This window comes from Bradyrhizobium sp. USDA 372, from assembly GCF_053629095.1.
In genome coordinates this window covers 5995570-6108730 of sequence record NZ_JBRJHR010000001.1, presented here as the reverse complement: position 1 = coordinate 6108730, position 113161 = coordinate 5995570, and the positions used below count along the sequence as shown (strand labels likewise).

Genomic DNA, 113161 nt, shown 5'->3' with positions numbered 1-113161 from the left:
GGAGCACCGGAATGCAAACCATTGGCCTGATCGGAGGCATGAGCTGGGAGAGCACCGCGCTTTACTACAAGCTCATCAACGAGCGGGTCCGCGACCGCATCGGCAAGCTGCATTCGGCCCCGCTCCTGATGTATTCCTATGATTTCGAGGAGATCAAGCAGATGCAGTATGCCGGCCGCTGGCAGGAGGCGGCGACGAGCCTCGCTGAAGTCGCGCGGCTCCTCGAAAGTGCCGGCGCGCGGGCGATCGTGCTGTGCACGAACACGATGCACAAACTGGCGCCCGAGATCATCTCGAGCGTCACCATTCCGTTCATCCACATCGGCGACGCGACGGCCGAGCGGATCCGGACCAAGGGATATCGGCGGGTCGGGTTGCTCGGCACCAAGTTCGCGATGGAGGAAGACTTCTACATCGATCGATTGCGCGCGCATGATCTCGACGTCATGGTCCCTCCCGCGGACGAGCGCGCGGAGGTGAACCGCATCATCTACGACGAGCTGTGCCTCGGGAACGTCGCCGCGCCCTCGCGCCGCCGCTACCAGGAGGTGATGGCGGCCCTCGTCGCCGGCGGAGCCGAGTGCATCATTCTCGGCTGCACCGAGATCACCATGCTGGTCGGCCCGGACGACACGTCTGTCGAGACGTTCGACACCACGGCCATTCACGCGGAAACGGCCGCCGATTTCGCGATCGGGTGAATTTGATCCCTCAGCTTCAGCCCCGTTCCGGGATCGAGGTCCCTGGAAGGTGGGCTATCCTCACCCGCTCCGCTTCTGCCGCGCGCTCGCCAGCAGCACCAGCATGAACGAGGCCGCCGTCATCAAGGTCGAGATCGCGGCGATGGTCGGATCGATCTCGTCGCGCAGCGCGGTGAACATGCGCTTGGTCAGCGGCTGATACTGGCCGCCGGAGATGAACAGCGCGACGATGGTCTCGTCCATCGCCGAGATGAAGGCGAAGATTCCGCCGGCGACCACGCTGGACTTGATCTGCGGCAGCGTCACCGCGAAGAAGCTGCGCAGGCGGTTCATGCCGAGGCTGCGCGCCACCATCTCCTGCGCGGGATCGAAGCTCTGCAGACCCGCGAGCACCGAGATCACGACATAGGGCAGGCCCAACATCACGTTCGCCAGCACGAGGCCGGGCATGGTCGCAACCAGACCGACCTTGGCATAGACGAAGAAGATGCCGACGGCGGTGATGATGATCGGCACCACGAGCGGCAACAACAGCGCCATGTGGATGAGACGCATGATCCGTAGCTTCGACTGGCTGATGGCGTAGGCGGCGGCCACCCCGAACGGGGTCGCGATCACGACGGTGAGGAGCGCAACCGTCAGCGTCACCCGCGTCGCCTGCATCCAGGCGGGATTTGAGAAATATTGCTGGTACCAGCGCAGCGAGAAGGATGGCGGCGGAAAGGTCAGGAAGCGCGCGCTGGAGAACGAGATCGGGGCGATGATCAGAACGGGAAGGATCAGATAGACCAGCACCAGCACGCTGATCACGTACAGGGCAATCCGTGCGGGCGAGGCGCGCATCATTTCTGCCCCAACACGCGGTCGAGCGAGACGAAGCGGCTTACAATGAAGAAGATCGCGACCACACTGATTAGCAGCACGACGGCGACCGCGCTGGCCGCGCCGAATTGGTTGTAGAGCTCGACATTGCGGCTCACCAGCATCGACACCATCACGGTGCGGCCGCCGCCGAGCAGTTCCGGCGTGATGTAGAAGCCGAGGCAGAGCACGAACACCATGGTGCAGCCGGCAAGCACACCCGGCAGCGACAGCGGCAGGAACACGCGCATGAAAGTGAGCGACGGGCTCGCGCCCAGGCTGGCGCCGGCCTGCATCAAATCGTTCGGGATCTTCTGCATGGTGGCATAGAGCGGCAGCACCATGAACGGCAGCAGGATGTGCACGGTCGCGACAACCGTGCCGAACGTGTTGTGGACCAGCGCGAGCGGCTCGGAGATCACATCGAGATAGCGCAGGAACTGGTTGATCACGCCGCTGCGCTGGAGCAGCGCCAGCCAGGCATAGGCGCGCACCAGCACGCTGGTCCAGAACGGCAGCACGACCAGCGACAGGATCAGGATGCTCCACCCTTTCGGCACCGAATTGGCGAGGTAGGCCACTGGATAGCCCAGCAGCAGCGCGATTGCCGTGACCGCGAGGCTGATCTCGAACGTCAGTGCAAAGCTGCGCCAGTAGACATCTTCGGTGAAGACGCGGCGATAGTTCTCCAGCGTGAAGCCGTCATGATAGATCGACTGCCAGGCGAGCCAACCGACTGGCAGCACGATCAGGGCAAGGATCACCAGCAGCGCCGGCGACACCAATGCCAGCATCAGGCCGTGCTCGCGGCGCTGATGCTTTTGGGAGGGATCTGGCACGGATGTCGTCAACGCTGGCCTCGCCTACTTTTGCATGAAGGACGCCCAGCGCTTCTCGGCGGCCTCTCCGGCGGACGAGGACCACCAGGCGTAGGACATCAGCGCCTGCTTGGCCGCATTCGCCGGCTCGCTCGGCAATTGCGCAGCGCGCTCCGCCTTGATCACGCCCGTCTCGAACGCCTTGGGATTGCCCGGGCCATAATCGATGTGCAGCGGCAGATTGGCCTGGTGCACGGGATCGACCGCCGCGTTGAGGAACTTCACCGCGGTTTCCAGATTCGGCGCGCCCTTGAGGATGCAGAGCGAGGTGCTCTGCAAAACGCCCTGATTGTAGGTGAAGGTGACCTTCGCGCCCTCCTTGGCCACCGCGCTGACGCGACCGTTCCAGGCCATCTCCATGTCGACCTCGCCGTCATTGAGCAACTGCGCTGACTGCGCGCCCGAGGTCCACCACACCGTGATGTGCGGCTTGATCTCTTCCAGCTTCTTGAAGGCGCGGTCGACATCGAGCGGGTAGAGCTTGTCGGGCGCGACGCCATCGGCCATCAGCGCCGCCTCGAGCGTCGCGAACGGGTGGTTGCGCAGCGCGCGGCGGCCGGGGAATTTCTTGACGTCCCAGAAATCGGCCCAGCTGTTCGGCGCGTCCTTCGGGAAGGCCTTCTGGCTGTAGGCCAGCACGCTGGAATAGAACTCGTAGGACACCGAATAGGGACTGCGATAGGCCTCCGGCATCGCCGCGCCGTTTGGAATCTTCGAAAAGTCGAGCTTCTCGATCAGCCCCTGCTCGCCGCCGCGAAGGCAGTTGCCGGTCGGGGTGTCGACGACGTCCCAGATCGGCTTGCCGCTGCCGACTTGCGTCTTGATCGCGGGCCAGGCGTCGGGAATGGAGTCCTGGTTGATGGTGATGCCGAGCTTCTTGGCGGAGGGATCGAGGATCGCCACCGTCTGTGCCTGCTGATAGGCGCCGCCTTGCGAGACGAAGGTGATCTGCTCGGCGGCATCAGCCGCACTGGTCAACCCGATTGCGCCCAGCAGCGCGCAGCCCAATCCGAATTTCTGCTTCATCGTCATCCTCACCTCCTCCAAATAGAGCTCACTGGCCGATCGCGTCGAGAAACTGGTACCAGCCGGCGACCATACGCACGGCGGGCTCGCGCAGCGGATAGAACGGGATCGCCTTCATGCGCCTGATATCGAGCAGGCCGACGTCGGGCGTCTCGCCGCGCACGAAGGCGGCGAGATAGCGGCCCATCAGGCTCGACATCGCAACGCCGGCGCCGTTGTAACCCACCGCGAACAGCGTGCGATCGTCGAGCCGACCGATATGCGGCACCGAGTCCAGCGTCATCGCGACCAGCCCCGACCATTTGTATGCGAGCGGGACATCGGCGAGATCGGGGAAGATGCCGACCATCGCCTTGCGCAAGGCGTCGAACGCGGCTTGCGAGTCCTGCTTGCCGAAGGCGCCGCGGCCGCCGAAGATGACACGGTTGTCGACCATGCGGAACCAGCGCATCATGCGCTTGGTCTCGGTGTAGGTGCGCCCGGTCGGCATCAATTTTCCCGCGAGATTGCCGGGGAGGCGCTCGGTTGCGACTATGGCGCTGCGGAAGGGAATCAGCGTGCGCTGCAGATGCGCGGTGGCACTGGTCAGGTCCGAATAGCTGTTGGTGGCAATGATCGCCTGCTTGGCGCGCACCGCGCCTTGCGGGGTCTCGGCGACGATGCCGTCGCCTTCCCGCCGAAGCGTTGTGACCGGCGATCCCTGGAAGATTGCAACGCCGCGGCGCGCGACGCCATCGGCGAGGCCGCGCAAATAGTTGAGCGGATGAATGCCGCCCGAGCCGGGATTGAGCACGCCGCCGACGAAGATGTCGGAGCCGGTCTCCTCGCGCACCTGGCCTTTGTCGAGGATGCGAGCCGCGGCCGAGCCCATCTCGCGCGTCATCCAGTTGGCTTCGTCAATCGCGGCCCGGAGCGTCGTCTCGTTGTGCGCCGCCTTGACCTGGCCGGTACGCACAAGGTTCGCGCTGGTGATGCCGAATTCGGAGACGAGCTCCTCGACCATGTCGGTCGATTCATGCGCGATCTCGTACATGCGCCGCGCCATGGCGCGGCCATGCACGGCATCGATCTCGCGGAACGAGAGGCGGAACTTTGCCGTGATCACGCCGCCATTGCGCCCGCTCGCGCCCCAGCCGGGACGGTTGGCCTCGAGCACGACGGGGCTGAGCCCACTCTTGGCAATGTGGTGCGCGGCGGAGAGGCCGGTGTAGCCGGCGCCGATGATCACCACATCGGCTTGGCTCTCGCCCGACAGCACGGGATAATCGCGCGCCGGATCCGCCGTGGCTTCCCACAGCGAATTGACCGATGGCAGCGCGCGCCAGTCCCGTGTCATGCCACAGCTCTCCGTTACGCCGCCGGGCCGATCGCGGCGTCGGCGAGCGCCTTCAGCGTCGGGAAATGGAAGTCCGGCTTGGTCAGCGTCTCCACCGCCGGCGTGCCGCCGAAGCCGGCAATGCCCTGGCGGCGCTCGATCCAGCACACCTTGTAGCCGAGCTTCCGCGCGATCCCGATGTCGTGATACTGGCTCTGCGCGACGTGCAGGATATCGGACTGCTTGTAGCCGAACGCCGATTGGCGGCCCTTGTTGTAGGCGAAGAATTCCGGATTGGGCTTGGCAACACCGGTGTCGTCGGCACAGACCGTGTCATCGAAGGGATTTCCGAGCGCATGCGCGTAGCATGACAGCGCGACGCGGTCGGCATTGGTCATCGCGACCAGGCGGAACTTCGTGCGCAGCCGCTTGAGCGCTTCCACCGAATCCGGGAACGGCCTCCAGCGCAGCACCGAAAGCTGGAACACGTCGCAGGATGCGTCGTCAGAGGGCAAACCTAGCTCGGTGGCAAGATGGCGATAGACGTGGAACATCACTTCGCTGGAGCGCTCGTAGTGCTTGTCGCGGCCCCGCTTGTAGGGCTCGAAAATCTGCTCGTCGCTGAGCTCGGCTGCCTTCCTGCCTCCGATCTTGCGCACGGCTTCGAGCACGCCGGTTTCGAAATCAATCAAGGTGCCGACGACATCGAAGGTGAGAACCTTGAAATTGCTGAACGCGGCTTGGGTCGACATGGTCTTGTTCTCTCAGGTTGCCCGGGGCACGACGATCGTGTCCTCGGGGTGGAGCGTGACGGTGAGATTGCCGCCGAGGGGCGGAATGCGGTGATAGGCCTGGTGATAGCTCGGCTGGCGCAGGCTGAGCGCGATGCCGTCGGCGAGCGCGAGGAAAATGCGCAAGCTCTCGCCCTGATAGACGATGTCGGTGACCGTTCCGGTCAGCCGGTTGCATTCCTCATCCTGCGCGCCGTCGTCGATCAGCAGCTTCTCGCTGTGCACGGCCAGCATCAGGGCATCGCCATCGGGAATGGCGCGCGCGCTGCGCAGCAAGGCGTTGCCGAGCGCGACGCTGGAAGCATCGACGCGGCGGACCGGCAGCATCGTGGCTTCGCCGATAAAGCTGGCGACGAAGGAATCGGCGGGATGATCGTGCAGCCGCGCCGGCGCGTCGATCTGAACCAACCGGCCGTCCTTCATGACGGCGACGCGGTCGCTCATGGTCAGCGCCTCGCGCTGGTCATGGGTGACGTAGATGATGGTCGCCTGGATGCGCTTGTGCAACGCGCGCAGCTCGATCTGCATGGATTCGCGCAGCTGCTTGTCGAGCGCCGAGAGCGGCTCATCCATCAGGATCAGGCGCGGCTCGAAGATCATGGCGCGTGCGAGGGCCACGCGCTGACGCTGACCGCCGGAGAGCTGCGCGATGCCGCGCTCTTCATAGCCGGCAAGGCCGACCATGCTGAGCGCTGCGCGCACCTTGTCCGGCCAGACGGATTTCGGCAGGCGTCGCGCGCGCAAGGGAAAGGCGACGTTCTCGCCGACGCTCATATGCGGAAACAGCGCATAGTTCTGGAACACCACGCCGATGTCGCGCTTGTGCGGCGGCATATAGGTGACGTCACGGCCCCCGAACAGAATCGTGCCTGAGGTCGGCAGGATAAAGCCGCCCAAAATGCCGAGCAGCGTGGTCTTGCCGGAGCCGGAGGGGCCGAGCAGCGAGACGAATTCACCGGCGCTGACATTGAGCGAAACGTCGTCGAGGGCGCGAACGGCGCCATAGGCCTTGCTGGCGGACCTGATCTCGACGCTTTCCGCTCGCTTGTCCAATGATCGACCTCGCGATGTCCCTGCGCTGGCGTGCCTCACTGCGCGCCATAAGGCTGCTTTATAGACAGGGCTTTGGAGCACTCACGGCCGAAGCGTGCGCTGCACCAAATCTTCTCCCGAAGCCCCTGTGTTTAGGCTGTCATGCTCATGACACCAGACTTGCCAAAACTCGGCAATTGCCAAATTCTCACCGCGCTCATAACATGACGTTATGCCAGAGCTCCGCCGCATGCTGCCGTCCAGTAACGCCCTGTTCGTGTTCGACGCGGCGGCGCGCAACGGCAGTTTCACCGCGGCGGCGGCCGAATTGAACGTGACGCAGCCGGCGGTGAGCCGGATGCTCGGCCAGTTCGAGGAGCATCTCGGCGTCCGCCTGTTCGATCGCAAGGCGGGCCGCGCGGTGCTCACCGAGGAAGGCGAGTTGCTCTATCGCCGCGTGCTCGAAGGCTTTCGCAGCATCGAGAGCGGGCTCGTCGAGATCGAGCGGCGCCGCAAGGGCACCGAGACGGTGACGCTGTCGGTCTCCTCCGCCTTCACCACGCACTGGCTGATGCCGCGCATCGACAAGCTGCAGAAGCAGTTTCCGCAAGTGGATCTGCGCTTCCAGCTGATCTCCGGCGCGCTGCGCGGGCCGGTGGAGAATGTCGATCTCGGCATGCGCTTCCGTGACCGCGACGAGCCGTCATCCGGCGGCACGCTGGTGATGAAGGAAGTGATGCTGCCGATGTGCAGCCCCGGCTATCTCGGCGAGACTGATCCCGCCGAGGGCAACACCATCATCCGCCTCGCCGAGACGCCGGGCGACTGGGCCGCGGATTACGCTTCGCTCCTCACCGGGCGCCGCGGCGCGGCCAAGGCGCTGAGCTTCACCGACTATGCAGTCGTGGTGCAGGCCGCGCTGCTCGGCCAGGGCATCGCGCTCGGCTGGCTGACGGTCGCCTCGCACTGGCTGCTCACCGGCGCGCTGGTGCCGGCCTCCGACACGCTGACCACCACGCGCCGCATCTGCGAATTCCTGCCACCGCGCAACCGGATCATGCGGCCCATCGCCGCCGAGATCCGCGACTGGATCATCGCGCAGATGAAAAGCGAGATCGCCGCGATCGACCGGCTCTATCCGAAGCTCGGCGCCATGGCGGCGTGTTATTGAGCAGGTGGCGTCGCGGTGAAGCCCCGCTCTCTCCGACGTCATTGCGAGCGCAGCGAAGCAATCCAGAGTCTTTCCGCGGAGGGATTCTGGATTGCTTCGCTGCGCTCGCAATGACGATGTGGATAGAGCTGCGCTCGAATTCCGCCCCTACCGATGCTCGATCGCCCTGATCGCACCACGTAGTTCGGCGAGGCCGCGCAGGCGGCCGATGGCGGTGTAGCCGGGATTGGTGCGCTTGGTGGCGGCGAGATCGTCGAGCATGCGGTGGCCGTGATCGGGCCGGAACACGATTTGATTGTCGGGTGCGCGCCGTGCGTTCTCCTTCAACAGCGCCTTGAGCACCGCGATCATGTCGACGTCGCCGTCGAGATGGTCGGACTCGTAGAACGACAACCCGTCCGCCTCGCGCTTGGTCGCGCGCAGATGGGCGAACGCGACGCGTGGGCCGAAGCGCTCGGCCATTTCTGGCAAATTGTTCTCCGCGCGCACGCCGAGCGAGCCGGTGCAGAAACAGATGCCGTTCGCCTTGGATGGCACGGCGTCGAACAGCGCCTGATAGTCGTCGGCGCTGGAAGCAATGCGCGGCAGGCCGAACAGCGGTCGCGGCGGATCGTCCGGGTGCAGCGTCAGCGACACGCCGAGCTGCTCGGCCACCGGCGTCACGCGCGCAAGGAATTCCGCAAGGTGCTGCCGCAGGATCTCAGGCGTGATGTCGCGGTAGGTGTCCAGCCGATCGCGGAATTGCGGGATGGTCATCGGCTCGGTGGTCGAGCCCGGCAGCGCGCTGGCGATGACCATGACGAGATAGTCGATATCCGCCTGGCTCATCTGCTCGAACAGTTTCTTCGCGCGCGCCTGTTGTTCCGGCGTATATTCCTGTACGGCGGCCGGGCGCTTCAGGATGTGCAGCTCGAACGCGGCAAAGCGGTCCTGGTCGAAGCGCATGGCACGGGCGCCGTTCGGCAGCTCCCATTCCAGATCGGTGCGGCACCAGTCCACCACGGGCATGAAATTGTAGCAGATGATCTTGATGCCGCTGGCCGCCACCGCCTCCAGGCTCGCGATCCAGGCCTCGATCGACTTCGTCGCTTTTCCGCCAAGGCGCTTGACGTCGTCGGGGATCGGAATCGATTCCACCACCGACCAAGTCAATTGAGAACGGCCGGGCTGGCCGTTCTCGATGAAGTTCTTGCGCTCCTCGACCGCCTTGCGCGTCCAGGCCTCGCCGATCGGCACCTGGTGCAGCGCCGAGACGATATCGCTCGCGCCGGCCTGCCTGACGTCGTCGAGCGAGACCGGATCATCGGGCCCGTACCAGCGCCATCCCTCCAGCATCATAGGCTGCCTCCCATCAGTTCGCGGTCAGCACGACCTTGACGCTCTGCGAGCGGTCGAGCGCCAGCCGCAGCGCATCGGGCGCGGTCGAGAGCGGCCGCTCGGCGGTGACCAGCGACAGCACATCGACGCTGCCGTTGCCGATCAGTTCCACCGCATTCATGAACTCGAAGCCGAAGCGGAACGAGCCGCGCAGGTCGATCTCCTTGGCCATCACGGCATTCGACGGTGTCGGGATCTGGCCTCCCGGCAGATTGCCGATCTGCACCACGACGCCGCCGCGCCTGACGATCTGAATCGCGCTGGCAAGGCCCGCAGCCGTGCCCGAGACCTCGAAGGCGACGTCGTAAGGACGCGCGGCAGCCTGTGCCTTCAGGCCCTCTTCACCGCCCGACACGTTCTCGACGTGGGAGGCGCCGAGCTTGGTCGCAAAGGCCAGCGGCGCCGGCGCGATGTCGGCGACCGTGATGTCAGCCATGCCGGCGCGGTGCGCGGCGAGCATGGTCAAAAGCCCGATCGGGCCGGCGCCGAAGATGATGCCGCGCTTGCCCTCGATCTTGCCGGCGCGCGCGACCGCGTGCAGGCAGACCGCGAGCGGCTCGGCCAGCGCCGCGGCCTGGTAGGACACGTGATCCGGGATCTTCACGCACTGCGCGGGGATCGCGTCGAAATAATTGGCGAAGCCGCCCTGCATGTGCGGCGTCTTTGAGGCCGAGCCCATGAAATAGATGTTCTCGCACAGGTTCGGCCGGCCCTCGCGACAGGCGACGCAATGGCCGCACCAGCGTGACGGATTGACGGCAACGCGGTCGCCGACCTTCAGATTGGCGGCGGTACCGGAGATCTCCACGACCTCGCCCGAGATCTCATGTCCCAGCACCAGCGGCGACTTCACCACGAAGTCGCCGGTGCGGGCATGGCGGAAATAGTGCATGTCCGAGCCGCAGATGCCGCCGGCACCGAAGCGGATGCGCACCATGCCCTGGCTAAGCTTGTCGAGCGGATGCTCGATCATGCGCAGGTCTTCGGGGCCGAACAGGGTCGCGGCGAGAGCGGTCGAGGTCATTTGGAAAGTCCCATGTATTTAGGCAGCCAGAGGGTCAGGTCGGGAATATAGGTGATCGCGATCAGCGCGAGCAGCAGCGGCACCAGCCAGGGCAGGATCGCCACCGTCGTGCGCTCGACCGAGAGCTTTGCGACGCGGGCGAGCACGAACAGCACCATGCCGAGCGGCGGATGCAACAGACCGATCATCAGGTTCAGCGTCATGATCAGGCCGAAATGGATCGGGTCGATGCCGAGCTTGAGCACGATCGGCAGCAGGATCGGCACCAGGATGGTGATCGCCGCCGTGGTGTCGATGAAGCATCCGACGAACAGGATCAGCACATTGGCGAGCGCCAGGAACACCCATTTGTTGTGGGTGATGCTGAGCATCCAGTCCGAGAGCATCTGCGCCGCCTGCGACACCGTCAGCAGCCAGGCGAAGATCGAGGCGGCGGTGACGATGAACAGCACCGAAGCCGTGGTCTCGATGGTGTCGAAGGTCGCCTTGGCGACGGTCTTCAGCGTCATGGTGCGGTAGCGGATGAGGCCGAGGAACAGCGACCAGATCACGGCCGCGACCGCGGCTTCCGTCGGCGTGAACCAGCCGAGCGTCATGCCGCCGATCAGGATCACGGGCGCCATCAGCGCCATCACCGCGGAGAAGTCGAAATACCAGTCGATCAGGAGCAGCGTGCCGAGGCCGATGACGACCGCCATGTTCACCGACATGCCGGCAACGACCATCAGCCAGATTGCGAGCGGGAAAGCGAGTACGATGGCGATCTCGAGGCCGGCCGAACCGAGCTGCGGCCAGGAGAACGGCGTATCACTGCCCCATTTGTTCTTGTGCGCGAAATAGGTGACGGTCGCCATCATCAGCAGCGTCATGACGATGCCGGGGATGACGCCGCCGAGGAACAGCGCGCCGATCGAGACGTTCGCCATCATGCCGTAGATCACGAAGGGCAGTGACGGCGGAATGATCGGCCCGAGCGTCGCCGAGGCCGCGGTGACGCCGACCGAGAACTCGGTGGAGTAGCCGTGGTCCTTCATCGCCTTGATCTCGATGGTGCCGAGGCCGGCAGCATCCGCGATCGCGGTGCCGGACATGCCGGAGAAGATCACCGAGCCGATGATGTTGACGTGGCCGAGGCCGCCGCGCATCCACCCGACCAGCGCGACGGCGAATTTGTAGATGCGCCCGGTCACGCCCGCGATGTTCATGAGATTGCCGGCCAGGATGAAGAACGGCACGGCGAGCAAAGGAAAACTCTCCACGCCGGCGATCATGCGCTGCGCCAGCGTGACGTCGGGCGTCACGCCACTGACCAGGATGTAGAGCAGCGACGACGCGGCCATGGCGATCGCCACGGGAACGCCGAGCAGCATCAGAAGGAGAAAGCCTCCGAGCAACAGCAGCATGGTCTTATCCTTCCGATCCGTCGTAGGCACCGGGACGTTCGAGGACCGAGTAGCCCTGCCGCCAGTTCTGGAGTGCCACCTGCACGGAGCGTGCGAACATCAGCACGAAGCCGAGCAGCACGGCGTAATAGACGTAGTCCTTGGGAAGATTGATCGTGGTCATCTGCTCGTCGCCGATGATCTTGATGTAGACCCAGACCAGCTTGATGGCGTAGCCGAAGAAGGCGATCCGGATCAGGTCGATCGCCGTCGACAGCACGCGCCCTACGGCATGCGGCAGGTAGCGATAGACGAGGTCGACCTGGATGTGCCGCGACAGCCGCACGCACATCGACGAGCCGATGAAGACCACGCCGATCAGGCAATAGGTCGCGATCTCCTCGGTCCAGGCATAGCTGTCGTTGAGGACGTAGCGGGTGAAGAATTGCAGGAAGACGGCAAGCGCCATCACCCAGAAGATCGCCAGCGCGACCCAGTCCTCGAACGCGTAGACGCCGAGATCGACCTTCGGCGTCGCCTCCTCCTCGAAGGTATGGGCGATCTCGTCCGCGGTGATCTGCCGGTGGATTTCGGCGGTGGACATGGGTACCTCTCAAACCTCTCTCACGTCGTTCCGGGGCGACGCGTCAGCGTCGAACCCGGAACCTCGAACGAGTTCTGCTGCGTAACCTCGCTCCGCTCCTCATCCTGAGGAGCTTGCGAAGCAAGCGTCTCGAAGGATGGCCCCAGGCGACACCTAGGTGGCACCGGGGCCTTCATGGTTCGCCCGGCGATGCGAAGCATCGTCCGGAGCGCGCTTCGCGCTCCTCACCATGAGGGTCTGGCTTATTTCACCGCCCTGGATCTTCTCCCAATCCGCCTTGCGGTAACCGAAGGTCTCGAACGCGACGTTCTTCAGCACGGTGTCGCGGAACTCGTTTTTGTCGACTTCGGTCACGGTCAGGCCCTTGTCCTTGAAGAAGGCGACCAGCTTGGTTTCGTTTTGCTTGATCTCACCCGTGGCCTTGGCTGCCGCCTCCTGCGCCACGTCGGTGAAGATCTTCTTGTCCTCGTCGGAGAGCTTCTTCCACAGCGCGCCGGCGATCACGGTATTGAGGTGGTCGACGATGTGGCCGGTCAGCACGATGTGCTTCTGCACCTCGTAGAACTTCTTGGCCTCGATGGTGGTCAGCGGATTCTCCTGCGCCTCGACGGTGCCGTTCTGGAGCGCGAGATAGACTTCGGCGAACGCGATCGGCGCGGTGTTGGCGCCGCAGGCGCGCGGCATGGCGAGATAGGCGGGCACATCGGGCACGCGCATCTTCAGACCCTTCATGTCGGCGCAGGTCTTGATCGGCTTGTTCGACGACGTCTGGCGCACGCCGTAATAGGTCACCGCGACGATGTGGTGGCCGCTCTTGTCCTCATAGCCCTTGGCGAGCTCCTTGAAGATGTCGCTCTTGGTGTAGGCGAGCAGGTGATCGGCATCGCGGAAGGTGTAGGGATAATAGGTCACGCCGATCGGCGCAAAACTCTTGGCGGCGAAGCTGGAGCCGGAGATGATGATGTCGACCGAGCCGAGCGACAGGCCCTGGTTGATGTCGGCTTCCTTGCCGAGCTGCGAGGCGGGATAGACCTCGATCTGGTAGCGCCCGTTGGTGCGCTTGGCGATCTCCTGGGCGGCCCAGACCGACGCCGTGTGGAACGGCTCCGAGGTCTCGTAGACGTGGGCCCATTTGAGCTTGGTCTGCGCCAGGCTCGGGCTGGTCGCCGCCAACAGCGTGGCGGCGGAAATCACTGCTGCAATCGTCATCTTCTTCAACATCGACTTTTCCTCCATCGTTCAAGTCTGCTTCTTGTTGGCTCGCCCCGGCATGGATGCGAGCCGCCCAATCTCACCGCCGCCGCGAGCTGCCGCTCTTGGCCTGTTTCTTCGGCGGTCGTTTTGATTTCGCCGGCTGAACCGCGGACGGCGCCGCCTGCTTCCGTGCAGCCGCTGCTTCTGCTGATGTCTCGGCACCAAAATTCTGTGCAAAGCGCTCCTGCGAATGCGCGAGGTGATCGCGCATGGCGTCATAGGCCGTCAGCGGCCGGCGCGCAGCGATCGCGTCGCGCACGGCCCGGTGCTCGTCGAGCGCGGTTCGCCACGTGGTGGGGTTCTCGAAATAATGCGCTAGCTGCGCGAAATATGGATTGAGGCGCTGGTCGAACAACTCGCCGACAACCCGCACCAGCACGGCGTTGCCGAGACATCCCGCAATGGCGATATGGAAGGCGCGGTCATGAACCATCGAGGCTTCGCCAGGATGGTCGACATTCTCCATCGCGACGAGCGCGGCGTCGATGCGGTCGATGTCGTCTTTGGTCGCCACGCGCGCGGCTTGCTCTGCGATGGCGCTTTCGAGGAATTCGCGGGCACGCAGCAGCTCGAACGGGCCTTCGATGATCGCTGATGGCGCCGGCACGGCGTCGGCGGGCTCGGTCACATAGATGCCGGAACCGACGCGGATGCGGACGCGGCCCTCGACCTCGAGCGCGATCAGGGCTTCGCGCACGGTGGGCCTCGACACCTTGAGCTGTTCGGCGAGCTCGCGCTCGGTCGGCAAGCGGCTGCCGACCGCGTACTCGCCGCTGTCGATCAGGCTTCGCAATTGATCGGCGACCTGGCGATAGAGCCGTCTCGCCTCCACAGCTTCCAGCGGCACGCTGGTCCTCCCGAAAGGGTCTCGCGCCGCCTCCCGGCGCCCGCGGCCCGCCAATTTTGGAAAATTGGTCTTACCAATTGACCAGAGCATTGACCTGATACGGGCGCCGTGTCAAGCAGCGGCAAAGCAAAGGGGAGACGTCCATGCGCCAGAGCTCGATGCGCCTTGGTCGCGCCAATCTCGACCGGTTGGCACCTGCCATCCGCCGTCCGGCCTATGACCGATCGCGCCTCACGCCTGGCATCGTGCATCTCGGCCTGGGGGCATTTCATCGCGCGCACCAAGCGGTTGTCATCGACGATTGCCTTGCTGCAGGAGCGACGTCCTGGGGCATCGTCGGCGCCAGCCTGCGCAGCCCGGATACGCGCGACGCGCTCGCCCCGCAGGACCACCTCTACACAGTCGCCGTGCGTGCCGCCGAAGGTACCGAGCACCGGGTCATCGGCGCACTGCTCGACAGTGTCGTCGCGCGCGAGAAGCCGGCAGCCCTGGTCGAACGGATGACCGATCCTTCCACCCGCATCGTTTCGCTCACCGTCACCGAGAAGGGCTATTGCCACACGCCGCAGACCGGCGATCTCGACGAGCGGCATCCCGACATCGTGCATGATCTGAACAATTTCGACGCGCCGCGCTCGGCGCCGGGCTTCATCGTCGCCGCGCTGGCACGGCGGCGGGCGCAGGGTCTTTCGCCCTTCACCGTGCTGTGCTGCGACAACCTCGCCGCCAACGGCCACACCGTGCAGCGGATCGTGACGCAGTTCGCCGCGCTGCGCTCGAAAGATCTCGGCAAGTGGATCGCCGAGACGGTCGCTTTCCCCTCGACCATGGTCGACCGCATCGTGCCGGAAACCACGGATGCCGATCGCGATGCGGTCGCATCCGCGCTAGGCATGCGCGACGCCTGGCCCGTCATGACCGAGCCGTTCACGCAATGGGTGGTCGAGGACCGCTTCACCGCGGGCCGGCCGGACCTTGCCGCAGCGGGGGTCGAGCTCGTCGGCGACGTCAAGCCGTTCGAACTGATGAAGCTGCGGCTGCTCAACGCCAGCCATTCCGCGCTCGCCTATCTCGGCTATCTCTCCGGCTACGAGACCATCGCCGACACCATGCAGGATCCTCACTTCGCACGCCTCGCCGCACGGGTGATGGAAGAGGCCGCGGTGACGCTGACGATGCCCGTGGGCACCGACCTTGGCGCCTATCGCGCCTCGCTGCTCAAGCGCTTCGCCAATCCGGCGCTGCATCACCGCACCTGGCAGATTGCCATGGATGGCTCGCAAAAGCTGCCGCAGCGGTTGCTCGGCGCGATGCAGGATCGCCTTGCCAGGGGCCTGCCGATCGCAACGCATGCGCTCGCGGTCGCCGGCTGGATGCGCTATGTCAGCGGCGTCGATGAGCAGGGCCGCGCCATCGACGTGCGCGATCCGCTCGCCGGGGAGTTCGCCGCGCTGGCGCGCGAGGCGGGGCCCGTTGCCGAGCGCCTGGCCCCCGCACTGCTGGGGGTGGCGAAGGTGTTCGGGCCGCTCGGCGCCGAGCCGCGCCTGCGCGAGGCCATCACCGTGGCGCTCGGCCGCCTCTATGCCGACGGCGCACGGCGGGCCGTGGCGACGCACGTTTCGGCGTGACCACGACGCCGGCAGCATCTTGAATGCTGCACTGCGGCCAAAATCGACGGAAGTCGCGCTTGATTTTTGCCCGTCGTTGCCCCACCCGAGAGCGATGGGAAACGACACCAAGGTCATCGCCGCCAACGCGGCCTTCTACGCCGCTTTTTCAACGGGCGACTTCGCCGGCATGGAACGGATGTGGGCGGACGACGACGGCATCTCCTGCATCCATCCCGGCTGGCCGGCGATCATCGGACGCGCCACCGTGATCGGAAGCTGGCGCGACATCCTGCAAAACCCGCAGCGGCCGCAGATCGTCTGCGCCGAGCCGCAGGCCATCATCGACGGCGACAGCGCCCGCGTGCTCTGCATCGAGATCGTGGATGGCACTGCGTTGGCTGCCGCCAACCATTTTCGCCGCGTCGGCAACGACTGGCGCCTGGTGCACCATCAGTCCAGCCCGATCGCGCAGATTGTCGAGCAGGCTGAGGACGATAGGGCCAGTCATCGCGTCCACTGAGCACGGCGATCACGCGAGCGTGATCTACTGTGCATGGGGTTGTTTTTCAGTTTTTTGTTGGACGGTCCGAAAGTTCCGACAGATCGTCCAGCACGACATGCGCCCCGGTGAAGTCATTGTCGCCAAAGAACATGCTGCGGGTGATCAGAACCGGGATGCCGGCACGCGAGGCCGCGACCAGACCGTTGGCGGAATCCTCGATCGCAACGCAATCGGATGCCTCGAGCTTCAGCCGCGCCAGGATCTCGCAATAGACGTCCGGCGCCGGCTTCTTGTGCCTGACGTCATCGCCGGCGACGATCGCGTCGAAATCCGCAGCCCAGCGTTTGCCCAGCGCCTGCGACAGCAGCGCATCGATATTGCCGTGCGAGGTGGTGGTCGCGATCGCAAGCCTCTGGCCCCTCGCCTTCGCGGTCGTGAGCAGATCCGTCACGCCCGGCCGCAAGGGGCAACGACCAGTCTCGACCAGCTCGGCATAGTGCGCGGTCTTGATGCGGTGAAGCTCTGCGATGTCCATATCCGACAACGGCGCAGCGGTCTTGAGCCTCTTGTGGTAGGCGCGCATGCGTTCCTTGCCGCCCGTCACCCGCAGCAGGTCCTTGTAGACCTCGCGCTCCCACTGCCAGTCGAGACCATAGCGGGCAAAGGCAAGGTTGAAGGCCTGCCGATGCAGCTCCTCGGTTTCGGCCAGGGTGCCGTCAACGTCGAAGATCAGCGCGGCCGCGCGGCGGATCAATTCGGCGGCGCCTGCTGGCGACTGAACCAACGCTTCGGCCTGCATGATCGATCCCTCCCTTCCGATGCTGCGAGAAGCGAGCATCGACCGAGCCTGTGGGGGAGACAAATCGCAATATCTTTTGTCGGACCCAAAAATCTCTTATGAGCGAACTGCGCATGACGGCGCGAACGGGAACTTTCGACCTGCACAGGAGGCGCATGCGGCTCTTCATTCTCGGCCTCGGCTACAGTGCCCGGCACTTCGTCCGCAAGCACGGCGACAGCTTCTCGCATGTCGCCGGCACCGTGCGCGATCCCGCGCAGCGGAACGATCTCGCCGGCATCGAGGTGCATCCGTTTTCCGGTAGCGATCCGTCGCCCGAGACGGTTGAACGGGTTCGCGACGCCGACGTCCTCCTGGTGTCGATCCCGCCCGGCAGCACCGGCGATCCCGCGATCGCGGCGTTCGGCGGCGTGCTCAAGGGAAACCGCTGCAAGGTCGTCTATCTCTCGACTATCGGCGTGTATGGCGATCACGCGGGCAGCTGGGTCGACGAGAGCACGCCGCCGCAGGCCGTCCTCGACCGCACACGGATGCGGATCGCGGCAGAGCAGGCCTGGACGGATGCGACGGGCGGCGATGCGGCGATCCTGCGGCTTGCCGGCATCTACGGTCCCGGCCGCAACGCGCTTACGATGCTGCGCGCGGGAACGGCGAGGCGCATCATCAAGCCGGGACAGGTCTTCAACCGCATCCACGTCCACGACATCGCGGGCACCCTCATGGCCGCCATCCAGCACGGGCGCGGCGGCACCTGGAACATCTGCGACGACGAGCCCGCGCCGCCGCAGGACGTGATCGCCTATGCCGCGCAATTGATCGGCGTGGCGCCGCCGCCGGAAGAAGCGTTCGCCACCGCCGAGATGTCGGCGATGGCCCGCAGCTTCTATGCCAGCAGCGCGCGGGTCTCCAATGCGAAATTGAAGCGCGAGCTCGGCGTCACGCTTGTCCATCCCACCTATCGGCACGGCCTCGACTCGCTCTGGCGCGCGGGCGAAGGACGATAGGGTTCCTACGCTCCGATGCCTGCCAGACATGCCTTACCCGCGCTTGACTCCGTGCCTGCGCGGTCATGATCTAGGCGTCGAGCGAGCCACCACACAACGAGCTCGCCCCTTGGGAGGATGCATGAACAAGACGATCGCCATGATCGCGGCGACGATTGCCGTCGTCACGCTCAGCGCCGCGCGCGCCGCGCCGCTGCCCGAAGCCAATCCCGACGATGTCGGATTTTCGAAACAGGGCCTTGCACGCCTCGATGATTTCTTCGCGCGCGAGATCGCGGCCAAGCGCGTGCCCGGCGCAGTGGTCGCCATCGCCCGTGACGGCAAGCTCGTCCATTACAAGGCCTATGGCCAGCTCGACCCGGCCAAGGGCACGCCGATGCCGATCGATGCGATCTTCGCGCTGGCTTCGATGACCAAGCCGATGGCAGCGGTCGCCGGCCTGACGCTGATGGAGCAGGGACGGCTGCCGCTCCAGGCCAAGCTGTCCGATTACTACCCGGGCTTCGCCGACATGAAGGTCGCCGTTCTCCAGGCCGACGGTTCGCTCAAGCTCGAGCCGCAGGCCTCGCCGATCTTCATCCACGATCTCTACCGGCATACGTCGGGGTTGATGTATGGCGGCCGTCCGGACTCGTCGAGCCCGGTGGCGCGGCAGTATCCCGATGGCACAGCGCCGGCGATCGAAGGCGACACCCAGGCCTTCATCGATCGCCTCACCAAGCTGCCGCTGGCGCACCAGCCCTCGACCGAGTTCGAATACGGCTTTTCGATCGACGTGCTCGGCGCCGTCGTCGAGAAGGTCAGCGAGCAGAAGCTCAGCGACTATCTCGCCGCCAATGTCTGGCAGCCGCTCGGCATGAAGGATGCGACCTTCCATCCGACCGACGCGCAGCGCCCGCGCCTCGCCCGCCCCTTCGCGAACGATCCGCTGACGGGCAAGCCGCAGGCCATCAAGCTCCTGGACACCCCGACCAAGTTCGAGTGCGGCGGCGCCTGCTCGTTCGCAACGGTCGGCGACTACATCCGCTTCGGACAGATGCTGCTCAACGGCGGCGAGCTCGACGGTCAGCGCATCCTCGGTCCGAAGACGGTCCGTCACATGACGACGAACCATCTCGGCCCCGAGATCAAGAACAACGTCGCCAATGTCGAGCCGCATCGCGGTGGCTTCGGCTTCGGCCTTTCGGTCGCGGTCCGGACGGCCGAAGGATTATCGTCGGTCCCCGGCAATCCCGGCGAATTCACCTGGAACGGAGCTTACGGGACGCAGTTCTTCTGCGATCCCAAGGAACGTCTCGTCGTCGTGGTAGGGACGGCGGCGCCCGGTGAGCTCAGGAAATATTATCGCGAGCAGGTCCAGGACATCGTCTACGGGGCGATGACGAAGTGAGATCGTCACGCCCTGAAGAGAAAGGGCGGCCGCTCTGGCCGCCCTCTTGATTGAGCGTCAGCTCAACACGCCGTATTTCTTGAACCAGGCCTCTGCCTGCTTCCAGGCATCCTCCGCGGCGTCCCTGCGATAGCTGCCGCGATAATCGGCATGGAAGCCGTGCGGCGCATCGGGGTAGATCTTGAAGTCGGCCGGCTTCTTGCTCTGCTCAAGCGCTGCCTTCATCTGCTCGACCTGGGCGACGGGAATGCCGGTATCGGCGCCGCCATAGAGGCCGAGCACCGGCGCCTTCATCTCGGGCGCGAGCTGCAGCGGGCTCCTCGGCCACAACGGGTTGGCGGGATCGACCAGGGTCCCATAGAAGGCAACGCCCGCCTTGAGCACACCGCTGTGGGCGGCATATTCCCAGACCGTGCGGCCGCCCCGGCAGAAGCCGATGGTGCCGAGCCGCGTTGCGTCACCGCCTTGCGATCCTGCCCAGGCGACCACAGCATCCAGATCCGACAATAGCTCCGTGTCCGGCTTCGCATTCACCACCGGCAGCAGCTCCTTGACGTCCGCGACCTTGGTCAGGTCGACGCCCTTGCGGAAATAATAGTCGGGCGCGACCGCGAATGCGCCGAGCTTGGCGAGGCGCCGCGTCACGTCCCTGATGTATTCGTGCAGGCCGAAGATCTCCATCGCCACGATGATCACCGGCGCCTTGGTATTGCCGGCCGGGCGGGCGAAATAGGCGGGCATTTCCTCGGAGCCGACCTTGATCTTGGCATCACCGGCCTGGAGGCCGCTGGTATCCGTCGTGACGATATCGGCCCGGACCGGACCGGCCGCGAGCGTGTAGCCAGCGGCGACGGCTGCGGTGGCGCTCATGAATCCGCGGCGCGAGAGCGGGGCGACTTTCGTCAGTCCAATGACGTCGGATGTGATGGTGGTTTCAAAGCTCATCGATCTTCCCATTCCTGATTCCCATGCTGATGCCCCTCGGGCGCCGCATTCGCCAATAATTGCGGGACAAAGGCAACTCACCAGCCTGCGAGGACACGGCTCACCGCCTCACCCCTTCGTTGGCGAGCACCGGTCCGCCGGCCGCCGGAGCCCGATCGTGTGCCGGACTTAACCGTCTAGCTGCACTGCATCGCAGCATCCATTAACCGAAAGAAGCGGTTCTTTCCCTGCCGCCAGGCCTCCTGGCGCTGCAGAGAATGCTCCTATTCGCGCACCCGACAGGCTCTGCGGCAACAAATTGCAATCCCGGCGACGATAGTGAAACATCATGTTGTTCGTGCACCGTGCGTCATCACCAATTCACGTGCGAACCGCCGTCATTTGATTGAAATTTTCGGAAGATCTGGGCCGCGCGATTTACTCGGTCTTTCTTTGTGACACCCTAGTTCCACGGCCGGAAGTTCCATCTTCGGAAACGCAGAGGCTTCTTCCCGCGACGCGCGACGCTCGCCGGCAACGGACGACGAAGCGCAAGCGGGTCCATTCCCGTCCGCCCGATTGCGCTACCCAAGGCTCAATTGAATAAAGTTTATCCGACCTGGAACTGAAATGAATTTGGCGCGCGAATCGATAGAACTGTTGGAGCAGGCCGCACGCATCCTGTGGTTCGAAGGCACCAAGCATGGTTTGCGCGACCGCGAATGGATGGCGCTGCGCTTCCTCTCCCGCGCCAACCGGTTTTCCCGAACCCCCTCGGCGCTGGCGAGCTACGTCGGCACCACGCGCGGCACCGCCTCGTTCATCATCGGCGAGCTCGAGCGGCTCGGCTATCTCGAGCGGAAGCGCTCGGCCACCGACAAGCGGTCGGTGACGTTGAGCGTGACCCAGCAGGGCAAGAAGTTTCTGGTGCGCGACCCCGTCAACGTCCTCGTCGAAGCGATTGCCGTTCTCGGTGACGAGGTCAAGATCCGCTTCCGTGACACGTTCCGGCACGTGCTTGACCACTCCGATTCCGCCGAGCAGCGGCACCACACCGACGTCTGCAAGCGGTGCATCTTCCTGCGGGAGGATCGCGCCGGTACCGACAGCAAGACGGCGGCCGAGTTCAGCTGCCGCCTGTTTCGCGCGCCGATTGCCGAGGCGGAGGTCGATCTGCTGTGCACCAGCTTCGAACATCACCGCCAATAGTAGGCCGCTCGATCAGGGCGTTGCCTTGCGCGACGAGTAGATGACGCCGCCGCCGGCTTCCACCACCAGGCGCCCGTTATCGTTCCTGATCTCTTCGATGCGTCCAAGACCGGGCACCTGCTGTCCCAGCACGGCTTCGATGACGCCGTTCGGGCCTTGCAGGATCGCGATCCCCTCATAGGCCTGACGGACCGACCAGCCCTTGATTGCCTTGCGCGGCGCCGACGCCCGCTCGAGTGCAGGCACCGATCCCGTGAATTCGGGCGCGGCGACTGCGGCCACCATCGGCCCTTGCGGCGACACCGGCTGCGTTTGCACCGTCGCCGGCGCAGGAGCCTGGGCCTGCACCTGAGCGAGCCTGTCGAGCTTTGCCGTCGAGGACGAGCTCACCCGCTCGATCCGGTCCAGATTCTCCGCAAACCTGCCGAAGCGATCGTTCGTGACCTTGCTGGATTGATCGACCGCGGTGCGCAAGCCGTCGAGATTTTCAGACACGCCCGACACCTGCTTGCGCAGCTGCGCGACGGTCTCGCGCAGATTCCTGATCTCCGCATTGGCCGCAACGTTGTTCGGCGCCGGCTGGGTGGTGAGATAGGCGATCACGCCGGTGCAGGCGCAGACCACCAACATGGCAGCGACCGCCAGCGTTGCGAGCGGCACGACCCATGTCGGACGAGGCGGCGGCGGCTTCGCCACGATCACGGCCGGCTTGATCGCGACCGGCGCAGGTTTCGGGATTGCCATCTTGTCGAGCCGTGCCTTGGCACGAATGCGCTTCAAGCCCTCGAGTGCCTCCTTTGCGAGAGCTTCGTCGCTCGCCGCGGCCGATACACGCTTTGCGCTCGCGGCAGGCTTGGGCGTTCGCGCCGCGTTGTCCATTGTATCGCTCGCCTCCGGCGCCGGCTTCGCCGCCGCGAAAACATCCGCGGTCGCGTTGGGACGAGCTTGTCCATCGGACAACATATGCAAATGCTCCGTTCGGTTCGGTCTGTCGAGCGGTGACGCTATTTGCCGAAGCTTGCCTGAAACGTGCGTGTCGAAAGCTTTTCATCATGCGCGATGAGACGTCGCATGAGTCGATCGCGTCATACACGTGGCGAGAGTGCGACTCGAAAGACACATACTCGCCAAGATTTCACCAAGCTGGAGTCGCGGCGCAGACGTGAGTCGAATTGTCGCACGCGGTAAAGCGGGTTCCAGTGTCAATCCGGGGTTGAAAACCCCACAATTTGCATGACTCGGAGCACCACCCAAAACGGCTGTAATTGTACGGGGATGCGGAACCATACAACCACGACGGTGCAAAACCAGTTTAGGATTCAAATCAACTGATACGATTGGATACATCAAGAAACAACCAGAAACGAATCAACAGCATCAAGCACACGTAGCAATCGCTTTCTTACGCACGCTTGATCGGGAATCGGCAATTGTTACGGTCCTACTCAAGTGATTCTCGCCAGTTGGCGAGGAGATCGACACAGTTCAGCAGTGTTCGGACGCGATGAGCAACTTGGCGCAACTGTTCTAGGTCGTTTCTCAATCTGCTCCGCGAGGTGATCCGTAAGACGCCCGCCGAGCCTCACGCAGTAAGCGTTTCAGTATCGAGTTGAAGTAACAGGCCCGCGAGACGCAGGCACTGAACGCGTAGGGCTGCCCGCGAATATCGAAACCATAACAACGGTTCGCGGGATGGAATGTCGTCAAACAGCATCGTTGCCGAGCCGGGGCATCACAACAACCCAACCGGCCGCAACAAGTGCGAAACAGGGGCGAAAGACTGATGTATATTATCGTTGATGATCGCGAGAGCGTCGCGAACAGCTACGTCGGAGGGCTCGTTCGCGAAGGCGTATCGTCGATCGGCTTCTCCTCCGGAGAATTCTGGGACTGGTTGCAATCTGCGAGCGAATCCGATCTGGCGGCGGTGGACGCCTTTCTCCTCGGGGATTGCGATGCCCGCGGAAGCCTGCCGCGGGCGATGCGCAAGCGCTCATCGGCTCCCATCATCGCCATGAGCGGCCAGAGGATGCTCAAGAACACGCTGGAGCTGTTCGAATCGGGCGTGGACGATGTCGTGCACGTGCCTATACACCTGCGCGAGATCCTCGCCCGAACGGCCGCGATCGCGCGCCGCCGGGTGGGCGAGCTGCCGAGACCCTGCGAGAGCAGGATCCAGGTCTTCTTCAACGGCCGTGACCCCGAAATCGCGGGCCACGCCCTCACCCTGCCCCGCCGCGAACTGCGCATTCTCGAATATATGGTGGCCAACCACGGCAAGTGGATCACCAAGACGCAGATCTTCAACGCGGTCTACGGCATCTTCGAGTCCACCTTCGACGAGAGCGTGATCGAGAGCCACGTCAGCAAGCTGCGCAAGAAGCTCCGCGACCGCCTCGGCTTCGACGCGATCGTGGCCCGGCGCTACGTCGGATACCGCCTCAACATCCCGGCGGGCGAAACCCTCGACGAGCCGGTGCAGGAGCTCGACGACGTCGGCATCCTCCTGAACCGGGCGCAGGCCGCCCCGGCCGCATACCCGGCCAGCAACTGACGCGGCAGGACATCGCCACCAAACCGGTAACGGCCTCTGCGAGCAGCAGAGGCCGTTGCGCTTTCAGCGGCAGAGACGGCAGCACGCGGGCTTGCCGTGGCGGCGCAAGCGCCGCGCTATTCCGAACAGCATCCCCTACGGCTTCTGCTGGAATTCTTCCTTGGAGACGTAGTTGAAGTCCTCGACCAGGACGTCCTGGACGATGTCACCCTGCATCCGTTCGTTGACGCGTTGCTTGATGGCCGTGGTCAGGACGGCGAGGTCGTAGCGGGCGAGCTTCCTGAAGTCGAGACGATCGTCGGCATAGATCCTGCGGAAGGCCTCGTCGACGACGAACGGCTCCGGCGGAACGTTCAGCTGGTGCATGGTCCGCCCCTCCATGGTGTAGACGAAGCGCGCGACGATGTAGCCCTGCACATTGCCGTTCTCGACCATCGGCACGCTCAGCGCCCGCGTCTTGTGATATTGCAGCCCTTCGAGATATTCGTCCTTCGCCGGCAGCAGGCTGCCCTTCTCCTTCCAATAGGCGACGGCATAGCTCGTGCCCGCCGTCAGGATGCATACCCAGAGCCCGGCCAGCACCAGTCTGATCATTTTCCGTCCTGCGCTGTGCGACCGGTATAGGTGCCGTCCGACTCGGCGTCCTTGACCGCCTTGACGATGATGCTCGCGACCTCGCGGACCGCGTCGTAGTGCATTTCCAGAATGGAACGATTCCGTTCGAGCTTCTCCCGCAGCCGCTGAATCTCCTCGGTGATCTCGACCTCGCCGCCGAGGTGCATCCGCGCCCGCATCAGGCGGACGAACTCGAGCATGCTCCGGCTCTTCCGCGCGCTGAAGTCGTCGAAATCGATCTTCTGGCCCGTCGCGAGTGCGGTCGTCTCCTCCTCGACGATACTCGCTAGCCGGCGGATTGCGGCCAGCAGGCCACGCATCTCGTCCGATCTCACCGCATCCGCGGCGTCGACCATCGCCTCGCCACCCCCGATCGGCAGCAGCACCGGCAGCAGCGCATCGCTTGCTGCGGCTCCCGTCGTCATCATCTCGGTGTCCGCGACCGCCTGGTCCATCGCCGCCACGGCCACCGCGCCTTCTTGTGCCTGCATTGGAAATTCACCTCTCAACTTCTGTCACCCGTTCGCCGATCACGATCCGGCCTTCCCCGCAGCGTCCGGTCCGGCCGGATGTGCGGCGGCGAGCTGCCGGGCGATGCCGACGCCCTTGCCCTTTGCCAGCTGATTGCCGAGCTGCTCTGCAAGCATCGACTTCCAGACGCCGCCAGCCGTGCCCTTGCCGAAGACCTCCTCCGAGTCCTTCGGCAACATCGTCTCGACGAAGGTCTGGAGGATGAAGGCTTCGAACTTGCGATAAACCTCGCCGGATGCCGGCGCCTTGATCACCTGCACCGGTGCACCGTTCACTGCCCCCGACTGCGCTTCGGCGACTTTCGCCGCGACTTGGTCGGCAGTCGCCGCTTCGGCCTTGCCGACTTCCGCCTCCATCGTGGCGGCGAAATCGGCGTCCGATGATTTCAGCGCATCGAGCTTCGCGGTCGCGGCACGCTGCGCCACGGGGTCGGCGGCTTCGAGGACGTCGAGGACGAGGTCGGGCGTCGCTGTCACGATCATGTCTTGTTCCGGTTGGCTGGCAGTGGCGTCCACGCGCGCACGGTAAGGCTCGTTCCCGTCATGTCCTCGAGCGAGCGCTTCTCGGCATCGCGGAGCTTGTCGGCGAGCGCGGCCTTGGCGACCTCCTCGAGCTGTTTCACGCGGCGGGTCTCGCGGCGAACCTGGTCGAGCTGCTGCGCGGCCTGCGCCTGCACCGCGCGGGCGCCGACGCTCGTCCTGTTGAGCCGCCGGGCGATCGATTCGTTCGACGATCCCGCCGGCGGCTTTCCATCGTTCAAGGCTCCGACCAACCATTCCTGCTCTTCTTGCAGGCTGCGCTCCTGCTGCCGCAATTGTGCGAGCTGCCATTCGGAGAGCCGGAGCTGAAGCTTCACCAGCGAGACCATCCGGCCGAGCTTGTCCGCGCGCGACGTCATGACATCACTCCGCCAGCCACGACGACACGCCCAGCATGAACTGCGTCAGCAGCTCGTCGCTGGTGAGGTAGAGCAGCAGGAAGCCGCCGAACAGCACGAAGGGCACCGAGATGAAATAGACCGGAATGGCCGGCGTCAGCTTGTTGATCAGGCCGACCGCCAGGTTGACGATGACCGAATAGACGATGAAGGGACTCGAGATCCGCAGCGTCAGCACGAACGCTTCCGAAAGGCGGCCGACGAGCAGGTCGAGCGCCACGCCGCCTCCCAGCCTGTTGCCGGGCTTCCAGACGTCGTAGGAGTTCATCAGCCCCCGCAGCACCTGCCAGTGCTGGTCGGTCATGAAGAACAAAGTGGTGACGGCCGCCATGATCAGCGGCACCAGGGCCGGTGCCGGATCGGTGTCGGCGACCGGCGTGCCCGGGATGTTGCTCAGGCCGATCGCGCCCGCCATCATGGTCGCCATGGTCTGGAGGGCGAGGAAGAACACGCGTCCGCCGAGCCCGATGACGCTGCCGACCACGAGCTCGGAGCAGATCAGGAGCGCCAGCGTCAGCGGCGCCGCGTTGTCCGTGAGCGGCTTCAGGATGGCGATCAGGATCGGCGTCAGCGCAAACGTCGTGACCAGGGCGACGAACAGGCGCACCTGGGGCGGCACGTTGACGCTGGAATAGCCGGGCACCAGCATCAGGCAGGCACCGATGCGGCAGAACACGATGAACGTCACCAGCACGCTGTCGGCGAGACCGGAGATCACGATATGGCTCCGAGTGCCCTGATCTCGGCGCTGCGTGCGACTTCGACATGCGACAGGATCGGCAATGTCGGGAACACCCGCTCCAGGATCATCCGGACATAGGGGCGCGCTTCCGGCGTCACGGCCAGCACCACGCTGGTGCCGCTCTCGGTGAATTTCCGGATCGCGGCGCTGGCTTCGGTCGCGAACTGCTCGATCAGGCGCGGGTCGGCGTCGAACTCGACGACGTCACCCTTGGCATCGCGCTTCAGGCTCTGGTGGAAGGCGAGGTCCCAGCGGTTGCCGAGACGGACCACGTTGAGCACGCCATTGTCGGAGAGATCGCCGCAGATCTGCTGGGCGAGCCGCGTCCGCACGTGCTCTGCGACCAGCTCGGAGCGCCGCACATGCGGCGCGATCTCGGCGATCGCCTCGAGGATCAGATGGAGGTTGCGGATCGACACGCGCTCGGCCAGCAGGATCTTCAGGATCGCCAGCAGGCCCGAATAGGAGATCTGTGACGGGCAGAGATCCTCGACCAGGCGCTTGTATTCGGGATCGAGCCGGTCGAGCAGGGCACGCATGTCCTTGTAGGACAGCAGCTGGGCGAGGTTCGCCCTGATCACTTCGCTCAAATGCGTGAGCAGCACCGACAGATTGTCGACCGGCTTGCAGCCCTGCCGCTTGACTTCGTCGGTGAAGGCTTCCGTCACCCACAGCGCCTTCATGCCGAACGCAGGCTCGATCACCTCGTCGCCTGGCACGTCGGGCTTGCCGTCCTTGTCGACCAGTACCAGCACCTCGCCGAGCCTGAGCTCGCCATGGGCAACGCGCGTGTCGTGAATCCGGATCTGATAGCTCTTGGGATCGATCGACAGATTGTCGGTGAGCTTGATCTCGGGAATGACGAAGCCGTACTGCTTTGCGAATTTCTTGCGGATCTTGGCCACGCGGTGGGCAAGCTCGTTGCGCGAGCCCAACAGATGGACCGAAAGGTGGCCGCCGAGCGCGAGCTCGATCTCGGCGGTCTTGAGCTGCTCCTTGACGGATTCCTTGGCCTCGGCCTGGGCGCGCTCGTCGGCCTTCGAGGCCGCCTCCTTGCGCTCCCGCGCGGCTTGGCGCTTCGGCAGCGAGTAGCCGACGAAGGCCATGACGCCCCCGAGCAGCACGAACGGCGCCATCGGCAGCCCCGGCATCAGAGCGAGCACGAACATCATCAGCGCGGCCGCCGACACCGCGCGCGGATAGCCGCCGAGCTGCCGCAGCACCGCCTGCTCCGCCGAGCCCCTGGTACCGCCCTTGGAGACCAGGAGGCCCGCCGACAGCGAGACGATCAGCGCCGGCATCTGCGACACCAGACCGTCGCCGACGGAAAGCTTGGTGTAGACGTCGGCGGCGCGGGACAGAGTCAATCCGTGATGAGTGACGCCGATGACGATGCCGCCGAAGATGTTGATCGCGGTAATGATGAGGGCGGCAATGGCGTCGCCGCGGACGAATTTCGAGGCGCCGTCCATGGCGCCGAAGAACGCGCTCTCCTCTTCGAGCTCGCGGCGCCGGCGCTGGGCCTCCTTGTCGTCGATCAAGCCGGCGGACAGGTCCGCGTCGATCGCCATCTGCTTGCCGGGAATGGCGTCCAAGGTGAAGCGGGCGCCGACCTCGGCGATACGCGTCGCGCCCTTGGTGATCACGACGAAATTCACCGTCACCAGGATCGCGAAGATGATGAGGCCGATGACGAAGTCGCCGCCCATGACGAACTTCGAGAAGCCGGCAACGACATGGCCTGCCGCCTGTTCGCCCTCCCCACCCCGCGACAGGATCAGGCGCGTCGTCGCGATGTTCAGCGCCAGGCGCAGGATCGTCGCGATCAGCAGCACGGTCGGGAAGGCCGAGAAGTCGAGCGGCCGCTGAATCCACAGCGCGACCATCAGGATCAGCGCCGACAGCGCGATCGAGAACGCGAGGCCGAGGTCGATCAGGATCGGGGGAATCGGCAGGAACAGGATCGTGAGCATGGTCACGATGCCGCCGGCGAAGAAGGCATCCGTTCCGAGGCGGCGCGGATTGGGCAGGCTAGCAGCTAACGTATCGGCCATGGGTCACCGGCAGAGGGGTCCGGTTCGCAATCTGCCGCGCAAAGCTTACGCGGGGATGGTGCCGGGGCCGTCCGGATCAGAAGCCGCGTTCGATCCGCGAATAGACCATCTCGGTGAAGGTCGACAGATGCGCGCCGATGAAGGAGCCGGAGACGGCTACGACCAGGAGAATGACGATGATCTTCGGAACGAAGGTCAGCGTCACCTCCTGGATCTGGGTCAGCGCCTGGATCAGCGCGATGACGGTGCCGACCAGCATGGCTGCACCGACTGCCGGCCCGGAGGCGACGATGATGGTCCAGATCGCCGCCTGGACGATATCGAGGGCGTCCCGCTCGTTCATGACTGGCTGATCGTGAGCCCCGGTCCGACCGCGACCTTCGTGCCGTCCTGAAGGGTCGCGATGGAGCCGTCGCTGTTGATGGAGACCGAGACGACCTTGCCGCTGAAGGTGGCGCCGGTCGAGTCGGTGAAGCTGACCGTCTTCCCGATCAACCCGTTGGCCTGCGACAAGGACTGCGAGGACAGCAGCGCGTCGAGCTTCGAATTCGTCTGCATCGCCTGCTCGACGGTCGAGAGCTGGGCGAACTGGCTCATATATTGCGAGGTATCCATTGGATTCGTCGGATCCTGATTCTTCATCTCGGCAATGAGGAGCTGGAGAAACGTGTTGTAGTCCACGCTGTTGCTCGACGTCGGCGAGTTGATCGCGTTCGAGCTGGACGACTTGCCGGTCGTGTCGGTCGCGCTGTTGACGTTCATCTTGTCTCTCCGCTGTCAGGCAGCTTCGACTGGGGAAACATTGGCGGCGCCAGCCAGGATGGCCTGCTCCACCGGAAACAGCGCCCGAATCCGCTTGAGCGCCTCGAAATAGCGGGTCGCCCCCACCAGCTCGTGGATCGCGCCGAGCCCGTCGAGCATCTCGCGGCTCTCGCAAACGGCACACAGGGCCGCGTAATGCTGCGCGTAGAGCGCGGCGGCGTCGCGGACGTCGGTCGGGTTCATCAGCATGAGCTGGACGATGAAGTAGAGCTGTCGCAGCGCCGTGGTGGCGTCGGGCGCCTGCATGACCTGCCCTTCGAGCAGGAACATCACGTCGTTGACGAGCTCGACGGAGACCTTGCGGTCGACGCGGAGCACCGCGCCGTTGATGTAGATCCGTTCGCCCGCGCGCAAGGAGATCTTCATTAAAGCGCGTCTCGGATCAGGCGGTTGATTTCGATGAGCTGCACCACGTCGCTCGACCTCTGCTCGCGGAGGCGGTCGGCTTCCTTGACCACCCACAGCCCGATCGAGATGATGTCGGCGCGCAGCTTGTCCGGCAGCCCGTTCTCGGGGTGTGCGAGATCCTCGATGAAGATCGTCCACAGCCGCCGCACATAGAGCAGGCTCTCGACCTGGTCCTCGAGGCTGAAACGCCCCTTCTGGATCCGCTCGAGCCGATCGATGCCGAGGCTGAGCGCCTGCCGCTCGCGGCTGCGCGCCTCATAGCCACTTTCGTCGACGACCGCTTCATAGGCTTCAAACGTCATCAGGACCACTCTTCGCAGGAGACCGAACAACTGGACAAAGGTTACGAGCCCCTATTCAGAGATAATTGATGAGGCTGATCTTCTGGAGCTGCGAAGTGAGCGCCAGCGCCGTCTGGATCTGTGTCTGCAGCGTGTTGACCCGGACCGAGGCTTCGGTCGGGTCGACCTTCTCCATGCCGACGATCTGATTGTTCAGGATGTCCTGCTGCGTCTTGAGCTTGGTGGTTGCTGTGGTGATCCGCTGCTGGACCGTGCCGACGCTGCCGCCGAGCGCAGCGAGGTCGTTGATGGCGTTGCCGACGAGCCCGATGGCCTTGTCCACCACGACCTGGAACGTCTCCTGGCTCAGCTTCACGTTCCCGAGGTCGGCCATCATGGTGTAGGCCTCGGCGAGCTTGCGGAAGCCGGTCTGGTTGGCGCTCACGGACGTATCTGCGATCTCGGTGGTGGAGATCCGGCTTTGCATGGTCTGGTCGGTCGCCGACGACCAGTTGGTGTTCCAGGCCGGGCTGGCAAACTCGGCATCGAAGGTGGTGTCGAGGAAGGTCTGCATCTGGGCCGGGGTAATGGTGGCGACGCTGGCTGAGGATTGCGAGAAGCCGAAGGCCGCGAGAAAATCCGCATCGACCTGGTTCTTGCTGGCCGAGCCCGCGACGTAAGGCGTGATCGGCGCGTTCTGCGTGTTGATGCCCGAGAACAGATAGGAGCCGTTATAGGAGACGTTTAGCGCCCCGATCAGATCCTGGAGATTGGAGGATGCAGGCGGCAGGATGACCCGCCCGCCGCCGTCGGTGCTGCGGGCCGCGATCAGGTCCTTGAGGAAATCCGTCGCGGTCTTGCTGAGCTGGGTGATCCGGTTCTGCGTCACGTCCAGGCGCCCCGAGACGAGCCCGTTGGTGTCGACGAGCTGATCGGCGAAGCTGAAGTCCGCCCGCAGCGTGAGGTCGCTTCCCGTCGTTGCACCGAGCTCGAGGCCGATATCGGCGAAGCGGCCGGTGGTCGCCTCGGTCGAGGCCTTGCTCAGCGCCGCCTGGTTGTTCGTGATCGAATACCTCAACGAGGAGGACAACATCAGGGTGGAAATGTAGTTCGCGCTCATCATGACTTAGTTCCCCACGGCAGCGAGCAAGCTCTGCAGCATTTCATCGACGGTCGAGATGATCTTCGACGAGGCCGAATAGGTGCGCTCGACCTGGAGCATCAAGGCCATCTCGTCGTCCATGTTGACGCCGTTGACGTTGGACAACGCCGTGATGCTGCGGTTGAGCAACGTGCTCTGGTACTCGGAGTTGTCGTTGGCGGCCTTGCGCTGGTTTTCGATCCAGCTTGCCGAGGACGATGCGAAGTCGATCAGGCTGCCGCTCGGCTTGCCTTGCGTCGTTGCATCGAACGGCTGCGAGGCATCCATGCCACCGATGAGCTGCTGCAGCCGGGTCGAATAGCCGCCGTTGCCGGCGGTGTTGTATTGATAGGCGGGGTTGCCGCTGATCGCACCGTCGCGCAGCAGATTCGGGTTGCCGCCCAGGGCCGGATCGACCGATGCGGCGACCGAGATCGTGCCGGCGAGGCCCACCGAGACGGTTGCGCTCGCCGGCATCGCCGGCGCGCCCGGATAGGTGAAGAGACCGGGAACGTCGGGCAGTGCCGCGGCGGTCTGATCGCTTTCCCTGAACGTATTGATCAGGCCGCGCGCGATTTCGTCGAGCTGGCTCTGATAGGTGACGGTGTCCTGGTCGCGCAGCTGAGCCAGCCCTGCGAGCTTGCCCGACTTCAGCGGCATCACCGAATTGGCCCCGGTCACGGGGACCCCGTCGATGTAGACGGCATTGCCCGTGGTGCCGGCGGTGTAGGCGGTCGTCGGCGCAAAGCTCACCGTCCGCGCCGTCTTGTCGAACAGCACGACGCCGCTGTCGGCGTAGAGCGCCGCGTCGCCGTTGGGGCGGATCGACATGGTGACGCCGACCTCCTGCGACAGCTGCGAGACGATGCTGTCGCGCTGGTCGAGGTAGTCGGTAATGTCGTCGCCGGAGATCGTGCCCTTCACGATCGCCGTGTTCACGGTCTCGAACTGGGAGAGCAGCTGGTTGATGTTCTGAACCGACGTCTTCATGTCGGCATCGGCGCTCTCGCGGACCGACTGCACGGTTCGGGTCGCCTGGTTGAGCGCGGTCGCCATGTCCTTGGCGGACGCGACCGCCGCCTGTGCCAGCGTGGTGTTGTCCGGGGCGTTGGCGTATTTCTGCAACGCCTGCTTCAGCGCATTGAGCTGCGCCGTCGGCGACTGGTCGAGCTCGGGATCGTCCACCGTCGCGGTGGCGATCTTCTGCAGGCCGTCATAGAGCGCGGTTTGCTTGGCCGACGACGAGGTCGCGATCAGGACGTTGTTGTAGAGGCCCGAGCTGGCGGCGCGCTGGATCGCCGCGACATAGACGCCGGTGCCGGGCAGATTGTCCAGCACGGTGAGCTTGCGCGAATAGCCGGTGGCGCTGGCACCGGCGATGTTGCGCGAGATGACCGACGACTGGATGCTCGACGCCATGAGCGAGGAGCGAGCCGAGTTGAGAGCGGCGGTAAGCGACATGGCGTGCTCTTGCCCGAAACGAGCGCCGAAGAATTCAGCGCTTCAGGTTGACGACGACGTCCAGCAGATCCGCGCCGGTCTGGAACGATTTCGAGTTCGCCGTGAAGCCGCGCTGGGCTTCGATCATCGAGGTCAGTTCGTCCGCGAGATCGACGTTGGAATCTTCCAGCGCGCCGGATTTGACGGTGCCGAGACCGCCCTGGCCGGCGAGGCCAACCTGCACGTTTCCGGACTCCAGGTTCGGCGAATAGACGTTGCCGACTTCGGGCGTCAGATGGTCCGGGCTCGGCACCGTGGCGAGCGCGATCTGGAAGCTCGGTAGCGTGGTGCCGTTCTTGAGGACGGCGGTTACGATGCCCTTGTCGTCGATGTTCACCTTCTCCACGGCGGACGGAGCGTTGCCATCGACCGTCGCCTTGAAGTCGAAGGCAGCAGCGACCTGGGTCATGGCCGACATATCGATATTGAAGGCGGCGGAACCGCCCGGGATCGCGACCGAGAGCGCCGTCGGGCTCGCCGCGGCCAATTTGCCCTTGCCGGTCGCGGTGACGTCGAAGGTGAACGTGGTTGCGGGGCCTGGCGTCGTCAACGCAGTGGCGCCGTTGTAGACCTGGATATCCCAGGTATTGGCGCCCGTCTTGGCAGCATAGACGTCGAGCGTCACGGCATTGCCGATATTATCGTAGGTCACCATCGACGTCTTCGACGTGTAGTTGGCGGGCCCTGCCGGCGCTGCGATCGCGGTTGCGCTCGGATCGAGATTGGCGGCCACGGTCGCCTTGGTGGACGGCGCGGCCTGCAGCGCCATCTGGTTGACGTTGATGACCTGAAGGCCGCCGAAACCGTTGGCGGCGACGTTGGGGACGGCGCCGTTCGCGATGTTGTACCCCATCAGCTGGAAGCCGGCTGTGTTGACGAGGTTGCCGGTTTCGTCGGGCACGAACGCGCCCGCACGGGTGAGGAAGTTGTTTCCGTTCGCGTCCTGCACGACGAAGAATCCGTTGCCCTGGACCGCAAGATCCGTCGTCGATGTCGTGAAGTGATAGTTGCCGGCGTCGGAGATGGCATAACGGACGGTGGTTTCGACCGCGCCGGAATCATAATTGCCGGAGCCGCTCTTCAGGATCAGCGAGGAGAACTCCGTCGAAGCCCGCTTGTAGCCCGTCGTGTTGACGTTGGCGATGTTGTCCGAGACCGTCGACAGCTTGTTGGACTGCGCGTTCATCCCGGAAACGCCGGTGCGCATAACACCATACAGGCTCATGAATTGGACTCCTTGGTCAGGTTGCAGCTACAATGCGGGGTCTTGCTTGCGCGGGGCTGATGATTGGGCGCGATGCACAACTTCATGTTGTCAGGTCGTTTTCGGCTGACAGAAGGAGCGAGCCTTGTCGGTCCATGCGCCGAAGCCGCTCGAGACGAGGTGCGCGACGATGTGACAGACGTAGCGCTTCTGCGCCGGCTGATTGTTGGGACCTGCGTTGTAGCGGGCGACGGCCATGGTCCAGCTGCCTTCGCGCTGCTTCAACTCCTTGAGGAAGCGCGCGGCGTATTGGACGTTCCTGGCGGGATCGAACATCGCCTGCACCGAAGCGAACTTGTCGCCGTGGTAATAGTGATTGATCTGCATGCATCCGAGGTCGATCAATTTGATCCCCTTGCTGCGCATGGTCTCGAAATTCGCGATTGCATCATCCATGTCCTTGGCGAACACGGTCTGGCCGTCGGCACCGAGCGCATAGGGATGGAGCGCGCCGCGCCGTCCGGTCTCGGTGAGCCCGACCGCATAGAGAATGCCGAGCGGAATCCCGTGCTGCTGCGCCGCGCGCGCCATCTCGCGCTCGCAGGGGCGCGCAGTTTCGGCGGCCGCCTGGGCCGCGCTCGCACTAGAGATAAACAGGGCCGCGACGATGATGCGGCGCCACGTCCTGATCATGACGCGTCTCCTGGCTGAACGGGCGCTCCTGGCGGGCCTGCCTCGCGCCGCCGTCGGACTGCCCCGACGACGTGCCCCCACCGCCGAACGCGTCTTGCGACTGCGGCGAGGATTGTTGCTGGCCCGAGAGCTGCGGCTGCGACTGGCCCGAGCCGCTCTGAAATCCATCCAGCGAACCGTGCTGGACCGGCGCGACGTCCGCGACATAGCCCGCCGACTGCATGAGATCGCGGATCTGGTCGCGCTGCCGGTCGAGCATCTGGCTCGTGTCCTTGCGCTCGGCCGCGAGCTGGACGGACACTTCGGTGCCGACGAGGCGCAGGCGCACCGTGACGTTGCCGAGCGCGGGCGGTTCGAGATTGACGGTCAGGATCCTGAGCGGCTGATCCGGTGCGTTGGTCTGGGCTGCCGCGAGATCGGGCGCCGCGGATGCCGCTGCGGCCGACGGTTCCTTCAGCTCGGCCACGACTGCGTTGGCGACCTGCTGCGGGGCGCTGAACTGCGCCGGCGGCAGATGGGTTTCCTGCTGGACCACGGTGACCTTGGTCGTCTCGGGCAGCGCCGCGCGCGCCGAAGCCTTGGCAGCGCGCTCGACATCGGCCGTAACAGCCTCGAAGCCAGGTGATGCCGGCATTGCACTCGAAGACTCCGCACCTTGCGTCGGTGCCGGCTGCGACTCGGCCATCGCTTGCGACGCCGTAGCCTGCGAGCGTGCGCCGGCTTGGGCAGCACCGGATGGGACGGTATCGGCGGTCACCGCCTTCACGGCGCTTGGCGCCTCGTGCTTCGCCGAGGGGGGCCGCTCGTCGCGCGCGGGCGCGTCCTTGTCTGCGGACGGCAATTGCATCTGCGGCTTCGCAGCAGGCGCGGCAGCGATCTCCTGGCCGACCATGACAGCGATGCCGGATTGGTCCTGGCGATCCGTCCCGGCGACATCATCGACCGGACGTGGTTTCTCCGCCAGCTTGTCGGACTTGGTGTCGGAGGCCTCGTCCATGGACTTTGGATGTGCGGTGGCCGCCACGCGTTCGCGCAGCGTCGCCTCCTTCGGCTTCTCCTGTTCGGTCGGATGGATCAGACGCGTGCGCAGCGTTCCAGTCTTCGCGGCCGTCTCGCTGCCGTCTTCGCTCAGTGCCTGCTTGGCGAGGTTCGAGACGGTGTGGAGCAGATCGTTGAACGACGAATTCGCCTGCGGTTTGGTCCCGGCGCCCTTTGCCGAGCGCGACCCGCGCACGTTGAGACTCTCGGCGAGACCGGAGAAGAGCTGTCCGGAGGTTCCATTGAGCTTGGTCATGGACGGCGGTCCTTGGTCAGGAGTTCGAGTTCGCCGAGCTGCTTCTGCGCGCGTGCGAGCGTCGCGGTCGATGACGCCAGATCGAGCCGCGCCGGCGTTGCCGGAGGCTTGTCCGCTGCTGCGGCGGATCCGCCCGCGAACGGCTTGCGGACGTCGAGCGCGAGCTGCACGGCGGCATTGAGAAGGGGGACGTCGCGCTCGGGCAGCTTCGACCGGTCGAGCGCCTTCAGTTCGGCGAGACCGCCGTCATATTCGTCGGTGAGCACCCGCGAGGCGCCGCGGAAGAAATGGGCGCGCTCGCGTTCCGCTGATGCGTCCGCGCTGAGCGTCAATGCCCGCTCGCCCGCAAGTCGGGTCATGGCCAGCCGTCCGCGCACCATCGCGGCGCGCGCGATCACGAGATAGAGCTTGAGGCGGCTGGCGCGATCGATCTGCTCCAGCAGGGCGGAGATCCGCGCAAAGCGGCGATCGTCGAGTGCCAGGCTCGACTGCGTCAGCCCCGCGGAGAAGCGCTGCCAGAAATCGCCGGCATAGATCGAATTGCGGTAATGGCGGATATAGGCCAGCGTCAGGAACTCGAACTTCTCGAAATCCTCCGCCTGCCCCACCAGCAGGATCTCGCGCCGCAGCGCCGCCTCCTCGACCAGCGTGCCCGGCAACAGCAGGCGCGCATCGTCCAGACGCTCGATCGCGAGCGAGGCCTCGGCGCGCGCGAACAGCGCGCCCTGAACCAGCGCGACCTGTCCGCCCAGTCCTGAGGGAATGGTCCGCGGCTTGATCTCCTTGAGCAGCTCCCGCGCTTCCTCCTGACGACCCTCGACATAGGCGAGCGCACCATTGAACAGCCGCTCGTCGACGTTCATCTTGTCCCGCGGCAGCTTGCGGACGATTTGCGGCGCACCGCCGCTGAGCAGGTAGATGACGACCGCCTGGCCGTTCTGCGGATTGCTCCACACGGCGGGATCGGCCGCGAGAAACTTCTCCCCGATCTGCCGGATCAGCGCGATATGGCTGCCATGTGCAGCAGTGTCGCCGTTGGCGATGCCGTCCTGCACCGCTTGCAGCGCGCGGACGAGCTCATAGGGTTCCCCGCCCTGGGGCGCAGGCTGGGCAAGCGCATTTGCCGCCATGAAGGGCAGCAGCAGCCAAGCGGCGCGGCGCAGCAGCCTGATCAAGGGCGCTTCTCCCGGATCAGGATCTCGATCCGGCGGTTCTGGGCGGCCGCCGGGTCGTTCGGAAGCTTCGGCCGCCGATCGGCGTAACCTTCGATATGCTCGATCCGCCGCACATCGACGCCAGAGCGAACCAGCATGTAGTAGGCCATCTGCGCACGCGCGGTCGACAGTCGCCAATTGTCGTAGGTCTCCGACCGATACGGCCGATTGTCGGTATGGCCGCGGACGATGATCATGCCCGGGCGCTTCATCAGCAGCGGCCCGATCTTGTCGATCGCGCGGATCAGCTCGGGACGCGGCTCCGCCGAGCCGACCGCGAACATTCCGAAGCTCGCATCGTCGGTCAGGCTGATCAGGAGCCCCTCCTCGACTTGACGCACCTCGGCCGCCGGTCCCGCCCCTGCCTTGATGTCCGACAGCGCCTCTGCGATCGCGGACTGAAGCTGCTTGAGGGTCGGCTGCTGCGTTTGCGCCACCTCGCGCGCATCCGGCTCCTTCGCCGTATCGCCAGGACGCGCCTGCGGGGCGGCGTTGGCCTGAACGCCGGCTTGGACGGTGCCCTCGCGTGCCGACTGCGTCGGTGCGGAGCCCGGCGGTAGCAGAGGCGACAGGCTTGCGTACGGGCTCTCCGGGTTCGGAGCCACGCTGCCGCCGGCATCATCCGTCCTGGTCCGGCGCGCCTGCGGCTCGCCCGGATTCGCGCCGGCTGCGCCGTCCCGCGCGGAGGCATTCGGCTTCGGCTCGTTCTCGATGAAGCGATCGGCGTCCTTGGACGCCTGCGGCGCCAGCTTCCAATAGCCGGGATCGAAGGGATCGCGATAGGCATCGCCCCCCTTGAGGCCGTCCTCTTCGGCGGAGGTCAGAGCGCCGGCGCGCCGCTGGCCACTAGACTGGTTCGCGCTATTGGCGATCTCGGCGAGCGTCGCATAGGGATCGCGGAACAGGACCTTCTCCTCGAAGGAGGCCGGCTTCTCGGCGGTCGGAGAGTCACCACGACGTTCTTCGTTCGTGCCAGCCGGCTGGCGCTTGCCGTCCTGACCTTCGAACGAGGTCGGCTCCTTCTTGGAGAGATTCTTCAGGCCCTTCGGCGCGGGGGCATTTTCCGCGAGCTGGATCGGGTTGAAATAACTCGCGACCACCTGCTTCTGGTCCTGGTTGAGCGCGTTGAGCAGCCACATGACCAGGAAGAACGCCATCATCGCGGTCATGAAGTCCGCATAGGCGATCTTCCAGACGCCGCCGTGATGCGCCTCCTCGGCGAAGGCGCTGCGCCGGCGAACGATCACGATCTCATGCTTGACCTCCTCCATGACGGACTACCGGCGCGCTTCCTTGAGGCGTTCGCTCCAGGCCGTGATCTGCGTCTCGATCACGGTCTGGTCGGCCACGACGCGAACCTCGAGCGTCTCGGCGGCCTCGTATGCGATGCCCGTTCGCCTGGATGCCTCGAGCTGCGTCTTCACGAGATCCAGCAGCTCGCTCGGGCCGGTGACCTTGAAGGCCGGCACCGACGAGTTGCCGGTCAGCGCCGCGATCTGCTCGACCAGCGATCCGATCGCCTTGTCGCGCACCGCATCGGTGAGGAACGGCAGCAGGATCCGCGCCACCGAGCTTGCGATGTTGGTTTCGATCTCGCGGCACGCCGCCTCGAAGCCGCTGACGATCGCGACCGCCTGCTGGTCGGACCATTTGGCCCGCTCCTCGCCGAGCCGGATCGCACTGCGGACGCGCTCCTCGGCCAGCTTGGCGTCGGCTTCCGCGACGCCCGCGGCATGGCCGCGTCGATAGGCATCGTCCAGCAGATTGACCGGCGGCGCTTCCGTCGCAGGCACCGGAGACGGCGCCTGAAGCTGCGTCTGGGCCTGCGGCTGCGCTTGAGGCTGCGGATCGCGCCTCGCCTCCTTCGGCCTGGTCAGCACGTCCTGGATTTTCGGCGGCGGAGGCGGCGGCGACTTGACCCGGCCATTCGCGTCGAACTGCGTCAGGAGTTTTCCGATTGCCGCGTTCATGCCGCCTCCTCGCGTCGCATCCAGTCTTTAAGGATCGCCGCCGCCTGCATCTGATCGAGCCGGACGATCTGCTCCAGCCGCTTCTGCGGCGTTCGCTGCATCTTGCCTTCGAGGTCTTCGACGAGGTTGAGCTCGGCCTCCTCGCTGTCGGCCAGCGCAAGGGCCGCCGAAGCTTCGAGCTGGGCGGCCTCGGTCGCCTCGACCTGCTCCTGCTGCGCGCGATGGGTCAGAATGCCGTTGACCGCCGGCCGCAGCCCGAACCAGACCAGCATCGAGGCCACGGCCAGGATCGTGATCGCGTTGATGACGCTGCCGAGCTGCTTGTTGATCATCTCGACGAAGCTGATCGGCGGCACCGGCGCCAGCTCACGCGAACCTTCGATGAAGTCGACGGCCGTCACCTGGATCTGATCGCCACGCGCCTTGTCCAGCCCGCCCGCCGTCGCCGCAAGCTGGCTGATCTCGGCGAGCTTGCTGTCGATGATGGCCTGGTTGCTCTTGTCGCCGAGATCGGCAACCAGCCGCGCGCGGTTCACCAGCACGGCGATGAACAGCTTCTTGACCGAATAGCCGTCGCTCACCGTCGTCGTGGTCTTGGACGAGACCTCGAAATTGGTGACGTCCTCGCGGCGGGTCTTGTCCTCGCTGGAGTTCTTGCCGCCGCCCGCATTCACCTGCTGGTCGGGGAGGTTCTGCTGCACCGTGGTCGGCGACGAACGGTCGGCGTTCTGCGAGGATTCCTTCTCGCGCACGGCCCGCACCGAGCGCTCGGCGCGGCTCTCGGGATCGTAGACCGTCTCGTTGATCTGCCGCTTGTCGGTCGACAGTTGCGGAGCGACGCTCACCTCGAAATTGTCGAGGCCGAGATACGGCGTCAGCGCCTTGCGGATGTTCTCCTGCACCATGCCGCTGACCGTCTTCTGCAGGCTCGCCATCTTGGTCGGCGCGGCGCTGGCCTCGTCCTCTTCAGCGAGCAGCATCGAGCCGTCGGCATCGAGCACCGTCACCTTGTCGCGGCTCATGCCGGGAATGGCGGCGGCGACGAGATGCCGGATCGACTGCGCCGTGCGCGCCTCGATCGCGCCGTCGGTGCGCAGCACGACCGAGGCCGAAGGCGGCTGCTGCGTCGCGCGGAACGATCCGCGCACCGGCAGCACGATATGCACGCGCGCCGCCTTCACGCCCTTCATCAGCTGGACGGTGCGGGCGATCTCGCCCTCGAGCGCGCGCAGCTTGGTGACCTCCTGCATGAACGAGGTCAGCCCGAGCGAGCCGATCTTGTCGAACAGCTCGTAACCGGAATTGGCGCTGGTCGGCAGCCCCTTTTCGGCGAGCAGCATCCGCGCCTGCATGGTCTGGCTCGGACGCACCGAGACCGCATCGCCGGCGGAATTGACGTCGAAGGTGATGTTCTGCTCGCGCAGCGCCGCGCCGATGCGCGTCACGTCTTCGCGGGTGAGGCCGGTGTAGAGCGTTTCGAACTCGGGGCGGCTGAGATAATAGGCGCCGCCGACGACGGTGACGAGAACCGCAAAGCCGATCAGTCCCAAGGCCATCAGGCGTCGCGGCCCAAGCTCCAGCAGATTGTTGAGCAGTTGCTGTACCTGCGCACGACTGAGCATATGACCTCGTACCAATGCGAATGGTGAGGACACTCAGCTGCCAACCTTGTCTGAAGGTTGCGCGATGCGCGAATGTGCGGGTTCGCTGGCGCGGCGTTGCAATTTTACAAGGCTGGACGACGCAATCGGTCTGGCAGCCACGAGCGAGCGATCGGGCGTACGGCAGCCCCGACCGGCTGCAGCGTGTCGCAAGAAGTCTGGCGTCGGGAGGTCGATTGCCGGCACGTCGCGCGTCGGCGCGCCCACCATCACGGCGGGGACCGTGCTCCCTGAGGGAGCACGGTCGTTTTCGAAAGCGCCGCTTAGCCGCGGAACAGCGACAGGATGCTCTGGCTGTTCTGGTTGGCGATCGAGAGCGCCTGAACGCCGAGCTGCTGCTGGGTCTGCAGCGCCTGGAGGCGGGTCGATTCCGCGTTCATGTCGGCGTCGACGAGCTGGCCGACACCGCGATCCACGGAGTCCATCAGCGTCTTGACGAATTCCGTATTGGTCGAGATGCGGTTCTTGACCGCACCGAGATCGGCAGCGGCCGAGGCCACCGAGTTGATCGCAGCGGTGACCTTCGAGATGTAGCCATCGAGCGTGGTCTGGTCGGCCGCCGAGTCGGTCAGCGCGGAGATGTTGATCGTGTCGACCGAGGCGCTGGCGGCCACGGTGTCCAGAATGCCGGTCTGCGTGGTGGAGTAGAGCGTGTAGTTGGCGGTCGTGATGGTGATCGAACCGATCGTCGGGGTGCCGCCGACACGCGAGTAGGACGAGACGAGGTTGAAGCTCGTCGGGGTGGTACCCGTCGTGGTGCTCAGCCAGTTGATGCCGTTGAAGGTGGCTGAATTGGCCTTGAGCTTCATGTCCTGCTGGATCTGGGTGATGTCCGCCTGGATCTTGGTGCGGTCGATACCCGCGGTCTTGGCTTCGACCAGCAGCGCCTGGAGCTTGGTCAGGCCGGATTCCTTGTCGCCGATCACCGAGGTCAGAGCGGTGTATTCGGTGTCGACGGTCGCAGCCGACAGACCGAGCGAGTCGGAGACGGCGGAGAGCGCGGCATTGTCGGAGCGCATCGAGGTCGCGATCGACCAGTAGGCGGCGTTGTCCGAAGCGGTGGACACGCGCTGACCGGTGGAGATCCGGTTCTGCGTGGTGGCGAGTTGCGCGCTGACAGACCGCAGGGTCTGGAGCGCGGTCATGGCGGAGGAGTTGGTGAGAAGGCTAGAACCCATTTTGATGTCCCTTTGAAGATTGAAACGAGCTTAGGGGACATACCGGGCTTGCACCGGTACGACAGAGCGGCGTCATGCCTTTGGGCGTGCCGCAAACGCGGGTTCAAGGCCCAATCTGTCGTAGCGGGGAGGTTAACGAGCGAAGCTTGTGCGGGGCTTGTGGCTCTGTGCTCTGCCTGCAACTGGCAGCCGAAATGACGGCGTGGGCAGCGTGACGCCAAACGAAAGGGGCCGCGCTTCGCGAGAAGCGCGGCCCTCCCCCGATGATCCAAGCCTTAGCGGAACAGCGACAGGATGCTCTGGCTGCTGTTGTTGGCGATCGAAAGCGCCTGAACGCCGAGCTGCTGCTGAACCTGAAGCGCGGCAAGGCGGGTGGATTCCGCATTCATGTCCGCGTCGACGAGCTGGCCGACACCGCGGTCAACCGAGTCCATCAGCGACTTCACGAACTCCGTGTTGGTCGAAATACGGTTCTTGACGGCACCGAGATTGGCGGCGGACGCGGCCACCGAGTTGATGGCGGTCGTCACCTGCGCGATGTAGCCATCGAGCGTGGTCTGGTCGGCTGCCGAGTCCGTCAGCGCGGAGATGTTGATCGTGTCGACCGAGGCGCTGCCGGCCACGGTGTCCAGAATGCCGGTCTGGGTGGTCGAGTAGAGCGTGTAGTTGGCAGTCGTGACGGTGATCGAGCCGATGGTGGGCGTGCCGCCGACGCGAGAATACGACGACACCAGGCTGAAGCTCGTCGGCGTGGTGCCGGTCGTCGTGCTCAGCCAGTTGATGCCGTTGAAGGTCGCGGCATTGGCCGTGCTCTTCATCTGCTGCTGGATCTGGGTGACGTCCGCCTGGATCTTGGTGCGGTCGATACCCGCGGTCTTGGCTTGCACCAGCAGCGACTGGAGCTTGGTCAGACCGGAGTCCTTGTCACCGATGACCGTGGTCAGAGCGGTATATTCGGTGTCGACGGTCGCAGCCGACAGACCGAGCGAGTCGGAGACGGCGGAGAGCGCGGCATTGTCGGCGCGCATCGAGGTGGCGATCGACCAATAGGCGGCGTTGTCCGAAGCGGTGGCCACGCGCTGACCAGTGGAGATCCGGTTCTGCGTGGTGGAGAGTTGCGAACCCACAGACCGCAGCGTCTGGAGTGCGGTCATGGCGGTCGAGTTCGTAAGCAGGCTTGACATTGCGAATGTCCCTTTATGTACGCGTTTACATTTTCACGAGGGGACATACCGGGCTTTCACCGGTACGGAAGGGCGGCATCATGCCTTTGGACCGATCAGTATGGGTCCAACCCGCCGTGCCGCATTGCTAGCACGCCGAATCTTGCTTCCGGATTAAGATGGGCTTGAATTCCGCAGTGAAATCATATGGTTAACATTACGCCCCGCTAACCATAACCAGTGCGTTTCGCTTAACCATAAAGGGCCGGCCGGCGATCGCGGCGCTCACGAGAACGAGCGGACCAGTCCGGAGGCCAGCAGATTCCAGCCGTCGATCAGCACGAAGAACAGCATCTTGAACGGCAGCGCGAGGATCGTCGGCGGCATCATCATCATGCCCATCGACATGGTCAGCGTCGCCACGATCATGTCGATCACCAGGAACGGCAGGATGATGAGGAATCCGATCTCGAACGAGCGGCGGAGCTCGGAGATCATGAAGGCCGGAATGATGACGCGCAGATCGATCCGCTTGTCGTCGAACTTCCTGCGGAAGCTTTCGGCGGCGAGCGCTTCGAAGGTCTGGAGATCCTTGTCGCGGACATGGGCCAGCATGAACTCGCGGAACGGATCCGTGATCTTCAGATAGGCCTCCTCCTCCGATATCTCGTTCTTCATCAGCGGCTGGACGCCGCTCTCCCAGGCCCGGTCGAAGGTCGGCGCCATCACGTAGAAGGTCATGAACAGCGCGAGACTGATCAGCACCAGGTTGGCAGGTGTGGTCTGGAGGCCGAGACCGGCGCGCAGGAACGACAACGCCACCGCAAATCGCGTGAAGCTCGTCACCATGATGAGCAGCCCCGGCGCCACCGACAGCACCGTGATCAGCGCCATCAGCTGGATGATCCGGCCGCTGGTCGAGCCGTTTCCGGGCGGCAGCAGGGAATTCAGGTCCGGAATCTGGGCCAGCGCCGCTTCGGGCAGCACGACCAGAACCAACGCAAGCAGCAGGACTTTCACCCTCACTGGATCACCAGCGTCTCGATGATCAATTCGCGGACCTTGCCCGACGAGCGGATATTGGCGCGCTCGGTCAGGTCGTCGCGCAGATGCTGGAGCCCGCGCGATCCCTCGAACTGGGTAACGGTCGCCGACCGAAGATAGGTCACGATGTCCTCGCTGATATGGGCGGCCAGAATGCCGGCATCCTCGTCGCTCATGCTGTCGGTCACCATCGAGGCTTCGATGCGCGCCCAATTGTTGGCCGGCGCGGCGAGATTGGTCACGATCGGGGACAATTTCCTGAGCCGCGCGCTGCCGGCGTAGCTCGACGCGATCGGCGGCGGGGTGGCGCTCTTCTTCGCGTCGGCAACGCGCTCGGCGGTTGCGATCAGATGCAGGCCGGCAACCGCGCCCGCGCCGATCGCGATCAGGGTCAGCACGACGATGGCGGCGATCAGGCGCATGGCATCCCCTGCCATCGCGACGCGGTGCCGGTCTCAGAACGGTGCCACGGCATCATAGATCCGGTGTCCCCATCCAGGCTGCTGCACGTCCGACAGATTTCCGCGCCCGCCATAGGACACGCGCGCCTCGGCGATCTTGTCGTAGGAGATCGTGTTGGCCCGCGAGATATCGCGCGGACGTACGATGCCGCCGACGTTGAGCACGCGCATCTCCGTGTTGACGCGAAATTCCTGCGAACCGCTGATCATCATGTTGCCGTTCGGCAGCACGTCGGTGACGATGGCCGCGATGGACAGCTTGATGTCTTCGGTGCGGTCGATCTGGCCGTTGCCCTTGATCTGGGTGTTGGTGCTGAGATTGGCGTTGGCCGAACCCGTGTCTTTCCATCCGGCGACGTCCATCAGCCAGTCGAGCCCGAACTTCACCTGCGAATCGCGCGAACGGCCGGTCTTGTTGTCCAGCTTGGCCTTGTCCTGCATCGAGATTATCACCGTCACGACGTCGCCGGTGCGGCGGGCGCGGGGATCGCGGTAGAGATCGGTGCCGTCGTCCCAGGTGGAGCGGTAGCTGACGGGCGTGCGCATGCGCGGCGTCACCGGGATCGGATCGGCCTGCATCCGCAGGCCGCTGCCGACGGGCGACATCTGCGGACCGATCAGGACTTCGGCCGGATCATGATAGCACCCGGCCAGGAGCACGGACGCCGCGAGGAGGGAGAGGATCGGCTTGTTCATCTATTTGCTCTTTCCGTCGTCCACGCGACGCATGCCGCCGAGCAGGTCGGCGAGGTGCGCCGCGCGTGCCGTGTCCATCTCGTTGAAGATCGCGCTCGAGCTGCGCGGGCTGAGCTTGGCGAGCACGGCGGCGGCGGTCTCGTCGGCCATGCCGGCGATCTGGGTCGCCGCAGCTTCGGGCTTCATGCGCGAATAGATCTCGACGACGCTGGCTTCGGCCTTTTTCAGGAAGTCGTCGCGCAGCGCCATCCACTTCTCGTATTCGACGCGCTTGGCCTCGACTTCCGCGATGCGCTCGCGCAGCAGGCTCTCGGCCTTCTCGAGCTCCTTGAGCTGCCAAGCCAGCCTTGCGTCGACGGCGGGATCGGCGACGTTGCTGCAGAACAGGGCGATTTCGTTGTCGGGAGCCGGCGCGGCCTGCGGCAGCGCAGGCTTCGGCGGCGCCGTGACGCTGCCGGGCTTGGCCGGACGGACCGGCGCGGGCGCAGGTGTCGGCGTTTCCGGAGCCGGCACCGCGCCGGTGACGACGGGGCCCGAATCTTCAGCCGCCCATGCCGTGGCCCGGACCGACGCATTCTCGCCAGGTGTCGCGGTGGCCGGCGGCTGCGGCTTCTGCGGTCCGCCCGCACGAGCACGGGCGAAGGAGAGCAGGTTGAGCGGTTTCGACGGCTTGGCCTCGTCCAGGGCGAGCACCGGCGAGAGGCTCGCGAGCATTGTTGCGGCCAGCAGGAGGAGTTTGGCTTTGTGATCCAGCTTCAGCATCGGGCCGCGTGCGATTCTCGCTTCAGACCTGAGCATTGAGCGACCAAGCTTGCACGACGCTTGCGCATCATTGCACGATGACGTCGGCCTGCAGCGCGCCCGCCGTCTTGATCGCCTGGAGGATCGCGATGATCCCTGATGGCTTGAGGCCGATCTGGTTCAGCCCGCGCACCAGGCGCTGGAGATCGACCCCGCTCAGGATTGCCACCTGCGATCCGGCCTCGTTGGCTTCGACCACGGTCTGCGGGACGACCACCGTCTGTCCTCGCGAGAACGGCGCCGGCTGCGATACCACCGGCATCTCCGTGACGCGAACCGTCAGATTGCCGTGGGTCACGGCAACGGTCGATATCCGCACGTCGCGCCCGATCACGACCGTGCCGGTGCGCTCGTTGATCACGACCCGCGCCGGCGTGTCCGGCTCGACCACCAATTCGCCGATCTCGGCTAGGAAGCGGACAGGGCCGACATGACGCGGCTTCGACAGCACGATGGTGCGGTAGTCGCGCTCGAACGCGATCTGCGCGCGGTAGCGGCCGCCGGCGTAGCGGTTGACCGCGTCGAGGATGCGCGTTGCGGTGACGAAGTCGGGGTTCTTCAGCTGGAGCACCAGAAACTCCATCTCGTGGAGGCTTCCCTGCACCTCGCGTTCGACCAGCGCACCGTTCGGGATGCGTCCGGCCGTCGGCGTGCCCTGGCTGACGTTCTGCGCCTGGCCTCCGACGCTGTAACCGGCAACCGTGATCGCGCCCTGTGCCACTGCATAGACCGCGCCGTCCGCCGCGCGCAGCGACGTCATCACCAGCGTGCCGCCGAGCAGCGACGTCGCATCGCCGAGCGACGAGACGGTGACGTCCATGCGCTCGCCGGGCCCGATCGAAGGCGGAAGGTCCGCCGTCACCATCACCGCTGCGACGTTGCGGGTGCGCAGCGTGGTCGGCCGCGGGGGATTGTTCGTGCTCGTGGTCTCGTTCCTGACGTTGATGCCCATGTTCTCGAGCATCGACTGCAGGGACTGTTCGGTGAACGGCGCGTTACGCAGCGTGTCGCCGGTGCCATTGAGGCCGATGACGAGGCCGTAGCCGACGATCTGATTTTCGCGCAGACCCTTGATGTCCGCGATGTCCTTGATGCGGACGGCGGCTTGGGCGCTGGCGGCAGACACCAGCAGGATGAGCGCAAGCAGGAGTCTGGTCATGACCCGTCCACGACCTTGACGGTGCCGTCCGGCTGGACGACGCCCCTGATGATCACGCCGGTGTCCGTGTTGCGCACCGGGATCAGCGCACCGGCCGCACCCGACTGCATCGCCGAGCCGTAAGTGACGATGGACAGGCCGCTGTCCTCGACCACGACCTTGACCATGGCGCCGCGCGCGACGGTCCAGGGATCCTCCACCGCATTGGTTGGAATGGGCTGGCCCGGCAACAGCGCGCGCCGCGCCATGCGGCCGACCAGGACCTGACGTCCCTCGATGAACATGGCAACGCCGAGCAGGCTCGGCGCGAAGGCGCGCTCGGTGATCATCTCTTCGCGGATCAGCTCGCCGGCGCGGATCGAGACGGCCGGCACGGGAAGCCGCTTTTCCTCGGCCGCGGCGCCCCGCGCCGCGACGAGTACCAGCAGTACGGCGGCCAACCCGCGCACGATCAGGCCCACCCTGTTCAACATCGAGACACCGGAACTAGCGCATGCCCTTCGAGACCGTCTGGGCCATTTCATCCGAGGCCTGGATGACCTTGGCATTCATTTCGTAGGCACGCTGCGCCGAGATCAGCTCGGTAATTTCCTTGACCGGGTCGACGTTCGAGGCCTCGAGATATTTCTGGTTGATCTTGCCGTAGCCGGCATCGCCCGGCAGCCCGACGACCGGCGTGCCGGACGCCGTGGTCTCCTTGTAGAGATTGCCGCCCAGCGGTTCGAGGCCCGCTTCGTTGGCGAAATTGGCGAGGTTGAGCTGGCCAATCTGCCGCGGATTCACTTCCGTATCGAGCTTGGCGAACACCTGGCCGGTGGCATTGACGGTGACCTCCACCGTTCCCTGCGGCACCGTGATCGCGGGGTCCAGCAGGTAACCGTCAATGGTGACGAGCTGGCCGTTGGCATTGGTGTTGAACGAGCCCGCACGGGTGTATTGCACCTCGTTGTTGGGGCCGAGCACCTGAAACCAGCCGCGGCCGTTGATCGCGAGATCGTAGGGGTTTCCGGTCTGCGTCAGCGCGCCCTGGATGTGCAGCTTGCGGATCGCCGCGGACTTGACGCCGAGGCCGAGATTGGCGCCTTCCGGAATCGGCGAGGAGCCGTTGGTGTTCGCGACGCCCTGCATGCGGTCCATCTGGTAGAACAGATCGGTGAACTCGGCGCGCGCCCGCTTGTACGACGTCGAGTTGATGTTGGCGATGTTGTTCGCGATGACTTCGATGTTGGTCTGCTGGGCGTTCATGCCCGTGGCCGCAATGGCGAGCGATTTCACTTGTCTCACTCCTTCAGATCAAATCGACATCCGAACGACTTCCTGGTAGGCCTGCACGACCTTGTCGCGAACCGCGACCGCCGTCTGCAGGGCCTGCTCGGCCGACATCAGCGCCTCCACGACGCGGCGCGTCGATTCCTTGCCCTGCATTGCCGAGATCGATGCGGCTTCGCCCGCCTTCAGCGCCCCGATCGCGTCGGACGTCACCTGCTTCATCACCGATTCGAAGCCGACATCGTCAGTGGCCTGTACCGAGGTTGTCGCGGCAGGCGATACGGCCTGCGTCTCGGTCGCGCGGCTCGCCGCTTGCCCTGTGGAAATCGCGGTGGATGAAATCGCTTCAAGCATAGTCAGCTCCTCAGGAGGTCGATGCTCATGCCGAGCATGGACCTCACCTGCTTTACGACCTGGAGATTGGCTTCATAGGAGCGGTTGACTTCCCGCATGTCGGCCATCTCGATCATCATGTTCACGTTCGGCAGCTTGACGTAGCCGGCCTTGTCGGCGGCGGGATGCCCCGGATCGTACTCGACGCGATAGGGCGTGGTGTCGACCCCGATCTCCTTGACCTTCGCGAGCTGCGCGCCCGAGGCGCGGTCCATCGCGGCGTCGAAGGTGATCGTCTTGCGCTGATACGGATCGGCGCCGGCGGCGCGTCCCGTCGAGGTGGCGTTCGCGAGATTTTCCGAGACGATGCGCATGCGCGTCGACTGCGCTTCGAGCCCGGAGCTTGCGACCGTCAGAGAGGCGCTCAGTGAGTCCAGCATCTCAGTTCACCTCAGGCTTTTGCACTCGACAGGACCATGCGGTGAAACGACCGCACGATCGCCGCGTTCATCGAATAGTCGCGATTGACGTCGTTGCCCTTGATCATTTCCTGCTCGAGGCTGACGGAGTTGCCGGAGTGAACCACTTCCCAACTGTCCTTCTTCGCGGTCGCCCGCGTATCGGTCTCGGCTGCGGACAATTGCATGTGCGAAGCCGACGTCGTCGCAAGCCTGACCGGCATGCCGTCGAGCACCTTGTTGAACGGCTCGACGTCGCGGGCCCGAAAGCCCGGCGTGTTGGCGTTGGCGACGTTGGCGGCGATGGTCGACTGACGCAGCTCGAGATAGCGCGCCTGCGACGATGCGAGTTCGAAGAGATAAAGCGGTCCCACGACGGCCCCATTCTGATCCATTCGGGACGAGCCTAGGGCGTTAAGCTTTCGTCAAGCTGTTGCGCGAAGCACCATCCGCGGAAATCTATCGGACGTTCTCGGGCCGCGGCGTCTGCTTGGATTGGAGGAAGTAGATGATCTCCGCGACGGGCCGGAAGAATTCCGCCGGAATCACCTGGTCGACCTGGACCGCCTCGTAGAGCGCGCGCGCCAGCGCCTTGTTTTCGATGACGGGGATTCGGTTCTGCTCGGCGACCTCGCGGATCTTCAGCGCGATCACGTCCATGCCCTTGGCCACGACGAGCGGCGCGGCGCTTTCCTCGCGCTTGTAGCGCAGCGCGATAGCGAAGTGCGTCGGGTTGGCAATCACCAGCGTCGCGCGCGAGGCCGAGGCGATCATGCGTTGGCGCGAACGGTCGCGCGCCAGCGAGCGCAGGCGCGCCTTGATCAAGGGATCGCCTTCCGCCTGCTTGTGCTCGTCCTTGATCTCCTGCTTGGTCATGCGCAGCTCGCGCCGCCAATGGAACCGCGCCCAGGCGAGATCGATCGCCACCAGGACGATGGTGGCGATGCAGATCGCCGAGACGATGCGCATCGCGATGTTGAGGATCATCTCCGGCAGCGCGACCGGATCGGTGTACATCGCCTCGAATGCCTTCGCTTCGGACGCGCGCAGCACGAAGGCGACGACGGCGGTCACCGCACCAAGCTTGAACAGCGACTTGGCGAACTCGATCAGGCCCTGCGTTCCGAACAACCGGCTCCAGCCGCTGACGGGAGAGATTCGCGACAAGTCAGGCTTGATGCGCTCGAGCACGAAGCGCGGCGCGTTCTGCAGCAGCGAGGCGGCGAGCCCGAACACAACGAGGATGACGACCAGCGGCACCAGGAACCGCAGGGCCTGCAGGCCGACCACGGTGAGCAGGTTCTGCGCGTCCGCGCCGCTGGAGAGCGGGAAGCCCTCGGGATCGTCGAGCAGGCTCTTCAGGGTCGGCGTCAATTGCTGCACGCCCTGGCCGATCAGGAACGCCTGGATCACCATCAGCGCGGCCATCGAGGCGAAAATGGAGGCCTCCCGAGAGACCGGAATCTTGCCCTGTTCGAGCGCATCGCGGACTTTCTTCTCGGTCGGCTCTTCTGTCTTGCTCTCCTGATCGGATGTTTCTGCCATGCCCGTTCAGCGGTCAGCGGAAGACCAGCTCATCCTCCTGGTCGGGGTTGAGCTCGATTTCGCCCTTCTCCGCGAGGTCAAGTGCGAGGTCGGTGATCACACGGCGCGCCTCGAGCACGTCGCGCTGGTTCGACGGTTCGCCGATCGCGAGCTCGGCCTCGACGACGCGGCGGACGCGCGAGGCGACCGCGGACAGGATCACCTCGCGGAAATGCTTGTCGGTGCCCTTCAGCGCGACCACGATGCGGTCGGTCGGAACCTGGTCGAAGATCATGGTGCGCGCCTTCGGCGCCAGGTTGATGACGTCGTCGAAGGTGAACAGCAGCTCCTTCAGCACCTCGGCCGACTTCGGACGCTTCTCCGACAGGCTCTTCAGGATGTCCTCGATGTGGCCGCGCTCCATCTTGTTGATGATGTCGGCGACGCGAGCGTAGGTGTCGGCGCCGAGGTTGCGGGCGAAATTCAACGTCAGATCTTCGTGCAGGGTCTTCTCGAGGACCTTCATCGCGTCATCAACGATCGGCTTGAGGCTGAGCACGCGCCGCATCAACTCGTTGCGCAGGCTCGACGGCAGCTGGCTCATCACTTTGGCGGCGCAGGACGGCTTGACTTTGGACAGGATGAGCGCCGCGGTCTGCGGATGCTCCTTGGACAGATAGGTGGCCAGCGAATTTTCCGACACCGAGGAGACGCGGTCCCACACAGAGCGGCTCGAATTGCCGAGCAGGTCCGTCATGATCGCCGAAACCTGATCAGCCGGAAGCACGTCGCCGAGCACGGCCTCCAGACCGCCGAGGGTGCCGAGAATGTTCGCGCCCATCGAGAATTGCTGGGCGAACTCCTCGACGATTCCCTCGAGCTCCTGCGCGGTGATCGGCCGCAGCTCCGCCGCCGCCTTGGTGACGATGCGGATCTCCTGCGGCTCGAACTGCTGCAGCACGCTCGCGGCCGCCTGCCGGCCCATGGCCAGCAGGAGCGCGGCGACCTTTTCCGTGCCGCCCAGCGTGGTAACGCCTCGCTGCTTGACGGGAGCGATGCCGACCGGTGCCGCCATGGTCAGGTATCACCCTGCCCCAGCGGCCCGACGATCTCCGTGAGCGAGACGCCGAAGCGGGAATTGTCCTCTTCGACGACGACCACCTCGCCGCGGGCGACGATGCGGCCGTTGACGACGACATCGACGGGCTCCCCGACCCGGTGATCGAGCGGAACCACCGCGCCGCGTCCGAGCTTCATCAGGTTCGCCACCGGAATGGTCGCCGATCCCAGCACCACCTGCATGGTGACGGGAATGCGCAGGATAGCGTCGACATTGGCGAACTTGCCGGTCTCCTCGGCCGTGCGCTGGGCGATCTCGGCCAGGCGTTCGAGCGGTGACGTCTCGGCCTCAGTCGATGCAGATGCAGACTCATAATCGAAGGATTGCGCCATTTGGTATCGCCTCTTGGTATTTCCGCTGCCGGAGCGCCGCGGCGTTCCGCGCCGTATTGTTCTGCCGGTTCGCGCTTCAATGCTTGTTCAGATCGGCAGTCGCCGCCGTCGCGATGGGTGCGAGCCCGCTCCGCGCGTCGAGCGCCGCGATCGCCTCGTGGGCCTGATCGATCTTCGTGCTCAGAACGTTGGCAAGGCGTCCGAGATTTGCGGTGGAATCGTGCGCCGCGGTAATCACGGTGTCGAAGGCGCCCGCGGTCTCGTGCACGATGGTCGAGAATTCGCCCTGATAGCTGCGCAACCGCGCCAGCTCGCGGTGCATCCGGGTCACCCGCATGCTGGTGAAGGCGAGCGCGATCAGCAGCACGGCATCAACGAGATAGGATATCATCGACGAACTCCCGCTTCTGATCGACGGGATCGGACACCTGCATGGCGTAATAGCCATCAAGCTGGCCGATCTGACACCAGAACAGCACCTGATTGTTGCTCTCGAGGCGAGCCAGCGTGCGCGGCGTGGCCTCCAGCTCCAGCACCTGCCCCACCTTGAACTTCACGACGTCCTCGAGCGAGATCATCTTCTCGTCGAGCACCGCGCTCAGCGTCACCTCGGTACGCTGGACCTCGCTCTCCATCTGCTCGCGCCAACGCGGATCGGTCGTGCGGCCGTCGCTGGCGGTGACGGTTGCAAGCTTCTGCCTGAGCGGGTTGAGCGCGGAGTGCGGAATGATCAGGAACATCTGACCGCCGCGGTAGAGCGCCTGCACCATCATGTTCGCGCAGATCGACATGTTGCTGGCGCGTCCGATCGCCAGCGACGCCATCGCGGTCTCGACACGCTCGACGCGGAAGGTGACGTTGGACGTTCCGGCGAAGGCGCCCTGCAGCGCCTTGGCGAACCGCTCGAACAGCGCCTGGACCAGCCGGATCTCAATGTTCGAGAACGTGCGTTCGACGTCAAGCGGCGGTTCCGCTCCGTCGGAGCCGAACATCGCCTCGACCATCGTGAACACGAAGTCGCGGTCGAGCATGATGATGACGCGCGAGTCCCACTGCTCGGCATAGAGCACGGCCGCGACCGCGTTGCCCTCGTAGTCCTTGATGATGTCGCCGAGCGGATCGTTGGTGATGCCGTTGACCGAGAAATAGCAGGGCGTTCCGGCCATCGGCTGCAGGCTGTCGGTGCACGATGCCGCCATGCGATCGAAGATCACATTGAGCATCGGCATACGGTCGATCGATATGCCGGCAGCGTCCAGCAGGTAGTTCGGCAGCTGCTTGCGCTGATCGACTTCGGCGTCTTCCATCATCATGCGCGCGCCGCCTTGGGTTCAGCGTCGGCAACGACGGCCTTGGGACCTGCGATCGTCTCGTTCTCGACGACGTCGATCGAGGGACGTTCGCTGCTCGAGATCATCTTGCGGCCGTGCTCGACCGCGATCTGGGGCATGGCGCCGTTCATGAACGCCAGCAGCGTCTGCTTGACGATGATGTAGGGCCGGCACTTCTTCTCGCGCATCATCTTGATCTTGATCGCGAAGGGCGAAATGATGCCGTAGGACAGGAAGATGCCGGCGAAGGTGCCGACGAGAGCGGCGCCGATGAAGCCGCCCAGCAGCTTCGGCGACTGATCGAGCGCGCCCATCGCCTTGATGACGCCGAGCACCGCAGCGACGATGCCGAGGGCCGGCATCGCCTCCGACACCGTCACCAGTGCATGGTAAGGAGCCAGCTTGCCCTTGACGATGGTGTGGATCTCCTCGTCCATCAGCGCCTCGATCTCGTGCGTGCGCGCATTGCCCATGATGATGAGACGGACGTAATCGCAGATGAACTGGAGCAGCGAGGGGTCGCCGAGCACGCTGGGGAATGCCTTGAAGATCTCGGAGTTCGAGGGGTCGTCGATATGCGCCTCCACCTCGTTGCGGCCCTTGCCCCGCAGCTCTCGCATCAAGGCGTGCAGCGCGCCGAGCAGGTCGAGGTAATAGCGCTGTCCCGGCACCGCGTTGGTGATGGCCTGCATGCAGGCGACGCCGCTGTCGACGACCGTCTTCCACGGATTGGCCACGATGAAGGTGCCGACCGCCGTGCCTATGATGATGACGAATTCCCACGGCTGCATAAGCACGGCCAGGTGCCCGCCCATGGCGGCAAAACCGCCGAGCAGCGCCGCTACCGTGATGAAAATCCCCACGAAACTGCCCAACGCGCCGCTCCATCGCCGATCCCACCGGGAATACCTAGTCGGCGACGCTTGCGCGAAGCTGGCTTCGAGGTCGCCAGCCCCGCGCAAGCAATTGGCGGCAGCTTGAAGCGGCGTCGCAAACGGCGCCAGAGGGGCGCGTGTCATGCTATCCACCATCGCGGACTACACCAGGTTGACCAAGGACATGGGCAAGTCGCTGACGCAGGTCGCGCAGCAGCCGGATGTCAGCCGCCAGACCGACTACTTCCTCAGCCATATCGGCAAGGTTAAGACCATCGACGACTTCCTGAAGGACTATCGTCTCTACTCCTATGCGATGAAGGCTTATGGCCTCAGCGACATGACCTACGCCAAAGCGTTCATGCGCAAGGTGCTGACCGAGGGGGTCGTGAGCAAGGACGCCTTCGCCAACAAGCTGACCGACGTCCGCTATCGGCAATTCGCAACCGCCTTCAATTTCGCCGCGCTCGGCGACAAGGCGACTCAGACCGCTGCGGCCACGACCGGGACGGCGACCCAGTTCGTCACGCAGACGATGGAGGAGAAGGCCGGGGACCAGAACGAGGGCCTGCGGCTGGCGCTGTATTTCACCCGCAAGGCTTCCACCATCACGACCGCCTACCAGGTCCTGGCCGACAAGGCGCTGACGCAGGTGGTGCAGACCGCGCTCGGCCTGCCGGCGACGATCAGTTCGGCCGACATCGACGCCCAGGCCAAGATGATCGCGGACAAGATCAATCTCGCCGACTTCCAGGACCCGGCCAAGGTGACGAAGTTCGTGCAGCGCTTTGCGGCGATGTGGGATGCGACCCAGGCCCAGAACGACAGCTCGACCAATCCCGCGCTGGTCCTGATCGCCGGCGCCGCGACGTCGGTCAGCATGGATACCAACGTGCTGACGACGCTTCAGAACATCAAGTTCAACAGGTAAGTCATGCAATCGGCTCTCTATGTGGGATTGTCGGCGCAGGTCGCCCTCGAAAAGCGCCTGCAGACGATCGCCAACAACGTCGCCAACGTCAACACGGCGGCGTTCCGCACCGACGTGGTGAAGTTCGAGACCGTGCTGTCCAAGGCGGGCCCGACGCCGGTGGCGTTCTCCTCGCCCGGCGACAACATCATCTCGCGTGAGATGGGCAACATCACCGAGAGCGGCAACCCGCTCGACGTCGCCGTGGTCGGCCAGGGCTGGATCGCCTTCGCCGGTCCGAACGGCACGGTCTACACGCGCGACGGAAGGCTCCAGATCGCCCCCAACGGCGATCTTCAGACCGTGAGCGGCTTTCCGGTCGTCGATTCCGGCGGCGCGCAGATCACGCTCGACCCGAACGGCGGACCGATCTCGATCGCGCGCAGCGGCGCGATCATCCAGGACAACAACGAGATCGGCACCATCGGCCTGTTCAGCATCCCGGCCGACGCCAATCTCGAACGCTACGGCAATTCCGGCGTGACGCCGGACCGGCCCGCGACCGCCATCGCGGACTTCTCCCGCGACGGCTTCAAGCAGGGCTATGTCGAGGGCTCCGGCGCCAATCCGATGATGGAATTGACCAAGCTGATCGCGGCCTCGCGCGCCTTTGACGGCACCAACTCGATGATCGAGGGCACCGAGAGCTCGCTGCAGAACGCGATCCGGACGCTCGGCGAACCCGGCAAGTAGAGTGTGCCGCGTGCGCAATAAGGTTGGACGGTTTCCTTGAACGCTCTTCGGCAACTCGAGTGGGCGCTGCTGGAGCTTCAGCAGAGCACTCCCCTGGCAAGCGTCAGCGGCGCGATCTCCGAGATCGCGCCGACGCATTTCCGCGTCTCCGGCCTGTCGCGCTTCGTCAGGCTCGGCGAGCTCATCGGCGTCGATTGCGGCGGCAAGCGCCAGATCGGCGAGGTGGTGCGGATCGACAGCGACGGCATCATTGCCAAGCCGTTCGACCGGCAGTTCGCAGGCGGGCTCGGCTCGGTCGCCTCCCGCATGCCGCCTCTGTCCTTTGCGCCCGATTCGAGCTGGAAGGGCCGCGTCATCAACGCCCTCGGCGCGCCGCTGGACGGACTGGGGCCTCTCACGCAAGGGTCGCAGGCGGTCTCGGCCGAGACCGAAGCGCCGTCGGCCATGAAGCGCGCACGCGTGCACAAGCCGCTGCGCACCGGCGTGCGCGTCATCGACCTGTTCGCGCCGATCTGCGCCGGCCAGCGCGTCGGCATCTTTGCCGGCTCGGGTGTCGGCAAATCGACGCTGCTCGCGATGCTCGCCCGCAGCCAGGGCTTCGACACCGTCGTGCTGGCCCTGGTCGGCGAGCGCGGCCGCGAAGTGCGCGAGTTCATCGAGGACGTGCTGGGCAACGACCGTCACCGCGCTGTCACAATCGTGTCGACGGGCGACGAAAGCCCGATGATGCGCCGGCTGGCGCCGAAGACGGCGATGGCGGTCGCCGAATATTTCCGCGACCGCGGCGAATCGGTCCTGTTGATGGTGGATTCGATCACCCGCTTCGCCCACGCCGCTCGCGAGGTCGCGCTCGCCGCCGGCGAGCCCGCGGTGGCGCGCGGCTACGCGCCGACGGTCTTCACCGATCTGCCGCGCCTGCTCGAGCGCGCCGGCCCGGGCGAGGAGGGATCCGGCACCATCACCGGGATCTTCTCCGTGCTGGTCGACGGCGACGATCACAACGAACCCATCGCCGACACCATCCGCAGCACGCTCGATGGGCACATCGTGCTCTCCAGGCACATCGCAGACCAGGCGCGCTATCCGGCCGTCGACGTTCTGGCCTCGGTCTCCCGCCTCGCCCACAACGTCTGGGACCCGGAGGAGCGCGAATTGGTGAGCAAGCTGCGCGCCATGATCGCGAAATACGAGGATACGCGCGACCTTCGCCTGATGGGCGGCTATCAGCCGGGACGTGATTCGAGTCTCGACCAGGCGGTCGAGATGGTCCCGCGAATCTACAGCGCGATGCGGCAAGGCGCGTCGGCCCCGCCGAGCGCCGATCCGTTCCGCGAGCTTCGGGACATGCTCAAGGGCGACTGACGGATTGAGAGGGCGAGGCGCCTGCCGCGCGCCGTGGCCGTGGTTTTCGACAGGAGATTGCGCATGTCGCTACGCTTCCAGCGCATGCGCATGCACACCGGTCGCCGATTTTTCTCTTGAGCGAATTCACCCGTTCAGGTGAGCACAAGCCCGCAAACGCGATGCAAGCAATCGAAGGGTCGATCTGCAAGCAGTGCGGGAACAACCGTCACGTGTAATTCCAACGAGTTCCCTCGACGATTCCTCGGCAGAACGCACAAGTTGTGGATGACGTGCCGCCAAACACGGTGGTGATGCACAAGCTTCGATCAATTTGCATCAACGCCAGACAACAACGTGCCGTGCAATCAAACCGTCGTATAGTTGCGTGCATGTTGCGCGCGGGGCAGCGTATTGCGTTCACTATCATGTGTCCCTGGAAGTGAAATTGTCTTGAACGTTACATTCGCCTGCAACGACATCCAGTCTGCGAGAGGGTCTCTACTTGATTTTGTTGAGAAGCTCATCCATCGTTTTGGTTGAGTAGAAGAAACGTCTGCTTGTGACTTGAACTTTTGGGGGCTTCGGTTGAGCTATTCCGGTCCACCGTTCGCCGGCGACGGCAACCCGAGCTCCCGCGCGACGACGACGCTGTCGGCATGCCATCAGCGATACGGCTTCTCGCTCCGGACGATGCGACGCTCATCCGCACAGGTCGAGCGCGTTGCGATCCGTGCCTTTGTGCAAGAGTTCGATCCGACATGCTCGTCTGACACTCAGGGCGCAAAGCGGCTTCGGGACGCCGCAGACGAAGTTCCGGGGACGAGGTAGATTCATGCCATTGGCGCGGGAAGCCGTCGAGCTGCTGGTTCAGGCGGCGAGGGCTTGGTATTTCGAGGGCAATCAGCATGGATTGCGCGATCGGGAGTGGATGGCGCTGCGCTTTCTCGGGCGCGCCAACAGGTTTTCGCGCACGCCGTCCGCACTGGCCGGCTTCATCGGCGCCACACGAGCGACTGCATCGCAGATCGTGAAGACTCTGGAGAGCAAGTCGTTCCTGGTGCGAAAGCCGTCGCACGAGGACAAGCGTTCCGTCGTCCTGAATGTCACGTCCCAGGGCGAGAAATGCCTGAGCCAGCACGATCCGATCAATCACGTGGTGAACGCGGTGACGGCGCTCGGGACCGACGAGTGCATCAAGCTGCGCGACTCTCTCCGCGAGATCCTCAATCACCTCGATGCGGCCCATCAGCGGCTCGAAGCGAGCATCTGCCGGGACTGCATGTTTCTCGCAGAGCGCGGCCCGGGCACCGGCAAGGGACGTGGAAACGCCGAGTTCATGTGCCGGCTCTATCGTGCTCCGATCTCGCTCGAGGAGACCGAGCTGCTCTGCACCAGCTTCGAGCGCACGCGTGACCGTCCCAAGATCGAGCAGCATCTCGACCGCGACCGCGTGGCGAGCCAGGGCTGAGGCGCAGCGGATCGGCCGCCAAGGAGCGGCATGCGGTCCATCAACATCGTCATTGCGAGCGAAGCGAAGCAATCCAGAGTCTTTCGGCGGAGAGATTCTGGATTGCTTCGTCGCAAGGGCTCCTCGCAATGACGGAGTATGTGGGTGCAGCTTCGCTCTTCCACCTGGCATTTTGAACGCAGACACGCCTTCACAGCCTCGCGGCGCATTTCGCCCGAGCTTTACTGGTCTCGCCGCCCTCATAGGCAAGAGGGCGCAGGGAAGACCGGGTGCCGACTGGCACCCGCGGTCCGCTGCGCGAAAAGCACACGCAGAAAGAACCGCACAGCAGCATACAGGTGTAGCCAAGCACTCGGCCTTCCCTGCGCGATGGTCGGACGGCTTATGCCGCGCTCTCCCGGGAGCCGAATTCCTTCTGGCCTCCCTCACCTTCGCGAAAGTCGCTAACACGACGCCGGTTGACGCCAATGTCACATTCGCCAAGGCTTGACCGTAGCAACGACGGCCAGGACCACACGGTTTTGCCGTACGCGCGGCCCGCCATTTCGCCGCAGTTTTTCCAACTCCGTCGACAGAGCCGGAAACTTACAGACGAGACGAAACCTAGCAGCGCCGTTCGTCCGCACGCGGCCGCGGGCTCACCGGGGACTACCCTCCCTGCCCGCACCTCTCGCGCCCGACGCTGCCGCGTCCACCGCAAGCCCGGCTCGCGAACAAGACGACGACGCGATCGCCCCTCAAGGTGAGCCGGGATGGGTGAGACATACGATATTTCCGAATTTCGGTAAAGAGGAATATTTTTGCCTTACCAGCTTGACGGCGGGCGAAACAGGAGCGATCGCGCAGGCGCGTTGGAGCGCAGTCCGGGACAAGGGCGGGACGGCGAGCGCGGCGGGAGCCCGGCCTCGCCTTGTATGCATTATCCCAGTTGCCATCCTTCCGCAGTTCGCTTTACATGCCCCCCAACGCGCCCCGCGGATGACGGCCGGGGCCGAAAAATCACACACATTGCCAAAGGGACGGAGCATGGCGCGCAACATATTGATTCTCGGGGCTTCTTACGGCTCCCTGCTGGGCACGAAGCTGCTGATGGCCGGGCACAACGTGACCCTGGTCTGCCGCGCCAAGACGGCGGAGCTGATCAACCGCGACGGTACCGAGGTCCGCATCAAGTTGCGTGACGAGGCGGTGCACCGGGCGATCTTCTCCCGCAACCTGCCCGGCAAGCTCGATGCGGTGACGCCGGCCAATGTCGACCTCTCCCGCTACGATCTGGTCGGCCTCGCGATGCAGGAGCCGCAATACACCAACCACACGGTGCGCGTCCTCATGGTCAAGATCGCCGCGGCGAAGCTGCCGTGCCTGTCGATCATGAACATGCCGCCCCTGCCCTATCTGAAGCGGATTCCGGCGCTCGCGGACATGGATCTCGAGGAGGCCTACACAAATGCGCAGGTGTGGGAGCGGTTCGAGCCGGGGCTGGTGACGCTGTGCTCGCCCGACCCTCAGGCCTTCCGTCCGCCGGAAGAAGCCGCCAACGTGCTGCATGTCGGCCTGCCCACGAATTTCAAGGCGTCGGTCTTCGCCGACGAGAAGCACAACAAGCTGCTGCGCGAGCTGGAGGCCGACATCGACGCGGTGACGCTCGACGGCCACGACGTGCCGGTGAAACTGAAAGTGTTCGATTCCCTGTTCGTGCCGCTGGCGAAATGGTCGATGCTGCTCACCGGCAATTACCGCTGCATCACGCCGAACGAGCCGCAGTCGATCCGCGATGCCGTGCACGGCGATCTCAAGCGTTCGCAGACGATCTACGACCATGTCGACGCGATCGCCCGCCGCCTCGGCGCCGATCCGCAGGACCAGGTGCCGTTCGCGAAATATGCCAAGGCCGCGGAGAGTCTGCTCAAGCCGTCATCGGCCGCGCGCGCGGTCGCGAGCGGCGCGCCCTTCATCGAGCGCGTCGACCTCCTGGTGAAGCTGATCTCGCACCAGCTCGGCGTGCCCAACGCCGAGATCGACCGCACCGTCGACACCGTGGACCAGAAGCTGAACGAGAAGATCGTGCAGGGCGGCTCCGGCGCGCAGTAGCGCCGCTTCCAGCGACGTCGGCGCTCAGGCGCTCAGGAACGATTGAATCCAGATCAGGCCGGTCACCGCGACCAACGTGACCGCGCCGGTGCGTGTGACGAGATCGGGGCGCCCGAGGCGACGCGCGCCGCGTCCGAGCGTTGCACCCAGAATGATCCATGCGGCGCCGGCGGTGAGAATCTGAAGCGCGATCACGCCGAGCCACGGCACCAGTTCGAGCGGGCCGGCCCCAAGCGGCAGGAGCAGGAACGCGAAGACCAATGCTTTCGGGTTCAACAGGGTCGTCAGCAGCACCTGACCGAACGTCACCGCAGCACCGTCGCGCAGCTCGCGCGTGTTGACGCGCCAAAGCATGGCCGCGAGGCACAGGATGTAGATCGTCACGGCGACGCGGAGCACCAGCGCCGCAATCGGGATGTCGCTGATGACCGGACCGAGCGCCAGCCGCAGCACCGCGATCGCCAGCAGATAACCGCACAGCTCCGCCGCGAGCAGATGAAGGGAGCGCGAGATGCCGGCTCCGGCCCCCGATGTCGCGAGCAGGGTGTTGGTCGGCCCCGGCACCGCCAGCAGGAAATAGGTCGCCGTGAAGAAGGTCAGAAACGTCATAGGGCCAGATAGCAGGCCTCGGGCCCAATGATCTTGATCTGCATCATTTCGGGCCGAGCAATCGCCGATGCGGCCCCATCGTCGGCGAACCGACGCCGTTCGGCACCGGGTTCCTGCCGCTCACAGTGAATGCTTTCCGGTTTTGACGTGGGCAACACCGCCTGATTCGCGCTGGAGCGCTCGACGCGCCACCGCTGGATTGATAAGCCGCTGTCCGCGAATGACGGGGACTTGAGTCGGGGACATGACGGTTGCGATCGAGATGGGGCAGACCACGGCGGGCGCCGCGGCCGCCATGGACCTCGAGGAACTGCTGGCGACCCGTCTCCTGGTGCAGGGCAATTCGGGCTCCGGCAAGTCGCATCTGCTGCGGCGGCTGCTGGAACAGAGCGCGCCGTGGGTGCAGCAGGCCATCATCGATCCCGAGGGCGATTTCGTCACGCTGGCCGAGCGCTTCGGCCATCTGGTGATCGAGGCCGAGGACCACACCGAGCGCGGCCTTCAGGTCGCGGGCGAACGCGCACGGCTACATCGTGTCTCCACCGTGCTCAATCTCGAAGGCCTCGATGCCGAGAACCAGATGCGACGCGCAGCTGCCTTCCTCGGCGGAATGTTCGACGTCGACCGCGATCATTGGTACCCGATGCTGGTCGTTGTCGACGAGGCCCAGCTGTTTGCGCCGGCGGTGGCGGGCGAAGTCTCGGACGAAGCCCGAAAACTCTCGCTCGGCGCCATGACCAATCTGATGTGCCGCGGCCGCAAGCGCGGGCTTGCCGGCATCATCGCGACCCAGCGCCTCGCCAAGCTCGCCAAGAACGTCGCGGCGGAAGCCTCGAACTTCCTGATGGGCCGCACCTTCCTCGACATCGACATGGCGCGCGCCGCCGACCTGCTCGGCATGGAGCGGCGGCAGGCCGAAGCCTTCCGCGATCTCGAGCGCGGCCAGTTCATGGCGCTCGGACCTGCGCTGTCGCGCCGGCCGCTGCGTCTCAACATCGGCCCGACCGAGACGAGCCCGCGCAATTCGACGCCACGGCTGATGCCGCTGCCGGAGGCCACGCTTGAAGACGCCCGCGCGGTGATCCTCGCCGCACCACCGCCCGATGCCAGCCGGCCGCAGCGACGGCCGGCGCCGGATCTGCTCGAGCAGCTTCGCGCGGCGAAGGCCGCCGCCTTGCCGGAGATTCGGCCAGAGGCGGTCGAGGCGTCCGTCAGCGCCGAAGAGCTCGCCGGGCGGCGCGAGCGCGTGGATCGTACGCTGCGTGCCGTGCTGGCCGAGCCCGATGCCGGCTTCCGCGCGATCGGCGTGCTCTATCAGGAGTTCGTGGTCCGCTGCCGCATCGAGGGCTTAGGGGCGGCAGTCCCTGATCTCAACGAATTCCGGCGCATGCTGACGCATGCGCGCGCCGGGCTGGGGGCGGATCTCACCGAAGACGACGCCTGGCAGGAGGTGTCGCTGCGCGCCTCGATCCTGCCTGCCGACATGCAGGGTGTGTTCATGATGATCGCGCGCGCGGCGAAGGAAGGCTGGCCCTGCCCCGGCGATGCCGCGATCGCCCGCGCCTACGGCTCGCACTCGCTGCGCCGCGCGCAACGCCTGCTCGGTTACATGGAGGAGCAGGGCCTGATCGTCGTCCAGCTCGACGGCGGCGGACGCCGGATCGTGACGCTGGTGGAGCTCGCCTGGGCAACCGCGCCGGGCGATCCCAACGGAGATGATCAGCCGGTGGAGCAGGTCGCGAGCGCGGCGTCGGCTTGATGTTACCACGACTGAGATGCGCTCCCGCCTTGCGCAGGGCTATAGCATTTTAGAATTCTTCCCTGCGGCCATCCTTCGAGACGCCCGCTTGAGGCGGGCTCCTCAGGATGAGGGCGGAGTGCGCGGCAACACACGCACTGATGCTGATGAGCCTCATCCTGAGGAGGCGCGTAAGCGCCGTCTCGAAGGACGAGGCGTGCGCGCGAGCCGCTGCGTCATTTGCGATGGCCGTGCCTGCGTAGGGGAGAGGTTGAGACGCCTACGCCGCCTCGGAGCCGCCGAGATAGGCGTCGCGGATGCGGGGATCGTCCTTCAGCGCGCGCGCGGGGCCTGACAGCACGATCTTGCCGGTCTGCAGCACATAGGCCTCGTGCGCGATCTCGAGCGCGAGGCTGGCGTTCTGCTCGACCATGAAGACAGAGACGCCCTCCTGGTTGATGGTGCGGATCAGCTCCAGCACACGGTCGACGTAGAGCGGCGACAGGCCCATGGTCGGCTCGTCCATCACGATCATGCGGGGACGGCTCATCAGCGCGCGCGCCATCGCCACCATCTGCTGCTCGCCGCCGGAGAGCGAGCCTGCGCGTTGCGACAGCCGCTGGCCGAGCTTCGGGAACAGCGTCAGCATCCTGTCGAGATCCTGCGCGATCGTCTCCCGGTCGTTGCGCACGAAGGCGCCCATCAGGATGTTCTCGCGCACGCTCATGTCGGCGAACAGCCGCCGCGCCTCCGGCACCGAGGCGATGCCGCGGCGGACGATCTGCGGCGTGGAAAGCCCGATCAGCGAGGCGCCATCGAACGTCACCTCGCCCGAGCGCGGCTTTACCAGGCCCAGGATGATCTTCATCGTGGTCGACTTGCCGCTCGCGTTGCCGCCGAGCAGGCAGACGATGTGGCCGCGCGCGACCGTGATCGACAGGTCGAAATGCACCTGGGCCTGGCCGTAGAAGGTGTTGACGTTCGACAAAGCCAGCAGTGCTTCGGGAGCAGAGTTCGTCATGCCGCGCTCTCCTGCTCGGTCGTCCCAGATAGCCCGTGGCCGAGATAGGCCTCGATCACCTTGGGATCGGTTCGCACCTGTTCGCCCGGTCCTTCCGCGATCTTCTTGCCCTCGTCCATGACGATGACGCGGTCGGACAGGCGCATCACCATCTCCAGCTTGTGCTCGATCAGGAGGATGGTCAGCCCTTCGGCTTTCAATTCGGCGACGAGCGACTGCATCTCCGCGGTCTCGGTCGGGTTCATGCCGGCAGTGGGCTCGTCGAGCAGAAGGAGCCGCGGCTTCAGCGCGAGTGCGCGGGCGATCTCGATCCGGCGGCGGTTGGCGTAGGAGAGGCTATAGGCGGGCTGGTCGATGCGCGGCAGCAGCCGCTCGCCGAAACGGGCGAGAATGGCTTTCACCTCTTCGCGCAGCCGCTCTTCCTCCGCCTTGACGCTGGAAGGACGCAGCAAGGCCAGACCCAACTCTAGCAGCGGACCGATCACCGGCACGGCAGGCTTGACCGCGCGCAGCCGCGTGTGTGCGCCGATCAGGACGTTGTCCATGACGCTGAGATTGCCGAACACGCGGCCGAGCTGGAAGGTGCGCGCGATGCCCTCGGCCGCGAGCCGCTCCGGCGACAAGCCGGTGATGTCCTGGCCTTCGAAGCTGACGGTGCCGGCGTCGGGCCGATCAAGCCCGGTCACGAGATTGAACAGCGTCGTCTTGCCGGCGCCGTTCGGACCGATGATGCTGATCAGCTCGCCCTTGGCGAGATCGAGGTCGATGGCGTCGACCGCAGTGAGGCCGCCGAAGCGGCGCGTCAGCCCGCGCAGGGACAGCATGGGGTGAAGCTGCTGCGCCATCAGATCGTCCCCAGCAGGCCCTGCGGCCTGAACCGCACGAGCAGCAGCAGCACGATGCCGTAGATCAGGATGCGATACTCCGCCGCGATCCGGAACACCTCGGGCAAGCCGACCAGCGCGACCGACCCGACGATGGCGCCGACGACGTTGCCGAGGCCGCCGAGGATGACGACCGTCAGCGCCAGGATCGATTGCTGCGTGTTGAAGGTCTCGTGGTTGATGTAGGAATAAAGATGCGCGGCGATGCCGCCGCTGACGCCGGCGGCGAAGCCGCCGAAGATGAAGGCGAGCGACTTGTAGCGGTTCAGGCTGAGGCCGTAGGCGCGCGCGGCGATATCGTCGTCGCGGATGGCGCGAAAGCTGCGGCCGAGATGCGATGTGAGCAGGCGTCCTTGCAGCAGCGCCAGCACGACCATCACGGCAAAACTGAACCAGTAGATGGACGATGGGCTGATCAGGTCATAGCCGAACAGCGTCAGCGGCGGGATGCCGGAGATGCCGATCGGGCCGCGCGTGACGCTCTCCCAGTTCAGGATCACCAGCGACACGATCTCGCCGATCGCGAGCGTCGCGATCGACACATAATGCCCGCGCAGGCGAAAGGACGGCGAGATCAAGAGCGTGCCGAGCGCAGCGCTCATCAGGCCGCCGCCGATGATGGCGAGGCCGGCCGGGACGTTGAGGGTCAGCGACAGCAACGCCGACGTGTAGGCGCCGATCGCGAGCAGCGCGGCATGCCCGAGCGAGACCTGGCCCATGGTGCCCGCAACCAGCGTGAGGCTGAGCGCGAGCATGCCGAGCAGCCAGGCATTGATCAGGGTCTGGAGCACGTAGAAGGACACCGGGAACAGCGGCAGCACCGCGAAGATCGCCGCTGCAATGGCCAACGCCCAGCGCGGAATGCGCAACGGGCGGCTCGGCGCGATGAAGGTGCCGGTGAGCGGCTCGGGCGGCGCCTGCCGGGGGCTGACGAACAGGCCGTTCGGCCGCAGCACCAGGACGACGACCAGCAGCAGGAAGGCGAACAGGTTGCGGTAGCTGGTGCCGAACACGGCAACGCCGTAGCTCTCGACGAGGCCCAGCAGCAAGCTGCCGATCACTGCGCCGGGCACGTTACCGGCGCCGCCGACCACTTCGGCAACGACGCCCTTCAGCGTCGCCTGCAGGCTCATCGCAGTGTCGATCTGGTTGTAGTACATTCCGACCAGCATGCCGGAGACGCCGCCGAGCGCCGCCGCGATGCCGAAGACGGCCTGATTGACGCGGTTGACGTCGACTCCCATCTGCATCGCGGCGTCGCGGTCCTGCGACGCCGCGCGCACGGCCCAGCCGAGCTTGCTGTAGCGCAGGAACACGAACAGCAAGAGCGCGCTGGTGATGCCGACGCCGGCGATGAGCAGATCGAGCGGCCCGATCGTGCCGCCGCCGAGCTGGAAGCGCACGTCGGGCAGCTGGCTCGGCAGCGCGCGCGGATTGGGCGAGAAGGTCAGCATCACCAATTGATCGAGCACGAAGCTGATGCCGATGGTCGCGAGCAGCGGCGCGATGCGCACCGAGTTCTGCAGCGGCCGCAGGCCGAACCGCTCGATGATCAGCCCGACCAGCGCGGCGGCCGCCGCCACCACGATGATGGTGAGCGGCAGCGGCGTATGCAGCTGCACCACCGCGACCCAGCCGATATAGGCGCCGACCAGATAGATCGAGCCTTGCGCGAAGTTGATGAGACGGCTGACGCCGAAGATCAGCGCCAGCCCGACCGCGACCAGGGCGTAGACATTGCCGATGATCAGCCCGTTGATCGTGTAGTCAAACCAGGAGGACACGCAGCGTTCCTAATGAGGGATGAAGCGGCCGGAGCGGTGCGCTCCGGCCATCAGGTCAGGTCGGCTTGCCGTCCCACAGCAAGAACTGGCCCTTGCGCACGACGAGCTCGGCGTTCATGGCGCCTTTGACGCGGCGGCTCTCGACGTCGAACGTCGCCTTTCCGAAGATGACGCTGGAGACGTCCTTCACCTTGGCGAAGGCATCGCGGATGGCGCGGCGGTCGGTGCCGCCGATCTTCACCACGGCAGCGGCCATGTTCATCGCGTCGTAGGAATAGGCGTTGAAGGCGTCGGGCTCCTGCCCGTTGTACTTGGCCTTGAAGCCGTCGATGAACTTCCTCACCTCGGGCCGCGGATCCTGCGGGAAATAGCGGGTGCCGAGATGGACGTCCTCGACCGCCTCGCCGCCGAGCTCCAGGAATTTCGGCGAGTACACCGAGCTTGCGGCGCAGATCGTCTGCTTCAGGCCGACCTGGCGGGCCTGGCGCGCGATCAGCGCACCGTCGGAATAATAGGAGATCAGGATCAGCCCGTCCGGGCTGGCGTCGCGCACGCGCACCAGGGTGGAGCGGAAGTCGCGCTCCTCGGCGATGTAGCCCTCGGTGACCGCGATCTCGGCACCGTATTCCTTGGCCGCCTTGACGAAATGGTCGCGGCTGGTGCGGCCCCAATCGGTGTTGAGGTGCAGCACCGCAAGCTTCTTCAGGCCGAGCCGCCTGACGGCGTAGGACGCCAGCAGCGGCTGCTCGTCGGCCTGGCTCACGGACGTGCTCCACATGAAGTCGCCGCCCTTGGTGAAGTCGGGGTGCGAATTGGTGAAGCCGAACTGCACGAGGCCGCCGCGCTGATAGATCGGCGAGGCCGCCATCGAGGCGGGGCTGGAGAAATCGCCGAGCTCCATGACGATGCGGGGATCGGAGACGAACTTCTGGGCGATCGCCACCGACTGGCGCGGATCGCTCTGGCTGTCCTCGAACTGGTAGGCGAGCTTGCGGCCGTTGATACCGCCGGCGGCGTGAATCTCGTCGAGCGCGAGATCAAAGCCCTGCTTCCATTGCGCGCCATATTGCGCGTTCGGTCCCGTGAGGGGGCCGCTGACGCCGAGCAGGATCGGCTCGGCGGATTGCGCAAAGGTGCTGCGCGAGAAGGCCGCGCCCGCCATCAGGGCGGCGAGCGAGCCTTTGACCAGGGTACGACGATCGATGTTGCTCATGCACGGCTCCATCCATTTCAGTTGATAGTTTTTAGTTGATACGGCAGCAATTCTCGTGCCGGTGAGATTGCCTATTTCGAGGGCTCGCCGAGCGACAACATCAGCCGGTTTGCCCAGTTGAAGAACGAGGCGCCGTTGATGACATCGACGATCTCGGCGTCGTCGAGACCGGCGCGGCGCAGCTCCGCGATATTATCGGGCCCGAAAGCGATCGGCGTGGCCGCCAGCGCCACCGAGGCCTTGACCACCGCATTCCAGCGCTCGCCGAGATCGGCGTTGACGCCTTCGTCGAGCAGGCGCTGCACGTCGTCGCGGCGCTTGGAATAGGTGCTGGCGAAGCGCGCATGCACCGAGGCGCAATAGATGCAGCCGTTGTAGCGCGAGGTCGCGGCGGCTGCGAGCTCACGCTCGGCGCGCGGCAGGCCGTCGGCGACGTTGTAGAAGATATCCTTGTCGGTCTTGGTGCGGGCCTCCAGCACTTCGGGATCGCGCACCAAGAGACGAAAGTATTCCGACTTGGCGCGGGCGCGGTCGACGAGGCCGGCATAGTGCCGCTCGGTCAGCTCGGCCTCGGGCAGCGGGTCGATCCACGAGACCCAGCCGAGCTCGTCCTGGGTGAAGACGACGGGCGGATTGACGGTGCTCATGATTGGGCCTCCTTACGCGCTTGCCGCGGCGAGCGTGCGCAAGCCGCTGACGACGCGCACCTGGAACGACAGGAACGCAACGAGTTGCGAGAACGTGACGATGCCGGTGTTCGACCAACCGGCGGCCAGCAGCGCCTTCATGTCGGCGGATGCGGCATCGCGCGGGTGGAACACCAGGAGATGCGCGTGCTCAAGCGCCGCGACCAGCCGGGCGCCGAGAACAGGCTTGCGCTCCGCGCCGACGCGATAGACCAAGCCGGCCTTGTTCTCGATCGACAGCGGGCCGGCCGGATAGGCGCCGTATGGGCCCGAGGTCTTGCCGCGCTCGATCTCAGCCTCGATCGCATCAGACAGCGGCGCGCCATCCGCAGTCGCGGCAAGCTTGTCGCGATAGAAGGCGGCGACGGGGGATTCGCCATGCAGCCCGGTCACGAAGGCGGCGACCGCGGCGCGTTCGGCCAGCGAGAAATCGCCCGCGTCGATCGGCTCGAACAGCGAGAGATAGCTCTTCTGCGCATTCTCGCGCGCCTGCAGGCGGCGCGCGCGGATGGCATCCAGAGTGGAGCCGGGCTCGATCCCGGCGAGCGTGTCGATGATATCCTTCGGTGCCATCATTCAGCCTCGTGCAACGCGATTCCATTCATTCCGGCTAGCCTGCGAGGGCAACGTCCTTGGCGGCCGTCCGGGTCCAGCCCAGCGACGGCGCGACCTTGTCGGCGACGAGCTCGATCGAGCGCAGGACGTAAGGATGCGGCGCATCGACCGAATGCACCTGGAAGACGAGATCGGTCACCCGCTCCAGCGTGGCGTCGGTACGGAGCGAGGCGATGACGTGATCGGCGTCTCCGACATGGGTGTCGAACGCGGTGATCATCTCCTCCAGCGTCTCGCCCGGGGGAAGGTGGCCGCCTTTCATGAATTGCGGCAGTGCGCGGCGCAGCCCGATGTCGGCGAGGCGCAGCGCCTCGCGATGGTCGTCGGCGACGAAGACGCTGCGCGAGGCCATGATGCGCGGCTCGCAGCCCGGCGGCAGCGCGGCGAGATAGGCGTCGATGATCGGGTTCTGGATCTCGGCGAGCGTCGCGTTCGGCGCGTCCTTGGCCCGTGGCTGGGTGCGCGAGAGCAGGAGGCCGTCGCCGGCCTTGCCGGCGCGGGCGCCGCCGGCGACGGAGAACGTCGCCTGCCAGATGCGCTTGCCCAGTTGCGGCCGTTGCGGATAGAGCGTGTCGCCGCCGTCGAGCGGCTTGCCGGTCAGGGCCTTGCGGACGATCTCCAGATTGCGGGCAAAGATCTCGTTGCGCTGGGCGCTGTCGAGGCCGAAGGCGGCGAAGGCGGACGGGTTGCCGCCGGTGCCGACGCCGAGCTCGAAGCGGCCGTTGCAGAGGAGATCGAGCACCGCGGCATCCTCCGCCACCCGCACCGCGTTCTCCAGCGGCAGGGTGACGATGCCGGTGCCGAGGCGGATGCGCGAGGTCTGGGCGGCGACGTAACCCAGGAAGGTGAAGGGCGACGGCAGGCCGCCCTCGCGCTCATGGAAATGATGCTGCGCGATCCATGCGGAATCCAGCCCGGCCTGCTCGGCGCGGACGATCTGCTCGGCGGCGAAGCGATAGCGGTCCGCCGCCGGCGCCTCGTCGAGCAGCCGCGTGAAGAAGCCCAGGCGTTTCAGGTTGGCAAAGCGTTTCATACGATCCCTGTTGGGCGAGGATGGGCCCCGATGATGTCGGTTGCCGCAGCTCCAGACAAGCGGGCATTGCGCAGGGCACGTACGCAAGATTTCTGCGCAAGGCTCATACGCAAGGCTCCTGCGCAAGGCTGCCCGCCGGATCGCCCTTGCCTGGACTCTGGGCGGGCAGTCTGCCTACCAGCTCGGCAGCACCGCGCCCTTGAACTTGGTCAGGACGAACTCCTTGACCTCAGGCGTGTGGTAGCTGTCCACGAGGATCTTGACCCAGGGCTTGTCCTTATCGGCGCTGCGCACCGCGATCAGGTTGACATAGGGTCCCTTCGGGTCCTCGCGCAGGATCGGATCCTTGACCGGATCGAGGCCCGCCTGGGTTGCATAATTGGTGTTGATCGCGGCGGCGTCGACGTCGTCGAGCGCGCGCGGGGCCTGCGCCGCATCGACCTCGATGAACTTCAGCTTCTTGGGGTTCTCGGTGATGTCGAGCACCGTCGGCTTGAAGCCCGTGCCGTCCTTCAGCTTGATCACGCCCTTGTCGCGCAGCAGCAGCAGCACGCGGCCTCCATTGGTCGGATCGTTCGGGATCGAGACCTTGCCGCCGTCGGGGATTTCGGCGAACGCCTTGTGCTTCTTCGAATAGACGCCGATCGGGAAGTTCACGGTCAGGCCGACGGCTTCGATCTTGTAGCCGCGATCGGCCTTCTGGTTGTCCAGGTAAGGCTGGTTCTGAAACGAATTGGCCTGGATCTCGCCGGCATCGAGCGCGGCGTTCGGCACCACGTAATCGGAGAACTCGAGCAGCTGGATGTCGAGGCCCTGCTTGGCGGCGATCGGCTTCACGGCTTCGAGGATCTGCGCATGCGGCCCCGGCGTCACGCCGATCTTGACGGTCTCGGCCGCGGCTGCGGCGGACCATGCGGCCAGCACGGCGGAGAGAATCAGGGGAAGGCGAAACGACATCGTGGTCTCCATGGGTCTTGCGGCAACGGAACCGTATTCCCTTTTCTGCGGTGCGAAATCAATGAAATGGAAATCCATATTGGCCGCGGGTCGAGGCCAGCCTTCCTCCATTCGGCCGCAAACGGGAAACGAATGCAGAGTGCGACAAAGTGCGCGCACGTCGTCCAGCGCGATCCGGGGCCACTGCCGCTTGTGCCAGATTCCCGGATTACACTTTCGTTCCATGCGCTCTGGGGCCTGCGCCCTTCTCTTTGACTCCACCACGCCCGACGTGCTGAGTTAGCGCGCACTGAGCCGGTGGCGACGAGGTGGGGATCCCGATGAACGAGAACGAAATTCGCAATCTGGTCGCGGAGGTGAAACAAGGCACGCTGTCGCGGCGCTCGTTCATCAGGACAATGGCCGCGGTCGGAATCGCAGCGCCAATCGCGAGCCAGATCCTGGTGTGGCACGACGTGGCGATGGCCGACGCCACGCTGCCGTACAAGCCAGCCAAGGCCGGCGGCGGCGGCACGCTCAAGATGCTGCTGTGGCAGGCGCCCACCCTGCTCAATCCGCATTTCGCGCTCGGCACCAAGGATCAGATCGCCTCGCGCATCTTCTTCGAGCCGCTCGCCGGCTGGGACAAGGAGGGCAACCTCATCCCCTGCCTCGCCGCCGAGGCTCCGACCAAGGCGAACGGCGGCCTTGCAGCCGACGGCATGAGCGTGATCTGGAAGCTGAAGCGGGGCGTGACCTGGCATGACGGCAAGCCCTTCACCGCCGACGACGTCGTCTTCACCTGGCAATACGCCGCGGATCTCGCCACCGCGGCCTACACCACGGGCTCCTACAAGGACATCAAGGTCGAGAAGATCGACGACCACTCCGTCAAGGTGATCTTCCGGGCGCCGACGCCGTTCTGGGCCGATCCGTTCGTCGGCTCGGTCGGGATGATCCTGCCAAAGCATCATTTCGGCGACTATGTCGGCGCCAAGTCGCGCGAAGCGCCGGGCAATCTGAAGCCGGTCGGCACCGGCCCGTACAAATTCGTCGAGTTCAAGCCGGGCGACATGATCCGCGCCGAACGCAATCCCGACTACCACATCAAGAACCAGCCGCATTTCGATACGGTCGAGATCAAGGGCGGCGGCGACGCGGTGTCCGCGGCGCGCGCCGTGCTGCAGACCGGCGAATACGACTTTGCCTGGAACATGCAGGTGGAGGAGGAGGTCCTCAAGCGCATGGAGGCGGGCGGCAAGGGCAAGCTCGACATCGTGCCGTCCGGCAATGTCGAGTTCATCATCCTCAACACGACGGACCCCTGGACCGAGGTCGACGGCGAGCGTTCGAACGTCAAGACCAAGCACCCGACGCTGTCCGATCCCGCCGTTCGCCGCGCGATCAATCTTCTGATCGACCGCGATTCGATCCAGAAGTTCATCTATGGACGCGCCGCCATCGCGACGGCGAGCTTCGTCAACGCGCCCAAGCAGTTCAAGTCGCCGAAGCTCAAATATGAGTTCGACATCGACAAGGCCAACAAGATCCTCGACGAGGCCGGCTGGACCAAGAGCGCGGACGGCATCCGCGAGAAGGACGGCAAGAAGCTCAAATACGTGTTCCAGACCTCGACCAACGCCCCGCGCCAGAAGACGCAGGCCATCATCAAGCAGGCGTGCCAGAAGGCCGGCATCGACATCGAGATCAAGGCGGTCACCGCCTCCGTGTTCTTCTCCTCCGACGTCGGCAATCCCGACACGTACTCGAAATTCTATGCCGACATGGAGATGTACAACACGACGCAGCCGCAGCCCGATCCGGAGCGCTTGCTGAACCAGTGCGTGTCCTGGGAGATCGCCACCAAGGACAACAAATGGCTCGGCCGCAACAATTCGCGCTATTCCGATCCCGAAGCCGACAAGGCCTACAAGGCCGCGCAGAACGAGCTCGATCCGGTCAAGCGCGCCGCGCTGCTGATGAAGGTCGACGAGATCTTCTGCGAGGCCCACGTGTTCCTGCCCCTGCTCTCGCGCCACGTCGTCAACGCCGGCGCCAACAATTTGATGATCGACATCTCGGGCTGGGACACCATCACGTGGAACCTGGCGGCGTGGTATCGGACCTGACGGGCTCGCGAGCGCGCCTATGGTTGCAGCGCAGCGCGGGCTTCAGAGCGTGACACCGAATCCCTTCCACTGTGTGCTCCAGATCACAGCGGAATCGCGCGCCATCGCCTACAAGGATCGGGCATGGCCGCAAACAAGGTAACGGCGGTACGCACGAGGCTGGGAAGACGATCAACAGCTACGGACTTTGCAAAGCCGTCAGGGTGAAGAGCCCGGCGGCTTTTTCGTTTTGCTGGTTCGGTAGGATGGGTAGAGCGAAGCGAAGCCCATCCATATGTTTCCGAACGCGGGTGCATGATGGGCTTCGCGAGGCCTCCACTCATCCTACGCACTGGCTATGAAGCGCCCCCGCCCTTCTTCTCCTCGCGTTCATCTTCGATCTGACGTTCGGCTTCGAGCCAGAAGTCCAACTCCCGATTACTGGGACGGCCGGCCTGCTCCCAGAGCTCATATGCGCGTGTGCGCACCTTGCCACGGCGCATCATGCGAAGCAGCTTTCGTTTCAATTCCTCGGCGAAGCTCCTGAAGCGTTGTCCGGTGGTTTCGTCCTTGACGAGCGAGGCCGCTCGCGTTGCGAGTTCGATCTGGTGCTCTAGCTTCTTCTGCTCGTCCACCGCCGAAACTGCCGTGGGTAAGGAACGTTGTCGGAGCCGTGCAGACACTAAATTCGCTTCCTGGATGGTCCGTTCCTTCAGGTGTTGGGCTTTCGGAAGTGACCACCTTCGCAGCATCGCTTGAACCGGCGCAGCCGGCGCTGCTAATGCCACGTCGTATCGGCTTCGACGATCACCACTCTGATTTCAGGGTCCTCAGTCGTATTGCAGGTGCACGGCATGCCCTCGCCGCAGCGGCAGCCGCCGAGCTTCTCGCTCCAGACCCGGAGCGGGTGGTTTTCGCAGACCCATCCGAGACCCTGGCAGAATGGGCAGGTCTTGTCGGTCACAGCGTATCCGGCGTCCGCAGCGTGTTCGACTTGTCCTCGTTGCGCAGCTCCTGCTCCGCCGCGTGCCAAAATTCCTCCTCGCGCCCTTCGGGCTTGCCCGCCTGCTCCCACAATTGGTGCGCGCGTTCTCTGATCTCTTGCTCGGTCGGCTCGGACAATTGCACCTCCTGCTTGGAAGCACGGCCCCACCCTGGGGGGTATGGGGGGCTTGGAGGCGGGGCCGTGCAGGCCAGCGATCGGCGGCGAGGCTGGCCCGCGGAGTCAAGCTTCGACCATGTGCAAGGGTTCCTCCGCGTCTGATCGCGCCGGACGGAACCCGCTCCGCCTCCGCCGGATGGGCATGGGGCCGACGATCAGCGCGGCCGCTCCTCCTCGCCGTGCTGCCGCAGGAGGTCGAGCAGGCGCCTGCGCATGATCATGCCCGGCCGATCGGACGGCATGTGCATCTCGATCTTGCGCCCCATGTCGACGATGGCATCGGGGTCGGTCGATTCCAGCATGTCGCGATCTTCGGCGATGATCGCGGCGTCCCAATCGATCAGCTCCTGCGTCGAGCAATCAGCCTCGCGGTCATTGCGGAACAGCAGCTGAACCACCTGGATCTGGCCGTCCGATATCGGCGTCGCGCAATTGAAAATGATGTGCCGGATCCCGGACGGATATTCCATGTCGAGACGCCGGCAGAACGGCATGTACCATTTGTTGCGCTGATGCCGCCGCGTCGTCGGCTCTTTCGTCCCGGTGATCCTGTAGGCGCCCGGCGGATTGCGGACCGTGATGATGGTCTCCGCATCGAAGCCGGCTTCGGTCTCGACGATCTCGTATTTCTCCGGCTTGGGTTGATTGATGTCGCCGAAGGTGCCCTTGTGAACGAAGGCGAAGTGGGCGTTGTCGAACGAGTTTTCCATCAGCCGAAGCGCCGCCGTATTCCACTTGTCGTAGAACTGGTTGATGCGGCGATAGCCGGGCGTGCCGTCCTCGGGAATTTCGGGGATCTCGGCCAGGGGCTCCTCGAGCGCGACCCAGACATAACCGTAGCGGGCCTCGGCACGGAACGAGCGCGCCTTGGCGTCCGGTACCGGCTGCTCGAACGGAAACTGCGGAATCATCACCAGCTTGCCGTCGCGGTCGTACTCCCAGCCGTGATAGCCGCAGACGATGTTGCCGTTGTTGCACCAGCCCTTCGACAGCTTCGCGGTCCGATGGCAGCAACGGTCCTCGAGCGCGGCGGGCTGGCCCTCGGCATCGAGGAACAGCACGATCGGCTCGCCCAGCAGCGTGAAGGGTTTTGGTCCATCCTCGAGGTGATCGAGCGGCATCAGCGCGTACCAGAACCGGCGCAGCACCGGCTGTTTCGTGCTCAGCATGATGATCCTTTCGCGATCACGCGGCCAGGCGCGTGACCACGCGCGCGGCATCCGATTTGAGCTTTTGCAGGTCGAGGCCGGGAATGGCGCCATCTGTGACGACGATGCGGCCGCCGACCAGGAGAGAGCGGAGCTTCGCCGAGCCGCCGCAGGTGACGGGTGCGATCAGGGGATCGTGCATGCCGAAATGCCTGACGTCATCGAGCTTGAAGATGGCAATGTCGGCCTGCTGCCCAGGCGCCAGCGTGCCGACGTGAGGCATGCCGAGCACGCGCGCGCCGCCCGCGGTCGCCCAGTGCACGACATCCTCGGCGGTCACGGCGGCCGCCCCCTTCACGGCGCGATGGGTGTGCCAGGCGCTGTGCATTTCGCAGAGCATGTCGGCGGCCTCGTTGGAGGCTGCCCCGTCCACGCCGAGCGAAACCGCGCCGCCGAGCCGCGCCATCGCGTCGGCGGGCGCGACACCGGAGCCGAGGCGGCAATTGGATTGCGGGCAATGCGCCATGCCGGTGCCGGTGCTCGCGAGAATCCGCACCTCGTCGTCGTCGAGATGCACGAGGTGCGCGAACCAGACGTCCTCGCCCAGCCAGCCGTGATCGGCCAGCCAATGCACCGGACGCTTGCCGTGCACCGACAGGCAGAAATCGACATAGTCGGCGGTCTCGGACAAATGACTGTGCAGCCGCACGCCCATGCGGCGCGCCGCGGCAATGACCTCGCGCAGCTCGCCGGGATCGAGCGACCAGGTCGGCGTGGTCGGCGCCAGTGCAACGCGCGACAGACCGCTCGGCGAGGCATCGTGGAAGCGCTGCGCGCAGGCCTCGACCGACTGCAACATGCGATCGAGCGTTTCGACCGGCATCGCCGCAAACCTGTCGGTCTCGACATGGCGCGCCGTGGTGCCGCCGCCGCGGCAGAACACCAGGCGGATGCCGAGGCTGCGCGCCACCTCGAAGATCACCTGAGCCGGGTCGAAGCCGAACGTGTCGCTGAAGAGGTAATGATGGTCGGCGACCGTGGTCGTTCCCGACAGCAGCAGCTCGGCGAGCCCGATCCGGGCCGCGACCGCAAGCGCCTCCTCGTCGAATTTCGACCAGAACCTGTAGGGCACGGCGCGCAGCCAGCCGGCCAGCGGCAGGTCGATGCCGGACCGGACGCCCTTCAGCACACTCTGGAACAGGTGGTGATGGGTCGAGACCAGGCCGGGATAGATCACCCCGCCTTGGGCATCGAGGCGCTGCTCGCCCGGCTCATGCTCCAGTGCGCCGATCTCGACGATGATTCCGTCACGGATACGGATCTGCCCGGCGCTCCGCATCGCGGCTCCGGGCAGGCCGGTGAAGATGCCGGCGGCATTGTCGATCAGCATCGCGGTCATGCTTCGGCCCTGGTCTCGCTGTCGTGCCAATCCGACAATGCCCATTGCGACAACGCGACCATGGCTGCGAACAGCAGCACCCCGGTCAAGGTGATCAGGAACAGCGCGGCGAACATGCGGGGAATATCGAGCGAGAATCCGGCGTCGAGAATCTCGTAGGCGAGCCCCGAGGAGCGGCCGCCGGTGCCCGCCACGAACTCCGCGACCACCGCGCCGATCAAGGCGAGACCGCTCGAAATCCGCAGGCCGCCGAAGAAATACGGCAGCGCTCCCGGGATGCGCAGCTTCACCAGCGTCTTGAAACGGCTGGCACGATTCATCCGGAAGAAATTCGCAAGCCCCGGGTCGACGCTGCGCAGGCCCAACGTCGTGTTGGAGATGATGGGAAACAGCGCCACCAGGGTTGCGCAGATGGTCAGCGACAGCTGCGTGTTCTTCACCAGGATGATGATGAGAGGCGCGATCGCGACGACGGGCGTGACCTGGAGCAGCACAGCATAGGGAAACAGGCTGATCTCGATCGCCCGGCTCTGCACGAACATGAAGGCGATCAGCGTGCCCAGAATGACGGCTGCGACGAAGGCCTGCAAGGTGACGCGCAAGGTCACGAGGAGTGCGCGCAGGAGCGAGGGCCCGTTCTGCAGGAGGCTCGCGAAGATGTCCGTCGGCTTCGGAAACAGATAGACGGGAACAGAGGCGAGCCGGAAGCCGATCTCCCAGACCGCGAACAGGATGATGCCCACCGCGATCGGGGCGGCGATCCGCACGAAGGCTTCGGATTCGAACAACGGCTTCATGATCCGCCTCCGCCGGCTGATTGCAGCGATGCCTCGGCAAGCCAGGTCGACAATTCGCGGCAATAAGCCGCGAATTTCGGGCTGTCGCGGAAACCCTGGTCGCGCGGCTGCGGCTCGTCGATGGTCATGACGCGAAAGATGCGGCCGGGATTCGCCGCCATCACGACGATCCTGGTCGAGAGGAACACGGCCTCGTAGATCGAATGCGTCACGAAGACCGTCGTCAGCTTGCGCTCCCACGACAGATTGACGAGGTCGTCGTCCAGCTTGTTGCGCGTGAACTCGTCGAGGGCGCCGAACGGCTCGTCCATCAGCAGAAGATTGGGATCGGTGACCAGGGCGCGCGCGATTGAGACACGCATCTTCATGCCGCCGGACAGCTGCCGCGGGAAGTGCCGGTTGAACTTGGAGAGGCCGACCCGCGCAATGGCGTCGGCGACCTTCGAATCCGCGGTGGCCCGCGGCATGTTGCCGAACTCCAGCGGCAAGCGGACGTTGGCCTCGACCCGAGCCCAGGGCATCAAGGTCGGCTCCTGGAAGACGAAGGCAAGACGCCGCCCCTCCTGCCCCACTTGCGCGAAATCGCCGCGCCACCACAGCAGCCGGCCGTCGGACGGCTCGATGAGATTGGCGATCAGCTTGAGCAGCGTGCTCTTGCCGCATCCGGACGGCCCAATCAGGGTGAGGAATTCGCCGTCGGCGATGGACAGATCGATCGGCGCCAATCCGCGCGCGCCGTTGGCAAACACCTTCTCGGCCGAGAGGACCTCGACGGCGGGCGCGCCATCGGCTGCGGCCGTGGCTTGCTTCACCACCGGGGCGAGCGGTTCAACGGGCGACAACATCCTCATGTCGGCTCCTCAATTGACGCCGATTTTGAGATTCTTGACGAAACGATCGTCGAAGGCCTTGTGCCAGTCGACCTTTGGGCCGAGCAGCCCGTTCGTGACCAGGAAATCGTAGGTCTTCTCGTAACGCTCAGCCGTGATGATCCCGATGCCGAGCTTTGCTGCATCGCCACCGTCGATGGCCTTCATCGCCCTCAATCTCTCGATCGCGAAGGCGAGCTGCCCGTCCGTCATCTTGGGGTTGGCTGCCTTGATCAAGGCATTGGCCGGCTCCGGGTTCTTCAGATAGTCGCGCCACCCTTCGAGCGAAGCCTTGACGAACCGCGAGACGAGATCTGGCTTGTCCGCGATCATCTTCTCGGTCGTGACGATGGTCGAGCCGTAGGGCGGATAGCCGCCGTCGGCGAGCGGGAAGAACTTGACTTTCACGTTCTGCTGCTCGGCCTGATAGGGCTCCGACGACGGATAGGCCTGCTGCGCCACCGTGTTGTCGGCGAAGAAGGGCTGCAGGTTGAAGGTGTAGGGACGGATCTGGTCGTCGGTGAAGCCGTACTTGGCGCGCAGCCAGGGCCAGAAGGTCGTGCGCGACGATCCCCCGATCAGGATCGGCCGGCCCTTGAGCGCAGCGAGATCCGCCACATCGTCGTGCGTCATGATCCCCTGGAGGTCGAACTGAAACGACGAAGCGACCGTCACCAGCGGCAGGTTCTGCTCGCGGCCCTTGAGGACCTGGATGTCGTAACCCATCATGAAATCGGTATCGCCGGCCAGCAGGAGCTGCGAGCCGTTCACCTGCGGACCGCCCATCTTGATGGTGACGTCGATTCCGGCCTTGTCATAGAGCCCGGTGGCTTTGGCCTGGTAGAAGCCGCCGTGCTCGGCCTGCGCGAACCAGCTGGTCAGGAATGTCACCTTGTCGGCAGCCTGGGCCGTGCCGAGGGAGGCGGCCAGGGCTGCGCTCGCCAACAGGCCGGCTGCGATCGTTCGGGACAGATTCTTCATGGCCATGCTGGTTGCCCTTCTGCAGCTCGCCGGACCAGCCGGCGAGCACTGCGCTACGAGACTTTCCGAGCGTGAGGATGCATGGGTCGGCTGTCACCTCAAAGCATTTAGATTCGAGCCATCCGTTGCCTTTCCGGCAACGCCGATTTGCTATGCAAGCGGGCTGGTGTGATGCAGATGGAGCAGGCGTCATGACCGCTTTCGCCTCGTCCGGCCCCCGCCCGATGAGCCAACCGAACAAGGGCTTGGCAGAAAGGGGACGAAGGTTCCGCGTGCGCTGACGCCCCGCAGCCATGCCGTTTTCGTGGGCGATCCGCCACGGAAAATTGGGCATTCGGCTCGCTGCAAGCATGATGCACTCCGGGGGCCGGTGACACCGCGCGGCTAGAGCCGGGCCATCTGTCGCCGCAGCTTTGCAAGAAAGCGGCTGCGCTTCTCCGCGGTGGCGACGTTCATGTGATAGAGCGCGTAATAGCGCACGCGCGCCTTGCCGCCGGTGAACCACGGCAAATATCGCTTGATGATCTTGCGCGGCGGATCGGCCATGCCGATCGCCTGCCAGCGCGGCCGACCGTAGGTGGCGATGCCCACGATGCGTCCGATGTGCTGCAACATCGGCCTCGCATGGGCGGGATCGGACAGATCGAGCGCGATGCCGGGACCGAACATGCGATCAAACCAGCCTTTGAGCATCGCCGGCGGCCCGAATGACCAGGTGGGAAACTGTACGACGAGCGCGTTTGCCGCCAGCAGGCGCGCAGCGTAAGCCTCGTTGTTGCGCCGGTTCAGCACGGGATCGTGGTAGTCGCGGCGGAGCTCGGCATTCAGGACGGGGTCGAATCCCTCGGCGTAGAGATCGAGCAGATCGATCGTATGGCCGGCCTCGGAAAGGCCTGCCAGCGCTTCGCTGCGAATGGCCGCGTGGAAGCTATCGGCGAGCGGATGGCAATACACGTAGAGCACGTGCACTGCTCATCGCCTCGCGCTCACGAAGCTGCGCATCTTGCCGGGATTGAGCAGACCGTGCGGATCGGCTTCATGCTTGAAGCCAAGCTGATCGGCATCGGCGCGCTTGTACCGGCTGCCGTCCTCGACCGTGTAGACATGCGGGTTGGCGATGAAGACGCCGCGCTCCTCGTGCAGCCGCATGATCTCGTGCAGTCGATCGGCATTGGTGTAACGGATCACGGGCAGGCTGCTGCAGGTGACGCGGCCACCGAAGCGGATGAATTCGAGGTGCTGCAGCACCTCGTCCGGAAACAGCTCCCGCATCTCGGCAACCTTCTCCAGCACGCGGTCATGCGGATAGAGACACTGCAGATACGTCACGGAACGATCGCTCTTCAGCACCTGCAGCGTGGTGTGGTTCCAGCAATATTCGTAGAGCGGGACGCGGCTGGGGCTCTCGTCCGTCGGGGTCTCCAGCGTGATCGTGCCGCGACCGCCGAGCAGCGACTTGAAGCTGTCGAGAGAGGGCTCGGCGATCATCGCCATGAGCACGCTCTTTCCCTCCGGGCAGGACGGCTTCAGCGCCCCGAAATAGGACGGCAGCGGCCAGGTGATCGGCGAGAGCACCTTCTTCACGATGCCGTCGGCGAGGGCTGCTTCGTAGCCGAACCTTGCCGCCTCCATGAAATCGTCGAAGGCCACCACGACGTCGATCCATTTCCAGGCGGGCGCGAGCGGCATTTCGAGCGCCGTGATGATGCCGGTCGTGCCATAGGCACGGTTGACCTTCTGCGCCGCATCGCCGCGCAACTCGATCACGCGCGGCTCCTCCTCGACCGTGACGACGCGCGCAGCCAGGATGTTCCCGGGCTCCCGCAGGCCGCCATAGGCGATGGAGCCGATACCGCCCGATCCACCCGCGACGAAGCCGCCGATCGTCGCCATGCGCTTCGTGGATGGATGCATCCGTAGCTCCCATCCCTGCGCCTGCGCGGCCGCATCGATGATGTGCATCTTGGCGCCGGCCCCGACGCGCGTCGCGCCCGGCCTGATCCACTCGATGTTCTCGAGCCCGGAGATGTCCAGCAGCACGCCGCCCTGCAGCGGCACGGCCTGGCCGTAGTTGCCGGTGCCGCCGCCACGCACGGTGATCGGCACCCGATGTCGCGCGCAGACGGATGCGATCCGGATCACGTCGCGTTCGTCGCGCGGCAACGCGATCAGGTCGGCCGACTTGCCGTCGAGCTGCGCGTTGAGGATGGGGCTGTACCAGAAGAAGTCGCGCGAGCGCCGGCGCACGACCTTCTCCTCGGTCACCACCGGAACGTCGCCGAGATCGGCGATCAGCCGGTCCAACGCATCGGATGCGAGATCAGTCACCATTGGCCCCCTTCGATGCCCGATGCACGAGCTCCGCCGCGACCGCTTCGGATCCGACGACGAAGCCGAAGCACTGGTTGACGTTGTAGATGGTCGCGGCCATGCAGTAATCGGGCGAGGTCGTGGCCGCGCAATCCTCCAGGAGCAGGCAGTCGTAACCGCGGAAGTTCGCGTCCTGCAGCGTGCAGAGCACGCATTGATCAGCGTTGACCCCCGCGAACATCAAGGTGTTCACGCCGAGATTGCGAAGAATGCTGTCGAGCTCGCTATCCTGGAAGCCCGACATCCGGTACTTGGCGACGTCGATGTCCGTCGGCTCCGTCGCAAGCTCATCGACGATGGCCGCCGACCAGCTGCCCCGCTCCAGCACTTTCGCGCCCGAGCCCGGCAGCGCGTCACCGAGGCCGACGCCGGCGCCGTTCGGATTGTACACATGCAGCAGCGACGGGCTGAGGTTGAGCCGGTCGGGCCGGTTGCCCCAGTTCAGCCAGACGATCGGCACGTCGCAGCTGCGCAGCAGCGGCAGCAACCGCCTTAGCGGCGCGATCGGTCGCCGCGCCGGCGCGACGTCCACGCCGATATGCGCCAGCCAGCCGCTCGGATGGCAGAAGTCGTTCTGCATGTCGACGACGACGAGCGCGGTGCGCGCGAGGTCGAACGTGATGAGCTTGCCCATGGCCTGGACCGTCGCCGGCCGCGGCAGAACCGGCTGGCGCACCAGATCGGCCCTCCCCTCAGCGACCATCCAGCGATTGGCGCGGCTCGAGCCGAGCGGCAGCAGGCCTTCGTTCACAGCAGGATCGGATGACATGACGCCCATCGCCTAGAGCCCTTGCAGGACGCGCATGTCCTCGGCGTCGAGCGCGACCGGCTCACCGCTGCGGATCAGCTCGGAAAATCCTTCGTTGGGCGTCATCACCGTGAGCGTGTAGAGCTTGCCCGGCCCGGTGTTCTCGATGACGTGCTCGGAGCCCGGGTGCAACAGAAGCGAGTCGCCCTTCTTGATCGGCAGGGTCTTGCCGTCACAGCGGGCAACACCGACGCCGTGCAGCACGTGAAAGAATTCATGCGCCGCGGCGTGCTCGTTGGGCGGTGTCGCGCCGCCGGGCTGGAAGATTTCGATGACGAAGATGTTGCCGATCCGATCGGTCACCTGGTCGAACAGGACCGCGAAATAATTGGTGTCCTTCGGCGCGATGCGGAAGACCTTCGCATGGCTGAGATCGGCGACGCTGAACGACATGGGATCATTTTCCTCGAACGATGCGCAACTCTCGTCGGTGACCGATGTCGCACGCCGAGGCATCGCCTCAAAGCGCTTTGATTCGACAGACCCGTTGCCTTTTCGGCAACGAGCCACCATCCTGCGGACATTGATCGGGGCCCAGGACATGCTTCACAGCCGATTGTTGAACTACATCGACGAGGTTGCCCGCACGGGCTCGATCCGCAAGGCGGCGGACCGTCTCAACGTCGCGGCGTCCGCGATCAGCCGCCAGATTCTCGCGCTCGAAACCCAGCTGGGGACGCCGATCTTCCAGCGCCTTCCGAAGAAGCTGATCCTGACCGCCGCAGGGGAAGTCTTGATCGGGCATGTCCGCCAGACGCTCAAGGAGCTGGCCCGCACCCAGGTCAAGATCGAGGAATTGAAGGGCCTGCGCCGCGGCGAAATCACCTTGGCGATGATGAGCGGCCTCGCCTCCAACCTCGTCCCAAACAAGGTGAAGGAGTTTCGCGCGGCCAATCCGCGCGTCAAGCTCAACCTGACGCTCTTCAATACGGGAGCGGAAATTCAGGTTGCGGTCGCCAGCGGCGAGGCCGATCTCGGCATCGGGTTCGATTTCGGCAAGGACAGTAATCTGAAGGTGCTCGCGCGCGCCGTCGGCCGGCTCGGTGCCGTCATGACGCCGAACCATCCATTGGCGAAGCGAAGCAACGTCCGGCTCAGCGACTGCATCGACTACCCGCTCGTCATCGCCGACGCCACGAGTGCGATCCGCCCTTATCTGGAGGCGGCGTTCGCGCGGGTCGCAATCGACCTGCAGCCGGCGATCGAGACCAATTCGATCGAGATCATGCGGCACGCGGTCATTCTGAACGATGGCATCTCCTTCCTCACCCCGTTCGACGTGGAATCCGAGCGGCGTGCCGGGCGGCTGAGCTACGTTCCCGTTCGCGAGCTCGCGCAGGACGCGCAGGCGCTGATGCTGATCGGCCATGTCCGGGGCACCAGCGCGATCGCCAGCGTGCTTGCGGAGATGCTGAAGGCAATGATCCGCGAGGTCGCCAGCTGAACCGAGCGGCAGCCGCGATCGTCGCCTCGGTCGTCAGGGCGTTGCCGAAACGGCAACACAACAGACGAAATTAAGCACTTTTCATGCTTGTGCGGATGCCCAACAATGATTGGCAGGCGGACGGGCGAGCAAGCCTCGCCGGATTCGTCCGCCAATCCGGGCCAATGCAACCGACAAGACAATCGACAAGGCAAGCGAGATGAAACTGAAGTCGCATTGGTGGTGGGACCTGTCGACCGAGGATTTCCGTCAGCTGAACATGAGCAGGATCGTCGCCGTGCTGCCGGTCGGCGCCGTCGAGCAGCACGGGCCGCATCTGCCGGTTCGGGTCGATACGGCGATCGTCGAGGGCATCATCCGCCACGCGGTTGCGCAGATGGCCGACGATTTTCCGGCCCTCGTCCTGCCGACGATGTCGATCGGCAAGTCGAACGAGCATTCCGCCTTTCCCGGCACGCTGACGCTCTCGGCGGAAACCCTCGGCCGCGTCTGGTACGAGGTCTGCGAGAGCGTGCACCGGGCCGGGGTCCGCAAGGTCGTCTTCGTCAACGCGCATGGCGGCCAGCCGCAGGTCATGGAGATCGTATGCCGCGAGCTCCGCGTCAGGCTGGGCATGCTGGCCGTCTCCTCGCAATGGTCGCGCTTCACGGACCTCTCGGACCTTTTCAGCGCGGCCGAACGCAAGCATGGAATCCATGCCGGAGAGATCGAGACCAGCGTGATGCTCCATCTGCATCCAGGTCTCGTCGACATGGCATCGGCGGAGGACTTCAGGTCGTTGTCCCAGGCTCTGGAGACCGAGTGCGAGATCCTGATGCCGGAAGGCCCGGTCGGGTTCGGCTGGCAGATGCAGGACATCAATCCTAAGGGAGCCTGCGGCAACGCCGCGCTCGCCGATGCCGAGCGTGGCCGCGCCGCCGTCGAACGCGCGGCGGGCCGCTTGATCAAGCTGATCGCCGAGGTCGAGCGCTATCCGCTATCGCGGATTCGGCCAGACCCCGTCTCCTCGGCCGCGAGATGAGCGCTGGAGCGGTGAGAAGCTCGAACAGGTTCAGACCCATGAATTCACTGCGATGAAGTTTCAGCAGATGTCAGCGAAGTCTTTGCGATTGCCCGTGCTGCCGCCCGAAGTCGAGACCATGACGCTGAAGGACGGCACGCGGCTCGATGCCGACGTCTACCGTCCGGCGGTACCGGGGCCCTATCCGGTTCTGCTTCAGCGCCAGGCCTATAGCAGGCGCATCGCCTGCAGCATCTGCTACGCGCATCCGTCCTGGTACGCCTCACACGGCTATATCGTCGTGGTGCAGGACGTCAGGGGACGCGGCACTTCGGAAGGGATATTCCGCCCAGGTGAAACCGAGATCGAGGACGGCGCCGAAGCGGTCGAATGGGCGGCGCGTCTCGATGGCGCGAACGGCGAGGTCGGCATGTACGGCTTCTCCTATCAAGCCTACAACCAGCTGCTCGCCGCGGCGGGAGACTGCCCGTCGCTGAAGGCCCTCGCGCCGGCGATGGGACCGTGGCATCCCGCGCATTGGGCCTATGAGAACGGCGCCCTGCAGATGAAGCACATGATCGGCTGGGGCATCCAGATCACCGCGGAGGCGGCACGTCGTGCCGGTGATGACGAAGCCTTCAGCGCGCTGCAGGCCGCCGGGACCAACCTGCCGCTCAGCGGCCCGATCGCGGCAATGCCGCAGCTGCTGCAAAAATACCGGCATTATTCGCACGTCATGGACTGGCTCGAAACGCCGCCGGATTCGCCGTACTGGGACCGCATTTCACCCTTGGCACATCTGGATGCCATTCGTGCCCGCCATCTGCCGATGCTGTTCGTCGGTGGCTGGTTCGATCCTTTCCTGCCGGCTACGGTCGAGTCCTTTCGGGCCGTCGCAGGCAGCTGCGACCACACCAGGCTCATCGTCGGCCCCTGGATCCATTTTCCGTGGACACGGAAAGTGGGCGCGGTCGACTTCGGCCGGGAGGCGGAGCGCAACGTCGATATCGATCACATCCGGTTCTTCGACCGCATCCTCAAGCGGGCGTCAGGGCCGGCGGAAGACCGACCGATCGAGCTGTTCGACATGGGTTTGAAGACATGGCGGCAGTATCAGGATCTGCCTGAGAGCACGCAGGCACTGTTCCTTGGCGGCACGGGACGGGCATCGCTGGACGTGCAGGACGGCACGCTCGGTGTTCGGCCGAGCCAAGAGGAGGATGTCGAGCACATCGTGCATGATCCCTGGCGTCCTGCGCCGACGGTGGGCGGCTATTACGGCGCTCCGACCGGACCCGTCGACCGCCGGGCGGCCGATGAACGCGGCGACGTCGTGACCTTCACGACCCGAGCTCTGGAAGACGCCATCGAGGTGGTCGGCGAGCCCGAAGTCGAGCTCGAGCTGAGTTGCGACCGCCCGAGCTTCGATCTTTGCTGCATTCTTTCGCTCATCACGTCCGACGAAAGGGTTCTTCAGATCTCGAGCGGATATGCGCATTACCGCACCGCGATGACAGGCCGATACAAGCTGAAGCTGGCCACCACGTGCGTGACGCTGAGGAAGGGCGAGCGGCTGCGCCTCTCCATCGCGGGGGCCGATTATCCGGCCTATCCCGTCAACCCAGGAACGGGCGAAGATCCGGTGAGCACCCCAAGGACCCATGCCGTCGTGACCACGATTGCGGTCTGGCACGGCCCGTCCCGGCCGTCACAGCTCCGGCTGCCTGTCGGGCCCGGGCCTGAGATCAGGCCAAGCTAGCTCCGCCGGCGGAGCGAGTGACAGATACCGGGCCGGCTTAGCGCGGCTTGAGCAGTTCGCGCGCGACGATCAGCTTCTGCACCTCGGTCGCACCTTCATAGATTCGAAGGGCGCGGACCTCGCGATACAGGCTCTCCACGATTTCGCCCTTGCGCACGCCGCGACCGCCGAACATCTGCACGGCGCGATCGACAACCTGCTGGGCGGTCTCGGTGGCCGCCAGCTTTGCCATCGCAGCTTCACGCGTTGTGGGAAGCTTCTGGACGTCGCGACGCCAGGCGGCGCGGTAGGTCAGCAGCGCCGCGGCGTCGGTTTCGGTCGCCATGTCTCCGAGCGCGGCCTGGGTGAGTTGCAGATCCGCCAGCGTCGCCCCGAACATGCGGCGCGTTTGTGTGTGCAGTCGCGCCTCCTCCAGCGCACGTCGGGCAAAGCCCAAGGCGGCTGCAGCAACCGAAGCCCGGAAGATGTCGAGGGTCTGCATCGCGATCTTGAAGCCGCCACCGGGCGCTCCGAGTAGCCGGCTGTTCGGAATGCGGCAATTGTCCAGGCGCAGCGTCGCCAGCGGATGCGGCGCGACGATGTCGATGCGCTCGGCCACGCTGAAGCCGGGGTCGTCCGGAAACACGACGAACGCCGAGATGCCGCGCGCGCCGGGCGCCTCGCCGGTTCGGGCAAACAGCGTGTAGACGTCGGCGATGCCGCCATTGGAGATCCAGGTCTTCTCGCCGTTCAGAACATAGCTGTCGCCGTCTTCGCGCGCCGCGCAGGTCATGGCCGCCACGTCGGAGCCGGCCCCCTGCTCCGAAAGCGCGAACGCGGCCAGCCACTCGCCCGAACGGACTTTCGGCAGCACGGCGTGTCGCAGCTCCGACGAGCCCGCAAGCGCAATGGCGCCGGATCCCAGGCCCTGCATCGCAAAGGCGAAGTCGGCAAGGCCATCGGCATAGGCCAGCGTCTCACGCGACAGGCAGATCGAGCGGGAATCGATGCTGGTCACGTCACCGTCCGGCGCCGCGACCGCGCTATCGAGCAGCCCCGCGGCACCGAGCGCCCGCACGAGCTTGCGGCAGGCGCCGTCGATGTCGCGGTGATCGACAGCCTGAACACCACCCTGTGCGACGAAACGATCGAGCGCGTCGCAGATCACACGATGACGCGGCTCGAAGAACGGCCAGTCCAGCCAGTCGCGGGAGATTGTCTGTGCCGGTGAGTTCATCGGTCGCTCCGCAAGGTCGGGGGCCGCCGGACGGCCGGCTTGCTCTCTGCCGCGCCAGCGACCGCCAAGCCGTCCGCACAATCAATTATTTCAAGTATAAACTATTTCCCCGGCCGGGGTCATTGTCAAGTCGTCAGGCGCGGACCATATTCGAACACCTCTTCGTTGCGGCAGGACTAGCGAAGAAAAGCTGACGGTTCCGTCCACATCAGCAACAGTCCTGATCCTGTCACGCCTTGAATTTAGTTTTGGCACGAACTATTCTACGAACTGAATGGAATTCCACTCGGAGGCTTAGGAGATCGATTTGGCACTCGCAAAGGAGTCCTCTCCGGCCTCCAGCAGGAAGGCGACCGACGCGGAGGCCGAGTACAGGGCTCAGACAAGGCTCTGGCTTCGGCTGCTGGCCTGCACGTCCATGATCGAGGGAGAGTTGCGGCGCCGGTTTCGCGAGGAATACGACTTCACGATGCCCCGCTTCGACGTCCTCGCCCAGCTCGACCGTGAGCCGAGTGGATTGGTCCTGGGGGAACTGCCCAAGCGCCTGATGGTGTCGGCCGGCAACCTGACACCGATCGTCGACCGCCTCGTCGAGGATGGATACATCACCCGCACGCCCTCGCATCTGGACCGGCGCGTCCAGATCGTCTGCATGACGGTCGAGGGCCGAAAGACCTTCAGGCGGATGGCGAAGAGTCACGGCGCCTGGCTCGCCGAATTGCTCGCCGATCTTCCAATCGACCGTCTCGACGGCCTCGTCGGCGAACTCGACGACGTGAAGAGTGCCGTGAGGGACGCCCTGCAACGGCGCGAGCGGTCATGAGCCTCAACGCCGAATTCGAATCCCGGCAGCTTCGCGATCCCAGGTCTCCGTCGTTACGCCGGCCTGTTGCAGCGCGCCCTTCTTGATCTTGCCGTTCTCCGTCAGCGGCATCTCGTTCACGATGCGCACATAGCGCGGTACTGCGAAATAGGCGATCTGCCCTTCGCAATGCCTGATGATATCGACAGGCTCCAGCGACTGCCCCGGCTCCAGCAAGATCGCCGCCGCAACCTCGTCTTCGCCCAGTTCGGAGGGCAGCGGATAGACCGCGCACGCCGCAACCGCCGGATGGGAAAGGATGATCTGCTCGACCTCCCAGGATGACACGTTCTCGCCGCGCCGGCGGATCGAGTCCTTCATGCGATCGATGAAGCGGTAATGTCCGTCGGCATCCCTGACGACGCGATCTCCGGAATGAAACCAGAGATTCCGCCAGGCTTCGACCGTCTTCTCCGCCATGCCAAAATATCCGGTGGCGAAGGCGAACGGCTCCCTGGCGCGCAGGACGAGTTCGCCCGCCTGGCCGTCGGGCAGCTCCGAATCGTTGTCGTCGACGATCCGCGCCTCGAAGCCATCGGCCAGATAGCCCATCGTTCCCGGACGGTCGGAGGGAATTGCGCCGGCAAACACGAAATTGGTCTCGGTCGATCCATAGCCGTCGACCAGCGTCACGCCGAACCGCTCGAGGAACGGCCGATGGATCTGCGGTGGCACGCCTCCACCCAAGGCGACGCGAAGGCCGTGAGCATGATCCTCCTCCTTGCGAGGCTGAGCCATGAGCATGGATGCCATGGCGCCGAGCAGGTAACCTACGCTTGCATTGTGGAGGCCCGCGGCGGCCCAGAAGCCCGACGCGGAGAATTTTTGCTCGAGCACGTAAGTGCAACCGTTCAGCACCGCTTGATAGAATGCATTGAGCGCGTTGGTGTGGAACAGCGGCAAGGTCGTGAACAGCACGTCGCCCTCGCGGATGCCGAGCGCCCGCGCCGAGCAGATGCCCCACCAGAACAGCTGCGCTTGCGGACAGCACACGCCCTTGGCCGGCCCCGTGGTGCCGGATGTGTAGAGGATGGCAACAATATCTCCCGGCCGCACGGCACCGGGCGGCGCCATGGATGCGAGCGCGGGCAGCGGCATGGATCCCTTCGCCGTCCCCTCCGCGACCTGATCGATGGTCCACACCAGCGGCGGCAGGCCGGCCTCGATGCCTATCGTCTCGATTGCGTCCAGAAATCCGGCCTCGACGACGAGGAGCGCAGGGCGCGAGTTGCGGAAGATGTGTGCGAGCTGGAGGCCGCGCAGCGCCGTGTTGATCGGCACCGTGATGGCGCCGAGCCAGGCGCAGCCGAGATAGACTTGAAGAAACTCGGGCCGGTTCGAGCACATCAAGGCGACCCGGTCTCCCGGCTTGATGCCGGCCTCGATCAGCGTCTGCGCCGATGCAGCCGCAATCTCCGCAGTCTGCGCGTAGGTCCAGCGCGCCTGTCCCGCAACCAGCAGGATACGATCGCCGTAGCGGCGCGCCTGCCTGGCGAGGATGGTCGAAAGCACGCGATCGGACGGGGGAAACAACTCGACCGCACGTGCCCAGGCCGGCGTATCCTGCTCCTGCCCGGCGTCATCCCGCATGCAATGCTCCGTCATCCGGCCCGACATGGCCTGCCCGAGATCAAGGCAGGAGCTTGTACTTACCGTCCTCGATCTGGACGAGGACGCGCGAACGTGCGTCGACACCATGACGATCCGCCGGCGTGAAATTGTAGACGGCTTGCGTGCCTACGACTTCCTTGGTGGCGAACAGGGCCTGGCGCAGCGCGCTACGGAATTCCGGCGAGCCTGGCTTGGCCCCGGTCGCCAGCGCGCGCTTGGCAGCATCGACGAAGACGACCCAGCCATCGAACGAGTAGGAGGAGAACCCGTCCGTCGGCTGCTCGCCGTTCGCCTTCTCGTAGGCGGCCCGGTAGGCCAGGGCGACCTTCTGGATGGGATTGCTCGGCGGCAGCTGCTCGGCCGCGATCACCGGCCCGGTGGGGCAGATGATGCCATTGGCGGCCTTGCCGGCGAGACGCAGGAAGTCGGCGCTGATCATTCCGTTGTTGCCGTAGAGCGGCCCCTTGTAGCCACGCTCGAACAAGGCAATGGCGGGCAGCGCGCCCGGCGTTCCGGTGCCGCCGAGCATGATGGCGTCGGGGCGGGCCGCAAGCGCGCGCAGCACCTGCGCCGTCACCGACGAATCGGATCGGGCATAGCGTTCGTTGGCGATGACCTTGATCTCCGCCGCCTTGGCGCTCTGCGACAACGAATCGTACAGGAGATCGCCGAGCGCATCCGAGAATCCGATGAAGGCGACCGTCTTCAGCCCGCGCGCCTTCATGTGGTCGACGATGCCCTGGACCAGCAGCGGCATCGGTTGGGGTGTCTGAACGACCCAAGGGCCGCCTTCGCCGGCCGGAACGGACGCGATCGGGGAGACCGCGATCATCGGCACCTGCATCTCGATCGCGGCGGTGGCCATCGCCAGCGTCTGCGGCGCGCCCGACGTCCCGATCAGGACGTCGACCTTCTCCTGCTCGACGAGTTTGCGCGCGTTGCGCGCCGAAGCGGTTGCATCGGAGGCATCGTCGAGCTGGATGAGGCGCACCTTTTCGCCGCCGATCTCGCCGACATAGGCCTCTCCCGCAGCGATCCCCTTTGCGTTGGGAATGCCGATCGAGGATACCGGCCCGCTGAGGCCGGTGACGAAGCCGACGAGAATATCGGCTTGCGCGCAGCACGGAGCCGCCAGAAGGAGCAGCGCTGAACCCAGCAGTGATTTCATCGAAGTCATGGCACCTGTCATTGGTGGTTTGGATGCGTCAATTCCGGCAAGCCGTACGCGCATGTCACGTGGACGAAACCAGCGCGATCACGCGCAGCGGACTGCCCGAGCCGTTCTGGATCTTCAGCGGGGAGGCGACGATGATCGCTCCAGTCGCAGGAAGCTGATCCAGGTTGCACAGGCATTGCAGCCCATAGCGGCCCGCGCCGTGGAGGAAATGATGCGCCGGATAAGGCGGCTCGAAATGCCCGGCCTGTCCTGCATCGGTGCCGATCGTCTCGGTGCCGAAACCGATGATGCCGCGCTCCTCCACCAGCCATTTCATCACGGCTGCATTCGGACCCGGCGTGTGCGCCCCGTCGTCCCGGAGGTTCGAATAATCGCGCCAGCCCTTCTTCGACCAGTCCGTCCGCAGCAGCACCCAGTGCCGGGCCGGAATTCGGCCGTGCTCGGCTTCCCAGGCCTCGACGATCGGCACCGTGAGCACGAAGTCCGGATCCTGAGCCGCCTGCGCGGAGCAATCGATGACGCAGGCGGGCGCGATCATGTCCTTGGCCGGCATGGTATCGACCGCATTGTTGGCGAGGTCCTTGCCGGTGAACCAGTGTATCGGCGCGTCGAAATGCGTGCCGGTATGCTCGCCGAAAGTCACGTTATTCCAATACCAGGCCGGGCCGCGTGCGTCATAGCGCGAGATCTCCTGGATGCGCACCGGCGCCGCCTGGCCGAATTCGGGCGGCAGCACAATCACGGGAAATTCGGGGCTGAGCGTGAAGCTCAGGTCGATGACGCGCACCGCGTCCGAAGCGATCGCGCCCGCGAGATCCAGGAGAGCCTTGCCGTGCATTGTCGCGTCCTCCACCTTGGTCGAAAAGGGCTCACTTACCGGTCGAGCTCGCGCTCGAGCGCTTTCGGATTGGCCGCCAGACGCTGCCGAATCTCCTGGGCGACGTCTCCGACATACATTTCCTCGAGTCCGCCCCTGAGCCCGGCCACGACCGCCTGCGCGATGGCCCGCGGCGCCACCTTCGGCGGCGGCACGGTCTGAAACCACTCCGTGTCGACGGGCCCCGTGAAGACGTTCATCAACTTGATGCCGCCGGGCCGAAGCTCGGCGCGAAGACAATGCGAGAGCGACAGGCAGGCGGCTTGCGAGGCAGAGTAAGCGCCGAAGGCGGGCCAGTTCGCCAACGCGTGGACGGACAGGATGTTGACCCAGGCAACGCTGTTGTTGATGCCGTCCGCTCCCCGCATCCGCATCGCGGGTCCGAAGGCCTGTGCGAGATTGATGAAGCCGAGATAAGCCTGATCGATCTCGTCGCGTGCGATGCTCGTGCCCTTGCGGTCCAACAAGCCGCCGGGCCTCACATAATCGATCGTATTCACCAGGATGTCGACCTTGCCGCCGATGTCGGCGGCGAGATCACCGGTTGATTTTTCATCGGCGGCGTCGAGGGGTAAGAGCTCGATTCCCTCCTGTCCGCGCAGCAGCTCTTCGCCGGCAAACGGCCGCCACGGCTCGGCGATGCCCACGAACACGGTCTTGGTCCCCGCGGCCTTCAACGCCAAGGCGACCTCCCGCCCGACGGCACTGCGGCCGCTGGTCACGAGCACGCGCCGAAATTTGGGATCGGCAGTCATTTCGCGCCACTGCCTGTCGTCAGCCATATTGGGCGTCTCCCCTTCGGGTCGGGCAAAGGCCACCGCCTGACCGCTCTTGTCGAGCTGAAACGACATGCGGACGGGAGCACCCTCGATGCAATCGGCATGAAGATGCGCCACGATGGTCGGACCACAATCCATCTTGACGAGGCCGACGCGCCAGGGCGCCCGCTCCCGGAAATAGACGTCACTCGGCACGTGCGCCGTGGTGTGCGCCAGCAGCACGCCGCGGGCCGGCGCGTCGACGAACGCAAGCGCGGCGGACAGGCACGACGGGCACGCCTCGCGCGCCGGATAGGTGAAGGCGCCGCAGCCCTCGCAGCGCTGGAGCATGAAGCGCCCTTCGGCGGCAGCGCGCGTAAAGCCGTGCGCGGTCCTGCTGCGGGCGCGCGGCGGTGCGGTCGGCAGGCGCGTCCGCAGCAGCGGGTTCTTGCGTCGTGGCGGTTCAATCGGATCGATCATGGCGAAGGCCCGGCAAAGATTGCGGCGCCGGAGGCAAGTCCGCGGTCATAATTGATCATACCGAAGCCGGACGCCAGGCCGAGGCTCGCATCCCTGACCTGGGTCGGACCTGCAATTCCCAGGACCTGCCGCAGCCCTTCGACGAGACCGAGATAGGCGCCGGCTGCGCCGGCCTGCCCGACCGAGAGTTGCCCGCCGGAGGTGTTGTGCGGAAAGTCACCGTCGATGGTGAGATCGTGCTGGCGGACGAACTCCGCCCCCTCGCCCTTCTCGCAAAAGCCGAGATCCTCGAACTGCATCATCGAGATGACGGGATAGTCGTCGTAGGTCTGGACGATGTCGAGATCGTCGGGCTTGACGCCGGCCATCGCATAGAGCTCACCGACGTCCATCGCCCAACCGCCACGAACCTGCATCGGATCATCGGCAAAGGCGTTGTGCCGCTCGATCGTCGACAGCAACCTTGCTGCGGGCAGCCGCAGCGAAGCGGCGGTGTCCTCCCGCATCACGAGGAATGCCTCGGCGCCGGCGCAAGGCATCACGCAGTCGAACAGATGAATGGGATCGGAAATGGGGCGCGCGGCGAGGTACTGCTCGATCGACAGCGCCGTCTTCATCAGCGCGTGCGGATTGCGCAAGGCGTTCGTGCGCTGGGCAACCGCGATCCTGCCGACGTCCTCGCGGCTCACGCCGAAGGTCCGCATGTAGTTGCGGGCGATGAGAGCGAAGCTCGAATTCGCGCCGCCCGCGCCGTAAGGATAGACCGCATCCTGGTTGAAGCGGGAGAAATTCTCGAGCGTCAAGCGGAAGGAATCGACGTGGTTGGTGTCGCCGGCAACGCACGCCACGATGTCGGCATCGCGCGCCTGAACCGCGCGGGCCGCCTTTCGCACCGCCGCGATGGCGCTGGCGCCGCCGAGCGGAATCGTGTCGAGCCATCGCACGCACAGTCCGAAATGCTGCGTCAGGCCGACCCCGCTGTCCGTCCCCAAGGTGAAGCTGGAGACGCACAATCCGTCGATCTCCGAAGCCCTGATGCCCGCTTGCGCAACGAGTGCGCTCAAGGCACGGCCGATCCACCATTGAGCGCTGTCGATCGAATAGCGCACATAGGGTATCGTGACGGGGGCCGCCATCACGATGCCGTCGTAGGGTGTGCGAAGCGAGAGCGTCAACGATCGTCCGCCTTGTCCATTCGCCTTAGATCACCGTCAGCTTCACGTCGATATTGCCGCGTGTTGCGTTCGAATAGGGGCAGCGTTCGTGCGCGCCGGCAACGACGGCTTCCGCCACCGATCGCTCCACGCCCGGCAGATCGACCTTCAATTCGACGGCCAGCGCGTATCCGACGGGCACCGGTCCCATCGCCACCTTTGCCGTGACCGAGGGCTCCGCAGAGGGCACCACCTTCCTGGTGCGCGCCACAAGTTTGACCGCACCGAGGAAACAGGCGGCATAGCCCGCCGCAAAAAGCTGCTCCGGATTGGTACCCTCACCGCCGGGGCCGCCGAGCGATTTCGGCACCGACAGCGACACCGACAGCAGACCATCCGCGCTCGCGGCCTTGCCGTCGCGGCCGCCGGTCGCGGTGACTTCGGTGTCGTACAGGATCTTCTCGGGCGTCATCATGTTGGTCTTCTCCAAACGCGCTAGCTGGCTCTAACGTCGGTTACGCGAGAGCAGCGCGCGGAAATCGTCGCGGGCAAGCGCGCTGGCGCGCCTGAAGCTCGGACCCCGGCTCGGCTCGGTTCCGTTGAGACGCCTGAGCTGCACCCACATCTCGGCGCTCTTCAGCGCCACCGCCGCGCAGTTGACCACCGGGGCGTGCCCGACCTTGAGACCGTGCTCCCGCCCGATCAACAGACCCGGCAGCACGCCAGCAGGTATCACGACGTCGGCACCGCGCTCGACGAGCGGCAACGCACAGGCGACGAAATCCTCGATCATGCGGGCATGCGCGGCTTGATCGCCGGCGAAGGCATCCGCGAAATCCTCGGGCTTGCAGCCGAGGCCCGTGACGTGAACGACGCGACCGCCGAGGCCGTAACGTTCGGCCTGCTCATAGTGCCAGACCTCGAAAACGGGATCGAGCGTGACGAGGCCGAGCCGCCGACCAAGCTGCGAGGCAGCAAGCAGCGTCGCCTCGCCGGCTCCGATCACGGGAATATCGAGCGTTGCGCGCAGCTCGTACAGACCGGGATCCTGGAAGTGGCCCATGACGAATGCATCGAAGCCCTGCTCTTCCGCTGCGATGCCGTTGTCGATGGCCTGAACGGCGCAACGCAATTCGGCGAGCCGGCCAAATTCGCGATCCGGCGGTGATATGCCTTCGACATGGACCGTCGTGCCCGATGCCGCGATGCTGTTGAGATACTCCGACAGCCGCGCCATGTAAGGCGCGTTCACGCTCGCATCAACGAAGCTCTGCCAGAAGATGCGCATCGTCTCTTCCTCACCGGACCGCCGGCCCTAATATTTCAATCACAAACTAATTTGCGCGTCAAATGTGTGCGGCGCACCCAAGGAGGCGAGCTGGCACGCCGCAGCCGCCACTGCCGATTTTGTCATTCGCGACGCCCAAGAATCCGCCGCCAACTGCCGGAATTGTATGCATCAGCATTTTTTTGCAGAGAGCCGTCAGGCGCTGTTGACGGGCTCGCCGGATATACTTTAGGCTTTAACTAATTCCTGCCGCTCTGGCGGCGTAACGATGATGTTGCAGGACACCGCTCTTGAGCGACTCGATCGGGTGGGCAGTCTTCCGAGCTGAACGACGGGCGGCAATGTCCTGTGCAGGGCTGCGCGGCCCCGTCCTAAATATTGAGACGCCCGCGATACACCAGGCGAGGTCGCCCGGCGGTGAGCGCCTCCGTCCACGGGCGGTGGCATGACGCCGCCGCCAACCAGGCGAAGTCTTCATATTCGCGCCGACCTCCGGCGCCGCAATAGCGCTTCCGATTGCCGTCAGTCCCGATTGAGGTCCGGCGGCTTCCCGTCATTCGCACGCGTATCAAAGCAGGAGAAGGCAATGCGCAAGACCCTGGCCTTAGTGGCAGTTGCAGTTGGAATCACCGTCGCGCCGGCGGCGCGGGCCGACATCACCATCGGCTTCGTCACCTCGTTGAGCGGCAACGGCTCCTCGATCGGCATCCCCTATGGGCGCGGCATCAACGCCGCCTACGAGTACAAGAAATCGGTCAATGGCGAGACCGTCCGCCTGATCCAGCTCGACGACGGGTCCGATCCCTCAGCGGCGACGCGCAACGCGCGCAAGCTCGTGGAGGAGGAGAAGGTCGACCTGCTGATCGGCACCGCAACGGCGCCCTCGACGATCGCGATGGCGGCCGTCGCGAGCGAACTGAAGGTGCCGATGATCGCAGTCTCACCGATCGTCAAGCTGCCCGACACGCCGGAGCAATGGGTGGTCTCGGTGCCGCAGCCAGCGTCACTGCTCGTCAAGATCATCGCCGATCGCATGAAGCGCGATGGCATGAAGAACATCGGCTATATCGGCTTCTCGGATGCGTGGGGCGACCTCGTCTACAACGGCGCCAAGGCGGCGGAATCGGCCGACGGCATCAAGATCCAGACCAACGAGCGCTATGCCCGCACCGACACCTCCGTCACCGCGCAGATCCTCAAGGTCATGGCCGCTCGGCCCGACGCCGTGCTCGACGGCGGCTCCGGCACGCAAGGCGCACTGCCTCTGCTCAGCCTTGCCGAGCGCGGCTTCAAAGGAAATACCTACGGCACGGTGGCACTGGTCAATCCGGATTTCGTCAACGTGGGCGGCAAGGCGGCCGAGGGGATTCAAGTCTCGGCGGGGCCCGTGATCGTCGCCGAACAGCTACCCGATGAGCATTTTGCCAAGAAGATCGCGCTGGATTTCCGCAGCGTCTACCAGAAGACCCACAACATTCCGACCACCGACGGCTTCTCGGCTTACTCCTTCGACGCCTGGCTGATCTTCGCCAACGCGGCCGAGCGCGCGCTCAAGTCGGCAAAGCCGGGGACGATCGAATTCCGCGCCGCACTCCGGGATGCCATCCTCAGCACCAAGGAGCTGCCGGGGGTGCATGCCGTCTACAATTTCAAGCAAGGCGCCGCGACCGGCGTCGACGAGCGCTCCCTGGTCGTCGTCCGGCTGACCGGCGGCGCCTGGAAGTACGTGCCGTAAGAAAACGATCGGCCATCAACGGGGAACAGCGGCTCAATGACGAGCGATATCGCAGCCATTCTTGCGATCGACGGCATCGCCACCGGCGCCATCTATGCGCTGGTGGCGATCGGCACCGTCCTCATATTCACGGTGACGCGGGTCGTGTTCATCCCCTTCGGCGACATTGCGGCCTTCACTGCGCTGACGCTCGCGGCCCTCGACGCAAAGCGCTTCCCCGGAACGGGCGCGCTGGTGGTGGTGCTGGCCTGCCTTGCGACCCTGATCGAGATAGCTTCGCTGGCGCGCTCGGGCGAACTCCGTCTCGTCCCGCGCGCGCTTCTCTTCTATCTGGTGCTCCCCCTTGCGGTGGTCGGTTGCGCCTGGCTCGCCACGCGCATGGACCCGCCTCTCGCCGTCAGGCTGGTGCTCGCGCTGATGCTGATCACGCCGATCTCTCCGCTGCTCGACCGCATCGTTTTCCGCCCGATCGCGGACGGCACGGTGCTGCTGCTGCTGACGGTGTCGGTGGCGCTGCATTTTGCGCTCGTCGGGCTGGGTCTGCTGTTCTTCGGTCCCGAAGGCGTCCGGACCGAGCCGCTGACCTCGCTCTCGATGGAATTCGCCGGCGTCCTGATCTCGGGCCAGACCATGCTGATCGTAATTGCGGCACTGGTCTTCAGCGGCCTGCTCTATCTCTTCTTTGACTTCTCGCTGGTCGGCAAATCGCTTCGCGCCACCGCCGTGAACCGGACCGGCTCGCGGCTGATGGGAATCCGCCCGGCGCGCGCGGGCACGATCGCTTACCTGCTCGGCTCGCTGATGGCCGGCGTATCGGGCATCCTGATCGCTCCCGTCAACACGGTGTTCTACGATTCCGGCTTCCTGATCGGCCTCAAGGCATTCGTCGGCGCGATCGTCGGCGGCATGACCAGCTACCCGGGGGCTGCGATCGGCGCCGTCGGCGTCGGCATCCTGGAAAGCTTCGCATCGTTCGAGAGCAGCGCGCTGAAGGACGTCATCGTGTTCTCGCTGCTGATCCCGATCCTGATCTGGCGATCGCTCGCATCGCTGCATTCCGAGGAGGAGATCGAGGAATGACGCGCCTTCACGTTCGGATCGCCGCCATCGCGGCCGTGTTGGGCCTCGCTGCGGCTCCCTTCGTCCTCAGCCCGTTCAGCATCACCTTGATGAACTACATCGGCATCTATTCGCTGGTCGCCATCGGGCTCGCGCTGCTGACCGGGGTTGGCGGCATCGTCTCGTTCGGACAGGCCGCTTTCGTCGGCGTCGCGGCCTACGCGACCGCCTGGGTCTCCGCGTTGAACGGCCATTCGCCCTGGCTCGGCCTGCTGTTCGGCGTGGCGCTCACATGCAGCGTCGCAACCGTTCTCGGCCTCGTCACCCTCCGCCTGCAAGGGCACTTCCTCTCGCTCAGCACCGTCGCCTGGGGTCTGGCGATCGGCTTCCTGTTCGGCAATTTGGACGGGCTCGGCCGCTTCAACGGCATCTCCTCGATCCCGCCGATCAGCTTCGGATCGCTCGCTTTGGTTTCCAGCGCGCAGATCTACTTCCTGATCTGGGGAATCGTCGCCGTCGTTCTCTTCCTCGGCTACAATCTGCTGGACTCGCGGCTCGGCCGCGCCATGCGCGCGTTGCGCGGCGGCAACACGCTGGTCGAAAGCCTCGGCATCAATGCCTTCCGCATCAAGCTGGTGACGTTCGTGACCGCAGCGTTCCTGGCCTCGCTCTCGGGATGGCTGTACGCCCATATGAGCCGGTTCATCAGCCCGGGACCATTCGATGCCGGCATGGGCATCGAATATCTGATGATGTCGATGGTCGGAGGTGCCGGCAGCCTTCTCGGCGGCGTCGTCGGCGCCGCCATCGTCACCCTGCTGAAGAACAGCGTGCAGGACTATCTGCCCTTGATCGCCAAGGGTGCGTCCGGGCAGCTCGAGATCGTCGCGTTCTCGGCGCTGTTCATCCTGTTCCTGCAATGGGCGCGCCAAGGTATCGTGCCCTATCTTGCACGCTACCTGCCGAAATTGAAGCGCGAGCGGCCGGCGCCGGCACCGCCCCTGCCCCGCCGTTCCCAACCCAAGCCGGGCGAGCTTCTCCTGAAGGTCGACGGTGCCGAGCGCCGGTTCGGAGGCCTGGTCGCCGTCAACAACGTCAGCTTCGAGGTCCGCACGGGTGAGATCCTCGCCGTGATCGGCCCGAACGGCGCCGGCAAGAGCACGATGTTCAACTGCCTCACCGGTGCGCTCAGGGTCAACAAGGGCGAGATCGTGTTCGCCGGGCGCGCGATCACGCGTGACGCTCAGTCCCGCATCGCCAAGGCGGGCATCGCGCGCACGTTCCAGCACGTCAAGCTGCGGCCGCGCATGAGCCTTCTGGAGAACGTGATGCTCGGCACCTACGGCCGCACCGCCGCCGGCCTGTTCGGCGGAGCCTTCCGCCTCAACCGGCGCGAGGAAGCGAGTGCCCGCCACGAGGCGTTGCTTCAGCTCGAACGCGTCGGTCTCGGCGACAAGCCGTTCGAGCTCGCCGGCAATCTGCCGCTCGGAAACCAGCGCATCCTGGAAATCGCGCGGGCGCTCGCGGCGGATCCGACCCTATTGGTGCTCGACGAGCCCGCCGCCGGCCTGCGTCGCCAGGAGAAGCTCAGGCTGGCCGAACTGCTGCGCTCGCTGCGGGAGGACCACCTGACCATCCTGATCGTGGAGCACGACATGGAGTTCGTGATGTCGCTGGTCGATCGCATCGTCGTGCTGGATTTCGGCTCGAAGCTCTGCGAGGGCGCGCCGGCCGCGATCCGCAGCGATGCGCGGGTGCAGGAAGCATATCTTGGAGGCGTCGCGTGAGCTCGATGTTTTCCCTGTCCGACGTCACGGTCTGCTACGACAATGTCGAAGCGGTCCGCAACGTCTCGCTGTCGGTCGAAGAGGGCCAGATCGTCACCGTGATCGGCCCGAACGGTGCAGGCAAGACCACGCTGCTGATGGCGGCAATCGGACTACTGTCGTCGAAAGGCCGCATGGTCTTCCAAGGCAGCGAGATCGGCAAGCTCTCGGTCGAGGACCGTGTCGAGCGCAGATTGTGCCTGGTGCCGGAGAAGCGCGAGCTGTTCTCCGACATGTCGGTGGCCGACAATCTCCTGCTGGGCTCCTACAGCCTGCGCGACCGGTCCGGCGTCGAGAAGACGCTCGACGAGGTCTATGACCGCTTCCCGCGGCTGAAGGAGCGGCAGCGCCAGGCGGCCGGTACGCTGTCCGGCGGCGAACGCCAGATGCTTGCGCTCGGACGCGCGCTGATGGCGCGGCCCAAGCTGCTCATGCTGGACGAACCGAGTCTCGGTCTTGCGCCGCTGATCGTGCGCGAGATCTTCCGCACCATCGCCTCGTTGCGCGATCTCGGCGTTTCGATCCTGCTGGTCGAGCAGAATGCCCGCGCCGCGCTGGAGACGGCCGATTACGGCTACGTCCTGGAAACCGGAGAGATCGTGCAGTCCGGGCCCGCCAAGGATCTCATCCACGATCCCCGGCTGATCACCGCCTATCTCGGCGGACACTAGCGCCCCAGACAAAAAATCGAAAAACAACCCCATGCACAGTAGCCGCCGACAGCAATATCAACGGCTTGGCGTCGGAGGTGCAGTGTCTTCTGATTTTTCGAAAGGCATTTGACCCGTCGGGCAAAACAATGGCATTATGCCACCCTCGCAGCGCTCCGGCCGCTAAAGCGCGATGAGGGTGTGTACTCATAAGATCTGTCGCTAAGAGTAGGTGCGCCTGATGACGGCTTGTCCCGCAACAGCGGCGCGAAAGCGGACCTTGTCGGACCTCCGAGAAGGGCCATGTGCAGACTCGTGCAACACGGCAAACAGCATCGTCTCACTCGATGACCTTGTCAGCGCGCGCCAACAGAGACTCGGGCACCGTAACGCCCATCGCCTTAGCGGTCTTGAGGTTGATCACCAGCTCGAATTTCGTCGGCTGTTCGACCGGCAGATCGGCAGGCATCGTGCCGCGCAAAAGGCTCGCCGCAAATCGAGCAGTAAGGTCTGCCAAGTGATCGGGGGATGGGCCGTAGCCGATAAAGCCACCTTGCTCGGCCCGCAATCCCCACTGATACATGGTTGGAAGGCGCAGTGCTGCAACTCGTTCCATGATCAGCGGACCATTGCCGTCGAGCATCCCGGAATTAAGAATATTCAGCGCCGTGGCCCCCGATGCCTGTGCCTTATCAATAGTCGCTGCAATCTCCTCAGCCCTGGCGACGCGATAGATTGAAAGCTCGACGTTGCGTGCGCGCGCCGCCTCTTGCAAAGCGTGAGCCTTCGCCTCAGTTGTTATGCTGGGATCGGCGAGAGCCGCGATGCGGCGAATCCCGGGCACGGCTTCGATCAGGATGTCCTGTCGCATGCCGTTAAGCTCAGGGGAAAAAATGCTGATCCCCGTGATATTGCCATTGGGCCGGGCGAACGATTTTACCAAGCCCTCCGCGACCATATCGCCTGTGATCCCAACGATGGGAATGCTCTTGGTCGCCTGCTGTACGGCGGCAACTGCCTCGGGTGCAGCAGCATAGATGACATCGGGCTGGGCTATGACCAGCTCCGCCGCAAGTTGCGAAATCAGATCGATATGAGGTGCAAAGGCGCGGTAATCAATTGTGAGGTTTTGGCCTTCAATGAAACCAGCGCGCCGGAGGTTGTCGAAAAAACGTACGTTAAAGTGAATATCGCGAGGATGCGGAGACAAGCAACCCAGGCGATAGGTCCGTCCCGGTTTCTGGGCCAGCGCTGCGAGCGGCAACGCCACCACCGCGCCGCCGACAAGCGTGATGAAACTGCGCCGTCTCATTGGAACCCCCAATGGAAAACGCCTCGTGCATGTCGAAGTCTAGCACTTCAAAAGACGGGACGCCGATGAGAACAATCGGCCCGGTCGCTGCGTCCAAATGTCCGCAACGGGTCAAAATGCGAAGAACTCAGGTTGAGCAAATCTGGTCCGCTCTGCCGCGACAAGCGGACCTCCGTGAGACCCAGCGCAACTTCCCAGATGGGCCAGAAGCGGAAGTCGGCTTGTCGGTCGACGAGATCAGAAATATCTACCCATGTCTTTCGGAAAAGTCTTCACAAGCAGAGAGAACCTCCCTTCGGCTCAATCCGACGTGGCCGAAGCCCAGTGGCCCGCTAAATTTTACCACAAGTCGGTCTGGTCGTTTAGGTTTGGGTCTGGCATCCGTTGTCCAAGAGAGACGCCCAATCTTCAACTTGACGACGTTCCCACTTTCGCAGGCCGACTGTATCGATCTGATGAGACTGCTTGCGTCGTCAAAAGGCAAATCCATTCGCGACGACTCGCCCAAATTGCAGACGAGTTGGCAAGTCGTGCCTAGCGATCTGATGTACAGTCCATACGTAAAAGAAATAAGCTCATCTTTAGCGCGAGGTCGGCTGACCGCATCCGGCGAACCCGGGAGCGACTCTTTAGCGAGACCAGAAACAACCTGATAGCCTATGCATGCACAAAGAACTATGCCGAATAAAATGCTCCAAAAGGCACCGACGTCTTGAGGCCACCACATAGGCTGAAGATTACAATTTCTATGAAACTAAGACAATTGTGACCCATGCCACGCTTGCCTGAAATGTCCGCTACGGGTCTTGGCTGTGTGCAAACGGATGGTCGGCACGCGGCCGTGGGTCGCCAATCACTGCAGGCGGCTGAGGTTCTCGCGTCGGATCGCCCAATGACGGCCAAAGCGGGTATCGCGAGGCGGTATTGCGCTTTTGGACGTACTTTCCGGGCTTCAGGCGGCGCGGATGGCTGCAATCAGGCGCGGTTTGCCGACGATGTTCATCACCCGTGTGAGGTTATAGGCGAGAACGTGCAGCGCCATTTCGGCGGCGACGTTCCGTAGGCGCTTCATCAGGAAGTGGGTCGCCCCCATACGGGCCTTGATCGTGCCGAAGGGATGCTCGACCGTCTCGCGCCGCCTCCGCATGGCGTCGGGGTCGGAATCGAGCCGTCTCTGGACCTCCTCGACCACATGCTCATGCTCCCAGCGTGTGATGCGGCGCTCCTTGGACGGCGTACATTGGCTCTTGATTGCGCAGCCTTGGCACGCTGCTGTCGACCAGTAACGGCGCAGCGTCATTCCATGCTCGATGTTGGTATAGCGATAGGGCAGCACCTGGCCGGACGGGCAACGGTAGACGTCCTCGTCAGGTAGATAGGCGAAGTCCTGTTTGCCGAACCGACCCTCCGCCTTGGCGTTCGACGTCATGGGCTTGGGCAGCGTGACTGCAACGCCAGCCTCTTTGCAGGCCAATATCTCCTCTCCGTCGAAGTAGCCACGGTCGGCGACCGCCTCCAGTTTGTCCACTTCGAGCACTTCTTTGGCTTGCTTCGACATCCGAGCAAGCTGCCCACGGTCGTTGCCGACGTTGATGACCTCATGCGTAACAATCAGGTGGTGTTCGGTGTCCACCGCGACCTGGACATTGTAGCCGACGACACCTGATCCGCGTCCACTGGTGGCCATCGAACGGGCATCCGGATCGGTGAGCGATATCTGTTGATCCGGCGTGTTGCGCATCTGCGCATCGAGCACTTCCAGGCGGCCCATCTCCTGCTTCAGCCGAGCGATCTTTTCCTTAATCCTCGTCGTCTTGATGCTGATCGCTTCCGATGGCTCCTGCCGATCGGCGCTATCGAGTTGACGCAGATATCGACCGACGCTTTCCTCGATCTGCGCCATCCGCCTCGCCATCTTGGCATGCGTGAAGTTGCGGTCGCGGTTGTTCACCGCCTTGAACTTGCTGCCGTCGATTGCGACGCTTGAGGTCTGCAACAGGCCCATTTGCCGGCATAGTGCAATGAACTTCGCACAAACCTTCCGAAGCGCCGCACCATTGTCCTTCCGGAAATCGGCGATCGTCTTGTGATCGGGAGCCAGGCGGCCGATCAGCCACATCACCTCGATATTGCGGCACGCCTCACGTTCCAGGCGGCGACTGGATTGCACCCGATTGAGATAACCGTAGATGTAAAGCTTCAGAAGCACTGCCGGATGATAGGAAGGCCGGCCCGTCTCCTTGGCGATCACACGCTCAAACCCCAGTCCATGCAGGTCGAGCGCTTCGACGAACGCATCGATCACATGGACCGTGTTGTCCTCACTTACCCAATCCTCCAGGCATTCCGGCAAGAGCGTCAGCTGGGATCTGTCCGCGCCTTCAACGAAGCGTCCCATCCGTATCCTCCATCAGAAAACGGAGGAATCGTAACCGACTCGTGGCTTTTCACACAGCCAGGGTCAAAATGCGAAGAACTCAGGTTGAGCAAATCCGGTCCGCCCTGGCTCTACGAGCGGACTTCCGACCGCCGAGGCGCAACTTCGCAGATGCGCCAGAAGCAATCATTCCGGCTTCGATGTAGCGGCAGCACTGTCGCCACGCGGCAGGGTGATGATGAACTCGGTGAATGCGCCGGGCTTGGTCTCGACATCGATCCGGCCGCCATGTTGCTTGACGATAATGTCATGAGTCATCGAGAGGCCAAGTCCCGTTCCCTCTCCGGTCGGTTTAGTGGTGAAAAACGGATTGAACATCTTTTCTCGTACTTCGGGTGGAATACCCGTGCCGTTGTCTCGTATGCGAATCTCGATGGCCTCGCCGAGATTTCTGGTAGCTGCGCTGAGGACCGGCTCAAAGGTTTCATCGCCCGCCTCTGCCTTGCGCTTGGTAGCTGCGTAGAAGCCGTTTGAAATGAGATTCAGTAGCGCTCGGGTCATTTCCTGCGGATAGAGATCGAGCGCACCCGCATTCGGGTCGAGGTCATGCTTGAGGGTTATGCTGAACCCCGCCTTTTCCGCTCGCGCACCATGATAAGCAAGGCTGAGGCTCTCCTCGACGAGCCTGTTGACTTCCGCCGACCGGCGCTCGCCAGAACCCTCTCGCGAGTGCAACAGCATGTTCTTGACGATGGAGTCGGCTCGTTTGCCGTGCTGTACGACCTTTTCGAGGTTGTCATGCAACAGCCGAGTCAACTCCTCCACCTCCGTCCGCATCTTGTCCGGGAGCGCAGCATCCTTGAGCAGGTCGCTCAACTCGCCAGTCAGCTCCGCCGAAAGCGCCGAGAAATTGTTGACGAAGTTAAGCGGGTTCTTGATCTCGTGCGCAATGCCAGCGGTGAGTTGGCCCAGCGAGGCAAGTTTTTCAGTCTGCACGAGGCGGCCCTGCGCAGTGCGGAGGTTGTCGAGGGACTTTGAAAGGTCATCCGTGCGTTGGCGCAATTCCTTCAGCAGCCGCGCATTCTCAATGGCGATCACGGCTTGCTTGGCAAAATTGCTTAGCAGCTCGATCTGCTTGTCTCTGAAGAGCTGCACCTGATTGCGATAGACTGTTATCGCGCCAATGACCTCCTCGTCGCGAAGCATCGGCACAATAGCGACGGTCCGAGCTCCGCCAAGTTCAACGAGATCAATCGACGCTGGGGAGCGCTCGAGATACGCCTCCGTTGTTCGCATGTCGGCAACGTGGACCACCTGCCTCGTACTTATCGCCCTGGCCAGGGCGCTTTTCGGATGCGGGGTCAGTAGACGATCGCCTCGAGCGGCAGCAAATGCGGCCGGCACGTTGAATTGGGCCGCCGGTCTCATCGCGCCGCCTTCAACCAACAGCATCGAGCCGAACTCTGCGCCGCAGACGCGTGTTGCGCTCTCAAGCATCTTGTCGAATACCGGCGCCAGATCGCCGGGCGATGAGCTGATGGCCTGGAGCACATCAGCCGTAGCCGTCTGCTGCTGCAGGGATTCGCTCAAATCATCAGTCCGTTGGCGCAATTCATTAAGCAAGCGGGCATTCTCGATGGCAATCACGGCCTGCGCCGCAAACTGCTGCAGCAGCGTGATCTGCTTCTGCGAAAATCGCCGGTTCTCCTGGCGAAAGATGAGGACGTTACCGACGACGCGCTCGTCCTTCATTAGCGGCACTGCGAGCAGGCAGCGGGCGCCCCCCAGGTCAACTAACGCGCGGCGGTTGGGCTCTCCGCTGCGATAAGCATCAGACTCGAGCAGGTCGTTGACTTCGACGAACGGGTAGCCCCTCAACAGACGAGCGGGGGCCGTGGTCGGACCGTATTCTAAAGGCTGCCTGCGCCGGAATTCATCGTAAGCGGGCGGAAGCCCGTACGTGGCTTCCGTGTGGAAGCGAGCGCCGTCGTAAGTATTCAGCACGCCGAAATTGGCGCCGCAGAGCTGCATCGCCTTGCTTAGCATGGAATCGAAAACGGGCGCGAGATCGCCCGCCGACCGGCTGATGACACTCAGCACCTCCGAGGTTGCGGTTTGCTGCTCCAGCGACTCAGAGAGCTCCCGTGTTCGCGCCTGTACCTCCTCGAACAGCCGCACATTGCCGATGGCGATCACGGCCTGGTCGGCGAATGTCTGCAGCAGCGCAACCTGCTTGCGGCTGAATGCGACCGGTTCCAGCCGACGCAGTACGATCGCGCCGATGGCCTCGCCCTCGCGCAGCAGGGGTACGCTGAGCGTGCAGCGGTGCCCCTGTTCGCGCGACATCCGTTGTCCCTCCGGAAACTCCGCGGCCTCGGGCGCTTGAAAGTCGGACACCTGCACCGGTACCTTGTCGACCACCGAGCGTCCGACTACCCAGTCCCTGCTGATCGGACGTGGCGCTCCACCGGACCGTATCGGCCCGTGATGCGCACTGAAATGCAGATTGTCGCCAACCCGAAGCAGCACGCCGGCATCATAAGCATCGCAGAACGCGCAGGCGCTCTCGACAATGGCCTGCAGGGCGGGATTCACGTCGGTCGGCGAAGAAGCGATTACCTTCAAGACCTCGCCGGTTGCGGTCTGCTGCTTCAACGACTCGCTGAGGTCCTCGGTGCGCTGGCGCACCTCGTCAAACAGGCGCACGTTCTCGATCGCGATCACCGCCTGGTCCGCAAAGGTGGCGACGAGGTCGATCTGCTTTTGTGAGAACGCCTCGACACGTGAGCGCGCCAGCACGATGACGCCGATCGGTTCGTTCTCGCGCAACAATGGCACGCCAAGCGTGGTGCGCTGGCCTGCCAGCGAGGTCGTCTCATGCAGAGTGTATTCGGGATCGGCCGCGACATCCAGAATCTGGACCGGACGCCGCTCGAGCACGGCGCGGCCGGTCACTGTGCCGCGGTTGACGGCCAGCGGATTGTTGGTGAGGAAATCGATATAGGCCTCGGTGTAGCCCACCGCGGCTCCGGCGCGGTATTCGTCGCCCGCCCGGCGCATGATAAAGGCCATGTCGGCGCTGCACAGGATGGCCGCGGTGTTGACGAGAGTGTCCAGGACCGGCTGCAGCTCGAAGGTCGAGCGGCTGATGGTCTTGAGGACGTCGCCGACCGCGGTCTGCTGCTGCAGGGATTCGCTCAGTTCCTCGGTACGCGCTTGCACCTCATCGAACAGGCGGACATTTTCAATGGCAATGACGGCCTGGTCGGCGAAGGTCTGCACCAGCTCGATCTGCCTTGCCTCGAACGGGCCGACGGCAAATCGGAACACAGTGATGACGCCGAACGTCTGCCGCTCGCGCGTGAGCGGCACGCCGAGTGCCGCCCTGAATCCCATCAGTTTTTGCGCTTCCGAGCGCTGGAGCTCAGGATCGGCTAGGACGTCGGGTATATGCACCGTATGACCATCGACGATCGTTCGCCCGAATATCGATTCCCGGCCCGGCTTCCTCGAGTGTCTAGCGAATTGTTCGATCCATTCGGGCTTGGCGCCGAACGTGGCAGCGAGCCGAAAATCACCGTCGTCCTGATCCCGATACCTTATTGTTGCGATGTCTGCCTCGCACAATCGACAGGCAGATGAAAGCAGCGCATCCAGCACGGTCTGGAGATCGAAGGCCGAGCGGCTGATGGCCTTCAGCACGTCGGCGGTGGCCGTCTGCTGCTGCAGGGATTCGCTGAGATCATCGGTGCGCTGGCGTAATTCCCGAAGCAGCCGGGTATTCTCGATCGCAATTACCGCTTGGCTGGCGAAGTTGGTCAGCAGCTCAATCTGTTTGTCATTGAAAGAGCGCACCTCTTGGCGGTAAACAGTGATCACCCCGATCACTTCATCCTGCCGTAGCATTGGCACGACAACGATCGTTCGGGCACCAGCAAGTTCGGTCAACTCAACCGATGACGGATTGCGCTCAAGATAAGCCGGATGCTTACGCATGTCCTCAACCTGAACCACTTGCTTGCCGCGAATGGCGTCAGCGAGTGAGGTTCGCGGATGAATCCGAAAGGCCTTGTTCATTCGTGCGGCCGCAAACGAAGAAGGCGCATTGTACAGCGCCACCTGCCGCAGCATATCGCCTTCCAAAAGATTCATAGATCCAAACTCGGCCCCGCAAACGCGAGTTGCGTTCTCAAGCATCTTGTCAAACACCGGCGAAAGGTCGCCCGGGGATGAGCTGATGATCTCCAGCACTTCCGACGTCGCGGTCTGCCGTTCAAGCGCCTCTTTTGTCTCGTTGAACAGCCGCACATTCCGAATCGCGATGACGGCCTGATCGGCGAACGTTTGCAGTAGCTGCACGTGATGAGCGGAAAACGCACCGGGCTCCTTACGTGTAACGCTGATCGCTCCAACAACTCCGCTGTCGTGCTTGAGCGGCACGAGAAGCCTGCTTCGATAGCCGCGCGCCCGCGCAATTTCCCGCAGTGGGGAATGAGCGACCTCCGTGTCAGCGGCTTCCGCAATTTCGCCGCGACACAATTTTTTCGTAATGAGGATTCCCCGCGATCGGATGCGGGAATGACGAGCGAAGCACCGTGTCAGCCTCTTTACTGACTGGCGTGAACGCAGCTAATTCAACCATATCTCCAATGATACGGAGCACGGTAGTCCCGTGCGCCCCGACAAGCTTGTTGGCGCTTTCCGCGATTGCGTCCAACACCGGCTGCACGTCGGACGGCGAATTAGCAATGACCTTCAATATCTCGGCCGTCGCCACCTGCTGCTCGCGGGCGTCCTTTAGCTCGATCTCCAATGAGGTGGAAGGTTTAGACCGGGGTGGCCGTTTGGCCCAAGAGCGGGTGCGGCCCTTTGCGAAGCCGGCTTTGCGCGTCTCTCCCGCGCTCCTCTTGCCGCCCGTTTTCGCTGGCCCTGCCATTCCGCCTCCGGGGTGACGAGGCCATTTTACCGAGTGGAACTTGTTCTGGAAGGGGTGAAAGGAGCGAGAATCGCGGCTGCCGCTGATGTCCGCTTGGGTCAACGCGCCGTTTTGACCACTGGTGGGGCGCTTCCGCTTTGCCCCCGAGGCCGGACATCTCGCCGCGTCGGCATAACGGAAGCGATGGGCCAACACCGGAAGTGACAAGCCTTATTCAATCACCTCGTCCGCGCGCGCGAGAAGGGAAGCTGGGATTTCGATACCGAGCGATTTCGCTGTCTTGAGATTAACGACAAGCAGGTATTTGGTGGGTTGCTCGATAGGAAGCTCGGCCGTTTTGGCGCCCCTCAGAATTCGGTCCACATAGTGAGCCCCAATTCGAGCCAAGGCAGGAAAGTCCGGCCCGTAGGAAATCAATCCGCCCGCTGGCGCAAAGCCGGCGTCGAAGGAGATCGATGGTAAACCGGCTTGTACTGCGAGATCCGCCACACGGTTCGGAGGAAAGACTGGGTCACTAAATATGTCCAAGGCCTCGGCTCCCCGGGTTTTTGCGGCGGCAACGGCGCGAGGCACTTCCCCCACTTCGTGCACATCGATTACGTCGAGCTGAAAGCCGAGCTTGGCGGCCGCGGTTGGCGTCTCCGGAAACACCAGCCGATGCATCTCGTTTGAGGTGTTGAGGAAAACTGCCACGCGTTTGGCCTGTGGCAAAACCTCTCGAAGAATACCAAGAAACTTCCCACCAAAATCGGTCCGATCCATCGTAGCGACGCCCGTAAGGTTTCCGCCAGGACGGGCAAGACTTGACGCAAGTCCCATACCGACCGGATCGGCGACCAGAATTATTACAATTGGTATGTCGGGGGTGGCGTTCTTGGCAGCGCGGGCGGCAAAAGGAGTGAAGGCAACGATTAGATCGGGTCTCGACCGCACGAGGTCGGCCGCGAGCGCCGGAAGCTTGTCGAGGTGATAATCCGGGTCTTTCCGCTCACTCGCAATGGTCGTGCCCTCGACCCAGCCAATCTTTTGAAGCTCGTCCGAAAACGCCTCAATATAGGGAACCTTGCAAGCAGGGACGCAAAGCACGCCGATCCGCGCCACTCTTCGCACCGATTGAGCTGTGGCTGCCGACCCGAAGAACAGCAGCACAACCAGAAGCGCGGACACTGTAACGGCAAATCGTCTCATGCGATCACCGTATCGCTGCACGGAAGGCGTTCAGTCTGCCAGGTCGAGCGTTAATAGCAGCTTCGAGACATTCCGAGCGATCACAAATGAACGCTATGGCTCACTTTCGGAAAGTCTGACGTCGTAGCAGAGATGTCCAGTCTACCTCGGAAGCGTAAATCGTCAGGTGACACGGCAGGTCCGAAAAGTGCCGACCGCAGCAAACTACGCCCTCATTCGATCACCTCGTCGGCGCGGGCGAGCAGCGATGGTCGAAGTCTAGCACTTCAAAAGACGGGACGCCGATGAGAACAATCGGCCCGGTCGCTGCGTCCAAATGTCCGCAACGGGTCAAAATGCGAAGAACTCAGGTTGAGCAAATCTGGTCCGCTCTGCCGCGACAAGCGGACCTCCGTGAGACCCAGCGCAATCCCAGATGGGCCATTTCCGGACTCATGCACCGCAGCAACAAGGGTTTCTGTTCGATCACCTCGTCGGCACCTGCGCACCGAGCTTATTCGGGTAACCCAGCTTTGCGAAGACCCTCGGTATACAGCTTCCAGCGTGATTGCCCGCCCCGGGCGATCCACGCAGATATTGTAAAGGCGGGATCGACGTTAAGCACATGCGCCGCCCACTCACGCGCCTCTGCGTCGCGTCCGAGATGGGCGAAAGCGGCG

The 113161-nt window shown here is 64.5% G+C and carries 109 protein-coding genes and 1 pseudogene (1 of these 110 cut by a window edge); 23 read left to right on the top strand and 87 right to left on the bottom strand.

Annotated features, from left to right (window positions below; all coding sequences use genetic code 11):
- Window positions 1-11 precede the first annotated feature (11 nt).
- Entirely contained in the window at window positions 12-701 is a 690-nt protein-coding gene (locus AB7M16_RS28575; RefSeq protein WP_453945762.1) for an aspartate/glutamate racemase family protein, read from the top strand.
- Window positions 702-761: 60 nt separating this feature from the next.
- On the opposite strand, the gene AB7M16_RS28570 is transcribed toward AB7M16_RS28575, so the two are convergent.
- The 6 genes from AB7M16_RS28570 to AB7M16_RS28545 form a co-directional block, all read right to left on the bottom strand.
- On the bottom strand, window positions 762-1547 hold the full coding sequence (locus AB7M16_RS28570) for an ABC transporter permease (protein ID WP_271499556.1): 786 nt from the start codon (window positions 1545-1547) through the stop codon (window positions 762-764).
- Window positions 1544-2356 carry an ABC transporter permease gene (locus AB7M16_RS28565; RefSeq protein WP_172786997.1) on the bottom strand — a complete coding sequence of 271 codons (813 nt, stop codon included), beginning with the start codon at window positions 2354-2356 and terminating at the stop codon, window positions 1544-1546. Before AB7M16_RS28565 ends, AB7M16_RS28570 begins: the two co-directional genes overlap by 4 nt.
- A gap of 69 nt (window positions 2357-2425) precedes the next feature.
- Window positions 2426-3472 carry an ABC transporter substrate-binding protein gene (locus AB7M16_RS28560; protein WP_453945760.1) on the bottom strand — a complete coding sequence of 349 codons (1047 nt, stop codon included), beginning with the start codon at window positions 3470-3472 and terminating at the stop codon, window positions 2426-2428.
- A 22-nt stretch (window positions 3473-3494) separates the two neighbouring features.
- Window positions 3495-4802, bottom strand: a complete 1308-nt coding sequence (locus AB7M16_RS28555; RefSeq protein WP_439364125.1) for an FAD-dependent oxidoreductase — start codon at window positions 4800-4802, stop codon at window positions 3495-3497.
- 14 nt (window positions 4803-4816) lie between these two features.
- On the bottom strand, window positions 4817-5533 hold the full coding sequence (locus AB7M16_RS28550; protein ID WP_453945758.1) for an HAD family hydrolase: 717 nt from the start codon (window positions 5531-5533) through the stop codon (window positions 4817-4819).
- A gap of 12 nt (window positions 5534-5545) precedes the next feature.
- Window positions 5546-6625: an ABC transporter ATP-binding protein gene (locus AB7M16_RS28545; RefSeq protein WP_453945756.1), complete on the bottom strand. Its 1080-nt coding sequence runs from the start codon at window positions 6623-6625 to the stop codon at window positions 5546-5548.
- Between the two features lie 211 nt (window positions 6626-6836).
- Between AB7M16_RS28545 and AB7M16_RS28540 the strand changes: the two genes are divergently transcribed.
- Window positions 6837-7775: a LysR family transcriptional regulator gene (locus tag AB7M16_RS28540; protein ID WP_172786921.1), complete on the top strand. Its 939-nt coding sequence runs from the start codon at window positions 6837-6839 to the stop codon at window positions 7773-7775.
- Between the two features lie 147 nt (window positions 7776-7922).
- Here the strand turns inward: AB7M16_RS28540 and uxuA are convergent, their stop codons facing one another.
- The 6 genes and pseudogenes from uxuA to AB7M16_RS28510 form a co-directional block, all read right to left on the bottom strand.
- Window positions 7923-9113: a mannonate dehydratase gene (gene uxuA, locus AB7M16_RS28535; RefSeq protein WP_453945754.1), complete on the bottom strand. Its 1191-nt coding sequence runs from the start codon at window positions 9111-9113 to the stop codon at window positions 7923-7925.
- Between the two features lie 13 nt (window positions 9114-9126).
- A complete protein-coding gene (locus AB7M16_RS28530; protein ID WP_453945752.1) occupies window positions 9127-10176 on the bottom strand; it encodes an L-idonate 5-dehydrogenase in 1050 nt (349 codons plus the stop codon).
- The gene (locus tag AB7M16_RS28525; protein ID WP_172786924.1) at window positions 10173-11579 is read right to left on the bottom strand and encodes a TRAP transporter large permease; all 1407 of its coding nucleotides are present in this window, start codon (window positions 11577-11579) and stop codon (window positions 10173-10175) included. The genes AB7M16_RS28530 and AB7M16_RS28525 overlap by 4 nt, the downstream gene beginning before the upstream one ends.
- 4 nt (window positions 11580-11583) lie before the next feature.
- Complete coding sequence (locus AB7M16_RS28520; RefSeq protein ID WP_260382479.1) at window positions 11584-12162, bottom strand: TRAP transporter small permease; 579 nt, start codon at window positions 12160-12162, stop codon at window positions 11584-11586.
- A 255-nt stretch (window positions 12163-12417) separates the two neighbouring features.
- A pseudogene (locus tag AB7M16_RS28515) lies at window positions 12418-13371 on the bottom strand (sialic acid TRAP transporter substrate-binding protein SiaP); the annotation flags it as partial.
- Window positions 13372-13453: 82 nt separating this feature from the next.
- The gene (locus AB7M16_RS28510) at window positions 13454-14263 is read right to left on the bottom strand and encodes a FadR/GntR family transcriptional regulator (protein ID WP_453945750.1); all 810 of its coding nucleotides are present in this window, start codon (window positions 14261-14263) and stop codon (window positions 13454-13456) included.
- A gap of 143 nt (window positions 14264-14406) precedes the next feature.
- Here AB7M16_RS28510 and AB7M16_RS28505 point away from each other — a divergent pair, with 143 nt between their 5' ends.
- Window positions 14407-15891, top strand: a complete 1485-nt coding sequence (locus tag AB7M16_RS28505; protein WP_453945748.1) for a mannitol dehydrogenase family protein — start codon at window positions 14407-14409, stop codon at window positions 15889-15891.
- 94 nt (window positions 15892-15985) lie between these two features.
- Entirely contained in the window at window positions 15986-16393 is a 408-nt protein-coding gene (locus tag AB7M16_RS28500; protein ID WP_212254458.1) for a nuclear transport factor 2 family protein, read from the top strand.
- A 46-nt stretch (window positions 16394-16439) separates the two neighbouring features.
- Here the strand turns inward: AB7M16_RS28500 and AB7M16_RS28495 are convergent, their stop codons facing one another.
- Window positions 16440-17174 (bottom strand): HAD family hydrolase, encoded by a 735-nt coding sequence (locus AB7M16_RS28495; protein WP_453945746.1) that lies wholly within the window; start codon window positions 17172-17174, stop codon window positions 16440-16442.
- Between the two features lie 155 nt (window positions 17175-17329).
- Between AB7M16_RS28495 and AB7M16_RS28490 the strand changes: the two genes are divergently transcribed.
- Together AB7M16_RS28490 and AB7M16_RS28485 are read left to right on the top strand one after the other, a co-directional pair.
- Window positions 17330-18178: an SDR family oxidoreductase gene (locus AB7M16_RS28490; protein WP_453945744.1), complete on the top strand. Its 849-nt coding sequence runs from the start codon at window positions 17330-17332 to the stop codon at window positions 18176-18178.
- A 121-nt stretch (window positions 18179-18299) separates the two neighbouring features.
- Complete coding sequence (locus AB7M16_RS28485; RefSeq protein WP_453945742.1) at window positions 18300-19568, top strand: serine hydrolase domain-containing protein; 1269 nt, start codon at window positions 18300-18302, stop codon at window positions 19566-19568.
- A gap of 57 nt (window positions 19569-19625) precedes the next feature.
- Here AB7M16_RS28485 and AB7M16_RS28480 read toward each other — a convergent pair whose 3' ends face one another.
- Window positions 19626-20513, bottom strand: coding sequence for a dienelactone hydrolase family protein (locus tag AB7M16_RS28480; protein ID WP_453945740.1), 888 nt, complete (start codon window positions 20511-20513; stop codon window positions 19626-19628).
- A 609-nt stretch (window positions 20514-21122) separates the two neighbouring features.
- On the opposite strand from AB7M16_RS28480, the gene AB7M16_RS28475 reads away from it, so the two are divergent.
- On the top strand, window positions 21123-21701 hold the full coding sequence (locus AB7M16_RS28475) for a MarR family winged helix-turn-helix transcriptional regulator (protein WP_453945738.1): 579 nt from the start codon (window positions 21123-21125) through the stop codon (window positions 21699-21701).
- A 12-nt stretch (window positions 21702-21713) separates the two neighbouring features.
- Here AB7M16_RS28475 and AB7M16_RS28470 read toward each other — a convergent pair whose 3' ends face one another.
- Window positions 21714-22664 (bottom strand): hypothetical protein, encoded by a 951-nt coding sequence (locus tag AB7M16_RS28470; protein ID WP_453945736.1) that lies wholly within the window; start codon window positions 22662-22664, stop codon window positions 21714-21716.
- A gap of 820 nt (window positions 22665-23484) precedes the next feature.
- Between AB7M16_RS28470 and AB7M16_RS28465 the strand changes: the two genes are divergently transcribed.
- Complete coding sequence (locus AB7M16_RS28465; RefSeq protein WP_453947276.1) at window positions 23485-24255, top strand: response regulator transcription factor; 771 nt, start codon at window positions 23485-23487, stop codon at window positions 24253-24255.
- 135 nt (window positions 24256-24390) lie between these two features.
- Here the strand turns inward: AB7M16_RS28465 and AB7M16_RS28460 are convergent, their stop codons facing one another.
- From AB7M16_RS28460 to motA, 37 genes are all read right to left on the bottom strand, one after another.
- Window positions 24391-24849 (bottom strand): hypothetical protein, encoded by a 459-nt coding sequence (locus tag AB7M16_RS28460; RefSeq protein ID WP_212254451.1) that lies wholly within the window; start codon window positions 24847-24849, stop codon window positions 24391-24393.
- Complete coding sequence (locus AB7M16_RS28455) at window positions 24846-25361, bottom strand: flagellar biosynthesis protein FlgN (RefSeq protein ID WP_453945734.1); 516 nt, start codon at window positions 25359-25361, stop codon at window positions 24846-24848. Before AB7M16_RS28455 ends, AB7M16_RS28460 begins: the two co-directional genes overlap by 4 nt.
- 39 nt (window positions 25362-25400) lie before the next feature.
- On the bottom strand, window positions 25401-25883 hold the full coding sequence (locus AB7M16_RS28450; protein WP_453945732.1) for a rod-binding protein: 483 nt from the start codon (window positions 25881-25883) through the stop codon (window positions 25401-25403).
- Window positions 25880-26299 carry a hypothetical protein gene (locus AB7M16_RS28445; RefSeq protein ID WP_453945730.1) on the bottom strand — a complete coding sequence of 140 codons (420 nt, stop codon included), beginning with the start codon at window positions 26297-26299 and terminating at the stop codon, window positions 25880-25882. The genes AB7M16_RS28450 and AB7M16_RS28445 overlap by 4 nt, the downstream gene beginning before the upstream one ends.
- A 4-nt stretch (window positions 26300-26303) precedes the next feature.
- Window positions 26304-27056: a flagellar biosynthesis protein FliR gene (gene fliR / locus AB7M16_RS28440; protein ID WP_453945728.1), complete on the bottom strand. Its 753-nt coding sequence runs from the start codon at window positions 27054-27056 to the stop codon at window positions 26304-26306.
- On the bottom strand, window positions 27053-29134 hold the full coding sequence (gene flhA, locus AB7M16_RS28435) for a flagellar biosynthesis protein FlhA (RefSeq protein ID WP_260382469.1): 2082 nt from the start codon (window positions 29132-29134) through the stop codon (window positions 27053-27055). Before flhA ends, fliR begins: the two co-directional genes overlap by 4 nt.
- Window positions 29135-29210: 76 nt before the next feature.
- On the bottom strand, window positions 29211-29477 hold the full coding sequence (gene fliQ / locus AB7M16_RS28430; RefSeq protein ID WP_025034323.1) for a flagellar biosynthesis protein FliQ: 267 nt from the start codon (window positions 29475-29477) through the stop codon (window positions 29211-29213).
- Complete coding sequence (flgD, locus tag AB7M16_RS28425; RefSeq protein WP_212254445.1) at window positions 29474-29896, bottom strand: flagellar hook assembly protein FlgD; 423 nt, start codon at window positions 29894-29896, stop codon at window positions 29474-29476. The genes fliQ and flgD overlap by 4 nt, the downstream gene beginning before the upstream one ends.
- Window positions 29897-29911: 15 nt before the next feature.
- Complete coding sequence (gene flbT, locus AB7M16_RS28420; protein ID WP_453945725.1) at window positions 29912-30322, bottom strand: flagellar biosynthesis repressor FlbT; 411 nt, start codon at window positions 30320-30322, stop codon at window positions 29912-29914.
- Window positions 30322-30666 (bottom strand): flagellar biosynthesis regulator FlaF, encoded by a 345-nt coding sequence (gene flaF, locus AB7M16_RS28415; protein WP_172786944.1) that lies wholly within the window; start codon window positions 30664-30666, stop codon window positions 30322-30324. The genes flbT and flaF overlap by 1 nt, the downstream gene beginning before the upstream one ends.
- Window positions 30667-30721: 55 nt before the next feature.
- Window positions 30722-31768 carry a flagellar hook-associated family protein gene (locus AB7M16_RS28410; protein WP_172786945.1) on the bottom strand — a complete coding sequence of 349 codons (1047 nt, stop codon included), beginning with the start codon at window positions 31766-31768 and terminating at the stop codon, window positions 30722-30724.
- 3 nt (window positions 31769-31771) lie between these two features.
- Window positions 31772-33247, bottom strand: a complete 1476-nt coding sequence (gene flgK, locus AB7M16_RS28405; RefSeq protein WP_453945723.1) for a flagellar hook-associated protein FlgK — start codon at window positions 33245-33247, stop codon at window positions 31772-31774.
- A gap of 34 nt (window positions 33248-33281) precedes the next feature.
- Window positions 33282-34511 carry a flagellar hook protein FlgE gene (locus tag AB7M16_RS28400; protein ID WP_212254441.1) on the bottom strand — a complete coding sequence of 410 codons (1230 nt, stop codon included), beginning with the start codon at window positions 34509-34511 and terminating at the stop codon, window positions 33282-33284.
- A 90-nt stretch (window positions 34512-34601) separates the two neighbouring features.
- Window positions 34602-35183, bottom strand: coding sequence for a transglycosylase SLT domain-containing protein (locus AB7M16_RS28395; RefSeq protein ID WP_453945721.1), 582 nt, complete (start codon window positions 35181-35183; stop codon window positions 34602-34604).
- Window positions 35134-36477, bottom strand: a complete 1344-nt coding sequence (locus tag AB7M16_RS28390; protein ID WP_453945719.1) for a flagellar hook-length control protein FliK — start codon at window positions 36475-36477, stop codon at window positions 35134-35136. Before AB7M16_RS28390 ends, AB7M16_RS28395 begins: the two co-directional genes overlap by 50 nt.
- A complete protein-coding gene (locus AB7M16_RS28385; protein WP_212254438.1) occupies window positions 36474-37652 on the bottom strand; it encodes a chemotaxis protein in 1179 nt (392 codons plus the stop codon). Before AB7M16_RS28385 ends, AB7M16_RS28390 begins: the two co-directional genes overlap by 4 nt.
- Window positions 37649-38962 carry a MotB family protein gene (locus AB7M16_RS28380; RefSeq protein ID WP_453945717.1) on the bottom strand — a complete coding sequence of 438 codons (1314 nt, stop codon included), beginning with the start codon at window positions 38960-38962 and terminating at the stop codon, window positions 37649-37651. Before AB7M16_RS28380 ends, AB7M16_RS28385 begins: the two co-directional genes overlap by 4 nt.
- 6 nt (window positions 38963-38968) lie before the next feature.
- A complete protein-coding gene (locus tag AB7M16_RS28375; RefSeq protein WP_212254436.1) occupies window positions 38969-39661 on the bottom strand; it encodes a hypothetical protein in 693 nt (230 codons plus the stop codon).
- Window positions 39658-41283, bottom strand: a complete 1626-nt coding sequence (fliF, locus tag AB7M16_RS28370) for a flagellar basal-body MS-ring/collar protein FliF (protein WP_439401164.1) — start codon at window positions 41281-41283, stop codon at window positions 39658-39660. Before fliF ends, AB7M16_RS28375 begins: the two co-directional genes overlap by 4 nt.
- Window positions 41284-41585: 302 nt before the next feature.
- Window positions 41586-42500, bottom strand: a complete 915-nt coding sequence (locus tag AB7M16_RS28365) for a flagellin N-terminal helical domain-containing protein (protein ID WP_172786954.1) — start codon at window positions 42498-42500, stop codon at window positions 41586-41588.
- A gap of 275 nt (window positions 42501-42775) precedes the next feature.
- On the bottom strand, window positions 42776-43684 hold the full coding sequence (locus tag AB7M16_RS28360) for a flagellin N-terminal helical domain-containing protein (protein WP_172786955.1): 909 nt from the start codon (window positions 43682-43684) through the stop codon (window positions 42776-42778).
- A 264-nt stretch (window positions 43685-43948) separates the two neighbouring features.
- Window positions 43949-44689: a flagellar type III secretion system pore protein FliP gene (gene fliP, locus AB7M16_RS28355; protein WP_128263897.1), complete on the bottom strand. Its 741-nt coding sequence runs from the start codon at window positions 44687-44689 to the stop codon at window positions 43949-43951.
- Window positions 44686-45129 carry a flagellar basal body-associated FliL family protein gene (locus AB7M16_RS28350; RefSeq protein WP_172786956.1) on the bottom strand — a complete coding sequence of 148 codons (444 nt, stop codon included), beginning with the start codon at window positions 45127-45129 and terminating at the stop codon, window positions 44686-44688. The genes fliP and AB7M16_RS28350 overlap by 4 nt, the downstream gene beginning before the upstream one ends.
- Window positions 45130-45162: 33 nt before the next feature.
- Entirely contained in the window at window positions 45163-45864 is a 702-nt protein-coding gene (flgH, locus tag AB7M16_RS28345; protein WP_172786957.1) for a flagellar basal body L-ring protein FlgH, read from the bottom strand.
- A complete protein-coding gene (locus AB7M16_RS28340; RefSeq protein ID WP_453945713.1) occupies window positions 45865-46626 on the bottom strand; it encodes a MotE family protein in 762 nt (253 codons plus the stop codon).
- Between the two features lie 67 nt (window positions 46627-46693).
- Complete coding sequence (gene flgI / locus AB7M16_RS28335) at window positions 46694-47824, bottom strand: flagellar basal body P-ring protein FlgI (RefSeq protein ID WP_128263899.1); 1131 nt, start codon at window positions 47822-47824, stop codon at window positions 46694-46696.
- A complete protein-coding gene (gene flgA / locus AB7M16_RS28330; protein WP_172786959.1) occupies window positions 47821-48297 on the bottom strand; it encodes a flagellar basal body P-ring formation chaperone FlgA in 477 nt (158 codons plus the stop codon). The genes flgI and flgA overlap by 4 nt, the downstream gene beginning before the upstream one ends.
- A gap of 13 nt (window positions 48298-48310) precedes the next feature.
- The gene (gene flgG, locus AB7M16_RS28325; protein WP_172786960.1) at window positions 48311-49099 is read right to left on the bottom strand and encodes a flagellar basal-body rod protein FlgG; all 789 of its coding nucleotides are present in this window, start codon (window positions 49097-49099) and stop codon (window positions 48311-48313) included.
- Between the two features lie 18 nt (window positions 49100-49117).
- Window positions 49118-49447: a flagellar hook-basal body complex protein FliE gene (locus AB7M16_RS28320; protein WP_453945711.1), complete on the bottom strand. Its 330-nt coding sequence runs from the start codon at window positions 49445-49447 to the stop codon at window positions 49118-49120.
- Between the two features lie 2 nt (window positions 49448-49449).
- Window positions 49450-49866 carry a flagellar basal body rod protein FlgC gene (flgC, locus tag AB7M16_RS28315; RefSeq protein ID WP_172786962.1) on the bottom strand — a complete coding sequence of 139 codons (417 nt, stop codon included), beginning with the start codon at window positions 49864-49866 and terminating at the stop codon, window positions 49450-49452.
- Window positions 49867-49877: 11 nt separating this feature from the next.
- A complete protein-coding gene (gene flgB / locus AB7M16_RS28310; RefSeq protein WP_453945709.1) occupies window positions 49878-50279 on the bottom strand; it encodes a flagellar basal body rod protein FlgB in 402 nt (133 codons plus the stop codon).
- A 64-nt stretch (window positions 50280-50343) separates the two neighbouring features.
- On the bottom strand, window positions 50344-51429 hold the full coding sequence (gene flhB / locus AB7M16_RS28305) for a flagellar biosynthesis protein FlhB (RefSeq protein WP_439364148.1): 1086 nt from the start codon (window positions 51427-51429) through the stop codon (window positions 50344-50346).
- A gap of 13 nt (window positions 51430-51442) precedes the next feature.
- Window positions 51443-52483: a flagellar motor switch protein FliG gene (locus AB7M16_RS28300; protein WP_172786965.1), complete on the bottom strand. Its 1041-nt coding sequence runs from the start codon at window positions 52481-52483 to the stop codon at window positions 51443-51445.
- 2 nt (window positions 52484-52485) lie between these two features.
- Window positions 52486-52860 (bottom strand): flagellar motor switch protein FliN, encoded by a 375-nt coding sequence (gene fliN / locus AB7M16_RS28295; protein WP_172786966.1) that lies wholly within the window; start codon window positions 52858-52860, stop codon window positions 52486-52488.
- Between the two features lie 76 nt (window positions 52861-52936).
- Window positions 52937-53251: a hypothetical protein gene (locus AB7M16_RS28290; protein WP_172786967.1), complete on the bottom strand. Its 315-nt coding sequence runs from the start codon at window positions 53249-53251 to the stop codon at window positions 52937-52939.
- Window positions 53232-54173, bottom strand: coding sequence for a flagellar motor switch protein FliM (locus AB7M16_RS28285; RefSeq protein ID WP_172786968.1), 942 nt, complete (start codon window positions 54171-54173; stop codon window positions 53232-53234). Before AB7M16_RS28285 ends, AB7M16_RS28290 begins: the two co-directional genes overlap by 20 nt.
- Window positions 54170-55066 carry a flagellar motor stator protein MotA gene (gene motA, locus AB7M16_RS28280; RefSeq protein ID WP_172786969.1) on the bottom strand — a complete coding sequence of 299 codons (897 nt, stop codon included), beginning with the start codon at window positions 55064-55066 and terminating at the stop codon, window positions 54170-54172. The genes AB7M16_RS28285 and motA overlap by 4 nt, the downstream gene beginning before the upstream one ends.
- Before the next feature lie 142 nt (window positions 55067-55208).
- Between motA and AB7M16_RS28275 the strand changes: the two genes are divergently transcribed.
- The 5 genes from AB7M16_RS28275 (at window position 55209) to AB7M16_RS28255 (ending at window position 61632) form a co-directional block, all read left to right on the top strand.
- Complete coding sequence (locus tag AB7M16_RS28275; protein ID WP_453945704.1) at window positions 55209-55997, top strand: DUF1217 domain-containing protein; 789 nt, start codon at window positions 55209-55211, stop codon at window positions 55995-55997.
- 3 nt (window positions 55998-56000) lie between these two features.
- On the top strand, window positions 56001-56729 hold the full coding sequence (gene flgF / locus AB7M16_RS28270) for a flagellar basal-body rod protein FlgF (protein WP_172786971.1): 729 nt from the start codon (window positions 56001-56003) through the stop codon (window positions 56727-56729).
- 36 nt (window positions 56730-56765) lie between these two features.
- Complete coding sequence (fliI, locus tag AB7M16_RS28265; protein WP_453945703.1) at window positions 56766-58091, top strand: flagellar protein export ATPase FliI; 1326 nt, start codon at window positions 56766-56768, stop codon at window positions 58089-58091.
- Window positions 58092-58905: 814 nt separating this feature from the next.
- Window positions 58906-59541: a MarR family winged helix-turn-helix transcriptional regulator gene (locus AB7M16_RS28260; protein ID WP_172786973.1), complete on the top strand. Its 636-nt coding sequence runs from the start codon at window positions 58906-58908 to the stop codon at window positions 59539-59541.
- Window positions 59542-60567: 1026 nt separating this feature from the next.
- A complete protein-coding gene (locus AB7M16_RS28255; protein WP_128263912.1) occupies window positions 60568-61632 on the top strand; it encodes a ketopantoate reductase family protein in 1065 nt (354 codons plus the stop codon).
- 24 nt (window positions 61633-61656) lie between these two features.
- Here AB7M16_RS28255 and AB7M16_RS28250 read toward each other — a convergent pair whose 3' ends face one another.
- The gene (locus AB7M16_RS28250; RefSeq protein ID WP_453945702.1) at window positions 61657-62241 is read right to left on the bottom strand and encodes a LysE family translocator; all 585 of its coding nucleotides are present in this window, start codon (window positions 62239-62241) and stop codon (window positions 61657-61659) included.
- Between the two features lie 244 nt (window positions 62242-62485).
- Between AB7M16_RS28250 and AB7M16_RS28245 the strand changes: the two genes are divergently transcribed.
- Window positions 62486-64000 carry a helicase HerA domain-containing protein gene (locus AB7M16_RS28245; protein ID WP_453945701.1) on the top strand — a complete coding sequence of 505 codons (1515 nt, stop codon included), beginning with the start codon at window positions 62486-62488 and terminating at the stop codon, window positions 63998-64000.
- Window positions 64001-64259: 259 nt separating this feature from the next.
- On the opposite strand, the gene AB7M16_RS28240 is transcribed toward AB7M16_RS28245, so the two are convergent.
- The 8 genes from AB7M16_RS28240 to AB7M16_RS28205 all read right to left on the bottom strand — a co-directional run bounded on the left by AB7M16_RS28240 (window position 64260) and on the right by AB7M16_RS28205 (window position 72184).
- On the bottom strand, window positions 64260-65000 hold the full coding sequence (locus tag AB7M16_RS28240) for an ABC transporter ATP-binding protein (protein WP_260382454.1): 741 nt from the start codon (window positions 64998-65000) through the stop codon (window positions 64260-64262).
- Window positions 64997-65845 (bottom strand): ABC transporter ATP-binding protein, encoded by an 849-nt coding sequence (locus AB7M16_RS28235; protein WP_453945700.1) that lies wholly within the window; start codon window positions 65843-65845, stop codon window positions 64997-64999. The genes AB7M16_RS28240 and AB7M16_RS28235 overlap by 4 nt, the downstream gene beginning before the upstream one ends.
- On the bottom strand, window positions 65845-67668 hold the full coding sequence (locus tag AB7M16_RS28230; RefSeq protein ID WP_453945699.1) for an ABC transporter permease: 1824 nt from the start codon (window positions 67666-67668) through the stop codon (window positions 65845-65847). Before AB7M16_RS28230 ends, AB7M16_RS28235 begins: the two co-directional genes overlap by 1 nt.
- Window positions 67669-67723: 55 nt before the next feature.
- On the bottom strand, window positions 67724-68881 hold the full coding sequence (locus AB7M16_RS28225) for an ABC transporter substrate-binding protein (protein WP_453945698.1): 1158 nt from the start codon (window positions 68879-68881) through the stop codon (window positions 67724-67726).
- A gap of 71 nt (window positions 68882-68952) precedes the next feature.
- Entirely contained in the window at window positions 68953-69528 is a 576-nt protein-coding gene (locus AB7M16_RS28220; RefSeq protein ID WP_260382452.1) for an alkylhydroperoxidase domain protein, read from the bottom strand.
- A gap of 12 nt (window positions 69529-69540) precedes the next feature.
- A complete protein-coding gene (locus AB7M16_RS28215; RefSeq protein ID WP_453947275.1) occupies window positions 69541-70140 on the bottom strand; it encodes a CMD domain protein in 600 nt (199 codons plus the stop codon).
- Between the two features lie 37 nt (window positions 70141-70177).
- Window positions 70178-71215 carry a putative FMN-dependent luciferase-like monooxygenase gene (locus AB7M16_RS28210; protein ID WP_453945697.1) on the bottom strand — a complete coding sequence of 346 codons (1038 nt, stop codon included), beginning with the start codon at window positions 71213-71215 and terminating at the stop codon, window positions 70178-70180.
- Between the two features lie 174 nt (window positions 71216-71389).
- On the bottom strand, window positions 71390-72184 hold the full coding sequence (locus AB7M16_RS28205; protein ID WP_453945696.1) for a MetQ/NlpA family ABC transporter substrate-binding protein: 795 nt from the start codon (window positions 72182-72184) through the stop codon (window positions 71390-71392).
- Window positions 72185-72492: 308 nt separating this feature from the next.
- Between AB7M16_RS28205 and AB7M16_RS28200 the strand changes: the two genes are divergently transcribed.
- Window positions 72493-74280, top strand: coding sequence for a peptide ABC transporter substrate-binding protein (locus tag AB7M16_RS28200; protein WP_453945695.1), 1788 nt, complete (start codon window positions 72493-72495; stop codon window positions 74278-74280).
- Between the two features lie 335 nt (window positions 74281-74615).
- On the opposite strand, the gene AB7M16_RS28195 is transcribed toward AB7M16_RS28200, so the two are convergent.
- The 12 genes from AB7M16_RS28195 to AB7M16_RS28140 all read right to left on the bottom strand — a co-directional run bounded on the left by AB7M16_RS28195 (window position 74616) and on the right by AB7M16_RS28140 (window position 84186).
- Window positions 74616-74894: a DUF2934 domain-containing protein gene (locus AB7M16_RS28195; RefSeq protein ID WP_172789538.1), complete on the bottom strand. Its 279-nt coding sequence runs from the start codon at window positions 74892-74894 to the stop codon at window positions 74616-74618.
- Between the two features lie 143 nt (window positions 74895-75037).
- A complete protein-coding gene (locus tag AB7M16_RS28190) occupies window positions 75038-75223 on the bottom strand; it encodes a hypothetical protein (RefSeq protein WP_036037644.1) in 186 nt (61 codons plus the stop codon).
- Entirely contained in the window at window positions 75220-75381 is a 162-nt protein-coding gene (locus tag AB7M16_RS28185) for a DUF2934 domain-containing protein (protein WP_081493716.1), read from the bottom strand. The genes AB7M16_RS28190 and AB7M16_RS28185 overlap by 4 nt, the downstream gene beginning before the upstream one ends.
- 195 nt (window positions 75382-75576) lie before the next feature.
- Entirely contained in the window at window positions 75577-76590 is a 1014-nt protein-coding gene (locus tag AB7M16_RS28180; RefSeq protein WP_212254413.1) for an aromatic ring-hydroxylating dioxygenase subunit alpha, read from the bottom strand.
- Between the two features lie 16 nt (window positions 76591-76606).
- Complete coding sequence (locus tag AB7M16_RS28175; RefSeq protein WP_212254412.1) at window positions 76607-77968, bottom strand: amidohydrolase family protein; 1362 nt, start codon at window positions 77966-77968, stop codon at window positions 76607-76609.
- Window positions 77965-78765 carry an ABC transporter permease gene (locus AB7M16_RS28170; RefSeq protein ID WP_212254411.1) on the bottom strand — a complete coding sequence of 267 codons (801 nt, stop codon included), beginning with the start codon at window positions 78763-78765 and terminating at the stop codon, window positions 77965-77967. The genes AB7M16_RS28175 and AB7M16_RS28170 overlap by 4 nt, the downstream gene beginning before the upstream one ends.
- Window positions 78762-79616, bottom strand: coding sequence for an ABC transporter ATP-binding protein (locus tag AB7M16_RS28165; RefSeq protein ID WP_453945694.1), 855 nt, complete (start codon window positions 79614-79616; stop codon window positions 78762-78764). The genes AB7M16_RS28170 and AB7M16_RS28165 overlap by 4 nt, the downstream gene beginning before the upstream one ends.
- A gap of 9 nt (window positions 79617-79625) precedes the next feature.
- Complete coding sequence (locus AB7M16_RS28160; RefSeq protein WP_212254410.1) at window positions 79626-80621, bottom strand: ABC transporter substrate-binding protein; 996 nt, start codon at window positions 80619-80621, stop codon at window positions 79626-79628.
- Between the two features lie 378 nt (window positions 80622-80999).
- On the bottom strand, window positions 81000-81578 hold the full coding sequence (locus AB7M16_RS28155) for an NAD(P)H-dependent oxidoreductase (RefSeq protein WP_433996046.1): 579 nt from the start codon (window positions 81576-81578) through the stop codon (window positions 81000-81002).
- Between the two features lie 9 nt (window positions 81579-81587).
- A complete protein-coding gene (locus AB7M16_RS28150) occupies window positions 81588-82946 on the bottom strand; it encodes an FAD-binding oxidoreductase (RefSeq protein ID WP_453945693.1) in 1359 nt (452 codons plus the stop codon).
- Entirely contained in the window at window positions 82936-83754 is an 819-nt protein-coding gene (locus tag AB7M16_RS28145) for a cysteine hydrolase family protein (protein WP_453945692.1), read from the bottom strand. Before AB7M16_RS28145 ends, AB7M16_RS28150 begins: the two co-directional genes overlap by 11 nt.
- Window positions 83755-83766: 12 nt before the next feature.
- Entirely contained in the window at window positions 83767-84186 is a 420-nt protein-coding gene (locus AB7M16_RS28140) for a cupin domain-containing protein (RefSeq protein WP_453945691.1), read from the bottom strand.
- 148 nt (window positions 84187-84334) lie between these two features.
- On the opposite strand from AB7M16_RS28140, the gene AB7M16_RS28135 reads away from it, so the two are divergent.
- The 3 genes from AB7M16_RS28135 (at window position 84335) to AB7M16_RS28125 (ending at window position 87996) form a co-directional block, all read left to right on the top strand.
- Window positions 84335-85237: a LysR substrate-binding domain-containing protein gene (locus tag AB7M16_RS28135; protein WP_439364158.1), complete on the top strand. Its 903-nt coding sequence runs from the start codon at window positions 84335-84337 to the stop codon at window positions 85235-85237.
- A gap of 199 nt (window positions 85238-85436) precedes the next feature.
- Entirely contained in the window at window positions 85437-86258 is an 822-nt protein-coding gene (locus AB7M16_RS28130; protein ID WP_453945690.1) for a creatininase family protein, read from the top strand.
- Window positions 86259-86325: 67 nt separating this feature from the next.
- Entirely contained in the window at window positions 86326-87996 is a 1671-nt protein-coding gene (locus tag AB7M16_RS28125; RefSeq protein WP_453945689.1) for a CocE/NonD family hydrolase, read from the top strand.
- 37 nt (window positions 87997-88033) lie between these two features.
- Here AB7M16_RS28125 and AB7M16_RS28120 read toward each other — a convergent pair whose 3' ends face one another.
- Window positions 88034-89212, bottom strand: coding sequence for an acyl-CoA dehydrogenase family protein (locus AB7M16_RS28120; protein ID WP_453945688.1), 1179 nt, complete (start codon window positions 89210-89212; stop codon window positions 88034-88036).
- A 307-nt stretch (window positions 89213-89519) separates the two neighbouring features.
- Here AB7M16_RS28120 and AB7M16_RS28115 point away from each other — a divergent pair, with 307 nt between their 5' ends.
- Window positions 89520-90035, top strand: a complete 516-nt coding sequence (locus tag AB7M16_RS28115) for a MarR family winged helix-turn-helix transcriptional regulator (protein WP_212254401.1) — start codon at window positions 89520-89522, stop codon at window positions 90033-90035.
- Window positions 90036-90038: 3 nt separating this feature from the next.
- Here the strand turns inward: AB7M16_RS28115 and AB7M16_RS28110 are convergent, their stop codons facing one another.
- The 7 genes from AB7M16_RS28110 to AB7M16_RS28080 are packed head-to-tail and all read right to left on the bottom strand — an operon-like array spanning window position 90039 to window position 97419.
- Window positions 90039-91664 (bottom strand): ATP-dependent acyl-CoA ligase, encoded by a 1626-nt coding sequence (locus AB7M16_RS28110; protein ID WP_453945687.1) that lies wholly within the window; start codon window positions 91662-91664, stop codon window positions 90039-90041.
- Between the two features lie 40 nt (window positions 91665-91704).
- On the bottom strand, window positions 91705-92862 hold the full coding sequence (locus tag AB7M16_RS28105; protein WP_453945686.1) for an ABC transporter substrate-binding protein: 1158 nt from the start codon (window positions 92860-92862) through the stop codon (window positions 91705-91707).
- 55 nt (window positions 92863-92917) lie between these two features.
- A complete protein-coding gene (locus AB7M16_RS28100) occupies window positions 92918-93700 on the bottom strand; it encodes a cyclase family protein (protein WP_453945685.1) in 783 nt (260 codons plus the stop codon).
- Between the two features lie 35 nt (window positions 93701-93735).
- Window positions 93736-94977: an SDR family NAD(P)-dependent oxidoreductase gene (locus AB7M16_RS28095; RefSeq protein ID WP_453945684.1), complete on the bottom strand. Its 1242-nt coding sequence runs from the start codon at window positions 94975-94977 to the stop codon at window positions 93736-93738.
- Window positions 94974-96152 (bottom strand): thiolase family protein, encoded by a 1179-nt coding sequence (locus tag AB7M16_RS28090; protein ID WP_453945683.1) that lies wholly within the window; start codon window positions 96150-96152, stop codon window positions 94974-94976. Before AB7M16_RS28090 ends, AB7M16_RS28095 begins: the two co-directional genes overlap by 4 nt.
- A 25-nt stretch (window positions 96153-96177) precedes the next feature.
- A complete protein-coding gene (locus AB7M16_RS28085) occupies window positions 96178-96606 on the bottom strand; it encodes an organic hydroperoxide resistance protein (RefSeq protein WP_349628375.1) in 429 nt (142 codons plus the stop codon).
- A 30-nt stretch (window positions 96607-96636) separates the two neighbouring features.
- The gene (locus tag AB7M16_RS28080) at window positions 96637-97419 is read right to left on the bottom strand and encodes an aspartate/glutamate racemase family protein (RefSeq protein ID WP_172789528.1); all 783 of its coding nucleotides are present in this window, start codon (window positions 97417-97419) and stop codon (window positions 96637-96639) included.
- A 586-nt stretch (window positions 97420-98005) separates the two neighbouring features.
- On the opposite strand from AB7M16_RS28080, the gene AB7M16_RS28075 reads away from it, so the two are divergent.
- From AB7M16_RS28075 to AB7M16_RS28060, 4 genes are read left to right on the top strand one after another with little or no spacing between them, the layout of a single operon-like run.
- Window positions 98006-99154 carry an ABC transporter substrate-binding protein gene (locus AB7M16_RS28075; RefSeq protein ID WP_453945682.1) on the top strand — a complete coding sequence of 383 codons (1149 nt, stop codon included), beginning with the start codon at window positions 98006-98008 and terminating at the stop codon, window positions 99152-99154.
- Between the two features lie 36 nt (window positions 99155-99190).
- On the top strand, window positions 99191-100234 hold the full coding sequence (locus AB7M16_RS28070; protein WP_260382441.1) for a branched-chain amino acid ABC transporter permease: 1044 nt from the start codon (window positions 99191-99193) through the stop codon (window positions 100232-100234).
- The gene (locus tag AB7M16_RS28065) at window positions 100231-102000 is read left to right on the top strand and encodes a branched-chain amino acid ABC transporter ATP-binding protein/permease (RefSeq protein WP_453945681.1); all 1770 of its coding nucleotides are present in this window, start codon (window positions 100231-100233) and stop codon (window positions 101998-102000) included. Before AB7M16_RS28070 ends, AB7M16_RS28065 begins: the two co-directional genes overlap by 4 nt.
- The gene (locus tag AB7M16_RS28060) at window positions 101997-102710 is read left to right on the top strand and encodes an ABC transporter ATP-binding protein (RefSeq protein ID WP_172789524.1); all 714 of its coding nucleotides are present in this window, start codon (window positions 101997-101999) and stop codon (window positions 102708-102710) included. Before AB7M16_RS28065 ends, AB7M16_RS28060 begins: the two co-directional genes overlap by 4 nt.
- A 319-nt stretch (window positions 102711-103029) precedes the next feature.
- Here AB7M16_RS28060 and AB7M16_RS28055 read toward each other — a convergent pair whose 3' ends face one another.
- The 6 genes from AB7M16_RS28055 to AB7M16_RS28030 form a co-directional block, all read right to left on the bottom strand.
- On the bottom strand, window positions 103030-104001 hold the full coding sequence (locus tag AB7M16_RS28055) for an ABC transporter substrate-binding protein (RefSeq protein ID WP_453945680.1): 972 nt from the start codon (window positions 103999-104001) through the stop codon (window positions 103030-103032).
- A gap of 952 nt (window positions 104002-104953) precedes the next feature.
- Entirely contained in the window at window positions 104954-106399 is a 1446-nt protein-coding gene (locus AB7M16_RS28050; RefSeq protein ID WP_453942833.1) for an IS1182 family transposase, read from the bottom strand.
- 165 nt (window positions 106400-106564) lie between these two features.
- Window positions 106565-110917 carry a GAF domain-containing protein gene (locus AB7M16_RS28045; protein ID WP_453945679.1) on the bottom strand — a complete coding sequence of 1451 codons (4353 nt, stop codon included), beginning with the start codon at window positions 110915-110917 and terminating at the stop codon, window positions 106565-106567.
- Window positions 110886-111314 (bottom strand): hypothetical protein, encoded by a 429-nt coding sequence (locus tag AB7M16_RS28040; protein WP_453945678.1) that lies wholly within the window; start codon window positions 111312-111314, stop codon window positions 110886-110888. Before AB7M16_RS28040 ends, AB7M16_RS28045 begins: the two co-directional genes overlap by 32 nt.
- 210 nt (window positions 111315-111524) lie before the next feature.
- Window positions 111525-112502, bottom strand: a complete 978-nt coding sequence (locus AB7M16_RS28035; RefSeq protein ID WP_453945677.1) for an ABC transporter substrate-binding protein — start codon at window positions 112500-112502, stop codon at window positions 111525-111527.
- A gap of 493 nt (window positions 112503-112995) precedes the next feature.
- Window positions 112996-113161 carry the end of a winged helix-turn-helix domain-containing protein gene (locus AB7M16_RS28030; RefSeq protein WP_453945676.1) on the bottom strand. The gene runs 1382 nt beyond the window's last position, so 166 of the gene's 1548 nt are visible here — the last part of the coding sequence; its start codon lies beyond the right edge, outside the window — the gene reads right to left on this strand; it ends in the stop codon at window positions 112996-112998.

Coding starts and splice junctions, on each gene's coding strand:
- AB7M16_RS28575 (WP_453945762.1), top strand. CDS start 12: ATGCAAACCATTGGCCTGATCGGAGGCATGAGCTGGGAGAGCACCGCG.
- AB7M16_RS28570 (WP_271499556.1), bottom strand. CDS start 1,547: ATGATGCGCGCCTCGCCCGCACGGATTGCCCTGTACGTGATCAGCGTG.
- AB7M16_RS28565 (WP_172786997.1), bottom strand. CDS start 2,356: ATGCTGGCATTGGTGTCGCCGGCGCTGCTGGTGATCCTTGCCCTGATC.
- AB7M16_RS28560 (WP_453945760.1), bottom strand. CDS start 3,472: ATGACGATGAAGCAGAAATTCGGATTGGGCTGCGCGCTGCTGGGCGCA.
- AB7M16_RS28555 (WP_439364125.1), bottom strand. CDS start 4,802: ATGACACGGGACTGGCGCGCGCTGCCATCGGTCAATTCGCTGTGGGAA.
- AB7M16_RS28550 (WP_453945758.1), bottom strand. CDS start 5,533: ATGTCGACCCAAGCCGCGTTCAGCAATTTCAAGGTTCTCACCTTCGAT.
- AB7M16_RS28540 (WP_172786921.1), top strand. CDS start 6,837: ATGCCAGAGCTCCGCCGCATGCTGCCGTCCAGTAACGCCCTGTTCGTG.
- uxuA (WP_453945754.1), bottom strand. CDS start 9,113: ATGATGCTGGAGGGATGGCGCTGGTACGGGCCCGATGATCCGGTCTCG.
- AB7M16_RS28530 (WP_453945752.1), bottom strand. CDS start 10,176: ATGACCTCGACCGCTCTCGCCGCGACCCTGTTCGGCCCCGAAGACCTG.
- AB7M16_RS28525 (WP_172786924.1), bottom strand. CDS start 11,579: ATGCTGCTGTTGCTCGGAGGCTTTCTCCTTCTGATGCTGCTCGGCGTT.
- AB7M16_RS28520 (WP_260382479.1), bottom strand. CDS start 12,162: ATGTCCACCGCCGAAATCCACCGGCAGATCACCGCGGACGAGATCGCC.
- AB7M16_RS28505 (WP_453945748.1), top strand. CDS start 14,407: ATGCGCCAGAGCTCGATGCGCCTTGGTCGCGCCAATCTCGACCGGTTG.
- AB7M16_RS28500 (WP_212254458.1), top strand. CDS start 15,986: ATGGGAAACGACACCAAGGTCATCGCCGCCAACGCGGCCTTCTACGCC.
- AB7M16_RS28495 (WP_453945746.1), bottom strand. CDS start 17,174: ATGCAGGCCGAAGCGTTGGTTCAGTCGCCAGCAGGCGCCGCCGAATTG.
- AB7M16_RS28490 (WP_453945744.1), top strand. CDS start 17,330: ATGCGGCTCTTCATTCTCGGCCTCGGCTACAGTGCCCGGCACTTCGTC.
- AB7M16_RS28485 (WP_453945742.1), top strand. CDS start 18,300: ATGAACAAGACGATCGCCATGATCGCGGCGACGATTGCCGTCGTCACG.
- AB7M16_RS28480 (WP_453945740.1), bottom strand. CDS start 20,513: ATGAGCTTTGAAACCACCATCACATCCGACGTCATTGGACTGACGAAA.
- AB7M16_RS28475 (WP_453945738.1), top strand. CDS start 21,123: ATGAATTTGGCGCGCGAATCGATAGAACTGTTGGAGCAGGCCGCACGC.
- AB7M16_RS28470 (WP_453945736.1), bottom strand. CDS start 22,664: ATGTTGTCCGATGGACAAGCTCGTCCCAACGCGACCGCGGATGTTTTC.
- AB7M16_RS28465 (WP_453947276.1), top strand. CDS start 23,485: ATGTATATTATCGTTGATGATCGCGAGAGCGTCGCGAACAGCTACGTC.
- AB7M16_RS28460 (WP_212254451.1), bottom strand. CDS start 24,849: ATGATCAGACTGGTGCTGGCCGGGCTCTGGGTATGCATCCTGACGGCG.
- AB7M16_RS28455 (WP_453945734.1), bottom strand. CDS start 25,361: ATGCAGGCACAAGAAGGCGCGGTGGCCGTGGCGGCGATGGACCAGGCG.
- AB7M16_RS28450 (WP_453945732.1), bottom strand. CDS start 25,883: ATGATCGTGACAGCGACGCCCGACCTCGTCCTCGACGTCCTCGAAGCC.
- AB7M16_RS28445 (WP_453945730.1), bottom strand. CDS start 26,299: ATGACGTCGCGCGCGGACAAGCTCGGCCGGATGGTCTCGCTGGTGAAG.
- flhA (WP_260382469.1), bottom strand. CDS start 29,134: ATGGCCGATACGTTAGCTGCTAGCCTGCCCAATCCGCGCCGCCTCGGA.
- fliQ (WP_025034323.1), bottom strand. CDS start 29,477: ATGAACGAGCGGGACGCCCTCGATATCGTCCAGGCGGCGATCTGGACC.
- flgD (WP_212254445.1), bottom strand. CDS start 29,896: ATGAACGTCAACAGCGCGACCGACACGACCGGCAAGTCGTCCAGCTCG.
- flbT (WP_453945725.1), bottom strand. CDS start 30,322: ATGAAGATCTCCTTGCGCGCGGGCGAACGGATCTACATCAACGGCGCG.
- flaF (WP_172786944.1), bottom strand. CDS start 30,666: ATGACGTTTGAAGCCTATGAAGCGGTCGTCGACGAAAGTGGCTATGAG.
- AB7M16_RS28410 (WP_172786945.1), bottom strand. CDS start 31,768: ATGATGAGCGCGAACTACATTTCCACCCTGATGTTGTCCTCCTCGTTG.
- flgK (WP_453945723.1), bottom strand. CDS start 33,247: ATGTCGCTTACCGCCGCTCTCAACTCGGCTCGCTCCTCGCTCATGGCG.
- AB7M16_RS28400 (WP_212254441.1), bottom strand. CDS start 34,511: ATGAGCCTGTATGGTGTTATGCGCACCGGCGTTTCCGGGATGAACGCG.
- AB7M16_RS28395 (WP_453945721.1), bottom strand. CDS start 35,183: ATGATCAGGACGTGGCGCCGCATCATCGTCGCGGCCCTGTTTATCTCT.
- AB7M16_RS28390 (WP_453945719.1), bottom strand. CDS start 36,477: ATGACCAAGCTCAATGGAACCTCCGGACAGCTCTTCTCCGGTCTCGCC.
- AB7M16_RS28380 (WP_453945717.1), bottom strand. CDS start 38,962: ATGGAGGAGGTCAAGCATGAGATCGTGATCGTTCGCCGGCGCAGCGCC.
- AB7M16_RS28375 (WP_212254436.1), bottom strand. CDS start 39,661: ATGAACGCGGCAATCGGAAAACTCCTGACGCAGTTCGACGCGAATGGC.
- fliF (WP_439401164.1), bottom strand. CDS start 41,283: ATGCTCAGTCGTGCGCAGGTACAGCAACTGCTCAACAATCTGCTGGAG.
- AB7M16_RS28365 (WP_172786954.1), bottom strand. CDS start 42,500: ATGGGTTCTAGCCTTCTCACCAACTCCTCCGCCATGACCGCGCTCCAG.
- AB7M16_RS28360 (WP_172786955.1), bottom strand. CDS start 43,684: ATGTCAAGCCTGCTTACGAACTCGACCGCCATGACCGCACTCCAGACG.
- AB7M16_RS28350 (WP_172786956.1), bottom strand. CDS start 45,129: ATGCGCCTGATCGCCGCCATCGTCGTGCTGACCCTGATCGCGATCGGC.
- flgH (WP_172786957.1), bottom strand. CDS start 45,864: ATGAACAAGCCGATCCTCTCCCTCCTCGCGGCGTCCGTGCTCCTGGCC.
- AB7M16_RS28340 (WP_453945713.1), bottom strand. CDS start 46,626: ATGCTGAAGCTGGATCACAAAGCCAAACTCCTCCTGCTGGCCGCAACA.
- flgI (WP_128263899.1), bottom strand. CDS start 47,824: ATGACCAGACTCCTGCTTGCGCTCATCCTGCTGGTGTCTGCCGCCAGC.
- flgA (WP_172786959.1), bottom strand. CDS start 48,297: ATGTTGAACAGGGTGGGCCTGATCGTGCGCGGGTTGGCCGCCGTACTG.
- AB7M16_RS28320 (WP_453945711.1), bottom strand. CDS start 49,447: ATGCTTGAAGCGATTTCATCCACCGCGATTTCCACAGGGCAAGCGGCG.
- flgC (WP_172786962.1), bottom strand. CDS start 49,866: ATGCTGGACTCACTGAGCGCCTCTCTGACGGTCGCAAGCTCCGGGCTC.
- flgB (WP_453945709.1), bottom strand. CDS start 50,279: ATGGATCAGAATGGGGCCGTCGTGGGACCGCTTTATCTCTTCGAACTC.
- flhB (WP_439364148.1), bottom strand. CDS start 51,429: ATGGCAGAAACATCCGATCAGGAGAGCAAGACAGAAGAGCCGACCGAG.
- AB7M16_RS28300 (WP_172786965.1), bottom strand. CDS start 52,483: ATGGCGGCACCGGTCGGCATCGCTCCCGTCAAGCAGCGAGGCGTTACC.
- fliN (WP_172786966.1), bottom strand. CDS start 52,860: ATGGCGCAATCCTTCGATTATGAGTCTGCATCTGCATCGACTGAGGCC.
- AB7M16_RS28290 (WP_172786967.1), bottom strand. CDS start 53,251: ATGATATCCTATCTCGTTGATGCCGTGCTGCTGATCGCGCTCGCCTTC.
- AB7M16_RS28285 (WP_172786968.1), bottom strand. CDS start 54,173: ATGATGATGGAAGACGCCGAAGTCGATCAGCGCAAGCAGCTGCCGAAC.
- AB7M16_RS28275 (WP_453945704.1), top strand. CDS start 55,209: ATGCTATCCACCATCGCGGACTACACCAGGTTGACCAAGGACATGGGC.
- flgF (WP_172786971.1), top strand. CDS start 56,001: ATGCAATCGGCTCTCTATGTGGGATTGTCGGCGCAGGTCGCCCTCGAA.
- AB7M16_RS28260 (WP_172786973.1), top strand. CDS start 58,906: ATGCCATTGGCGCGGGAAGCCGTCGAGCTGCTGGTTCAGGCGGCGAGG.
- AB7M16_RS28255 (WP_128263912.1), top strand. CDS start 60,568: ATGGCGCGCAACATATTGATTCTCGGGGCTTCTTACGGCTCCCTGCTG.
- AB7M16_RS28250 (WP_453945702.1), bottom strand. CDS start 62,241: ATGACGTTTCTGACCTTCTTCACGGCGACCTATTTCCTGCTGGCGGTG.
- AB7M16_RS28245 (WP_453945701.1), top strand. CDS start 62,486: ATGACGGTTGCGATCGAGATGGGGCAGACCACGGCGGGCGCCGCGGCC.
- AB7M16_RS28240 (WP_260382454.1), bottom strand. CDS start 65,000: ATGACGAACTCTGCTCCCGAAGCACTGCTGGCTTTGTCGAACGTCAAC.
- AB7M16_RS28235 (WP_453945700.1), bottom strand. CDS start 65,845: ATGGCGCAGCAGCTTCACCCCATGCTGTCCCTGCGCGGGCTGACGCGC.
- AB7M16_RS28225 (WP_453945698.1), bottom strand. CDS start 68,881: ATGAGCAACATCGATCGTCGTACCCTGGTCAAAGGCTCGCTCGCCGCC.
- AB7M16_RS28220 (WP_260382452.1), bottom strand. CDS start 69,528: ATGAGCACCGTCAATCCGCCCGTCGTCTTCACCCAGGACGAGCTCGGC.
- AB7M16_RS28215 (WP_453947275.1), bottom strand. CDS start 70,140: ATGGCACCGAAGGATATCATCGACACGCTCGCCGGGATCGAGCCCGGC.
- AB7M16_RS28210 (WP_453945697.1), bottom strand. CDS start 71,215: ATGAAACGCTTTGCCAACCTGAAACGCCTGGGCTTCTTCACGCGGCTG.
- AB7M16_RS28205 (WP_453945696.1), bottom strand. CDS start 72,184: ATGGAGACCACGATGTCGTTTCGCCTTCCCCTGATTCTCTCCGCCGTG.
- AB7M16_RS28200 (WP_453945695.1), top strand. CDS start 72,493: ATGAACGAGAACGAAATTCGCAATCTGGTCGCGGAGGTGAAACAAGGC.
- AB7M16_RS28180 (WP_212254413.1), bottom strand. CDS start 76,590: ATGCTGAGCACGAAACAGCCGGTGCTGCGCCGGTTCTGGTACGCGCTG.
- AB7M16_RS28175 (WP_212254412.1), bottom strand. CDS start 77,968: ATGACCGCGATGCTGATCGACAATGCCGCCGGCATCTTCACCGGCCTG.
- AB7M16_RS28170 (WP_212254411.1), bottom strand. CDS start 78,765: ATGAAGCCGTTGTTCGAATCCGAAGCCTTCGTGCGGATCGCCGCCCCG.
- AB7M16_RS28165 (WP_453945694.1), bottom strand. CDS start 79,616: ATGAGGATGTTGTCGCCCGTTGAACCGCTCGCCCCGGTGGTGAAGCAA.
- AB7M16_RS28160 (WP_212254410.1), bottom strand. CDS start 80,621: ATGGCCATGAAGAATCTGTCCCGAACGATCGCAGCCGGCCTGTTGGCG.
- AB7M16_RS28150 (WP_453945693.1), bottom strand. CDS start 82,946: ATGGTGACTGATCTCGCATCCGATGCGTTGGACCGGCTGATCGCCGAT.
- AB7M16_RS28145 (WP_453945692.1), bottom strand. CDS start 83,754: ATGTCATCCGATCCTGCTGTGAACGAAGGCCTGCTGCCGCTCGGCTCG.
- AB7M16_RS28140 (WP_453945691.1), bottom strand. CDS start 84,186: ATGTCGTTCAGCGTCGCCGATCTCAGCCATGCGAAGGTCTTCCGCATC.
- AB7M16_RS28135 (WP_439364158.1), top strand. CDS start 84,335: ATGCTTCACAGCCGATTGTTGAACTACATCGACGAGGTTGCCCGCACG.
- AB7M16_RS28130 (WP_453945690.1), top strand. CDS start 85,437: ATGAAACTGAAGTCGCATTGGTGGTGGGACCTGTCGACCGAGGATTTC.
- AB7M16_RS28125 (WP_453945689.1), top strand. CDS start 86,326: ATGTCAGCGAAGTCTTTGCGATTGCCCGTGCTGCCGCCCGAAGTCGAG.
- AB7M16_RS28120 (WP_453945688.1), bottom strand. CDS start 89,212: ATGAACTCACCGGCACAGACAATCTCCCGCGACTGGCTGGACTGGCCG.
- AB7M16_RS28110 (WP_453945687.1), bottom strand. CDS start 91,664: ATGCGGGATGACGCCGGGCAGGAGCAGGATACGCCGGCCTGGGCACGT.
- AB7M16_RS28105 (WP_453945686.1), bottom strand. CDS start 92,862: ATGACTTCGATGAAATCACTGCTGGGTTCAGCGCTGCTCCTTCTGGCG.
- AB7M16_RS28100 (WP_453945685.1), bottom strand. CDS start 93,700: ATGCACGGCAAGGCTCTCCTGGATCTCGCGGGCGCGATCGCTTCGGAC.
- AB7M16_RS28095 (WP_453945684.1), bottom strand. CDS start 94,977: ATGATCGATCCGATTGAACCGCCACGACGCAAGAACCCGCTGCTGCGG.
- AB7M16_RS28085 (WP_349628375.1), bottom strand. CDS start 96,606: ATGATGACGCCCGAGAAGATCCTGTACGACACCGAAGTCACCGCGACC.
- AB7M16_RS28080 (WP_172789528.1), bottom strand. CDS start 97,419: ATGCGCATCTTCTGGCAGAGCTTCGTTGATGCGAGCGTGAACGCGCCT.
- AB7M16_RS28075 (WP_453945682.1), top strand. CDS start 98,006: ATGCGCAAGACCCTGGCCTTAGTGGCAGTTGCAGTTGGAATCACCGTC.
- AB7M16_RS28070 (WP_260382441.1), top strand. CDS start 99,191: ATGACGAGCGATATCGCAGCCATTCTTGCGATCGACGGCATCGCCACC.
- AB7M16_RS28065 (WP_453945681.1), top strand. CDS start 100,231: ATGACGCGCCTTCACGTTCGGATCGCCGCCATCGCGGCCGTGTTGGGC.
- AB7M16_RS28055 (WP_453945680.1), bottom strand. CDS start 104,001: ATGAGACGGCGCAGTTTCATCACGCTTGTCGGCGGCGCGGTGGTGGCG.
- AB7M16_RS28050 (WP_453942833.1), bottom strand. CDS start 106,399: ATGGGACGCTTCGTTGAAGGCGCGGACAGATCCCAGCTGACGCTCTTG.
- AB7M16_RS28040 (WP_453945678.1), bottom strand. CDS start 111,314: ATGGCAGGGCCAGCGAAAACGGGCGGCAAGAGGAGCGCGGGAGAGACG.
- AB7M16_RS28035 (WP_453945677.1), bottom strand. CDS start 112,502: ATGAGACGATTTGCCGTTACAGTGTCCGCGCTTCTGGTTGTGCTGCTG.